General features: G+C 58.0%; 89 protein-coding genes (1 of these 89 running past the window's edge). 57 read left to right on the top strand and 32 right to left on the bottom strand.

Annotated features, from left to right (window positions below):
* A protein-coding gene (locus DSL70_RS17575; protein WP_119309276.1) for an alpha-2-macroglobulin family protein crosses the window boundary here: on the bottom strand, window positions 1-2353 show its 5' portion. The gene continues 3197 nt to the left of window position 1, outside the view; only the first 2353 of its 5550 coding nucleotides appear in the window; its start codon is at window positions 2351-2353; its stop codon lies beyond the left edge, outside the window.
* A 479-nt stretch (window positions 2354-2832) separates the two neighbouring features.
* Here DSL70_RS17575 and DSL70_RS17570 point away from each other — a divergent pair, with 479 nt between their 5' ends.
* From DSL70_RS17570 to DSL70_RS17560, 3 genes are all read left to right on the top strand, one after another.
* Window positions 2833-4098: an SEL1-like repeat protein gene (locus DSL70_RS17570; RefSeq protein ID WP_162916866.1), complete on the top strand. Its 1266-nt coding sequence runs from the start codon at window positions 2833-2835 to the stop codon at window positions 4096-4098.
* A gap of 123 nt (window positions 4099-4221) precedes the next feature.
* Window positions 4222-4659, top strand: a complete 438-nt coding sequence (locus tag DSL70_RS17565) for an acyl-CoA thioesterase (RefSeq protein WP_119309274.1) — start codon at window positions 4222-4224, stop codon at window positions 4657-4659.
* A gap of 331 nt (window positions 4660-4990) precedes the next feature.
* A complete protein-coding gene (locus DSL70_RS17560; protein ID WP_119309273.1) occupies window positions 4991-8437 on the top strand; it encodes a pyruvate carboxylase in 3447 nt (1148 codons plus the stop codon).
* A gap of 148 nt (window positions 8438-8585) precedes the next feature.
* Here the strand turns inward: DSL70_RS17560 and DSL70_RS17555 are convergent, their stop codons facing one another.
* Window positions 8586-9116 carry a cytochrome b gene (locus DSL70_RS17555; RefSeq protein WP_162916864.1) on the bottom strand — a complete coding sequence of 177 codons (531 nt, stop codon included), beginning with the start codon at window positions 9114-9116 and terminating at the stop codon, window positions 8586-8588.
* 290 nt (window positions 9117-9406) lie between these two features.
* A complete protein-coding gene (locus tag DSL70_RS17550; protein WP_119309271.1) occupies window positions 9407-10366 on the bottom strand; it encodes a TDT family transporter in 960 nt (319 codons plus the stop codon).
* 361 nt (window positions 10367-10727) lie between these two features.
* On the opposite strand from DSL70_RS17550, the gene DSL70_RS17545 reads away from it, so the two are divergent.
* A complete protein-coding gene (locus DSL70_RS17545) occupies window positions 10728-11753 on the top strand; it encodes a Gfo/Idh/MocA family protein (protein ID WP_119309270.1) in 1026 nt (341 codons plus the stop codon).
* A gap of 165 nt (window positions 11754-11918) precedes the next feature.
* Here the strand turns inward: DSL70_RS17545 and pflA are convergent, their stop codons facing one another.
* Both pflA and pflB read right to left on the bottom strand, forming a co-directional pair.
* The gene (gene pflA, locus DSL70_RS17540) at window positions 11919-12704 is read right to left on the bottom strand and encodes a pyruvate formate-lyase-activating protein (protein ID WP_205563321.1); all 786 of its coding nucleotides are present in this window, start codon (window positions 12702-12704) and stop codon (window positions 11919-11921) included.
* 262 nt (window positions 12705-12966) lie between these two features.
* Entirely contained in the window at window positions 12967-15222 is a 2256-nt protein-coding gene (pflB, locus tag DSL70_RS17535; RefSeq protein ID WP_119309269.1) for a formate C-acetyltransferase, read from the bottom strand.
* Between the two features lie 890 nt (window positions 15223-16112).
* Between pflB and DSL70_RS17530 the strand changes: the two genes are divergently transcribed.
* A complete protein-coding gene (locus DSL70_RS17530) occupies window positions 16113-17294 on the top strand; it encodes an iron-containing alcohol dehydrogenase (protein WP_205563320.1) in 1182 nt (393 codons plus the stop codon).
* A 70-nt stretch (window positions 17295-17364) separates the two neighbouring features.
* On the opposite strand, the gene DSL70_RS17525 is transcribed toward DSL70_RS17530, so the two are convergent.
* Window positions 17365-18195 carry a universal stress protein gene (locus DSL70_RS17525; protein ID WP_162916862.1) on the bottom strand — a complete coding sequence of 277 codons (831 nt, stop codon included), beginning with the start codon at window positions 18193-18195 and terminating at the stop codon, window positions 17365-17367.
* A gap of 467 nt (window positions 18196-18662) precedes the next feature.
* Window positions 18663-19529 (bottom strand): DMT family transporter, encoded by an 867-nt coding sequence (locus DSL70_RS17520; protein ID WP_119309266.1) that lies wholly within the window; start codon window positions 19527-19529, stop codon window positions 18663-18665.
* A 564-nt stretch (window positions 19530-20093) separates the two neighbouring features.
* Here DSL70_RS17520 and DSL70_RS17515 point away from each other — a divergent pair.
* The gene (locus DSL70_RS17515) at window positions 20094-21110 is read left to right on the top strand and encodes a LacI family DNA-binding transcriptional regulator (RefSeq protein ID WP_119309265.1); all 1017 of its coding nucleotides are present in this window, start codon (window positions 20094-20096) and stop codon (window positions 21108-21110) included.
* A gap of 135 nt (window positions 21111-21245) precedes the next feature.
* On the opposite strand, the gene DSL70_RS17510 is transcribed toward DSL70_RS17515, so the two are convergent.
* The 3 genes from DSL70_RS17510 to DSL70_RS17500 form a co-directional block, all read right to left on the bottom strand.
* On the bottom strand, window positions 21246-22232 hold the full coding sequence (locus DSL70_RS17510) for a glutathione S-transferase family protein (protein WP_119309264.1): 987 nt from the start codon (window positions 22230-22232) through the stop codon (window positions 21246-21248).
* Between the two features lie 122 nt (window positions 22233-22354).
* Window positions 22355-22954, bottom strand: a complete 600-nt coding sequence (wrbA, locus tag DSL70_RS17505; RefSeq protein WP_119309263.1) for an NAD(P)H:quinone oxidoreductase — start codon at window positions 22952-22954, stop codon at window positions 22355-22357.
* A 60-nt stretch (window positions 22955-23014) separates the two neighbouring features.
* Window positions 23015-23926 (bottom strand): pirin family protein, encoded by a 912-nt coding sequence (locus tag DSL70_RS17500; RefSeq protein WP_119309262.1) that lies wholly within the window; start codon window positions 23924-23926, stop codon window positions 23015-23017.
* A 470-nt stretch (window positions 23927-24396) separates the two neighbouring features.
* Between DSL70_RS17500 and DSL70_RS17495 the strand changes: the two genes are divergently transcribed.
* Window positions 24397-25110, top strand: a complete 714-nt coding sequence (locus tag DSL70_RS17495) for a FadR/GntR family transcriptional regulator (RefSeq protein ID WP_205563319.1) — start codon at window positions 24397-24399, stop codon at window positions 25108-25110.
* A 10-nt stretch (window positions 25111-25120) separates the two neighbouring features.
* Here the strand turns inward: DSL70_RS17495 and DSL70_RS17490 are convergent, their stop codons facing one another.
* Entirely contained in the window at window positions 25121-26620 is a 1500-nt protein-coding gene (locus DSL70_RS17490; protein WP_119309261.1) for a protein adenylyltransferase SelO, read from the bottom strand.
* Between the two features lie 166 nt (window positions 26621-26786).
* On the opposite strand from DSL70_RS17490, the gene DSL70_RS17485 reads away from it, so the two are divergent.
* From DSL70_RS17485 to adhE, 4 genes are all read left to right on the top strand, one after another.
* The gene (locus DSL70_RS17485) at window positions 26787-29042 is read left to right on the top strand and encodes a molybdopterin-dependent oxidoreductase (protein WP_119309260.1); all 2256 of its coding nucleotides are present in this window, start codon (window positions 26787-26789) and stop codon (window positions 29040-29042) included.
* A gap of 315 nt (window positions 29043-29357) precedes the next feature.
* Window positions 29358-29723 (top strand): hypothetical protein, encoded by a 366-nt coding sequence (locus DSL70_RS22315; protein ID WP_162916860.1) that lies wholly within the window; start codon window positions 29358-29360, stop codon window positions 29721-29723.
* Window positions 29724-29802: 79 nt separating this feature from the next.
* The gene (locus DSL70_RS17480) at window positions 29803-32268 is read left to right on the top strand and encodes a beta-mannosidase (RefSeq protein WP_162916858.1); all 2466 of its coding nucleotides are present in this window, start codon (window positions 29803-29805) and stop codon (window positions 32266-32268) included.
* A gap of 497 nt (window positions 32269-32765) precedes the next feature.
* The gene (gene adhE, locus DSL70_RS17475; protein ID WP_119309258.1) at window positions 32766-35471 is read left to right on the top strand and encodes a bifunctional acetaldehyde-CoA/alcohol dehydrogenase; all 2706 of its coding nucleotides are present in this window, start codon (window positions 32766-32768) and stop codon (window positions 35469-35471) included.
* Between the two features lie 408 nt (window positions 35472-35879).
* On the opposite strand, the gene DSL70_RS17470 is transcribed toward adhE, so the two are convergent.
* The 5 genes from DSL70_RS17470 to DSL70_RS17450 form a co-directional block, all read right to left on the bottom strand.
* Complete coding sequence (locus DSL70_RS17470) at window positions 35880-36965, bottom strand: glycoside hydrolase family 88/105 protein (protein ID WP_119309257.1); 1086 nt, start codon at window positions 36963-36965, stop codon at window positions 35880-35882.
* Window positions 36959-38491 carry a polygalacturonase PglA gene (gene pglA / locus DSL70_RS17465; protein ID WP_162916856.1) on the bottom strand — a complete coding sequence of 511 codons (1533 nt, stop codon included), beginning with the start codon at window positions 38489-38491 and terminating at the stop codon, window positions 36959-36961. The genes DSL70_RS17470 and pglA overlap by 7 nt, the downstream gene beginning before the upstream one ends.
* Before the next feature lie 199 nt (window positions 38492-38690).
* The gene (locus tag DSL70_RS17460) at window positions 38691-39812 is read right to left on the bottom strand and encodes an ABC transporter ATP-binding protein (RefSeq protein WP_119309255.1); all 1122 of its coding nucleotides are present in this window, start codon (window positions 39810-39812) and stop codon (window positions 38691-38693) included.
* Window positions 39813-39815: 3 nt separating this feature from the next.
* The gene (locus DSL70_RS17455; protein ID WP_394700815.1) at window positions 39816-40679 is read right to left on the bottom strand and encodes a carbohydrate ABC transporter permease; all 864 of its coding nucleotides are present in this window, start codon (window positions 40677-40679) and stop codon (window positions 39816-39818) included.
* 44 nt (window positions 40680-40723) lie between these two features.
* The gene (locus tag DSL70_RS17450; RefSeq protein WP_119309253.1) at window positions 40724-41608 is read right to left on the bottom strand and encodes a carbohydrate ABC transporter permease; all 885 of its coding nucleotides are present in this window, start codon (window positions 41606-41608) and stop codon (window positions 40724-40726) included.
* A 378-nt stretch (window positions 41609-41986) separates the two neighbouring features.
* Here DSL70_RS17450 and DSL70_RS17445 point away from each other — a divergent pair, with 378 nt between their 5' ends.
* The 18 genes from DSL70_RS17445 to DSL70_RS17360 all read left to right on the top strand — a co-directional run bounded on the left by DSL70_RS17445 (window position 41987) and on the right by DSL70_RS17360 (window position 59714).
* The gene (locus DSL70_RS17445) at window positions 41987-42874 is read left to right on the top strand and encodes a helix-turn-helix domain-containing protein (protein WP_119309390.1); all 888 of its coding nucleotides are present in this window, start codon (window positions 41987-41989) and stop codon (window positions 42872-42874) included.
* Window positions 42875-43189: 315 nt separating this feature from the next.
* Entirely contained in the window at window positions 43190-43411 is a 222-nt protein-coding gene (locus DSL70_RS17440; protein ID WP_162916848.1) for a hypothetical protein, read from the top strand.
* A gap of 380 nt (window positions 43412-43791) precedes the next feature.
* The gene (locus tag DSL70_RS17435) at window positions 43792-45057 is read left to right on the top strand and encodes an ABC transporter substrate-binding protein (protein ID WP_245418259.1); all 1266 of its coding nucleotides are present in this window, start codon (window positions 43792-43794) and stop codon (window positions 45055-45057) included.
* Window positions 45058-45171: 114 nt separating this feature from the next.
* Complete coding sequence (locus DSL70_RS17430; RefSeq protein ID WP_119309251.1) at window positions 45172-46041, top strand: carbohydrate ABC transporter permease; 870 nt, start codon at window positions 45172-45174, stop codon at window positions 46039-46041.
* Window positions 46031-46840: a carbohydrate ABC transporter permease gene (locus DSL70_RS17425; protein ID WP_119309250.1), complete on the top strand. Its 810-nt coding sequence runs from the start codon at window positions 46031-46033 to the stop codon at window positions 46838-46840. The genes DSL70_RS17430 and DSL70_RS17425 overlap by 11 nt, the downstream gene beginning before the upstream one ends.
* Window positions 46841-46881: 41 nt before the next feature.
* On the top strand, window positions 46882-47631 hold the full coding sequence (locus DSL70_RS17420; protein WP_119309249.1) for a glycerophosphodiester phosphodiesterase family protein: 750 nt from the start codon (window positions 46882-46884) through the stop codon (window positions 47629-47631).
* Window positions 47628-48656 (top strand): ABC transporter ATP-binding protein, encoded by a 1029-nt coding sequence (locus tag DSL70_RS17415; protein ID WP_119309248.1) that lies wholly within the window; start codon window positions 47628-47630, stop codon window positions 48654-48656. Before DSL70_RS17420 ends, DSL70_RS17415 begins: the two co-directional genes overlap by 4 nt.
* Before the next feature lie 176 nt (window positions 48657-48832).
* A complete protein-coding gene (locus DSL70_RS17410) occupies window positions 48833-49714 on the top strand; it encodes a MurR/RpiR family transcriptional regulator (protein ID WP_119309247.1) in 882 nt (293 codons plus the stop codon).
* Between the two features lie 318 nt (window positions 49715-50032).
* A complete protein-coding gene (locus DSL70_RS17405; protein ID WP_119309246.1) occupies window positions 50033-51016 on the top strand; it encodes a Bug family tripartite tricarboxylate transporter substrate binding protein in 984 nt (327 codons plus the stop codon).
* 69 nt (window positions 51017-51085) lie between these two features.
* On the top strand, window positions 51086-51517 hold the full coding sequence (locus DSL70_RS17400) for a tripartite tricarboxylate transporter TctB family protein (protein ID WP_119309388.1): 432 nt from the start codon (window positions 51086-51088) through the stop codon (window positions 51515-51517).
* A 12-nt stretch (window positions 51518-51529) separates the two neighbouring features.
* Window positions 51530-53071, top strand: coding sequence for a tripartite tricarboxylate transporter permease (locus DSL70_RS17395; RefSeq protein WP_119309245.1), 1542 nt, complete (start codon window positions 51530-51532; stop codon window positions 53069-53071).
* 467 nt (window positions 53072-53538) lie between these two features.
* Entirely contained in the window at window positions 53539-54567 is a 1029-nt protein-coding gene (gene citC / locus DSL70_RS17390; RefSeq protein WP_119309244.1) for a [citrate (pro-3S)-lyase] ligase, read from the top strand.
* 61 nt (window positions 54568-54628) lie between these two features.
* A complete protein-coding gene (gene citD, locus DSL70_RS17385) occupies window positions 54629-54925 on the top strand; it encodes a citrate lyase acyl carrier protein (RefSeq protein WP_119309243.1) in 297 nt (98 codons plus the stop codon).
* On the top strand, window positions 54922-55794 hold the full coding sequence (gene citE / locus DSL70_RS17380; RefSeq protein WP_119309242.1) for a citrate (pro-3S)-lyase subunit beta: 873 nt from the start codon (window positions 54922-54924) through the stop codon (window positions 55792-55794). The genes citD and citE overlap by 4 nt, the downstream gene beginning before the upstream one ends.
* 13 nt (window positions 55795-55807) lie before the next feature.
* Window positions 55808-57328, top strand: coding sequence for a citrate lyase subunit alpha (gene citF / locus DSL70_RS17375; protein ID WP_119309241.1), 1521 nt, complete (start codon window positions 55808-55810; stop codon window positions 57326-57328).
* 14 nt (window positions 57329-57342) lie between these two features.
* The gene (gene citG, locus DSL70_RS17370; protein WP_245418258.1) at window positions 57343-58380 is read left to right on the top strand and encodes a triphosphoribosyl-dephospho-CoA synthase CitG; all 1038 of its coding nucleotides are present in this window, start codon (window positions 57343-57345) and stop codon (window positions 58378-58380) included.
* Window positions 58380-58949 (top strand): citrate lyase holo-[acyl-carrier protein] synthase, encoded by a 570-nt coding sequence (gene citX, locus DSL70_RS17365; RefSeq protein ID WP_245418269.1) that lies wholly within the window; start codon window positions 58380-58382, stop codon window positions 58947-58949. The genes citG and citX overlap by 1 nt, the downstream gene beginning before the upstream one ends.
* A gap of 171 nt (window positions 58950-59120) precedes the next feature.
* A complete protein-coding gene (locus tag DSL70_RS17360; protein WP_205563317.1) occupies window positions 59121-59714 on the top strand; it encodes an RBBP9/YdeN family alpha/beta hydrolase in 594 nt (197 codons plus the stop codon).
* A 40-nt stretch (window positions 59715-59754) separates the two neighbouring features.
* On the opposite strand, the gene DSL70_RS17355 is transcribed toward DSL70_RS17360, so the two are convergent.
* The 3 genes from DSL70_RS17355 to DSL70_RS17345 are packed head-to-tail and all read right to left on the bottom strand — an operon-like array spanning window position 59755 to window position 62963.
* A complete protein-coding gene (locus tag DSL70_RS17355; protein WP_162916854.1) occupies window positions 59755-60831 on the bottom strand; it encodes an ABC transporter substrate-binding protein in 1077 nt (358 codons plus the stop codon).
* On the bottom strand, window positions 60831-62264 hold the full coding sequence (locus DSL70_RS17350) for a sensor histidine kinase (protein ID WP_119309238.1): 1434 nt from the start codon (window positions 62262-62264) through the stop codon (window positions 60831-60833). Before DSL70_RS17350 ends, DSL70_RS17355 begins: the two co-directional genes overlap by 1 nt.
* A gap of 27 nt (window positions 62265-62291) precedes the next feature.
* A complete protein-coding gene (locus DSL70_RS17345; protein WP_119309237.1) occupies window positions 62292-62963 on the bottom strand; it encodes a response regulator transcription factor in 672 nt (223 codons plus the stop codon).
* A gap of 436 nt (window positions 62964-63399) precedes the next feature.
* Here DSL70_RS17345 and amt point away from each other — a divergent pair, with 436 nt between their 5' ends.
* A complete protein-coding gene (gene amt / locus DSL70_RS17340; RefSeq protein ID WP_119309236.1) occupies window positions 63400-66657 on the top strand; it encodes an ammonium transporter in 3258 nt (1085 codons plus the stop codon).
* Between the two features lie 56 nt (window positions 66658-66713).
* Here the strand turns inward: amt and DSL70_RS17335 are convergent, their stop codons facing one another.
* Complete coding sequence (locus DSL70_RS17335) at window positions 66714-70703, bottom strand: translocation/assembly module TamB domain-containing protein (protein WP_119309235.1); 3990 nt, start codon at window positions 70701-70703, stop codon at window positions 66714-66716.
* Between the two features lie 52 nt (window positions 70704-70755).
* The gene (locus tag DSL70_RS17330; RefSeq protein WP_119309234.1) at window positions 70756-72639 is read right to left on the bottom strand and encodes an autotransporter assembly complex protein TamA; all 1884 of its coding nucleotides are present in this window, start codon (window positions 72637-72639) and stop codon (window positions 70756-70758) included.
* A gap of 542 nt (window positions 72640-73181) precedes the next feature.
* On the opposite strand from DSL70_RS17330, the gene DSL70_RS17325 reads away from it, so the two are divergent.
* The 9 genes from DSL70_RS17325 (at window position 73182) to DSL70_RS17285 (ending at window position 83776) form a co-directional block, all read left to right on the top strand.
* Window positions 73182-74129: a LysR family transcriptional regulator gene (locus DSL70_RS17325; RefSeq protein WP_119309233.1), complete on the top strand. Its 948-nt coding sequence runs from the start codon at window positions 73182-73184 to the stop codon at window positions 74127-74129.
* Window positions 74130-74443: 314 nt separating this feature from the next.
* A complete protein-coding gene (locus DSL70_RS17320; RefSeq protein ID WP_119309232.1) occupies window positions 74444-75415 on the top strand; it encodes an ABC transporter permease in 972 nt (323 codons plus the stop codon).
* A 99-nt stretch (window positions 75416-75514) separates the two neighbouring features.
* Window positions 75515-76543, top strand: coding sequence for a sugar ABC transporter substrate-binding protein (locus DSL70_RS17315; protein WP_119309231.1), 1029 nt, complete (start codon window positions 75515-75517; stop codon window positions 76541-76543).
* A gap of 199 nt (window positions 76544-76742) precedes the next feature.
* Window positions 76743-78866 (top strand): ABC transporter permease, encoded by a 2124-nt coding sequence (locus DSL70_RS17310; RefSeq protein ID WP_119309230.1) that lies wholly within the window; start codon window positions 76743-76745, stop codon window positions 78864-78866.
* A complete protein-coding gene (locus DSL70_RS17305) occupies window positions 78863-79918 on the top strand; it encodes a WD40 repeat domain-containing protein (RefSeq protein WP_119309229.1) in 1056 nt (351 codons plus the stop codon). Before DSL70_RS17310 ends, DSL70_RS17305 begins: the two co-directional genes overlap by 4 nt.
* 4 nt (window positions 79919-79922) lie before the next feature.
* Window positions 79923-81419: a sugar ABC transporter ATP-binding protein gene (locus DSL70_RS17300; RefSeq protein WP_119309228.1), complete on the top strand. Its 1497-nt coding sequence runs from the start codon at window positions 79923-79925 to the stop codon at window positions 81417-81419.
* A gap of 33 nt (window positions 81420-81452) precedes the next feature.
* Window positions 81453-82307: a branched-chain amino acid aminotransferase gene (locus DSL70_RS17295; protein ID WP_119309227.1), complete on the top strand. Its 855-nt coding sequence runs from the start codon at window positions 81453-81455 to the stop codon at window positions 82305-82307.
* Window positions 82308-82319: 12 nt separating this feature from the next.
* Window positions 82320-82727, top strand: coding sequence for a carboxymuconolactone decarboxylase family protein (locus tag DSL70_RS17290; protein WP_119309226.1), 408 nt, complete (start codon window positions 82320-82322; stop codon window positions 82725-82727).
* Window positions 82728-82804: 77 nt separating this feature from the next.
* On the top strand, window positions 82805-83776 hold the full coding sequence (locus tag DSL70_RS17285; RefSeq protein ID WP_119309225.1) for a quinone oxidoreductase family protein: 972 nt from the start codon (window positions 82805-82807) through the stop codon (window positions 83774-83776).
* Window positions 83777-83923: 147 nt separating this feature from the next.
* Here DSL70_RS17285 and DSL70_RS17280 read toward each other — a convergent pair whose 3' ends face one another.
* The 5 genes from DSL70_RS17280 to DSL70_RS17260 all read right to left on the bottom strand — a co-directional run bounded on the left by DSL70_RS17280 (window position 83924) and on the right by DSL70_RS17260 (window position 88612).
* Window positions 83924-84772 (bottom strand): transporter substrate-binding domain-containing protein, encoded by an 849-nt coding sequence (locus DSL70_RS17280; protein WP_119309224.1) that lies wholly within the window; start codon window positions 84770-84772, stop codon window positions 83924-83926.
* A 70-nt stretch (window positions 84773-84842) separates the two neighbouring features.
* The gene (locus tag DSL70_RS17275; RefSeq protein ID WP_119309223.1) at window positions 84843-85625 is read right to left on the bottom strand and encodes an ABC transporter ATP-binding protein; all 783 of its coding nucleotides are present in this window, start codon (window positions 85623-85625) and stop codon (window positions 84843-84845) included.
* Entirely contained in the window at window positions 85622-86359 is a 738-nt protein-coding gene (locus DSL70_RS17270; protein WP_119309222.1) for an ABC transporter permease, read from the bottom strand. The genes DSL70_RS17275 and DSL70_RS17270 overlap by 4 nt, the downstream gene beginning before the upstream one ends.
* Window positions 86359-87051 carry an ABC transporter permease gene (locus DSL70_RS17265; RefSeq protein WP_119309221.1) on the bottom strand — a complete coding sequence of 231 codons (693 nt, stop codon included), beginning with the start codon at window positions 87049-87051 and terminating at the stop codon, window positions 86359-86361. The genes DSL70_RS17270 and DSL70_RS17265 overlap by 1 nt, the downstream gene beginning before the upstream one ends.
* Window positions 87052-87190: 139 nt before the next feature.
* Window positions 87191-88612: a M20 family metallopeptidase gene (locus DSL70_RS17260; RefSeq protein WP_119309220.1), complete on the bottom strand. Its 1422-nt coding sequence runs from the start codon at window positions 88610-88612 to the stop codon at window positions 87191-87193.
* 217 nt (window positions 88613-88829) lie between these two features.
* Here DSL70_RS17260 and DSL70_RS17250 point away from each other — a divergent pair, with 217 nt between their 5' ends.
* Complete coding sequence (locus DSL70_RS17250; protein WP_245418255.1) at window positions 88830-89447, top strand: GntR family transcriptional regulator; 618 nt, start codon at window positions 88830-88832, stop codon at window positions 89445-89447.
* 191 nt (window positions 89448-89638) lie between these two features.
* Here DSL70_RS17250 and DSL70_RS17245 read toward each other — a convergent pair whose 3' ends face one another.
* From DSL70_RS17245 to DSL70_RS17225, 5 genes are all read right to left on the bottom strand, one after another.
* Complete coding sequence (locus DSL70_RS17245; protein WP_119309217.1) at window positions 89639-92605, bottom strand: FAD-binding and (Fe-S)-binding domain-containing protein; 2967 nt, start codon at window positions 92603-92605, stop codon at window positions 89639-89641.
* Window positions 92606-92709: 104 nt separating this feature from the next.
* Window positions 92710-93993 (bottom strand): TRAP transporter large permease, encoded by a 1284-nt coding sequence (locus tag DSL70_RS17240; RefSeq protein WP_119309216.1) that lies wholly within the window; start codon window positions 93991-93993, stop codon window positions 92710-92712.
* A gap of 14 nt (window positions 93994-94007) precedes the next feature.
* Window positions 94008-94457 (bottom strand): TRAP transporter small permease, encoded by a 450-nt coding sequence (locus tag DSL70_RS17235; protein WP_205563316.1) that lies wholly within the window; start codon window positions 94455-94457, stop codon window positions 94008-94010.
* Window positions 94458-94750: 293 nt separating this feature from the next.
* Entirely contained in the window at window positions 94751-95761 is a 1011-nt protein-coding gene (locus DSL70_RS17230) for a TRAP transporter substrate-binding protein (protein WP_119309214.1), read from the bottom strand.
* A gap of 226 nt (window positions 95762-95987) precedes the next feature.
* Window positions 95988-96884, bottom strand: a complete 897-nt coding sequence (locus DSL70_RS17225; protein WP_119309213.1) for a dihydrodipicolinate synthase family protein — start codon at window positions 96882-96884, stop codon at window positions 95988-95990.
* A 135-nt stretch (window positions 96885-97019) separates the two neighbouring features.
* Between DSL70_RS17225 and DSL70_RS22310 the strand changes: the two genes are divergently transcribed.
* From DSL70_RS22310 to edd, 17 genes are all read left to right on the top strand, one after another.
* Window positions 97020-97271 (top strand): hypothetical protein, encoded by a 252-nt coding sequence (locus DSL70_RS22310; RefSeq protein ID WP_162916850.1) that lies wholly within the window; start codon window positions 97020-97022, stop codon window positions 97269-97271.
* A 684-nt stretch (window positions 97272-97955) separates the two neighbouring features.
* Window positions 97956-98750 (top strand): IclR family transcriptional regulator, encoded by a 795-nt coding sequence (locus tag DSL70_RS17220; protein WP_119309212.1) that lies wholly within the window; start codon window positions 97956-97958, stop codon window positions 98748-98750.
* 99 nt (window positions 98751-98849) lie between these two features.
* On the top strand, window positions 98850-99818 hold the full coding sequence (locus DSL70_RS17215; RefSeq protein ID WP_119309211.1) for a tripartite tricarboxylate transporter substrate binding protein: 969 nt from the start codon (window positions 98850-98852) through the stop codon (window positions 99816-99818).
* A gap of 27 nt (window positions 99819-99845) precedes the next feature.
* Complete coding sequence (locus tag DSL70_RS17210; protein ID WP_119309210.1) at window positions 99846-100331, top strand: tripartite tricarboxylate transporter TctB family protein; 486 nt, start codon at window positions 99846-99848, stop codon at window positions 100329-100331.
* Window positions 100325-101839: a tripartite tricarboxylate transporter permease gene (locus tag DSL70_RS17205; protein WP_205563315.1), complete on the top strand. Its 1515-nt coding sequence runs from the start codon at window positions 100325-100327 to the stop codon at window positions 101837-101839. The genes DSL70_RS17210 and DSL70_RS17205 overlap by 7 nt, the downstream gene beginning before the upstream one ends.
* A 58-nt stretch (window positions 101840-101897) precedes the next feature.
* Complete coding sequence (locus DSL70_RS17200) at window positions 101898-102872, top strand: Bug family tripartite tricarboxylate transporter substrate binding protein (RefSeq protein WP_119309208.1); 975 nt, start codon at window positions 101898-101900, stop codon at window positions 102870-102872.
* Window positions 102873-103081: 209 nt separating this feature from the next.
* On the top strand, window positions 103082-103999 hold the full coding sequence (locus DSL70_RS17195; RefSeq protein ID WP_119309385.1) for a ribokinase: 918 nt from the start codon (window positions 103082-103084) through the stop codon (window positions 103997-103999).
* Between the two features lie 402 nt (window positions 104000-104401).
* Window positions 104402-105163, top strand: a complete 762-nt coding sequence (locus DSL70_RS17190) for a FadR/GntR family transcriptional regulator (protein WP_119309207.1) — start codon at window positions 104402-104404, stop codon at window positions 105161-105163.
* A gap of 95 nt (window positions 105164-105258) precedes the next feature.
* Window positions 105259-106293, top strand: a complete 1035-nt coding sequence (locus tag DSL70_RS17185; RefSeq protein WP_119309206.1) for a TRAP transporter substrate-binding protein — start codon at window positions 105259-105261, stop codon at window positions 106291-106293.
* Between the two features lie 115 nt (window positions 106294-106408).
* Window positions 106409-106987, top strand: coding sequence for a TRAP transporter small permease subunit (locus DSL70_RS17180; protein ID WP_119309384.1), 579 nt, complete (start codon window positions 106409-106411; stop codon window positions 106985-106987).
* A 2-nt stretch (window positions 106988-106989) separates the two neighbouring features.
* The gene (locus DSL70_RS17175) at window positions 106990-108318 is read left to right on the top strand and encodes a TRAP transporter large permease (RefSeq protein ID WP_119309205.1); all 1329 of its coding nucleotides are present in this window, start codon (window positions 106990-106992) and stop codon (window positions 108316-108318) included.
* A gap of 86 nt (window positions 108319-108404) precedes the next feature.
* Window positions 108405-109553, top strand: a complete 1149-nt coding sequence (dgoD, locus tag DSL70_RS17170) for a galactonate dehydratase (protein ID WP_119309383.1) — start codon at window positions 108405-108407, stop codon at window positions 109551-109553.
* Window positions 109547-110188, top strand: coding sequence for a 2-dehydro-3-deoxy-6-phosphogalactonate aldolase (locus DSL70_RS17165; protein WP_119309204.1), 642 nt, complete (start codon window positions 109547-109549; stop codon window positions 110186-110188). The genes dgoD and DSL70_RS17165 overlap by 7 nt, the downstream gene beginning before the upstream one ends.
* Window positions 110185-111108 (top strand): 2-dehydro-3-deoxygalactonokinase, encoded by a 924-nt coding sequence (locus DSL70_RS17160; RefSeq protein ID WP_119309203.1) that lies wholly within the window; start codon window positions 110185-110187, stop codon window positions 111106-111108. The genes DSL70_RS17165 and DSL70_RS17160 overlap by 4 nt, the downstream gene beginning before the upstream one ends.
* A gap of 12 nt (window positions 111109-111120) precedes the next feature.
* Window positions 111121-112518: an NADP-dependent phosphogluconate dehydrogenase gene (gene gndA / locus DSL70_RS17155; protein ID WP_119309202.1), complete on the top strand. Its 1398-nt coding sequence runs from the start codon at window positions 111121-111123 to the stop codon at window positions 112516-112518.
* Between the two features lie 104 nt (window positions 112519-112622).
* Window positions 112623-113123: a gluconokinase gene (locus DSL70_RS17150; RefSeq protein WP_119309201.1), complete on the top strand. Its 501-nt coding sequence runs from the start codon at window positions 112623-112625 to the stop codon at window positions 113121-113123.
* Between the two features lie 123 nt (window positions 113124-113246).
* The gene (edd, locus tag DSL70_RS17145; protein WP_119309200.1) at window positions 113247-115061 is read left to right on the top strand and encodes a phosphogluconate dehydratase; all 1815 of its coding nucleotides are present in this window, start codon (window positions 113247-113249) and stop codon (window positions 115059-115061) included.
* A gap of 50 nt (window positions 115062-115111) precedes the next feature.
* On the opposite strand, the gene DSL70_RS22450 is transcribed toward edd, so the two are convergent.
* Window positions 115112-115343 (bottom strand): hypothetical protein (locus tag DSL70_RS22450; protein ID WP_205563314.1); only part of this gene is annotated, 232 nt, incomplete at its 5' end.

Here is a 115343-nt window from a genome sequence, read left to right as displayed (position 1 = left end):
CGGAGTTGTCTTCCTCGGCAAGGCCGAAGAGATAGCCGTCATGGCCCTTGAGATTGCGGCTCGTGCGGACCAGAACGTCAGCGGACAGCGAAAGCCCGGCGGCCGGAGCGCCATAGAGATAGCGGCCCTTGATATGGCCCGTTGCCGAACCTTCCAGAGGAATGGTGTCGCCATTGGGGTTGATGGTCATGTCTGTCCGGTCGGGAATGAAATCCTCGACAAGGAAGCTGACCTCGCCAAGGGCCGGCTTTTTCGGATCGGCAAAGATCTGGGCCTTCCAGCTACCACGCCTGGCATTGCTGACAAGCGGCAGATCGACCGAATAACCACCCAGAGCCTTGCCCGAGCCGATGAGGCGCTGGGCCTCAACGCCGTCCGGGCGCAGGAACACGAAGGTGAGCGGCAGATCGTCAACGGCGCTGGCGCTGTCATCGCGGGCAAGTGCCGAGACATGCACTTCTTCACCCGGGCGGTAGACCCCGCGTTCGGTCCATGCATAAACATCGACACCTTCCGGTGATGGCCGACCGGTGACACCGCGATCGGAAAGATCAAATCCGGCGCGGGTCAGATCGAGGAACACGAAGTCATCCTCTCCGGCGTTGCTGGCGGTGAGCACGGCTGGCGCCATGCCATCGGTGCCACGGACAAGGCCGGCGTCGAAGGTGACCATGCCGCTGTCATCGCTGGTGCCGCTGCCCAGCACCTCGTTGTTGCGGGCGATGAGATCGACCTTGATACCGGCAAGCGGTTTGGCCGTATCGAGCGAGCGGGTAAAGACCTGCAGGCCCCCCAGATCCTTGCTGCCATCAGTATCGCTTGGCGCGGTCGCCTTGGAACTTGAGAAAGTCGTCAGGCCAATGTCGGAAATGACAAACCACTGGCTGGCAACGGACGGATAGTCATTAAGGTCTATGGTCTTGGCGCTGGCGGTCATCAGATAGACCCCCGGCTTGCGCTCGGGCAGGGCTTCGTCAATCGGGATGGCGGTCACCACTTCGCGGTTCTTCTCCGGAGCGATACTCATCGAGCCCTTCCAGACCAGATTGCCCATGTCATCCTTGAGGTCGGAAATCTGCCAGCTTTCGAGCTGGTTGAGGAAATCGGAATTGCGCACGAGGCGGGCGAGCGAGCGGTCGTTGACCCGATAGAGGGCCAGTTGCGCTTCATCCGCATTGACAGAAATCAGCGGAATGCCGCGACGATTGTTGGCTGGCAGAACGTAATTGCTGGCACTGAATCGCATGCCCGGCGTGCGGTCTCGGATATAGAGATCAAGCTGCAGATTGGACAGCAGTTGCTCGCCATTCTCGGCAGGCAGCCCCTCACGGACATCCAGCTGGTAGTTCTCGCCATGGGAGAGCCCTTCAACACAGATCTGGCTCTTGCTGACATCCAGCGCCTTCGGCTGCTGCTGGTTGATGCGAATATAGGAGGCAAAGTCGCCGAAACCCTTTTTCAGATCTTCTGAGAACTGCACGCAGATGCGCGGGCTTTGCAGATCCGCGTCGATACTGTGGTTGATCATCCGGAAGCCGTGGCTTTCCAGAAGGCGGCGATAGTCATCCCGGTCAGCGGGATTCTCATGCAGGTCCAGCGCCATCTTGAAGCTGTCGATTGCTTCGCGGAAACGGGAGGTGGCCTCCAGGCTGCGCGCCAGCTGTGACAGGGCGGCAGCGCGACTGTTGCGGCTGCGGGAACTGTTGTAGGCATTGATCGCGGCACTCACCGCATTGGCGCGCTGGGTGCGGGCGACCTGACCATCGCCAGTGGTTCGGGCAAGAAGGGCCGCAGCCTCGGAATAGGCGCGCCAGACATTGCTGTCTTCGGGATACATGGCAAGGGCCTGCTTGAAATAGCCCAGAGCCTGATCCGCCTCATTGAAATCCACCGCACTATTGCCACGGGCGACAAGCTCGTCAAAGCCGAGAGGGCTGGTGGCATTGGCCGGAGCGGTAACAGCCCTTGCCAGCTTTACAGCCGATTCCTGCAGGTAGGTGGTGAGGTTGGAAAGCGGGGCGGCCTTGCCGAGATCTTCCTCTTCAAAGCGGGCGGCGATACGCCCGGAAATGGCTCCCTTGAAGGAGGTTGCCTTGGCAAAATCGGACTTGAGGAAGCAGAACTGGGCTTTCACATTATAGGTGAAGGCCTTGCAGTCGCTTGTCTTGAGACAGGCGTCCTGACATTGATCCAGCGTGACCTTCTTGATGGTCTTGAAGTCGAAGCCGTAATAATCGGTGTCCTTGGAGAGGATGACCTCACTGCCGTATGTCCCGTCGAGTGCGAGGCTGCTTGAAGCGGGAGCCAGCGAGAACAGAAGAGATGATACGATTAAAGATAGAATCCGGCCCATGGTCCCCTCCGGTTATCAAAAATTGTCTGCTTGGGCAGGTCTTGCCGACCTGAATAATCTTGATCAATGAAAGTCAAATAGCGAACAGCAACGATCCCGTTCGGACATTATGAAATAATTTTGCCGTGAATGTGAGCGTAAATATGTCCTAGGAGACATAAAAAGTTTTTGATTTGCACTTTTGGCTTTGCTTGTCTACCTCACCTTGATGACATGTATACGACCTTGTGATGAGGGGCTGGCAAGTCGATCAGCGATGCTTCGTCGGAGCCGTTTGGTGGTGCGGAACACTGTCCCGACGTCGTACATATGCGGCAACGGCCGGTTCCCTTTGAGGGACCAATCTGGGTGCGTAACGAGCAGATGAGCTTGATTGAGCCATCCATTGCGATGCATAAAAATGCAGAAGATGGTAACGCTTGAATCATTGCATGGCGAAAGATTCGCTGATTTGGGAATTTTTGAGAAGGGGTGTGTCTATGGCGTTCAGCTGGAATGGGAAGGGCCGGGTGGCCCTCAAGGGACTTGGGGTCGGTACGCTCTCGCTCTTGTTGTCAACGCTGGCCGTTGAGGCTCAGACGGCTGAGGGCAAGGACCCTGTCGTGGCAACCGAAGTGTCCGGGCAAATGGCGACGGACGTGGCGCCTGCGCCATCCGAGGCTGTCACATCCGCGCCAGAGACAACGGAAAAGCCAGCGGTAGAACCGTCCGACGCAACGCCTACCATGGCCGATCCTGCCGCGACAGCACCATCCAGTGCGGCGACCACGATGCCGGAACACCCCGCAGCGGAAAGCGCATCCGGTGGGGCATCCGAGCCCGCTGCTGCTGAAGCGCCAGCCAAGGAGGCGGCTCCGGAAGCGGTAAAGGCTCCTGAAACGACCGCAGCTCCTGAAGCGACTGAGGCTCCGAAGATGCCGGATGCACCGGAGGTCAAGCCAACCGTCGAGACAGAAACCAAACCTGAGGTCAAGGACGTGAGCGCTCTGGCAGCCATACCAGCGGCACCTGCTCCTGAAACCGAATGCGACCGTCTGGCGGCTCATCCCTTTGACCCCGACGCCGTTGCAACTGGTGTCTTCTATGCCGATCTTGATGCCGCCAAGGTCGTGGAAGCCTGTCAGGCCGCGATTACCGACTATCCGCAAGAGGCACGGTTCTTCACCCAGCTGGCGCGCGGGTTGCACAAGGCTGGCAAGCCATCCCTTGTCTATGCTGCCAGCAAGCAGGGGGCCGAGCTTGGCAGTGGTCAGTCCATGGCCTATCTGGGCGTTCTCTACAAGAACGGAACCTCAGTTGCGGAAAGCCAGCCTGAGGCACTCGCATGGTTTGACAAGGCTGCCGCCGCAGGCAACCCCGGCGGCATGGTCTTTGCCGCAGCCATGTATCGGGATGGCGTTGGCACCGAGCGCAACTATGAACGAGCTGCCGAACTCTACAAGCAGGCCAGCGATCTTGATGTTGCCGAAGCGTCGGCCGATCTGGGCATTTTCTATGACCGGGGGCAGGGCGTTGAGCGCAACCCGGAGCAGGCTGCCTCCCTGCTGCTGAAGGCTTTTGCTGCAGATGACAAGGACACCCAGCGCATCTTCTTCGAAGTGCCAGGCGTTCTGTCTGAAGCGACCCGCAAGGCCGTGCAGACCGAGTTGAAAGCCAAGGGCTTTTACAAGAGCTCGATCGATGCCGACTTCGGCTCCGGCACTCGCAACGCTCTGATCCTCTTCAAGCGCGACGCACAGAAATAGGAGCGCGTTACTGGCTGCGGTTCAGGACCCGTGGCCAGTGACCCGTCAGTATCCCAAAAATGACGTAGCCGGATTTTTCCGAATTCCATCCTTTGACCCGCAGCAACAGGGCAGGACACGACAATGCGCTTGGCACCCGACAACCGATCGGACTACAAGGTCTTTCAGGTGGTTCCCACCCGCTGGAACGACAATGACAGCTTCGGTCACCTGAACAACGCGGTCCATTATTCGCTGTTTGATTCTGCGATTGCCAACTGGCTGATGCAAAACGCCTCGCTCGATGCGGCCAGCGACGGTCAGATCTGCGTCGTTGTGGAAAATGGCTGCACCTATTTCGAGGAACTCTCCTTCCCCGATGTCATCACCGTGGGCTTGCGCATCACCAGCATCGGTACCAGTTCTGTCCGTTACGAGATCGGTCTGTTCCGCAATGAGAAGCAGACAGCCTCGGCGCGCGGCCATTTTGTGCATGTCTATGTGAATGCCGCAAGTCGGACGCCCGAGCCGATTGGCGACACCTTGCGCAATCTTTTCAAGAGCATCTCGGCAGACGCCTGATCAATTTCCGATTGCAGCGCCCGCATCCGGTTTGGGGACTTGTCTTTCAAAGCATGAGATGGACTATTGTCCCATTTGTGTAATTTGATATAAGTCAAGTATCGAACTGTCCACAAGATCTGCACCATGTTGTAGCAATTGCTGGTTTGTTGAGAAAAATGCTTGGTAGAATTCCGCGTAAAGCGTGATAATGCAAAGCCTTGTCTAACAAGCATGCCAGTATAGGGCAACAAGATACGGGTTGGACAACCACCATCCTTTTCGATCATCTTTTTCCTCACGACGAGTATTATACTTTAGTCTCGACTGAGGGCAAAAACCGGGAATAGTTATGGCTGAATTCAAGAAGATCCTGATTGCAAACCGTGGCGAAATCGCCATTCGTGTCATGCGCGCAGCAAACGAGCTGGGCAAGCGAACAGTTGCCATCTATGCCGAAGAAGACAAGTTAAGCTTGCACCGGTTCAAGGCAGACGAGGCCTATCGTGTCGGAGCCGGCATGGGTCCGGTTGCCGCCTATCTGTCCATCTCCGAAATCATCCGTGTTGCCAAGGAATGTGGCGCTGACGCCATTCATCCGGGTTACGGCCTGCTGTCGGAAAACCCCGACTTCGTCGACGCCTGCACCAAGGCTGGGATCACCTTCATCGGTCCGAAGGCCGAGACCATGCGCAAGCTGGGCGACAAGGCTTCGGCGCGCAAGGTGGCCATGGAAGCCGGAGTTCCGGTCATTCCGGCAACCGAAGTGCTGGGCGACGACATGGCCGAGATTGCCGTGGAAGCCGAGAAGATCGGCTACCCGCTGATGCTGAAGGCCAGCTGGGGCGGCGGCGGTCGTGGCATGCGCCCGATCTACGGCCCGTCCGAACTGGAAGACAAGATCCGCGAAGGACGCCGCGAGGCAGAGAATGCCTTTGGCAACGGGGAAGGCTATCTGGAAAAGATGATCATCCGCGCCCGTCACGTCGAGGTGCAGATTCTGGGCGACAGCCACGGTGGCATGTATCATCTGTTCGAGCGCGACTGTTCCGTGCAGCGCCGGAACCAGAAGGTGGTCGAGCGCGCGCCTGCGCCTTATCTCAGTGAAGAGCAGCGCAAGGAAATCTGCGAACTTGGCTACAAGATCTGCAAGCATGTGAACTATGAATGCGCCGGTACCGTCGAATTCCTCATGGACATGGAAAGTGGCCATTTCTACTTCATCGAGGTGAACCCGCGCGTGCAGGTGGAGCACACCGTCACCGAGGAAGTCACTGGCATTGACATCGTTCAGGCCCAGATCAAGATTGCCGAAGGCAAGACCATTGCAGAGGCCACCGGTGTGGCCAGACAGGAAGAGGTCCAGTTGCATGGCCATGCCCTGCAGTGCCGTGTGACCACGGAAGACCCGCAGAACAACTTCATTCCGGACTATGGCCGTCTCAACGCCTATCGCTCGGCCACCGGCATGGGCATTCGTCTTGATGGCGGCACTGCCTACACTGGCGGTGTCATCACCCGCTATTACGACAGTCTGCTGACCAAGGTCACCGCATGGGCGCCGACGCCCGAGCAGGCCATTGCCCGCATGGACCGTGCCCTGCGCGAGTTCCGCGTGCGCGGCGTCTCTACCAACATCCGGTTCGTCGAGAACCTGCTCAAGCACCCGACCTTCCTCAACAACACCTATACCACCAAGTTCATCGACACGACGCCGGAGCTGTTCAACTTCAAGAAGCGTCGCGATCGTGGCACCAAGGTGTTGACCTACATCGCCGACATCACAGTGAACGGCCATCCGGAAGTCAAGGACCGTCCGCGTCCGGCCGAAGGGCTGCGGGCGCCTGTCCTGCCTGCCCCTCGCGCCGAAAAGCCCGCTGCGGGCACCCGTGATCTGCTGGACGCCAAGGGGCCACAGGCGGTTGCCGACTGGCTGGCCGATCAGAAGCAGCTGCTCTTGACCGACACCACCATGCGCGACGGTCACCAGTCCCTGCTGGCAACGCGCATGCGCTCGATCGACATGATCAAGGTGGCTCCGAGCTATGCGCTCAATCTGCCACAGCTGTTCTCCATTGAGGCATGGGGCGGCGCGACCTTCGACGTGGCCTATCGTTTCCTGCAGGAATGTCCGTGGCAGCGTCTGCGCGACATCCGCACTGCCATGCCCAACATCATGATCCAGATGCTGCTGCGTGGCTCCAACGGCGTGGGCTACACCAACTATCCGGACAATGTGGTTCAGAGCTTCGTCAAGCAGGCTGCGATCAGCGGTGTTGACCTGTTCCGTGTCTTCGACTCGCTCAACTGGGTTGAAAACATGCGCGTCGCCATGGATGCGGTTCTGGATAACAACAAGCTCTGTGAAGGCACGATTTGCTACACCGGCGACATCTTCGATCCGAACCGGGCCAAATATGATCTCAAATACTATGTCAAGATGGGCAAGGAGCTGCGCGACGCCGGGGCCCATATCCTCGGCCTCAAGGACATGGCCGGGCTGTTGAAACCCGCTCAGGCCCGGGTTCTCGTCAAGGCCCTCAAGGAAGAGGTCGGTCTGCCGATCCATCTGCACACCCACGATACGTCGGGCATTTCCGCCGCCACCATTCTGGCGGCCAGCGAAGCCGGGGTCGATGTGGTTGATGCGGCGATGGATGCCTTCTCCGGTTCAACCTCGCAGCCATGCCTTGGCTCGATCGTCGAAGCCCTGCGCAACACCGAGCGGGATTCCGGCCTTGATGTCGAAGCAATCCGCGATATCTCTGAATATTGGGAAGCAGTCCGTGGCCAGTATGCGGCCTTTGAAAGCGGCACCAGCTCTCCGGCGTCCGAGGTCTATCTGCATGAAATGCCCGGTGGCCAATATACCAACCTCAAGGCGCAAGCCCGCAGCCTCGGTCTCGAGGAACGTTGGCACGAAGTCGCCCAGACCTATGCCGACGTGAACCTGATGTTTGGCGATATTCCGAAGGTGACCCCGTCGTCAAAGGTGGTGGGCGACATGGCGCTGATGATGGTGTCCCAGGGCCTAACGCGCAAGCAGGTGGAAGACCCGACAGTGGATCTGTCCTTCCCGGATTCCGTTATCGATATGATGCGAGGCAATCTCGGCCAGCCGGAAGGCGGGTTCCCGAAGGGTATCATCGACAAGGTGCTCAAGGGCGAACAGCCAAATACCGAGCGTCCCGGCAAGCATCTGCCTCCGGTTGATCTGGAAGACGTTCGCGCCAAGCTGACCGAGGAGCTGGAAGGCTTTGAAGTGGATGACGAGGATCTCAACGGCTACCTGATGTATCCGAAGGTGTTCCTCGACTATATGGGACGCCATCGCCTCTATGGTCCTGTACGTACCCTGCCGACGAAGACCTTCTTCTATGGTATGACGCAGGGAGAGGAAATCTCGGCTGAAATCTCTCCGGGCAAGACGCTGGAAATCCGCATGCAGGCTGTCAGCGAGACCAATGACGAAGGCGACGTGAAGGTCTATTTCGAACTCAACGGCCAGCCGCGTTCGGTCACCGTGCCGAACCGCATGGTCAAGTCGACCACTGCAACGCGCCCGAAAGCCGATACCAACAACCCCAACCATATCGGCGCTCCGATGCCGGGTGTGGTGGCGACGATTGGTGTCAAGGCTGGACAGACTGTCCGTGCCGGTGATCTTCTGCTGACCATCGAGGCCATGAAAATGGAAACCGGCATTCACGCCGAGCGCGATGCCGTCATCAAGGAAGTGCATGTGACCCCAGGCGGCAAGATCGACGCCAAGGATCTGCTTATCGAGCTGGAAGAGTAGTCTTTCCCTGCTGCGGGCAATCAAGATGAATGGAGGGCGTTTCCGCAAATTCGGGAACGCCCTTTTGGTATTTGGCATAAAAAAGCCGGCTCCGTTGGCATCCATCGGAACCGGCAAACTGGGTCGGTCCCGACAAGGGACCATGCGCTTACACCTTGCGGAAGGTGATGCGATTGAAGACCTGATCTTTTTGCACAAAATGGTGATAGAGCGCGGCCACCACATGCAGTCCCAAAGCGGCTATCAGCAGGTTGGCGGTGAGGCCGTGCACCAGCATCGGCCAGACGTGGTTGGCAGCCTGATAGCCTTCATAATCGCCCGCCTGCACATAGTCGCCAAGGCCAAAGGCCAGCATGGCGATCATGCCGCTTGCAACCATGATGAGCGGCAGCAGATAGAGCAGCCCCTCGACGGCTTTCGATGCAGTTGCCTGCCACTTCGGCCAGGCCGGATCTGCGGCCGGGCGGGCGTTGATGAAGAAAAACACCAGCCGCACCATAAAGAGCACGCCGGCTGCGAGGCCTGCATAATAGTGATAGGCAAGAAGCTGCATTTTGGTCGCGCCCGTCATGTCCTCCAAAAGGGATCCGACAATGAGCAGGCCGATAATCAAGAGTGCGCCAAGCCAATGAAGAACAATGATGGCACCGGAATATTTCTCTGGAGCAGAGTTGGTCATGAACAATCTCCGATGAGCCCGGTCAGCTTCATCTGATGTGGTCTGTCGGCCAGCCGGAACTCTCATGGTGTTAAGGAATATGGGCCCGGAAGAGTCCTCATGAGCACTCAAGCGCGGAGAGGTCTGGTCCACCTCTGGCAGAACGGCGTTGGATCTTGTTCTGTCATGAACTACGTTTTAGTGCTCATGTCGGAACTGCGTAAAACCAGATTGTGTCATCTTGGCGACAGTTGCCACGACCCGGTCGTTATTCGTTCTTGTTTCGTCGTTTTTCTGATTGTTGCGGCCAATCACCCCCTTTGGTGAGCCTGAGCGGCCGGGGCGGCCATAAACCAGAGGGCATAGCGAATCGCCACATAGACCACCATCACCGTTGCAACGGCCAGTTCCAGCCGCGCCAGCCATAGGAGCTGAGTCGCCGCTGAGGCTGTCTCCTGCCATTGCGTCAGAAAGGCTGCGCTCTTGAACAATGCCGTCGCGCTGATCACCAGAGGGAAGGTGAAGGCCGAATAGCCGGGCGTAAAGGGCAAACGCATCAGCCGGAACAGCGCCAGATAGATGATGGTTGTCATCAACAGTGCCACTCCGAGCAGGATCATGACAAGGAGCATCGATGGGGTGGGAGCAATGGCCAGATAGCCGGCAAGCGACAGGCTGGCGGGCGCTGCCATGATCGCAAGGGTCGGCTTGGCCGCATCGGGCACGACCGGCTCGAACAGGAAGCGGTAGATCATCACTGGCTGCATCAGCCCGTAACAGACAAGGCCGAACCAGAACAGGATAGTTGCCAGCCCTGAAAAAGCGCCATCAGGCAGGGTGATGTTGGCCACAATGATCCCGACAGGCGGAATATACCAGCTCGGGACCATCTGATGGAGGTGAAAGTCTCTCAGTCGGTAAACGCAGAAGAGCAGCAGCAACAGGACGTGCATCGCCACTGCCAGAAGCCACAGAACGAGACCGAGGCGTCCACCCACAGCGCTCGCCACCAGCATGGTGGCCATGGTGAAGGTCGGCAGGATGCTGCCCACCACCGGGTGTTTCACGTCATTGAGCAATTGGCCCGGACGCAGAATGAACCCGGTCAGCAGTAGAAGCAACAGCGCAGCCGCGACAAGCGCACCTGCCATCCGGGCCTGACCGGCGAACAGTCCGCTATTTTCCCAGCACAGCCCCAGCGAGGCGATGCCGAGTGCAAGCCCGGCGGTCGGGGTAGGGAGGCTGAAAAGGCGGTTGAGGTGTGCGGTCATGATGATCTGCCTTTTTGAACGTGGTTTTGGGTGAGGCCTGATGACGATGTTCCATCTCATACTCCATCTCATATAGGCAAACGGGTCGGGGCGCTCTTCTTCTCGCGGCTTTCTCCCCTTTTGCCTCCGCGCCAAATGCGCACAGCTTGCCATGCCCTTGGGAGCAGGCCGGAGCGACAGGGAGGATCAGGCCGGACATATCGCAGCTGAGTGGGGACTTTGCTGCGATGTGCTGCCCGACATGACAACTCATGGCTTGTCAAACAGGATTGTTTGGATCATCGTTAGAAGACAAGAAAAAACAGACGCCCCGGTCAAAAATGCATGTGTGTCCAATAGATCGGCAGGCCAAGGAGGGACCATGAAACTTGCTGTAATCGGATTGGGAATGGCGGCTCGTGCCCATGTTGCCGCATTGGAATCCCTGCATGAGAGTGTGGAGCTCACGGGGCTCTACATGCGTAACAAGACAAGGCGGGATTCTGCAGCAGAAGCCATGCAGGTCAAGGCCTTCCCCTCATTGCAGGCCATAGCCGATGATCCCGAAACCGAAGCTGTTCTGGTCCTCACTCCGCCTGACGGCCGCAAGGAGATCGTGTCTATGATGGCCACTGCCGGCAAGCACATCCTGATGGAGAAGCCGCTGGAGCGTACCTTGCCCGCAGCAACAGAACTGGTCGAGATCGCCGAACAGGGCGGCATTCTTCTTGGCACTGTGCTGCAGCATCGCGCCCGTCAGGGGGCTCGGCGATTGAAAGGTCTGCTGGATAGCGGTCAGCTTGGCGATGTCGCCATGGTGCGCGTCGATGTTCCCTGGTGGCGCCCGCAGGACTATTACGACCAGCCGGGGCGCGGCACCTACGAACAGGATGGTGGTGGCGTGCTGATCACACAGGCCATTCACGTCCTCGACCTGATGCTGCATCTGCTCGGGCCGGTCAAGGCGGTGCAGGCCATGCTGACCACCACCCAGTTGCACGCCATGGAAGCCGAGGATTTTGCCAGCGCCGGTGTGTTGTTCGAGTCCGGTGCCGTTGGCTCCATCTGCGCTACCACGGCCAGCTTCCCCGGATCGTCCGAGACCATCCGGGTTGACGGCACGCTCGGGTCTGCAACGCTGGAAGGCGGCAGCCTGGCCATCCACATGCGGGACGGCAAGGTGGAGGAGTTCGCCGAGAAGGGGCTCTCCGGTGCCGGAGCCGACCCCATGGCCTTCCCCTATGACTGGCACATGGAAATCATCCAGAATTTTGTCGATGTGGTGGAAGGCAGGGCCGACAGCCTGATCGCGCCGGGCCGGGATGCCTTGAAGGTTCAGCGGCTGATAGAGGCCATGGAACGCTCAAGTGCCGAAGCCGGTCTGCGGATTGCCCTCGATTCCTTCTGATGCTTACATGCTCAAGGATGTAGCGTTCGTCTTGGCTCCAGAATGACGGGCGCCAATCCATCTGGGGTACCAGCCAGACAATGAAAAAGCCCCTTTGGTGACTGGCACCAAAGGGGCTTTCTGTATCTGGCGTTTGGCTGTAACTGGCGTTTGGTGCGGCCACACTCAGGTGGCGACAAGGCCGCGCGAACGGAAGATATCCCGCGCCGCTTCTGCCTCTTCCGGGGTTGGCGTGCGCAAATCCTTGAGCTTGTATTCCATGCCCAGCTTCTCCCATTTGGAGGTTCCGAGCTGATGGAAGGGAAGGACCTCGACAAGCTCGATCAGATCGCCAAGGCTGGCGACATAGTCAGCCATCTTCTCGACATCCTCTTTCGCGTCGGTCCACTCGGGAACCAGCACGTAGCGGATGCGCATTTCCTTCTTGAGGCGAACCATGCGCTGGGCAAAGTCGAGCGTCGGCTGTAGCGGCTGGGAGGTCAGCTTGAGATAGGTGTCCGGATTGATGTGCTTGATGTCAAGCATGATGAGGTCGAATGGGTCAAACCAGTCGTCTTCCACATTGCCATGCAGGAAGCCTTGCGTATCGAGTGCGATATGCAGATCGAACTTGTCCTTGATGGCCCGCGCTGCTGCTCCCACGAACGGCGCCTGCATCATCGGTTCGCCGCCCGAGAAAGTCACGCCACCGGCAAATTTGAGGAAGCGGGCATAGCCCTTGATCTCCTTCAGCACGCCGTCGATGTCGATATAGGTGCCGTTATGCAGCTTCCAGGTATCGGGGTTGTGGCAATAGAGGCATTTGAACTGACAACCGGACATGAAAAAGACAAAGCGCATGCCGGGACCGTCAACGGCCGCGCCGGACTCCATGGAGTGCAGGAAGCCGTATTCCGACGGATCCTTGCGTTCGTGTGCCAGGGTTTCGTTTTCGATTTCGGCTGTGCTCAAGTCCGGTCCTCCTTTGGGGGAACTGTGGGTCTCGTTTTGGTCTCGTTTTTGATCGCGGGTGCCCGTGCTCCGGAATGCAGGGATCGCTTCCCGTTTCATAGCATCAATGCCGGGGGTATTCCAGCCAATGGTGGTCAGCCGGGCGATCCATCCAAGCGGCGCAGGCTTTGTGGCGATGAGACAGTCGTCAAAAGAAGAGCCGAAAAGCAAAGGCTTTCCGGCTCGTCTCATTTCAGGTCAGATGAGCTTCGAGCGCTCAACCTTACATGTGGTCATGGAAGGTACGGCTCAGAACATCGAGCTGCTGTTCGCGGGTCAGCTTGATGAAGTTTACGGCGTAGCCGGAAACGCGGACGGTCAGCTGAGGATATTTCTCAGGATGTTCCATTGCGTCTTCCAGGGTTTCGCGGCGAAGCATGTTGACGTTCACATGGAAGCCACCAGCATCGCAGAAGCCGTCGAGGCAGTTGGCCAGGTTGCGGATCTGCTCTTTGTCAGTGTGACCCATGGAGGTCGGGGTAGCAGAAGCAGTCCAGCTGATGCCGTCCTGAGCATAGTCGTAAGGCAGTTTGGCAACCGAAGCGCCAGCAGCAACAAAGCCTTTCTTGTCGCGGCCGTTCATCGGGTTGGCACCCGGAGCGAATGGTTCGCCAGCGCGGCGGCCATCAGGGGTGTTGCCGGTTTTCTTGCCATAGACCACGTTGGAGGTGATGGTCAGGATGGACTGGGTCGGCATTGCATCGCGGTAGAAGTAAGGCTGGCCAGCAACCTTCTTCATGAAGGCTTCGGTCAGGTAGCATGCGATGCTGTCAACACGATCGTCGTTGTTGCCGAATGCTGGGTAGTCGCCTTCGATCTTGTAGTCGACGGCCAGACCGGCTTCGTTACGGACAACGCTAACCTTGGCATGTTTGATGGCAGACAGACTGTCGGCTGCGATGGACAGGCCGGCGATGCCGCAAGCCATGGTGCGCAGGATGTCGCGGTCATGCAGAGCCATTTCAATGCGTTCGTAGGCATATTTGTCGTGCATGTAGTGGATGGCGTTCAGAGCCTTGACGTAGGTTTTGGCCAGCCATTCCATGGCGATGTCGTATTTTGCCATGACTTCGTCGAAGTCGAGTACGTCACCGGTGATCGGTTCCAGACCTTCGGCAATCTTCTTGCCGGATTTTTCGTCAACGCCGCCGTTGATTGCATAGAGCATGCATTTTGCGAGGTTGGCGCGAGCACCGAAGAACTGCATCTGTTTGCCGATGGCCATGGCGGACACGCAGCAGGCGATGCCATAGTCGTCGCCCCACTTCGGACGCATCAGGTCGTCGTTCTCATACTGGATGGCAGAGGTTTCCTTGGAAACTTTCGCGCAGAAATCCTTGAAGCCGCGAGGCAGCTTGGAAGACCACAGAACCGTGAGGTTAGGTTCCGGAGCCGGACCGAGGTTGAACAGGGTGTTCAGAATGCGGAAGGAGTTCTTGGTAACCAGCGGACGACCGTCAAGGCCGATACCACCGATGGATTCGGTAACCCAGGTCGGATCGCCAGAGAACAGTTCATCATATTCCGGCGTACGCAGGAAGCGGACGATGCGGAGCTTGATGACCATGTCGTCGATCATTTCCTGAGCCTGTTCTTCGGTCAGCAGGCCAGCGTCCATGTCACGTTTGATATAGACATCGAGGAAGGTCGAGGTACGGCCGAAGGACATGGCTGCACCGTTCTGCTCTTTAACAGCAGCCAGATAACCCATGTAGGTGAACTGGATGGCTTCGCGAGCATTGGTAGCAGGCTTGGACATGTCCACGCCATATTTCAGGCCCATTTCGCGCAGCTCTTCAAGAGCGCGGAACTGTTCGGAGAGCTCTTCACGAAGGCGCAGGGTGTCCATGTCGAACACAGCGTCATTGGTGTCGTTGAAGTCGGCCAGCTTCTGGGCTTTCAGGAAGTCGATACCATAGAGGGCAACGCGGCGATAGTCGCCGATGATGCGGCCACGGCCATAGGCATCAGGCAGACCGGTGATGACGCCGGATTTGCGGCAAGCCAGAATGTCAGGGCTGTATACGTCGAAAACGCCCTGGTTATGGTCCTTGCGGTATTTCGTCCAGATTTCATGAACCTGCGGGTCTGGCTTGAAGCCGAATGCTTCCATGCCGCCTTCAACCATGCGAAGGCCACCGTTTGGCATGATGGCGCGCTTCAGGGGAGCGTCCGTCTGCAGGCCAACGATGACTTCGAGGTCCTTGTTGATGTAGCCAGCGTCGTGAGCTGCGATGGAAGTAGGAATGGTCGAAACGTCGAGGACACCAGCTTCGCGTTCTTTTTTCAGCAGGACGCCAAGTTCTTCCCACAGCTGTTTGGTACGCTCGGTAGCGTCAGCGAGGAAGCTGTCGTCACCATCATATGGAGTGTAGTTTTCCTGGATGAACGCGCGCACGTCGATCTTGTTGCGCCATTCGCCATCCGAGAACCCCTGCCATGGATCGGCGACAACGGGTTTATCACTCATATAATTCATTGTTGGTATCCTCACTGTTAAACGAGCAAATTCGGTTCAGTCAGGTGGCGTGGCCTCACAAACCACCATTTAGCCACCATTTGGGCATAGCTCACCCAATACGAGCAGTGCCGACCGCTCGATTGTAAAGGGGAGTTAGCCAGGGTTTTTCCGCAAGGGGAGAGCGTTGGTATTTGCAGCCTTGTTCTAGTACGAACTCCCTCCTTGACTTTCGTAGGCATTATATATCAAAGCCCGGCATCGACGCAAACTGAATGGTTTCAAAATCGATTTGAAAAAATCAATAAAAACAATATGATAATAGCTGGAATGCGCGATTTGCATTAAATGCATAGCTCTGGCCATACAGTCTGCGGAAAAAGATGTGCTCGAATTTGCTGAAATTTGGGAAAAAATTCCGTATAAACACGTATGCGCAGGGTGTTTTTGCACTGCAACGCAAATGCAGGTAACTGCAGTTGCCTAATTATTTGGTTTTAGTTCTTTGGTTTTAGATAGTTTTTTTAGGACGACTTTCAGCCATGCGATGAGTGCGTGAGTCCCTGCGGAGTCGCATGAGGTATCTGGATAGCTAAAATGGGAAAAACTGATGACTAATAAATAGTTATACGTATAATTTTTTGCTGCAGCGCAGCGAATTTGCATGCCTTGTCGATCAGGAAGCAGCTTGACGCGGATGAAGAGGGAGCCTTTGATGGCATTTGCAATCCGAACGGTGTTTCCTCACCATGAAACCTGCTCTGGAGCACTCTCTATATAATGGCGCTCGCTGCATGAAGGTCCTGTCAGGCTGGGCCATTATCGTCACGCGAGAGCGCCAGCAGCTTGTGCAGCATGACCGGACCTTGGTTGCCGGTCTTCCACGTCCATTCCTTAATCGGAGCCATCCAATGACATCTTCTATCCCAGCTTTCCAGTTCATGACAGCCACCACCATTCATTTTGGTCGCAAGGAAGCGGCGCGCAATGTCGCGGCGCTGGGTAAGCTGGGCTCACCCCTGCTGCTGGTTCATGGTCGGGATGGCACACGCGTCGAATGGCTGCTGGAAGCGTTGATCGGGCAGGGTGTCGAGGTGGTGGCTTTCTCTGCGCCAAGCGAACCGGATGTTGCACTGATCGAGGAAGGGGTGGCACGCGCCCGCGCAACGCAGGTGAAGGCCATTGTCGCTATCGGTGGCGGGGCCGTGATTGATACGGGCAAGGCGCTGGCGGCGCTTGTGCCCGCCAAGCGTCCGGTCATGGATCATCTGGAGGTCGTCGGCAAAGGGTTGCCACTTGAACAGGCGCCGCTTCCGTTTGCTGCCCTGCCAACCACCGCTGGAACCGGCGCCGAGGTGACCAAAAATGCCGTGCTGACCGTACCGGAAGCTGCGCGCAAGGTTTCACTGAGAGACCCGCGGATGCTGCCGACACTGGCGATCGTCGATCCTGAACTCACTGACTATCTGCCCCGCGCCATCACGCTGGCAAGCGGTCTGGATGCTGTGACACAGGTCATTGAACCCTATCTGTCCTGCAAGGCGAACATACTGACGGATCTTCTCTGCCGCGATGCGATTCCCCAGGGCCTCAAAGCTCTGACAACGTTGATGAAGGCCGAGGACAAGGGCGCACGCGATGCCCTCGCCTGGACGAGCCTTTGCGGCGGGCTGGCGCTGGCCAATGCCGGTCTTGGTGCTGTCCACGGTCTTGCCGGTGTGCTTGGTGGCGAAACGGGGGCGGCCCATGGCGCTCTGTGTGGCGCTCTGCTGCCCCACGTGCTGACGGCCAACGAACAAGAGGTACGGGTGTCTGACGCCCTTGATGAGGGTGAACGCATCCGACTGCTTGAACGGTTTGCCGAGGTAAGAGGCTGGATCGGCGGAGCCTTGGGATGCCCCGCCGATCAGGCGCTTGATGAACTGGCAATCTGGTCTGGCGCCAACGCTTTGCCGGGGTTGCAGGCTCAAGGGGTGGAGAACGCCCTTGTGCCGTCTGTCGCCAAAGCGTCTGCGGCGTCATCTTCTATGAAGGGTAACCCGGTGCCGCTGTCTCTGGAGGCACTGGAAGCAATCCTTCACGCGGCCGGTTGAAGGTCGGATGGATCAAATTGTGCAAGCGATATCTCGACCCGGCTCGGCGTCTGATGGCCAGCATCAAACATCAATGCGCCATGAAGACGGGCACCCGAACGCTCTGTAGCATCTCGGTGGTTACGCCGCCGAAGATGTCCTGAGAGAATTTCGAATGCTCATAGGCCCCCATGATGATCAGTGACGACCCCAGTTCGTCGGCTGTCTGAACAATGGTTTCGGCAACGGAGCGTCCGACACCGCGATCATGAATGTGCTCAGCTTCGATATTGTGCCGCGCCAAAAGCCCCATGATGCCGCCATCCGGATGCTGATCGACGGTATGGGACGGGCCAACGGTGAGCAACGTTACCTGTGCCCCCTGTTCGAGCAACGGCATGGCGTCGCCAACCGCTCTTGCAATGGTGCGTTTGCCATCCCAGGCGATCAGGACCTTTCTCGGCGGCCCCTTGGATTTATACCCGTCAGGCACAACAACCACCGGCCGGCCGCTTTGCAGGGCAATCCGGTCGGGATAGGCTGCAAGGAACTCGAACTGTTCGTCCTCGGGATGATTGCCGGTGATCACGATATCGTAGCAGCGCGCCACTTCCGAAATGGAAGTCACCATCTGGGGTTCGATATCGATGAAGCTAGACTGGGCTTCAAGGCCTGCGGCCTTAACTGTTTCATGGAACCGGCTGATGATGTCGGCGATGCGTTTGTTCTCGGCTTGCTGAACCGCGAGATGAACCTCCTCGGAGACAATGGTGGCGATGCGTTTTTCCATCTTGGAAAAGCCGTGCCGGATGATGCCGGTAAGCCATGCATCATAGTGATGAGCGAGCCTGATCGCAAAATCGAGACCGCTTCCCTCGTCCTGTTCGCCGCAGTAGGCGTAGAGAATGCTCTTGATGGTCATGCGCTTTCTCCTTCTTGTTTTGCCGAGGTGGCCGCTCATGCCTGTGAAAGAGGGCACAGAGCTGCCGCGTGTGGCAATTCTGAAAGGGACCTTGCGGGGACACGCAGATGCTTGCCGGAGCACTGCAGGCGGCACTCGTTTTAAGCGGCTGGACCCGTGACAATGACCTGAGGTGACGATGGGCGTGCTTGAAATTGGCTCAGGCCTGTGCGCCGTGGCGAACAGCTCATGACGAAGTCCGGACCGGGACTACACGCAACGGGTCGATTACCGCACGATGCCAATCCACCATCGAACCCTTGTTTCCATTGTAGGCAAGGGGGGAAGCTCTAACAATATGGAATATAGTCATAATTCTCAAGGATGGGGCAAGTTGACCTTGCTCTGCCAGCCTGGCCGGGGCTTCATGGATGATGGCCGTAAAACGCTGCTGGCCAGCGTTCACCTCTAAGCCTGTGTTGAGGCGATCAGCGATTGCCACGGTGGATGGTGTAAAGACCGGCGCCGACAATCATCGTGGCCCCCAGAATGGTCGACCAGATTGGCAAATCCCCAAACACCAGAAAGCCGATCGGAATGGACCAGACCAGTTGCATGTAGGTGAAGGGCTGAATGGCGCTTGCCTCTGTGAGCGACAGGGCCTTCATGACGCAGAAATGGGCTGCGGTGCTGAAGATGCAAGCGCCAGCGAGAAGCAGCCAGTTCATGTCAGCCAACGCCGGAGCCATCTTGAGGCCCGGAACGGTCGTCAGGACGACACCGATAAGCCCGGCATAGAAGAACGAAGTGAGGGTGCTGTCATGGCGGCTCGCCAGTCGGGTGAATAGCTGATAAAGCGCAAAGGCCGTCGTTGCTGCCAGCGCCACAAAGCCGCCATAGCCCCAGATGTTGCCGGTTGGCTGCATGATGACCCCGAGGCCGAGAAGGCCCACCAGCAACGCGCCAATCCGATGCCAGCCGACAACCTCGCCAAGGAACACGGCGGCAAGGCCCGTTACGATCAGGGGGTGAACCATGATGATGGTGGTGACCTCTGCCAGACCCAGCATGCTGTAGGCATAGATGATCAGGGCGATTTCGGTAACCAGCAGGATGCCGCGGATGATCTGCAGAACCGGACGAGGGGTTGTGATCGCTGCACGGAACCCTTCCTTGCTCACAAGCGCCCAGATGATGGCAACGATCAGATGAAACCAGTAACGGAACATCATGATGAACCAGACGGAATGGTTGACCACCAACAATTTCGATACAGCATCATGCATCGAAAAGATGATCGATGCCATGATCGCGAAGAAAATGCCAAGGTTCCGGGGCGAGCTAAGTAAAGACATGCGAGAGCGCTTTCGCGTTTAGGGCTTTGTGATGCAGGCGAGAAATGAGGGGAGCCGGGGATTGGGACCCTGCAAATCAGAAAAAGACTGACCTTGTCTGCCTCATCCATAAACGACCCCGCCTCCCGGAACAAGGCCGTTGTATTTTGCGCGTGTTGATGTCTGTGGTTACATCTTGAGATGTGTAAATATGGAGGAATAATAAATCTATCAGGAATTCAAATAACGCGATTGTGAATTTTTGGGGGGGCGGTTCGGGGTGTGCTAATAATTTGAGCGGTTCGAGGGGGAGATCCGAGACCGTATCAATATATCTGATTTAAAAACAATGGCTTTGCAAAATTTTTATTTGCAAACACAGCATAATTTTGACAATAAATGAATGGTTCAACCATTGCGCGTTGATTCTTGTCTGGGGTCAGCGTATCTGCTTATACCCTCCCGTTTTTTTCATTGAGATATTCGGGTGATCATATCAGATATGCTGAAAAGATGACCACGCTCTTTTGTCTGTATTTGGGGTCAGTACAATAGAGCGTTCTTAATATTTCCGTGGGGTGGGCAATGGCAACACTAGCAGATATTGCTAGAGAAGTTGGCGTTTCTAATAAAACTGTGTCTCTTACATTGCGTGGCAAGCGGTGTTCGAGTGAAGAGACGGCAAAGCGTATATACGAGGTCGCCGAACGAACCGGCTACCTGCAAAAATATGCGACCAGAACCAGCAATCTGGAGCAATTCGCGTTTATCGGTTTCATAGCAGATCATGTGGCAACGTCGCCCTATTCGGTGGAGTTGTTGCGTGGTGCGCAAGCTGAAGCCCTTGAACATGGGCGGATTCTTCTTGTTGGTTCTCTTGAAACCGATACGCAGAATCTGGTCGGCATTTGCCGAATGTTTCGTGCCTACAAGGCGGCGGGATATATCTATGCGTCTCGATACCGGCAATATATCAACCATTCTGATGCATTAGGGCAGGAAAGTGTGGTCTATATGAACTGCACTCCAGTCAATGCCAGAGGCAAGATCATTCTGCCCGACGATGAAGAAGGGGGCTTCTTGCAGGCCTCACATCTGCTTGAACTTGGGCACAGGAAGATCGCAGTCATATCCCTGCCGCACGAGGATCCGGCAACCTCGCTGCGGCTGAAGGGGATTTCAAAGGCCATGGCCAAACAGGGCCTGTCCTTGAGTTCCGATATGTGCCACTTGGGTGTCTCGGGGTATTTCGATGTGGGGGAAACCTACATCGCCTATGACAAGGCGAAGGAAGTTCTATCCGCCCCCGAAAGGCCAAGCGCCATTATTTGCGGCAATGATCGCGTTGCGATGATGGTGATGAATGCGGCTCTGGATCTTGGATTGCGCATACCCGATGATCTTTCCATCATCGGATTCGACGATTTCAAGACCATCTCCGAGCATGTCCGGCCGCAACTGACAACCGTGCGTCTGCCCTATTATGAAATGGGGCGCCGTGCCGTGTCGGAGATCGTGCAGGGTGAAAGCGAGGCGAGCTTCGTCAGCCTCATCCGTTGCGAGCTGATCCGGCGAAACTCCTGTGCACCCCATCCGTTCTAACCGGACGGGGGGGGCTTGAGCACGAAGCAAAATGAGAAGTCAAATGGAAAGGCAAGGGTGCGGACCATCCTTGCCTTTGTTTCTTCATGAAAGAGGCTTTTGCCCCAGTCGGTCTGCTTCCGTCACCCTTCTTCTTCAGGCTGCCTTAAGCTGTGCTCTGTTGTGCGGGCGGGCATAATCGATATTCGGCCCCATCGGTACAATGCGGGTTGGGTTGATCATGTCGTGGCTGGCGTAATAGTGGTTCTTGATGTGACCCATGCGCACGGTCGCGGCAACGCCCGGCTGCTGGTAGAGATCGCGGAGATAGTTCGACAGGTTCGGATAGGACTCGATCGACCGCAGATTGCATTTGAAATGGCTGTAGTAGACCGAGTCGAAGCGGACAAGGGTCGTGAACAGGCGCCAGTCGGCTTCGGTCTGACCATAGTCCAGGAGGAACCGTGATTTTGACAGGCGTTCTTCGAGCCAGTCCAGCGTTTCAAACAGCGGCACGACTGCTTCTTCATAGGCCGCCTGGGTCGTGGCAAAGCCTGCCTTGTAGACCCCGTTGTTGACCGTGTGATAGATGCGCTCGTTGAGGGCTTCGATTTCGGCGCGGTGCGCCTCGGGCCAATAGTTCCCGGGCCGTGCTCCGATGCCATCAAAGGCGGAATTCAGCATGCGGATGATTTCCGACGACTCGTTGGAGACGATCGTTCCGGTCTTGGTGTCCCACAACACTGGAACCGTCACGCGGCCGGTATAGGTCGGGTCTGCGCGGGTGTAGATCTCGTGCAGGTAGGACGCTCCGAAGAAGGGGTCGGGGATGACGCCGTCTGCTTCCTCGAAGGTCCAGCCATGCTCTCCCATGAAGCTGTTGACCACAGATACGGAGATCTTGTCGGTAAGCCCCTTGAGAGCGCGAAAGATAAGGGTGCGGTGTGCCCATGGGCATGCGAAAGAAACATAGAGATGATAGCGCCCGGTTTCGGCCTTGAAGCCACCTGAGCCGGTCGGGCCCGCAGAACCGTCGGCGGTAATCCAGTTGCGGAAGGCTGCATCCTTGCGTACAAAACGCCCGCCGGTTGATTTGGTGTCATACCATTGATCATGCCATTTGCCGTCGACGAGCAGTCCCATAGTGTTTCCTTCCTTCTTGTTCAGTTTGCGGATAAACCGGTCTGAAGGCTGGTTTTTCTCCAGACCGGCTTTTTCATTGTTGTTCTTTTTATTATGCGTATTCGTCTGACGTTTCCGTCAGATCAGGCCGTCAGCTTTGCTGCAATCTTGGCAACATGCGCACCTTGGAAACGGGCACCTTCCAGCTCAACAGCGGAAGGCTGACGGGAGCCGTCGCCATCGGTGAGGGTGGTTGCACCATAAGGAGAGCCACCCTTGATTTCGTCAAGGCCCATCTGACCCTGGAAGGTGTAAGGCAGGCCAACAACGACCATGCCGTGGTGCATGAGGGTTGGGACGAAGCCGAGAAGGGTGGATTCCTGACCGCCGTGCTGAGTTGCCGAGGAGGTGAAGATCGAGCCAACCTTGCCAGTCAGCTTGCCAGCAGCCCACAGACCACCTGTCTGGTCCCAGAAGTTGCGCATCTGGGAGGCAATGGAGCCGAAGCGGGTGCCAGAGCCAACGATGATGGCGTCATACTGGTCAAGCTCGTTCGGAGAAGCGATTGGAGCTTCCTGATCCATCTTGAAGTAGGAAGCCTTGGCAACCTCATCCGGAACCAGCTCCGGAACGCGCTTGATGGTGACCTCTGCGCCTTCAGCCGCAGCGCCCTCAGCGACGGCCTTGGCCATGGTTTCGATGTGACCATAAGAGGAGTAGTAAAGAACGAGTACTTTTGCCATTTGAAAATCTCTGCCTTGAGTTGGTTTGGAGTTGGTTTGGTTGTTTTCCAGCCCGGTTGTTTAGTGGGCTGGTTTGATAAAGGTGCCATTGCGCAATTCGCGGATGGCCTGATGGATTTCTTCTTTCGTGTTCATCACGATCGGGCCGTGCCAGGCGACGGGCTCCTGAAGCGGAGCGCCCGAGACCAGCAGGAAGCGGACTCCCTTGGGTCCGGCGATGACTTCAACCTCGTCGCCTGTGCCAAAGTTGATCAGTGTCCGGTTGCCCGACATGTCACGTATATTGACCTCTTCACCCAAGACTTCCTTCTCCAGAAGGATGCCGCGCGGCTTGGAGGAATTGTCGAACTTGCCAGCGCCTTCAAAGACATAGGCAAAGGCGTTGCGGTAGGTGTCGATCTTGAAGCGCTTGCGTACGCCTGCCGGCACGAAGATGTCGAGATAGAGCGGGTCGGCGGCGATGCCGTCCACCGGGCCTTTCTTGCCCCAGAATTCGCCGACGACGATCTTGACGGAGGTGCCGTCATCATCGATCACCTGCGGGATTTCCTTGGCTTCAACATCCTGATAGCGCGGCGCGGTCATTTTCATGCTGGCGGGCAGGTTGGCCCAGAGCTGGAAGCCATGCATCTGGCCCCTCTCGTTGCCCTTGGGCATTTCCTGATGCATGATGCCCGACCCGGCGGTCATCCACTGGATATCGCCTGCACCAAGGCTGCCGTGGTTGCCCAGACTGTCGCCATGCTCAACCGTTCCGTTGAGAACATAGGTGATGGTCTCGATGCCCCGATGCGGATGCCATGGGAAGCCGCGAATATAGTCATCCGGACGGTCGCCACGGAAGTCATCGAACAGCAGGAAGGGGTCGCACATTTTGGGATCATGGAATCCGAAGGCACGGTGCAAACGGACACCGGCCCCTTCCATGGTTTCCTGGGCATGGGTGGTAGAAAGAACTGGTCTGATCGACATTTCTTTTCTCCATCCCGGGTAGCACTGCGCTCCCGGTCCTTGGGTGGATACTACTGGTCAGACGGTGGACCCCTGGCCCTGTCGCACCTGGTAGGCATTGTCTGTTTGGCGATGCCGGTTGCGGTTCGGGGCGGTATCCCGTCTTGTCTTGTCCTCTTAGGTAGTAGCCCTTAACGGAATTTGGAAGCTCAAAGATTTCATCGATGTCATGATCTGAAGCTCATCAATTGGAGATTTTGAATGCATGATTGGCATAATTGTGTATGAGGGCACAAGATTGATCCGTCGCAAAATAGGTGCTACCGTCCGCCAAGAAATCGAAACATCATCCGATTCAAACACACTGACATTCCATGCGGGTCATCCAGAGCCTCTCCGGCGCTGGCTAAAATGGCCCGCACCCATGGTGCGTACGCATGGCCAATACGCACAGCTCATGAAGTCGGCCAACGAAAAATGGTAAGATATCCGTGACGAACATCAGCAGCACCACACCCAAAGCTCCCAGTCTTGCAGACGCAGTATATGAGGCGCTGCTGAGCCGGATCGTGACCGGTGTCTACCCAGAGAACAGCAAGCTGCCGACCGAAGCGGAACTGGCCGAGGACCTTGGTGCCTCCCGGCCCACGGTGCGTGCTGCCATCGCACGGTTGAGGGAAAGCGGGCTTGTCGCTTCTCGGCGTGGTTCGGGCAGCTTTGTGCTCAAGCGCCCTGATGACAGCTTTCTGCAATTTGCGCCCATCGAGTCCATTGCCGATATCCAGCGGTCGTATGAATATCGAATCATGCTGGAAGGTGAGGCTGCCTATTTTGCCGCCGAGCGGGCTGGTGTCGATCACCTCGACCGAATGGCCATCGAGCTCAAGCGCATGGATGATGCCATCGAGACAGGAGACATGGGAACCGGAGAGGACTATCGCTTCCATCTGGCGATCTGCGAAGCGGCCGACAACCACTTTTTCGTCAGCTCCTTTCAGGCCCTCACAGAGGTTTCCCTGCAGGCAATGGACATTTCCCGCAATCTCTCTTCCCGCAGCAAGCAGGCCCGCCGCGTCATCGTGCAGGAAGAGCATCACCGGATTTTCAACGCCATCCGCGCCCGCGACATGGATGCCGCCAGAATGCGCATGCAGGAGCATATCCGCAACGCACGCCGCCGCATCTTCGAAGGACCGCTGTCGTAATCGGTCCCGGCTAGGTGCCGCAATAGGTGACAAACGGCCCGAAATCGCTCGGGGCAGGGCGGGCGAATGCTTCCAGCCCTTCCCGCTCGTCATATGGGTGTGACACCACCTCAAGCAAACGCCGCACCGCTCTGAAGTCGCCAAAGTCCTCGGCTTCCTGCAAGGCCTGCTCGACCATGTGGTTGCGTGGAATATAGAGCGGGTTCACCTGTGCCATGTCGCGCGCGATGGTTTCCAAGGGGCGTGTCTCGTCAGCAAGACGGGTATGCCATTCCGCAAGCCAGCTGGCGATGGACTCCGGATCCTCAAACAACGCCAGCAGGCCGGCCTTGCCTTCCTCGCCCGAGAGGCTGTTACCAAGGCGGCGGAAGAACTGGGTGAAATCGACCTTCTCACCCTGCAATGTGCCAAGCAGGATCTGGATCAGCGCCGTATCCCTGCCACTCGCCGCAAACAGCCCGATTTTCCTGCCCATACCGGACAGCCATGCCTGCTTGTAGGTGGCCATATAGTCGGAAAGGGCATCGGTCAGCATCTCGGCTGCCCGGTTATGATCATCGGGCGCAATCAGTGGCACCAGTGTTTCGGCAAACCGGGCCAGGTTCCACTGCCCCGCCTGCGGCTGATTGGCATAGGCATAGCGTCCCTGCCGATCAATCGAACTGAAGACGGTCTGCGGATCATACTGATCCATGAAGGCACAGGGGCCGTAATCGATGGTCTCGCCGGAAATGGCCATGTTGTCGGTGTTCATCACGCCATGGATGAAGCCCACCTGCATCCACTGGGCGATCAATCTGGCCTGACGGTCTGCAACGGCCTGAAAGAAGGCCAGATAGCGGTTTTCCTTGTCCATCAAATCGGGGTAGTGACGGGTAATGGTATAGTCGGCCAGTTTTGTCAGGCTGTCCCAAGCTCCACGGGCGGCAAAAAACTGGAAAGTTCCGACGCGGATATGGCTGGAGGCCACCCTTGCAAGCACGGCGCCGGGTTTCAGCCCCTGTCGCCGGATCTGCTCACCGGTTGTCACTGCCGCCAGCGCCCGGGTGGTCGGAATGCCGAGCGCATGCATCGCTTCGCCCATGATATATTCCCTCAGCACCGGGCCGAGCACCGCCTTGCCGTCGCCTCCGCGCGAGAAGGGTGTCGGCCCCGATCCCTTGAGGTGGATGTCGAAGCGGTTGCCGTCCTTGTCGAGCACCTCGCCAAGCAGCAGCGCCCGTCCGTCACCAAGCTGTGGGGAGAAGCCGCCGAACTGGTGGCCCGCATAGGCCATGGCGATCGGCTCCGAGCCTTCCGCCACCCGGCTGCCCGCAAGAATCTCAGCCAACACCACATCTTGCGTGTCCAGTGACAGCCCGAGCTTGTCGGCCAGCGCATCATTGAACAGGACAATCCGTGGCTGTGGCGCCTCGGCGCCCTGCCAGGTCACATAGAAGCCTTCAAGCGAACGCGCAAAGCTGTTGTCAAAGGAAAAGGCGCGTGTGGGTATCCTGATTGGTTCAACCATGGCGATCCGGTCTGCTCCCCTCATACGGGTTTTTATCTAATTTCTAACATATAGGGTGTTTCGCGAAGTAATCCAATCTCTTGCACAGCAATGCTCCAAAATGCTAGCGGTGGTGAGACAGTCCGTCGATCCCTGAATTCCATCCTGCCGCCAAGGACAAGCCGCCATGAAATACACCGCCGCGCACTGGGGTACCTATGAAATCCATGACAATGATCTCAAGCCCGTTGGCGACGATCCGGCCCCGTCGCGTATCGGCAAAGGTTGGCTGAGTGCGTCGCGCAACCTCGACAGCCGCATTCTGCGCCCCGCCATCCGCAAGGGCTGGCTGGAAGGCGACGGTGGCAAGAATCGTCTGGATGACGTGTTTGTCGAAGTCAGTTGGGACGAGGCGGCAACCCGCGTTGCAGAAGAGCTGACCCGGATCTGTAAGGAGCATGGAAATGGTGCCATCTATGGCGGCTCCTACGGCTGGGCCAGTGCCGGGCGTTTCCATCATGCCCAGAGCCAGCTCAAGCGCTTCCTCAATCTGGCGGGCGGCTTCGTGCGGGCACGGGAAACCTATTCCCATGCGGCGGGCGAAGTGCTCATCCCCCATATTCTGGGCATGCCGCAGGGGGATTTTCAGGATCAGATGACCAGTTGGGAGCATATCACCGAACATTGCACCCTGCTGGTTGCCTTCGGTGGCATTTCCGGTCGTCCGGCACAGGTTGCCTCTTCCGGCACCGCCAAACACCACACCGAAAACTGGCTCAGGCAGATGAAGGGCCGGATGATCAATGTCTCGCCGCAGAAAAGCGACATGCCGAATGCCGAGTGGGTTTCCATCCGCCCGGGAACTGACGCGGCGCTGATGCTGGCGCTTTGCCATACGCTGCTCGTTGAAGGGCTGCATGATGAAGCCTTCCTGACACGCTATACCTCCGGCTGGCCAAAACTGTGCGCCTATCTGCTCGGCGAGAGCGACGGGCAGGCGCGGAGCGCGGACTGGGCTGCCCCCATCTGTGACGTTGATGCCGAGGCTATCCGCCAGTTGGCGCGGGACATGGCCTCCAGTCACACCATGATCAACGTTGCCTGGGGCGTGCAGCGTACCGACCATGGCGAACAGCCGATATGGGCGGGTCTGGCGCTTGCCTCCATGCTCGGGCAGATCGGCAAGCCGGGCACGGGCTATGGCTTTGGCTATGGCTGTGTTGCATCCATCGGGCGCTCGACCAAGAATGTCTATTGGCCCTCGATCCCGCAGGGCAGGAATGCGGTTGACGATTTCATCCCCGTCGCTCGCGTCACCGACATGCTGCTGCATCCCGGCGAGCGCTATGCCTACAACGGCACGACGCGCACCTATCCCGATATCCGCATGGTGCTGTGGTCAGGGGGCAACCCCTACCATCACCATCAGGACCTTTTGCGGCTCGAGAAAGGCTGGCAGAAGCCGGAAACCGTGGTGGTGTTCGAACAGGGCTGGACGGCAACCGCTCGCCGCGCCGATATCGTTTTGCCGGCGACCACGCCGCTTGAACGCACTGACATCATGCTAAGCAAGACAGAACCGACCCTCATCTATATGTCGCCGGTACATGCCCCGGTGGGCGAGGCAAAGGACGATCATGAAATCCTCAAGCTGATCGCCGCCAAGATGGGGCTGGAAGAGGCCTTTACCGAAGGCCGGTCGCAGGAAGACTGGCTCCGCTGGCTCTGGGACCAGTCCGCAACTCTCGTTGCCGGGCAGGGCATGGAACTGCCCGATTTCGACAGCTTCCGCCAGCTGGGTCGGTTCAATCTGGACCGGGACGTGGAAACCCGCATTGCGCTAGCCGACTTCGTCGCCGACCCGGTGGCTCATCCCCTTGGCACCGAGAGTGGCAGGATCACGCTTTTCAATGAGAAAATCGCCGCCTTCGGTCTTGATGACTGTCCGGGGCATCCGGCTTGGCTGCAGCCGGTCGAAAGCACGCTGGATGCGCCGCAAGGCGCGCTACACATGATCTCGGCCCAGTCGGACACGCGCCTGCACAGCCAGAATGATCAGGGCTCGGAATCCCTGGGCAGCAAGATCGAGGGCAGGGAGGTCTGTCGCCTCCACCCCGACAGTGCCGCCGAACGGGGCATTGCCGAAGGGTCCATCGTCCGACTGTTCAACAGTCGCGGCGCCACGCTGGCCGGGGTCGCGTTTGATGGTGACCTGCGTCGGGATTGCATCGCCCTGCAAACGGGGGCCTGGTTCGATGCAGCCGAGGTTGACGGCATGCGCATGGATATCCATGGCAACCCGAATGCCCTGACCATCGACAAGGGTACGTCCTCGCTGGCGCAGGGTAACATCGGCCACACGGCGCTGGTTTTCGTTGAGCCATGGACAAAGCCCCTGCCGCCACTCAAGGTTTCAAATGCACCGGACTTCGTCGAACGGTGATAAGCTTATTGCTGTTCTAAACTGAAATGAGACAAAAGGCGTTGAACAACAACGCCTTTTTGTTTGTTATGCATTTAATGCAATGCAGCAGTTTTAGATAAGCTCTTTTTGCTTGGCTGGTTTGGGACTATTCTGGTCTCAGTTAAAATGCTTACCCAAACAAAGAGAGGATCAAAATCATGTTTGACAGCATCAAAGGTGTAGCAGGCGCAGTAGGTAGCGTGTTCATGTCTCTTCCAGCAGCAGCTCGCATCAGCAACGACGTACAGAACGGTCGTCAGCCAAACGAACAGGACCTGCTCATTCTCGGTCTGCGTGACAGCTTCAACCAGTAAGCTCTGGCGCTTTCACGAGCGCACCCAAACGAGACTGCCCGGTCATCTGGATCGGACAGAAGGCATCGCGGCACGATCAGCCAACTGGGCTGACGATCTGACGCCCGATTACGGATCACGATATCAGGAAAGCCCGCTCAGGGCACAGGCTCGCCCCAAGAGCCTTGACCGGCTTCAGGCTGGTCCGCTTCCGATCCACCTTCTCTTTTCTTCCCGATCGAGCCTTGAAACCCATCCGGCTGAGTCTGTGACGGGTGCTTCAGGCGCGATTTTGCTGCTTTCTTCTTTTGTCGAGTGTCATCCGAGCGAGGTGGCCAATCGGCTGTTTCCGTCCTATTCTGGCTGAAAGTCCGCGCAAGCGAGCGAGTCTCGCAAGCGGCCGTCAAATCAGGAAGATGACCGGAATCCAGCAAGAAGGAAGCCCGATGATAACGCAAGTCTCCCCGCTTACCACCGAGCAACCTCTCAATGAGGGGTGGGCCATCAGTTCTGTTGCCAGCGCACCAGACGGCAAGGTGAGTGTTCCCTTCCCGATTCCCGGCGACCTGCACTCGGCACTTCTGGCCGAGGAGATCATTGCCGATCCCTATTGGCGTGACACGGAAACCAGCCTTGACTGGATTCACGAGAATGAATGGTGCGCCGAAACCCGGTTCACCTTTGATGGCGACGCGGCTGATCCGCACGTGCTGACCTTCACCCATGTCGACTGCCATGCCATCGTCTCGCTCAACGAGGTGGAAATCGGTCGCTGCGAAAGCCAGTTTCTGCGCTATGACTTTCCGTTGGGTGCGGCGTTGAAGAAGGGCGAGAACCGCCTCGTTGTCCGCTTTCTCTCCAATAGCAGGGCTGCTCTTTCCGCCAGCAAGGCCTTCCCTTTTGCGGTGCCTTATATCTTCTGGAATTGCCGTCTGCCACATTACAATTTCCTGCGCAAGGCCCAGTGTCATGCGGGCTGGGACTGGAATGTCGCGCTCTCGCCGCTGGGCATCTATGGCGGTGTCTCGCTGAGGCGGATCAACAAGCTGCGCCTTGACGATCTGCTTGTGCGCCAGCGCCATGAAGAAGGGCGGGTGTTTGTCGATCTGACCATCCATTATGAGGCCTTCGAGCCGGCAGAGCTGACACTGGCTGCCAATTTCGATGGCCGTGTGATTTCCGATCTTGTTACCGTCTGGCCCGGAAAGGGCTCGGCCGCGCTGCAAATCGAGGTGGCCGAGCCACGCCTCTGGTGGCCGAGGGGGCATGGCGATCAGCCCCTTTATGATCTGACGGTGATGATCGATGGCCAGAGCATCAGTCGGCGGGTGGGGCTCAGGGAGGTCGAGCTTGTCACGGACAGGGACACCATCGGTGCGCGCTTTGCCTTCCGCATCAACGGACGCGAGATCTTTGCGCGCGGCGCCAACTGGATCCCTGCCGATGCCATGCCTGCCCGCGCCACGCCTGAAGCGGTGCGCGATCTGCTGACCTCGGCTGTAGAGGCCAACATGAACATGATCCGTGTCTGGGGCGGCGGCCAGTATGAGGAAGACTGGTTCTACGAGCTGTGCTCGGAACTGGGACTGATGGTCTGGCACGACTTCATGTTCGCCTGCAATCTCTACCCTGCCGCCGATCACCACTGGCTCGATCTGGTGCGTCGGGAAGCCCGGCAACAGGTTCGGCGACTGTCTGGCTATCCCTGCATGACGCTGTGGTGTGGCGACAACGAACTGGTCGGTGCCATCAGCTGGTTCGAGGAAAGCAAGAAGGATCGAGATCGCTATCTTGCCATGTATGAACGCCTCAATTTTGTGCTTGAGGAGTGCCTATTGGAAGAAGCGCCGGGCATTCCGTTCTGGCCATCCTCACCATCGGTCGGGCCGTTCAACTTCGGCGATGGCTGGCACGATGACACCGCTGGCGACATGCATTTCTGGGATGTCTGGCACTCGGCCAAGGACTTCGAGCACTATCGGACAGTACGACCGCGCTTCTGCTCCGAATTCGGCTTCCAGTCCTTCCCCTCGATGCGCGTGATCGAGAGTTTCACCGAACCGGAGGACCGCAATGTATCGTCGCCGGTCATGGATGTGCATCAGCGCAATGAGGGCGGAAACAGCCGCATTGTAGAAACCATCGCCCGCTATTTCCGTTTTCCCGACAGCTTCGCGGAGATGGTCTATCTCAGCCAGATCGGCCAGGGGCTGGCAATGAAAACTGCCATCGAATTCTGGCGGACCAACAAGCCACGCACCATGGGAACGCTCTATTGGCAGCTCAATGACACATGGCCGGTGGCGAGCTGGTCGAGCCTTGAATATGGCGGCGGTTGGAAGCTGGTCCACTATCTTGCCCGGCGTTTCAATGCTTCGGTCCTTGTCTCCGCCCAGCCTGAGCCGGATGAGGGACAGGTGATCATTCACGCAGTCAATGACACGCCGGAGCCGGTCGGTTTGACCGTCCGCCTTGAAGCGGTTGGAATGTCCGGTGCCATCCGCTCGCTGGGCGAATTTGCCATCGATGTGCCAACGGACCGCTCTGTCGAACTGGCCAGTCTGACACTGGAGGAAATCGGTGCGGACGCGATCCTGCATTTCTCCTGGCGCAGCGCCAACGGGGCCATCACTGGCGAGAATGACTATTGGCCCAAGCGGCCCAAGGACTATCGGCTTGCAACGCCGGTCATTGAGGCGACCGAGCGGGCGACTGCAAATGGCGACACGGAGATCGAGCTGAGGACGGACAAGCCAGCCTTTTTCGTCACCTATCATCATGGTGGCGATCGACTCTACTCGGACAATTGCTTCACCCTTTTACCGGGGCGCCCGAAGCACCTTGCCATTTTGCGCCAGCGCCGTTCCCATTTGCCGCCTATTGTGGCGGAGGTGGACTATTTGAAAGGTTAGAGCGCCAAACAGCTTCGATTTCGTCTATTATGTATGCGAAAAATGCATATTAGATATGCGTTCAAATAAGTTTGGACTAGGTAAATGCAGGAAAATTCAGGAAATTAACTGATTGGGAAAATGAGTCACAGATTTTTGAAATTAGGAAAAATTTGTTTACTTATTGGAATTGCACATATTATTCATGCCCCATGAGTGGTGTTACTGCGCCCTCGCTGTCCAAAATGAGCTCTTACGTAGACCTCCTTAATTCGTCAGGTGCAGGAACGCGCTAGACTGGCATCACTGTCAAGGCGGTCTGGATCGTTAAACGCAAAGGGTAACGAAGAGAACCCGACAGCCGAAGGAAGACCTGTGTGGCATTCAGGACCTTCTCGCCGGAGCAGGGCGCGTGGCACCCGTAAGGGCACGCGAAAATCATCTTTTGGCGTTCGTCCTTCACCGGGAGCCCTGAAGCCTCGGAACGGGTTTGTGCGCCTTGAAAACGGAGTAACAAAATGTCTGTTACCAATGCCGAAGAGCTTGATCGCCAGATTGCCCGCGTCAAGGCCGCGCAATTGAAGTTCGCAAGCTTCTCCCAGGAACAAGTCGACCGTATTTTCCGTCAGGCCGCTTTCGCTGCCGCCAATGCGCGCATTCCGCTCGCGATGATGGCTGCCGAGGAAACCGGCATGGGCGTCGTTGAAGACAAGGTGATCAAGAACCACTTTGCCTCCGAATATATCTACAACAAATACAAGGACACCAAGACTTGCGGTATCCTTGAAGAGGACGAACTGGGCGGCACGATCACCATTGCCGAACCCGTTGGCGTCATTTGCGGCATCGTGCCGACGACCAACCCGACCTCTACGGCCATCTTCAAGGCCCTGATTTCTCTCAAGACCCGCAATGGCATCATTTTCAGCCCGCATCCGCGCGCCAAGAAGGCGACATGCGAGGCTGCCCGACTGGTTCTGGAAGCCGCTGTTGCTGCGGGCGCCCCCCAGGACATCATCGGCTGGATCGATGAACCGACCCTTGAGCTGTCCAACGCCCTGATGCGCCATCCCGCCATCAATCTCATCCTGGCCACCGGTGGTCCGGGCATGGTCAAGGCCGCGTATTCGTCCGGCAAGCCAGCCATCGGCGTCGGTGCGGGCAATGCCCCCGTTGTGATTGACGAGCATGCTGACATCAAGCGCGCCGTCTCTTCGATCCTGATGTCCAAGACCTTTGACAACGGCATGATCTGCGCCTCCGAACAGGCAGTGGTAATCGTCGATGCCGTCTACGATGCGGTTCTTGAACGTTTTTCCAAATATGGCGGCTGTATCCTGTCGCCAAAACAGACCGACGCACTGCGCAAGACCGTCTTCCCGGATGGTCGCCTCAACAGCGAGATCGTCGGCCAGTCTGCCGCCAGAATTGCCGAACTGGCAGGCTTCAGTGTGTCCCCCGAAACCAAGGTCCTGATGGCCGAGGTGGACGGGGTCGAAGACGAGCCTTTCGCACACGAAAAGCTCTCTCCAACCATCGCCCTCTATCGCCGCAAGGACTACAACGAAGCCGCCGACACTGCAGCCCGGCTGGTCGCTCTTGGTGGCATTGGGCACACCTCCGTTCTCTATACAGATCAGGACCGCTGTTCCGATCGTGTCGAAGATTTCGGCAAGAGAATGAAGACCGCTCGCATTCTGGTCAACATGCCATCCTCGCAGGGCGGCATCGGCGACCTCTACAACTTCAATGTCGCGCCATCCCTCACACTCGGGTGCGGCTCATGGGGTGGTAACTCGATCTCTGAAAACGTGGGACCGAAGCATCTCATCAACAAGAAGATCGTAGCGAAGCGCGAGGAAAACATGCTTTGGCACAAGGTTCCGAAGTCCATCTACTTCCGTCGCGGCTGTCTGGCCGAGGCCTTCAAGGACCTCAAGGGCAAGAAACGGGCGATGATCGTCACCGACCGCTTCCTGTTCACCAACGGTTATGTTGATGAGGCTGTTCGCCTGCTCAAGGGACAGGGGATCGATGTCGATATCTTTGCCGATGTCGAGGCCGATCCGACCCTCTCGATTGTCCGCAAGGGCACCGAGAAATGCCATGCCTTCAATCCCGACCTGATCATCGCCATCGGTGGCGGTTCGCCGATGGATGCCGCAAAGATCATGTGGGTGATGTATGAGCATCCGAATGTCAGCTTCAAGGATCTGGCCCTGCGCTTCATGGACATTCGCAAGCGCATCTACAAATTCCCAAAGATGGGCGAAAAGGCAATGATGATTGCCATCCCGACCACCTCCGGTACCGGCTCGGAAGCCACCCCGTTTGCCGTGGTGACGGATGACGTCAGTGGCCAGAAATACCCGCTGGCCGACTATGAGCTGACGCCCGACATGGCGATCGTGGATGCCAACCTCGTCATGAACATGCCGAAGTCTCTTACAGCCTTCGGCGGGATTGATGCGGTCACCCACGCCCTTGAAGCCTATGTCTCGGTCATGGCCAACGAATTCTCCGATGGTCAGGCTCTGATGGCTCTCAAACTGCTCAAGGAAAACCTGCCGTCGGCCTATGAGAATGGCGCCAATGATCCGGTTGCCCGCGAACATGTTCACAGCGGCGCAACCATTGCCGGGATCGCCTTTGCCAACGCCTTTCTCGGTGTCTGCCATTCCATGGCGCACAAGTTGGGCGCGGCCTTCCACCTGCCGCATGGTTTGGCCAATGCATTGCTGATTTGCAATGTCATTCGCTACAACGCCACCAACAACCCGACCAAGCAGACGGCTTTCTCCCAGTATGACCGGCCCAAGGCACGGGCCCGTTATGCCGAGATTGCCCATCATCTGGGGTTGGGCGGTGAACGCACGCAGCACAAGGTCGAGAATCTGATTGCCTGGATCGAGGAACTGAAAGCCGATCTTGAAATCCCGGCCAGCATTCAGGCCGCCGGTGTTGCCGAGGCAGATTTCCTTGCCAAGATCGACGAAGTCGCCGTGGCTGCCTTCGATGATCAGTGCACCGGCGCCAACCCGCGCTTCCCGCTGATCTCCGAGCTCAAGCAGATCATGATGGACAGCTACTATGGCCGTCCGTTCATCGAAGCCTATGAGCGCGAACAGGCAAAGGCCGACGCAGTTGTCAAACCGGAACAGACCGCCAAGCCGCAAGGCGCCAGCGTTGTTCCCCTCAAGACGGAGAAAAAGAGACCCGCATAATAAGAATAAGAAGAATGGTGACGACCGGATAAGCCTCTCGTGCTTGTCACTTCCACCCGCATGGGCGAGGGGATTTTCGGTCCGCCAGGTTCAAGGAAGCCTGCCCCAAGTAACTCACCGACAGGTCATGGTCGGTATATGGTCAGAGTGAACGGGTCAGGCATTTGGGCCACAAGCAAAAGCTGATATCAAACTGAAAGCCCCGTAGGTCATGACGGGGCTTTTTTTATCTGCACGACGTTGACGCCAAGGCGGGAGGAGGGAGCCGAATTTCGCGCGCACCGGGCGGGTGCTGACAAAGGAAAACCCGGATCACAAGACCCGGGTTCGCAGTCGACTGGCACAAGACCAGCAAATATTGTTTTTGGTGCAAGCCATGAAGGGGCTAACTGCAGGGCTTGAAGGGGGCTATTTTCTCTCTCTGAGCAGCTTCTCCGCAGAGGCCATCATGAACGGGCCAACGCCCTTGACGTCGTCAGGCTTGATCATCTCGCCGACATAATAGGACGGCGTGCCTGTGCGGTAGTTGCCGTCAAAGCCGCCAAGCCCTGCCACACAGACGATATGCGGCAGAACCTGCGGATCACTGTCGATGACCAGCTGTTCCAGATAGGCAAGGCCCTTGAGGCCGACACTGACAAACTGGTCACTGAGATCAGCCGCAAGCCCGAGGCGCGATGCTTTCAGCAGCGCGTAGCAGAACATGGCACTTGCAGAGCTTTCCAGATAGTTGCCTTCCAGATCCGGTTGGTCGATTACCTGCAGCCATGCGCCCTTGTCCTGTTGCAGTTTGACGATCTCTGCAAGCAACTTGACGGTGCGTTCGGCCAGCGGGCCCATTGTCTCCTTGCCCACTAGCTCGCAGATGTCGACGAGGGCGACGGACAGCCAGCCGATGGCCCGGGCCCAGTGAGCCGGAGAAAGGCCGGTTTCCTTGTCGGACCAAGCCTGCTCGCGGGATTCATCGTAGCCATGGGCATAAAGGCCGTTCTGTCCAACGCTCATCAGCGTCAGCGCCTGTTCCATCTGGGCCAGCGCATTGTCGACCATGGCGGCGTTGTCGGTCATTTGGCCATATTCGATCTGGAACGGCAGTCCCATATAGAGGCCATCGAGCCAGACCTGATGCGGATACCGCTGCTTGTGCCAGTAGTTGCCAGCCTTGGTCTTGGGGTGTGTTTCCAGCTGGCTGGCAAGGGTCTGGCTGGCTTTCAGATAGCGCTCGTCACCGGTCTCCTTGTAGAGGAAGAGGAAGGCACGGCCTGAGAGGATGTTGTCGATATTGTATTCTTCAAGCACATAGCCTGTCATCGACCCGTCCGGGGCAACCTGCTTCTGCGCAAAGGAGATCAGGATGTCGAGCCAGCTTTTTTCGCCGGTGGCCTCATAAAGCGTGATCAGCCCCCGATACAGGCAACCGTCTTCATAACAGACGGGACCGCTCTTGTAGGCGCTATAGCTCTCTGCGTAATGGCGGAAATAGGAAGTCAACATGTCTCTGCCTGTTCTTGTTCAGAGGAAAGTGGGAAATACTCATGCTCGTCATGGAAATGCAATTCGGCGAATTCCGTCGTAAACCCGACGTGATGGCAAACCGGGACATGGAGCGCCATGACCGGCACATCCCCCTCGAGACTGTCATCGAAGCTGGCATGAACATTTTTGATGGAGATGGCGCGAATGGGCATTTCCGGCAGGCCATAGAAGGCCCCGATGGCAACACGCACGTCGTGGATGAAGAGATCGCTGATATCGATGTCATGGATTGAGGGGGTGGAGGCATCGATCGGAAAGGGCTGCCGCGACTGCACCCATTCCGAGCGGCCATCATGGTCACAGAAATAGAAGCAGTTGGCCACGATCGCCGAATGGACTCCCCGCATCACGATATTGTGGCAGCGGACATGCGCGATCTCGCCGCCGCGCCCACGCCGGGTCTTGAGGCGCAAACCACGGTCGGTGCCGAGAAATTCGCAATGCTCGATAGTGACATGGCGCACCGAGCCGCTCATTTCCGAGCCGATCACCACGGCGCCATGGCCGCGTTCCATGTAACAATGGCGCACGGTGATATTCTCGCATGGCTTGAGATGGTCCGCCGAGCCGTCATCGGCGCGCTTGCAGGCCTTGATGGCAATACAGTCGTCGCCGACAGTGAAGTGAATACCTTCCAGCAGAACACCGTCGCAACATTCCGGATCAAGGCCGTCGGTGTTGGGCGAGTTGGGTGGGTTCTTGACGGCCAGCCCGACAAATTCGATGTCACGGCAATAGAGCGGATGGATGGTCCAGGATGGCGAATTCTGTACGGTGATACCGGACACCGTGACGGATTCACACTGGTGCAGGAACAGGGTCCGGGCACGCCTTGCACCGTTGCGGCTCTCCTTCGGCCAACTCCACCAGTCACCCTCGGCACCGGAGCCATCCAGCGTACCCGAGCCGGTAATGTCGAGATTGGCGCAGCCAATGGCCGTTATGATGGAGGCATAGCTTGCGTCAGGTAGCCCTTCCCAGGAACCGAGCATCTTGCCGTCGCTCAGATGCGGCGGCAGAATGGGAATCTGGTCACGGTCGGTGATGAATTTCAGTGTTGCCCCCGGTTCCAGATGCAAAGTCATGTCACTCTTGAGGAATAGCGGGCCGGTGTGCCAGCAGCCCTTGGGGATCGCCAGCGTTCCTCCGACGGGAACGGCAGCAAGCGCTGCGGCGATGGCAAGGGCATTGTTGGCAGCATCAGGGCGCGCGCCAAAGTCCGAGATGTCGACGCGCCCGGCACAGTCCGCCGTCGTGAAGGCAAACTGCTCTCCCTCTTCTGTTTTGAAGACATAGCGTGTTGACGGCTCGAGGCAGTCGAGAAACGTGATCACCCGGTCCGTTTCACCGGAGCGAACGATCTCTCCATTCCTGTAAAGCGTCCAGGCGCAAGCCTTTGACAGGAAAAAACGCGATTTCCCATCCGGATTGAGGCATAGCGCAACTGTTCGCGCGGTGATTGCCGACGCGGTGATAGTCATCATGAATTCTCGCTCATCTTGCAAAAGGGGCATCGGGCGAGAGGCACCGTCCAATGCGGTCATGTGCGGCTGGGCCGTGTTGTTCCTCTAAGGTCCAAAGACCCTTGGGATGCCGGAGAACCCCGCCCGGTAGGAGGAGGAAATTGGACCGGGCAGGGCAACCGGACACCGCTGGCGACTGGGCTCGCCAGCGGGGAGTGGCTCAGGTCAGCGAAATGTTCTTGCCGCTTTCCCGGTCGAAGACATGGGCGCGGGCCTCGTTGACCTTCAGCGTCACCTTGGAGCCACGGACCTTGGAGGGGTCATACTCTTCGCCCGGAACCACCACGATGAGGGAATTGCCTTCCACATTGACGTGCAGATAGACCTCGTGCCCCATGAACTCGAGGGCAGACACTTCGCCAGTCAAGGTGTCGGGTGTGCCGTTCTCGACCAGATGGAAGTGCTGCGGGCGAATGCCGAAGGTCACTTTGCTGACATCGCCCGTGCTCTTGATGCGGGCAGAAAGACTTGCGTCCAGACTGATGGTCTGGGAACCAACCTTCAAGGTGTGGGCGCCTGCGATCGACAACTCTGCCGGCATCAGGTTCATTTCCGGCGTGCCGATGAAGCCGGCCACGAAGGCATTGTCGGGCTTGTCGTAGAGGGTAACCGGATCGGCAACCTGCATGATGTGGCCTTCCTTCATGACGCAGATGCGATCGCCCATGGTCATGGCTTCGGTCTGGTCATGGGTCACATAGATGACGGTTGCCGGGCGGCCTTCTTCCTTGAGGCGACGGTGCAGATCGGTGATGCGGACACGCATCGAGGCGCGCAGCTTGGCATCAAGGTTCGAAAGCGGTTCATCGAACAGGAAGACTTCCGGCTTCTTGATGAGCGCACGGCCAAGGGCCACGCGCTGGGCCTGACCACCGGACAGTTCCTTGGGCAGGCGTTCCAGCAGCTGACCGATTTCAAGGATGTCGGCCACTTCTGCCGTTGCAGCCTCGATCTCGTCTTTCGGACGACCGGCTAGTCGCAGGCCAAAGGACAGGTTGTTCTTGACCTTCATGTGCGGGTAGAGCGCGTAGTTCTGGAACACCATGGCAATGCCGCGGCGACCCGGAGCCAGCGTGTTGACCACCTGATTGCCGATACGGATCTCGCCGCCGGTGACCGTCTCGAGCCCGGCAACCATGCGCAGGGTGGTGGATTTCGCACAGCCGGACGGGCCGACCAGCACCATGAACTCACCGTCCTGAACATCTAGGTCAATGCCGTGGACAGCCTCGAAGCCGTTGGGATAGCGTTTTACGAGTTTCTTAAGTTGAAGGTGTGCCATGATTTACCCTTTAACCCCGCCGGATGAGATGCCTTCGATGAAGTATTTCTGCGCCACAAAGAAGACGACCAACGCAGGTGTGATTGCGAGCACGGACATTGCCAGGATCTGGTTCCAGTCAAAGGCTTCCGTCGTGTCGATTGATAGTTTCAGTGCCAGGGAGACAGGGAACTTGTCTACCGAGGACAGATAGATGAGCGGGCCAAGGAAGTCGTTCATGGTCCACATGAACTGGAACAGGGCGACCGAGATCAGCGCCGGAGCCAGCAGGGGAGTCACGATGTACCACAGAGTCTGCAGGCTGTTGGCGCCATCTACCCGGGCAGCTTCCTCCATGTCGCGGGGAATACCGCGCAGGAACTGCACCAGCATGAAGGTGAAGAATGCATCCCCGGCAAGCGCCGAAGGCACCCAAAGTGGCAGGAAGGTATCAAGCCAGCCCATGTCGCGGAACAGCAGATACTGCGGAATGCGGGTTACCACGTTTGGCAGCAGCAGAGTGGCGATGAGCAGTGAGAAGAAGACCTTCTTCATCGGAAACTCGAAACGCGCGAAGCCATAGGCCACCAGCGTGGCGCTGATGCAGGTGCCGACTGTCTTGGGCAGGATGATCAGAAAGGTGTTCCAGAAGAAATGTCCGAAGGTGTAGGGCGTGGACGTCTGCCATCCCTTGACATAGCCGCTGATGGTTGGCTCTTTCGGCCAGAAACCGGGGTTGGAGAAGATCTCCGAGTTTGTCTTGAACGAGGCCCCGATCAGCCAGATCAGCGGATAGAGCATCACGAACCCGACGACGATCAGCAGCACATAGCGGATCACGGAGTTGATCTTGTGGCGGCGCGCAATCATCTGGTTGACGCGTTCCATCTCCTCGACAGTCGAAACATTTGTCGTTGCAATGGTCATTGGGATCAGCTCCTTTTGTCGCCAGCGTAATAGACCCACTTCTTGGAAGACCAAAAAGCGACAACGGTCAGGATCATGATCATGGTGAACAGGATCCAGGCGATCGCCGAGGCGTAGCCCATCTCGAAGTTCTTGAAGGCCTTGTCATAGATGTAGAGTGGCAACAGGTAGGTGGATTTCAGCGGGCCACCGTTGGTGATGATGTAGGGGCCGTTGAACTCCTGAAAGGCCTGAACGCTCTGCATGATCAGGTTGAAGAAGATCACCGGAGTGATCAGCGGCAACGTGATATGGCGGAACACCTGCCACGGGTTGGCATTGTCCACGGCGGCAGCCTCATAAAGCGACTTGTCGACGCCTTGCAGGGCGGCAAGGAAGATCACCATCGCCGAGCCGAACTGCCAGCAGCGCAATAGCGTGATGGTGAACAGTGCGTTGGTCGGATCGCCGAACCAGTTGACCCCCTCAAGGCCAATGGCTTCCAGTGCCATGTTGACCAAGCCCGTGTCGGCAAAGACATAGCGCCACAGAACGGCAATGGCGATCGAGCCACCAAGGATGGACGGCACATAATAGGCGGTGCGGAAGAAGTTGATGGCCTTCAGCTTGTAGTTCAGGATCACTGCGATAAACAGCGCGAAGACCAGTTTGAGCGGAACCGTAGAGAACACATAGATCAAGGTCACTTTCAGTGACTTGTCAAAGGTTCGGTCCCGGGTGAACAACTTGGTGTAGTTGTCCAGACCAACCCATTCCGGCGAGCTCATCAGTGAATAGTCCGTGAAACTCAGATAGAATGAGTAGGCAAAGGGAAAAGCCGTAAAGACCAGCAGCCCTATGATGTAGGGCGACAGGTAGGCAAGACCGAGATAGCGATTTTCGCCGCCCAAGGCTCTATCCTCCCATTAGTGGTTTAACCAAGGATGACAGCCGCGTGTGCGGCTCATCACCGTGAAGTGAGCTGTCCCGAAACGGAGTCCAACACTCCTCCCGACAGCCAGTCTGCTCGAAACACCCGGACAGGTCCGGGCGTTTCGCCGAAATCCGAGAAGCTTCACCAAAGGTCAAGGCACGAAAGAACATCTGCATATTGACATGTATATGTAGGATGTTCATTTTAGTGCACATCGTCGGGGCGAGATTGACGCCAACCCTTTCGATTTTACGACCAGAGGCAGGGGACCTCTTCTGATTTCCGCCAGTATTCTTGTTTCGCGCATATGATCATGACGTGAATGCGAATGGAATGAAGGATTATGAACAAAATCATGGATAAAAATGAACATTCGATTTTGGAGGGAATTCCTGCAAACTCTCTCAATCTGAATCTCTCCAGATCGACCATCAAGATGCGTCATTCCTCGACCTGGAGTGTCCACAAATCTAACGACGTTCATGACCTTGTGGTCTGCCTGACTGGTGGGGCGCAGTATTTTCTCGATGGGGTCGAGGTCCGTCAGCAGCGCGGCGAAGCGATGCTCATTCCTGCTGGTTCGCGCTTCGAGGGACGGCTTGATCACGGCGATCAATATACTGGAGTTGCTCAGCATTTTACGTTGACCCTGTTCGACAATGTCGATCTCATCCAGCAGATGGAGCTCAAGCCCGTGGTCCAGTTGCCCAACTGGGAGCAGCTGGAATCTCTGGTGCGCTACTACCGTTCCATCGCTCCGGCTTCTTCCACGACATTGCAGCAGGTGCATCTGTTCATGGTCATCCTGCTGGCCTATCTCGACTGTGCCTTCGTGCGCTGGAGCGAGGATTCCCTGCAGAACCTCGGTGGACAGGATGCACTTTCACTCCATGTCATGCTGATCGCCGCCCAGATCTCGCGCGACCCGCTGGACAAGGACGAGGCCGAGCGCCTCATCGCTTCGGTGCCCTACAATGATGATTACTTCCGTCGGGCGTTCAAGGCCAAGATCGGCTACACGCCGAGAAAATTCATGGAATTCAAGCGGATGGAGAAAGCCATGAACATTCTCCTGACCGGCAAGAGCGTCAATGCGACAGCTGTCGCCGTGGGCTATAATGACGTCTATTTCTTCTCGCGCATGTTCAAGCAATATCTGGGCGTCAGCCCCTCCTACTATCGCGTCTCGGCTGATCGCCGAAAGTTCCTGACGACAGGGGATATCTATCATTATAACGACTAGTGTGAGCCTGATTGCGGGCTAATTCGACCCCTGTCGGGCAAATGATTTTCTTTCTGATGGTTCGTCCGGGCTGTTCTCAACAGGTTTTCTGTGGCTCTGAAGCCTGCGGCCTGACGCGCATCTGAAGGGCATCTCATGCATGGCTGTTCCGTTACTTTACGGACTGACAGGGTCGCGATCTAGGCGTAAGCTTTCAGTGTAAAGCCGGATTGCTCCACGGAACACACCAGAAACTGCGCAGGCCGAACGTTCGACGCTTGACCGTTGCTGCTGGCTTGTGGACCGGGATCGAATATGAAATTCGAGGGAATGGACATGGACTCATATACGGCAACGATCTTTCAGGGAAGTTGGGATTCTCTCGGCCTTGGACTGGTGATTGCCGTGGCCATTGGCTATCTCTATATCCGGCTCTGGAAGGGGCGGAAAAGTTGCCATGCCTGCCCGAGCAATGGGGTCGGCTGTTCCAGCTGCCATGTCCTTGGCGGCGGCGACGACGGATCATCGCGCACGACCAATCCCGACAAGAACGCCTGAGCCAAATAGCCCTTAGGTTTCGGTCAAAATCTGAGTGCTGAAAGCGGAAATGCTCCGGGATTTCAAGAAGTCGCGGCCTTTCGTTGCGCCATTGTGTCGGCCTTGTTGCTGCGCAAACACCTCTCCCTGTTCTCAAACTGTCAAACAGTGAGGATACTCTGCCTGGTGGGCGAGAGGGCTATCTTTTTGTGCCGAGGGTGCGGGGGCAAGCTGGTGCAGGCGCATTCAAGTCTCGGAAAAGGCTGGGTTTTTGCCGGAAAGCTGCGCTGCTTGTGGCGGGCTTCGTCATCAAAATTTCATGGCAGCGTACAAAAGCCGTTACATTGCTACGATAATTGCAAATAGTAAATTTATGCAATTTCAGTTGCAAGGAGAGCCCATTGACCCGCAATTTTCTCAAACTGGCCGGAGCAAGCCTGATCGCTCTGGTCGGTGCCACATCCATTTCCATGGCTGCCACCACCATCACTTTTTGGCACAGCTTCGACCCGGAAAAGCCGAACGGCAAAGCCCTCGCAGAGATTATCGGCAATTTTGAAGCCGCCAATCCCGGCATCGACATCCAGTCTGAATTCATCGGCAACTACAACGACATCGTTGCCAAGCTTCAGGCAGCCATTCCGGCCCATCGCGAACCCGATGCCGTCATCATGGAAGTCACCCGCTATGGTCTGTTTGCCGACCGTGGCGTTCTGACCGACCTGTCGGACTATGTCGAGAAGGATCCGCTGAAGAATGATCTTTTCGACTTCGCCCGCGAAGTGGGGATGTTCAAAGGCAAGAATTACATCGTGCCGTTCAACTCCTCCACGCCGGTCCTCTATTATAACAAGGACATTTTCGCCCGCGCCGGTTTTGCTGAAGAGCCTGCCCTGAAGACCTATGATGACATTCTCAAGGTCTCAAAACAGATCACCGAAAAGCTTGGTGTCGAAGGCATCACCGGCATCGCAGCGCCGGGCCAGTTTGCCCGCTGGGGTCTGGTCATGGACAACGACAGCGATCTCATCGATTCCAAGACCGGCGACATCCTGCTCGATTCTGCCAACACCATCGAAGCCTATCAGTGGATGGCCTCTCTGGTGCATGAGCACAAGGTCGCCTCTGCCGATGGTGTAACCGATGAAGACATGGGCCGCGATGCTTTCCTTCAGGGCAAGGTCGGCATCATGTTGAACTCCACCGGCACCTATGTGCGCTCCAAAAAGGCCATTGGCGAAAATCTGGCCGTGCGCCCGATGCCGTGCAACAAGGTTTGCTCCGTGCCCATCGGTGGTGCCGGTATCGGCATTCTCTCCACCGCTGAACAGGACGTCAAGGACGCTGCCTACAAGTTCATCAGCTTTGCGGCCAATCCGGAATCCAACGCCATCTGGTTCGCAGGCACCGGCTACATGCCGATCAACAAGCACACAGCAGACCAGCAGAAAGCCAAGGATGCTCTGGCCAAACAGCCCGGCATCGATGTGGCCATCAGCCAGCTCGACTTTGCTCGCGGTCGTCCGCGCCCACCGGTCGTGACCTGGATGCGCGCCAGCGAATATGACCTCTGGCAGGCCATGGCGCTTGGTCAGCGTGACGTCAAGGAAGTGCTCACCGAATTCGCCGCCAAGACCCGTGCCGAAGCGGAACGCCTGGCCAAATAGGGCTTCCATCCCTCAGATGCCATAAGGGCAGGGGGCATCATGGCTCCTGCCCCCACCCTCATGCAGAACCCGCCCGGCCAGACTTCCTCTGGCTGCTCCCCAACAGGTTGCCCGATGGTCCGCAAGCTTTTGCCTTATCTCTATATCGTGCCGCTGATGGCCTTCATTGCGGTCTTTACCTATATTCCGATTGTTACCAGCATCAATCTGAGCTTTCGCGAATGGGATTTCCTGTCCCCGACCATGCCCTTTGTCGGGCTGGAGAATTACAAGCTGCTGCTGTCATCGACCGAATTCTGGAATTCCCTGCGCGTGACGGCGCTGTTTGCGGCCTTTTCCGTGCCGCTGCGTCTTGGGCTCGCTTTGCTGATCGCCAGTTGGCTGACCAGTGATCGCTTTGAAACGCGGCTGTTGCGCGGAGCCTTCTTCCTGCCGTCGGTCACGTCGACGGTTTCCATCGCCGTGGTCTTCTCGTGGGTGTTTGCGACCGACTATGGTGTCGCCAATGAATTGCTCAAGCGCATCGGCGTGGACAAGATCCCATGGCTGCAGGATCCCCGGATTGCGCTTTGGGTGCTGATCCTCGTCAACACCTGGAAGCAGATTGGCTACGATATCGTCATCTATATTGCCGGGCTTCAGGCCATTCCCGATGAACTCTATGATGCAGCCTCGGTCGATGGCGGCGGGCGCTTCCATGTCTTCCGCCGGATCACCCTGCCGCTGGTCATGCCGACCACCTATTTCCTTCTGGTGATCTCTGTCATCGAGGCCTTTCAGGTCTTCACCATCGTCAGTGTCATGACGCACGGTGGACCGGCCAGTGCAACCGACATGCTGGTGAACATGCTCTACCGCGTCGGCTTCGTGCTGTTCGATATCGGCACCGGTTCGGCGCTGGCGGTGCTGCTGTTCATCATTCTCATTGCCCTCGCTCTCATCAAGTCCCGCGTGATCGGACGGAAGGTGCATTATGAAGCTTGAAAATCCGCTCCGCTCCGCTGCCGCGCTGATCGTTGGACTGGTGTTCCTGTCGCCAGCGCTCTATTCCATCTGGCTATCGTTCCAGACGGCCGATGCCTATTACGCTGGCGGGCTAGAGTTCACGCTCGACAATTATGGTCGGGCAGTGGGCCAGTATCATTTCGCCCGCTATCTCTTCAACAGCGTCTTCGTCTCGGGCATCGTGACACTGGGCGGCATTGCCATGGCGACGCTCGCCGCCTATGCCTTTGCACGCTTCACCTTCCGGGGCAGTGACCTGCTGTTTGGCCTGACGATTGCCACGCTGATGATCCCCAGCCACATCAGCCTCATCCCGAACTACCTGACGCTGGCCCGCGTCGGCCTGCTCGACAGCTATGCCGGGCTGATCCTGCCGCCGATGGCCAGCGCCTTTGCCACCTTTTTCCTGAGGCAATATATCCGTGGCATTCCGCGCTCGCTGGATGAGGCGGCCTATATGGACGGCGCCTCATCCCTTCAGGTGCTGACGCGGGTGATTGTGCCGCTGGCCCGTCCGGCTATCCTGTCCATGGCGCTCTACATCTTCATCAACGAATGGAACAGCTACATCTGGCCGCTCGTCGCCATTGGCAAGAGCGATCTCTACACCCTGCAGGTCGGTCTGGCGCGGCTCTACAAGATCAATCCCGGCGAGGATCTCATCGACTGGCCGTTGGTGATGGCCGCTTCGACCATCTCCATCCTGCCGGTTCTGCTCGGCTTTGCCCTCGTGGAGCGCCATCTGGTCCGTGGAATCACCATGGGCGCCGTTAAATAGGGAAGACCGGGCCAATGCAATCAAGACAAGGAAACAAAGACATGACGCGTATTGCATCTCATCGTGGCGGAACGCTGGAATTTGGCGACAGCACGCCCATGGGGTTTGCCGCCACCGCACGGATGGCGCTGGAAGAGGTTGAATTCGATGTCCATCCGACACGGGATGGCAGCATCATCGTGCATCATGATGCCACGCTCGACCGCACAACGGACACCATCGGCGCCATCTCGGAAAAGAGCACCGATGAGGTGCGCTCCGCCGTCATCAACTTTGGCCACAACAGCCATCCGATCCTGCTTGAAGAATTGTGCGAGATTTTCGATGACAGCGACGTGGTCTTCCGCTGCGAATTCAAACCCGGTGCCGACGGTGTTCCCTATGCCAATTTCGTGCCTCGCGTGATGGCTCTGCTGGAACAGCAGGACATGCTGCCGACGGCCAATTTCTCGTCTTTCCTGATCGACTATCTCGATGAAATCGCCGCCCACACGACACGGCCCCGGCTGTGGCTGGTCAGCCCCGCCGTTCTCACGCAACTGGGTACCAAGGGGGTGCTGGCGATGGCGCGGTCCCGGTCCATTCCCGAGATTGGCGTCCATATCGACAAGGCGACACCGGAGCTGATGGCGGCCACACTGGACGCAGGGCTCGATTTCGGCTGTTGGGCCGCCCACACGGTGCCGCAGATCCAGAAGGCACTTCAACTGGGCGTCAAGGTCTTCACCTCCGATCGCCCGAGCCTTGCCATTGCGATACGCAACCAGATGCGGGAAGGAAAAGGATCATGAGCCAGATTTTGCTTCGCTCCATCAACAAGTCCTATGACGGCGCAACACAGGTTTTGCATGACGTCTCGATGGAAATAGAGGATGGCGAATTCATCGTCATCGTCGGTCCCTCCGGCTGTGGCAAGTCGACCCTGTTGCGTCTCATCGCCGGGCTTGAGGCCTGCCAGGACGGGGAGATTGTCATTGCGGGCCAACGGGCCAACGAACAGTTGCCCCAGCACCGCGACATTGCCATGATCTTTCAGAATTATGCGCTCTATCCTCATCTCACCGTGCGCGAGAACATCGCCTTCGGGCTGGAACTGCGCAAAGTGCCGAAGCGGGAGCGCAATCAGCGTGCTCTGGAAGTGGCTCGTACCCTACAACTGGAGCCCTATCTTGATCGCAAGCCGGGGGCACTTTCAGGTGGTCAGCGCCAGCGTGTCGCCATGGGCCGCGCCATTGCCCGCAATACCTCGACCTTCCTGATGGATGAGCCGCTCTCCAACCTCGACAACGCCCTGCGCGTGGCCATGCGCACCGAGATCAAGGCGTTGCACCGCCAGCTAGGCGCGACTATCATCTATGTCACCCACGACCAGACAGAAGCCTTGTCACTGGCCGACCGGATTGCCGTGATGAAAGGCGGATATCTGCAGCAGTTCGACACGCCGGAAGCCATTTATGACCGGCCCGCCAACCAGTTTGTCGCCAGCTTCCTCGGCATGCCGCCGATGAATTTCTTGCCCGTCGACAAGGTGCCGTTCTGGCAGGGGGAGCTGGGGATCGAAATCGGCCTCAGACCGGAAGCCCTGTCGATCAACCGCGATGGCAGCGGAATGAGCAGTCTGCCCGGCCGGATTGTGCTTTCGGAGATGACCGGTTCGGACGTCATTCTCCATTGTGAAACAGAGGCTGGACGTCTCACCCTGATCGAAGAGCGCAACCGATTGTCAGGAGGCAGCGGCGATGTTCTTATCCATGTGGATCTGGACCGGGCGCATTTCTTCCACGGTGACAGCGGCGCCCGCCTTGATCTGGCCTGAGGGCTGAAGCGATGACCTTGCGGAAAAGCGATGCTATCTGCTGCCGGATTGGATAAATCTGTTGGATCTGTCCTTTCCTGCAACAGGGAATCGGTGGCAGATAGAGGTGTGTGACCCAGTGTTGAAATGGCCATCGCCGCCAATGGCGCAGCAGACCGAGTATCTGAGAGAAGTCTATGAGCAAGCAAACCGTGTTGCCCTTGTTTCTGGGCGACCTCATCAAACAGAACTCGGCCAAACTGACCGAAGCGGATACGCGCATTCTCGATGTTCTGGTGCGCGATCCCGTGAGGGCGGCCATAGAAAACGGCAAGGAGGTCTCCTCGCGTGCCGGCGTTCACCCCACGTCCGCAGTCCGGCTGGCCAGACGGTTGGGTTTCAAGGGCTATCCGGAATTTCGCGCTTTTCTGCAGACCAACCTCATCGAGCGCGGTGACGACTTCCAGCATGCCTCGGCACGCATGGCTGCCCGTCTGGTGCGGGCCGAAGAGAGCGGCCTGTTGGCGTCGATACTGGATGGCGAGATTGCTGCGCTTGAACAACTGCGCACCAGCGTGTCGGACGCCGACATCAGGCAATTCTCACTCAACCTTTGCAAGGCACGCCGCATCTTCATATTTGGCACCGGACACGCAGAGGCGCTTTCCCATCTTGTCGCCCGGCGTCTGATGCGTTCGGGCTATGATGCCGAGGATCTGTCCAGCCAGATCCATCTGCTGCCGGAAAAACTGGCGCAACTGTCACCGCAGGATGTGGTCTGGCTCAACTGTTTCCGCAAGCCATCGAGCGTGTTGCAGGACATCCGGCGCGTGGCAGCGGCCCGCGGTGCCCGGACCCTTGCCTTGACGGACCTCTCCGGTGCGCGCATCGATCCTGCCCCCGATGTGCAGATTGCCGTCTCCCGCGGCGAGGCCGGGCAGCCACAGACCCTTGTCGTGCCAATGACCATTGCCAATGCCGTCATCCTCGATCTGGCCTCTATTGATGATGATCACACCATGCAGGCGCTTGCTGATTTCAAGAGCCTGCGCTCCGATCTCGGCAACAGCTTCCAGTAGATTGGCGCCTCCCTTGCCCGATTGCCTGTGCCCAAGGGCAAGTTTCTTGGGGCTGGCTTGCTCTTGTCTCTTTCGTGCGGGAATCATCCTGCTGAGTCGATGCTGTTCGGTTGGGGCAAGGAACAGCGAAGAAGACTGAAAGAATTGCTGCCTTTGCGTTGAAACTAGACTTAAGTTCTAAGGATGTTTGCTAGAATATCGCCAGATCCGCAACAATAGTTTGTCCGGTGACAGCTTCATGTCAGACTAGCAGACTAGTATCGCCTCCGATGGCCCGCCGAAAACAGATAAGGCTGGCTTTTTTGTGGAGGAGAAAACATGATTTCCAAAGTGGTCCGCGCAGCCCTCGCTGTCGCAGCAATGTCGCTCGCCCCTGTTGCCGCACAGGCTTTTGAACCTGAAAACCCAGAATGTATTGCTCCTGCCAACCCGGGTGGTGGCTGGGACTTCACTTGCCGTCAGGTCGGCAAGACCCTTCAGGATCTTGGTCTTATCGGTTCCACCATGCAGGTTACCAACCTCGCCGGTGGTGGTGGTGGCGTTGCCTATGCTGCAGTGGTCAACAAGCGCGGCGATGACAACGACCTGATTGTTGCTGCGTCTTCGGCAACCGCTACCCGCCTTGCTCAGGGTGCCTATCCGGGCAACACCATGGACCAGGTCCGCTGGGTTGGTGCTGTCGGCGCTGACTATGGCGTGATCGCCGTTGCTGCCAAGAGCCCGATCCAGAACCTCACGGAACTGATGGATCAGATGAAGGACAAACCGTCTTCCATCGCCATCGCAGGTGGCTCCGCAGTCGGGGGCTGGGACCATCTCAAGGTGCTGATCGCTGCCAACGCTGCTGGCATTGAGGACGTGCGCAAAGTCAAATACATCGCCTTCAACGGTGGTGGCGAAGCTGTGACCCAGCTGCTGGCCGGTTCCGTTCAGGCTTTCTCCGGCGACATTTCTGAAGCCAAGGGCTTCGTGGACTCAGGCGATATCCGTGTGGTTGCCGTTCTGTCTCCGGAACGTCTGGAAGGCGACTATGCTGCATTCCCGACCGCCAAGGAACAGGGGATCGACGCAATCGGTGCCAACTGGCGCGGCTTCTACGCTCCCAAGAACATGACCGACGATGCCTATAACTTCTGGGTATCCAAGATCGACGAGCTCTATGCTACGCCGGAATGGAAAAACGTCATGAAGAACAACGGCTTGGCTCCGCTTGATCTGCAGGGTGCAGAATTCGAGAAATTCGTATCGGAATCCGTTGCCAAGATCCAGCAGATCTCCCGCAATATCGGGATCATCAAATAACGATAAACAGGTTCCCGTTGCGGCGACTTTTGATGGTCGCCGCACACTCCGTCTAACGAGGGAATGATCATGAGTGATCGTATCTTCGGAGCTGTTGGGCTCCTTCTGGCCGCTCTCTTTGCCTATTCTGCCATGATAATCGAGGAGAGTTTCCTCTCCGATGCCGTCGGCCCCAAGGCCTTCCCGCTGATTATCGCGGCCATCCTTGCCGTCTGCTCTCTGACCATCCTGTTGAAGCCGGATGCTGCCCCGAAATGGCCGACGCTGCCCCGGTTCGTTGAACTGGTCGCCTCGATCGTCGTGATGGTGCTGTATGCCGAGTTCCTGCCGATCGTCGGGTTCGTGATTGCGACTGCGCTGGCCTCCGCCTATCTGACCTGGCGCCTCGGCACATCCGCCATCCAGTCCGTCGTGGTCGGCATATCCATCGCCGTCGGCATCTACATCATTTTCCACCTTCTCTTTGGCCTGTCTCTGGCCAAGGGCCCTCTTGGTTTCTAAGGAGCTCGGATTATGGACACTCTTTCGTCTCTCGCGGACGGCTTCGTGATCGCGATGACCTTTCAGAATCTCATCCTTGCCTTGCTCGGGTGTTTTCTGGGAACCATCATGGGCGCATTGCCCGGCCTCGGCCCATCAAACGGGGTTGCCATCCTCATTCCGCTGGCCTTCTCGCTGGGCCTTGGCGCAACGCCATCCCTCATCCTGCTGACATCGGTCTACTACGGCGCCATGTATGGCGGTCGTATCTCCTCGATCCTGCTCAACATCCCCGGTGACGCACCGGCCCTGATGACCTGTATCGATGGCTATCCGATGGCCCAGAACGGGCGAGGCGGCGAAGCCCTGGCACTGTCGGGCTTTGCATCCTTCATCGGTTCGTTCCTGGCGACCTGGGGGCTGGTGCTGCTGGCTCCGCAGCTGGTGAAAATCGCGCTGGCCTTTGGTCCGGCGGAGTATTTTGCCCTGTTTGCGCTGGCCTTTGCCACATTGGGTGGCGTGTCATCCACCAATCAGGCAAAATCGGCCTTTGCGGCGATGATCGGCCTCGGCCTTGCCATGGTCGGCGTTGATACCCAGACCGGTGTGCCGCGCTTTACCTTTGGCATCGTGCATTTCTACGACGGTATCGACTTCCTCGTCGCGATCGTTGGCCTGTTCGCCATCTCGGAAGTCTTCATCTTCATCGAGAACCGCCATGGCAGCGCCGACGCAGAAGGCAAGAAGGTCGAGCTTGGTCGCCTGACACCATCGTGGAAAACCTTCTGGGGCAGCTTCCCGACGATCATCAGGACCAGTCTGGTCGGCTTCCTGGCTGGTGTTCTGCCCGGTGCCGGTGCCTCTCTCGGCTCGTTCATTTCCTATTCCATGGAAAAGCGTCTGCTCGACAAGGAAGGCACTTTCGGCAAGGGCGATCCCCGCGGTGTGGCTGCTCCTGAAGCGGGCAACAACGCTGCCGCCGGTGGTGCTCTGGTGCCGATGCTGGCCCTCGGCGTTCCCGGTTCGGGCACGACCGCCGTTCTGCTCGCCGTGCTTCTGGCCCTCAACATCACGCCCGGTCCGTTGCTCTTTGCCAACAACCCGGATGTGGTCTGGGGCCTGATTGCTGCCCTGTTCATCGGCAACTTCATCCTGCTGCTGCTCAACATTCCGTTCGTCGGTATCTTCATCCGCGTTCTGCTTGTTCCGCCGCGCATCCTGATGCCGATCGTTGCCATGGTCAGCTTCGTGGGTATCTACGGCATCGCGGGCTCTACGTTTGACCTTGTCGTGATGGTTGGCTTCGGTGCTCTTGGTTGGCTGTTCCGCAAGATGGACGTGCCTCTGGTGCCGATCATTCTCGGGGTGCTTCTCGGCAACAACATGGAGAGCAACCTGCGTCGTGCCATCACCATTTCCGATGGCGACTGGTCGGTGCTGTTCAGCAGCCCGCTGTCCATGACGCTGTGGGCGATCTCCATCATCGGATTTGTTCTGCCGATCTTCGTTGGCCGCTTCATTCCGAAGAAGGCCAAGAAACTGCCTGAAACCGTTGAGGAGGAAGTCTCCAACTGATGGGCCTTCCGGTCGATCCGGACAAACCTGCGTGACCAGACGACCGACGGGACAAAGACCATGAAACCGGGCAAGGCGGCGACCTGTGACGCTGCCTTGCCTGAACAGGCCTTCGAAATGCAGTTTCGTTGACTTTTCCTGTCAAAATCACAGCTTTTTGCCGCGAAACACCTGCCCAAAATGACCTTGGTCAGGGACATGACAGAAAAGTCGGATAAAAAGGCTATTAAAAAGATTGCCGCCACGTCTTGTGCAAGCAAGGCTGGCGAAAAACCGGCAATCGTCGAGGGTGGATAAAACCGCAATCAACAAGGAATGAGAATAACCATTGTCACGGAAAGGCAACGAGGCGAAACGCTTCTGGAAAACCGGCTCCCAGTGCAGCCTGATCGGGCCACGCTGCTGATCTGTCTAGACCGCGTGACAATGTAAATTCTGATTGCTCAAACGGCTAGAGGAATGTGCTAGTGAGCGACGGATTGGAATTCTTGACGGTTGAACCGGCTTCTGACCCCGCGGCACGAAAGGAAATCGTGGACCTGCTGGCCAGATGCGGTCTCGATTACGAGAAGCATATCGAATTCTTCGTAACCGCGCGCCAGGAAGGCAAACTGGTGGCCTGCGCCGGTTTCGAAAAGGGCATCATCAAGGATGTTGCCATTTGCCAGACATTGAGGGGCAGTTCGATCAGTCTCAGACTGGTGAGTGAAGTCACCTATCTTGCCCACAGCCAGGGCTATCAGATCCTGTTTGTCTATACCGAACCGCACAATGCCGATTTCTTTCTCGGCTGCGGTTTCTACCCGCTGGTGGAGGTGCCCGGCCAGACGGCTTTGCTGGAAAACACCCCGGTCGGTATCAAGAACTATTGTGCCTCACTGGCCAAGCTGCGTATCGAGGCAGACAAGATCGGCTGCGTCGTGGCCAACGCCAACCCCTTCACGCTTGGCCATCTCTACCTCATAGAGGAGGCCGCCAGATCCTGCGACTGGCTGCATCTGTTCATCGTCAAGGAAGACGCCTCGCTGTTCTCCTATCACGACCGCTTCCAGCTGGCCAAGGAGATGACAAAGGATATTGCGAACCTGACGCTGCACGAGGGGTCGAAATACATGGTCTCGCGGGCGACTTTCCCGGCCTATTTCTTCAAGGACAAGGGCATGGTGGGCCAGTGTCGGACAGCCGTCGACCTTTTGCTTTTCCGCAAATATATCGCACCGGCGCTCGGGGTGACCCATCGGTTCGTCGGCACCGAACCCTTTTGCGACACCACGCGCAAATACAACAATGACATGAAATTCTGGCTGCAGGAGCCAAGCGCCGTCGCCCATCCGATCGAGGTGGTCGAGCTGGAGCGGACCAAGCGTAGCGGCATCGCCGTCTCAGCTTCCCATGTCCGCCATCTGCTGGCCGCCGGGAATTTCGAGAAGATCAAGGAATTCGTGCCACAGCCGACCTTCGATCTCATCATGAAGAAATATGCCAATTCTATCTGACTGTCCGACGGCAATAGCCGCTGCGGCATGACCAAATTCTGAATATCAAGAGGAGCGAAACATGCAGATCATACAGGAGGCGTTGGCGGGGACACTCGAATCGAGCGATCTCTTCGTCAGGGTCTCGCCATCCGAGGGAGCGCTCGAACTGATCCTGAACAGTGAAGTCCAGAACCAGTTTGGCGACCAGATCAAGAAGGTCGTGGAAGCGACCCTGGCCAAACTGGGCGTGTCCGAAGGCGCGACCGTGATCATCGAGGACAAGGGCGCGCTTGATTGCGTCATCGAAGCCCGCGTCGAGGCAGCCCTGTTGCGGGCCGCAGGTGACAAATCCGTAGATTGGGAGTCCATGTCATGACCCTGCGTCGTTCCATGCTGTTCATTCCGGGCTCCAACGCCGCAATGATTTCGACCGCGTTCGTGTTCAAACCCGACTCGGTCATGTTCGATCTGGAAGATGCCGTGTCCCTGCGCGAAAAGGATGCCGCCCGTCTTCTCGTCTATCATACGCTCAAGTCGTCGCTTTATGATGGCATCGAGCGCGTCGTCCGCATCAACCCGCTGTCCACGCCATTCGGCAGGGATGATCTCGAGGCAGCCGTGCGTGGCGGCGCCGACGTCATTCGTCTGCCCAAGACCGAAACCGCGGATGATGTGAAGGAACTGGAGGCCTGCGTCGAGGAGCTCGAGCGCAAATGCGGTCGCGAGGTCGGCTCGACCTTGTTGATGGCCGCCATCGAATCCGCTTCCGGCGTGATCAACTCGGTTGCCATCGCCAACGCATCGAAGCGCCTGATGGGCATTGCTGTTGCCGGCTTCGACTATGTTGTTGACATGCAGACTGAGCGCGGCGACGGGTCCGAGCTGTTTTATGCCCGCTGCGCCGTTCTGCATGCGGCCCGTGCCGCCAAGATCGATGCCTTCGACGTGGTCTATTCCGACATTAATAACGAGGAAGGTTTCCTCAAGGAAGTGGATGTCATCAAGCGACTGGGCTTCAACGGCAAGTCGCTGATCAACCCGCGTCAGATCGAACTGTTGCACAACGCCTATGCGCCAACGCAGGAAGACGTCGATTATGCCAACCGCGTGGTTGCCGCCGCTGCAAAGGCCGAAGCCGACGGGCTGGGCGTCATTTCGCTCAACGGCAAGATGATCGATGCGCCCATCGTGGACAGCGCCAAGCGGGTTCTGAGCCGTGCTCAGGCCTCCGGCGTCAGACGATAGGGAGCGCTTCAAGATGGACAAGAACAATCAATCGGCTCCGGGGAGGAGCGAGACGGTGGCTGAACCGGAACTGTTTCAGGGCTTTGCAGCAAAAAATCCCTATCTGGCTGATCCGGTGGCAAAGCTGGACCGCAAGCTCGTTGATACGGTCCAGGAGGCCGTCCGGCGCGTAGGCCTCAAGGATGGCATGACCATTTCCTTCCACCACGCCTATCGCGAGGGGGACAAGGTCATCAACATGGTCGTCGCCATTCTCGCCGACATGGGGTTCAAGGATCTGACGCTGGCCTCCTCGTCGCTGGTTTCGGCCAACGCACCGCTGATCGAGCATATCAGGAATGGCGTCATCCGGAAAATCTACACATCTGGCATGCGCGGCAAGCTGGCTGACGCCATCTCCCACGGCCTGATGGATGAACCGATTACCGTGCATTCCCACGGTGGCCGCTGCGCTCTTATCGAGACTGGCGAAATCAATATCGATGTTGCCTTCATCGGTGTGTCGGCCTGCGATGCCTATGGCAACGCCAATGGCTTCTCCGGGCGTTCCCGCTGCGGCTCGCTGGGCTATGCCATGGTGGATGCCCATTTCGCCAAGAGCGTCATCATGCTGACCGAAGAGATCGTTGCCTATCCCAATGCTCCGGCCAGCATCCGGCAGGATCAGGTGGATTGGATCGTGCAGGTGGATGAGGTCGGTGACCCGGCCAAGATCTCCGTCGGGGCGGCCCGCGCCACCACCAACCCGCGTGAACTGCTGATTGCCCGCCTGTCGGCGGAAGTCATGGAATATGGTGGCTACTTCAACGACGGCTTCTCCATGCAGACCGGCACCGGTGGTTCTTCCACGGCGACAGTGCGCTTCCTTGAAGAACGCATGCGGCATCTCGACATCAAGGCCGCGTGGGCCCTTGGTGGCCAGACCGGCGGCATGGTCGACCTGCACAACAAGGGTCTGATCGGCACACTGCTCGATACCCAGAGCTTTGATGCGGTGGCGGCTCGCTCGCTCGAATCCTCTCCCAACCACGTCGAGATTTCGGCTCATTATTATGCCAGCCCGATGTCCAAGGGCGCCGTGGTGGATCGGCTTGACATGGTCATCCTGTCGGCACTGGAAATCGATCTTGATTTCAATGTCAACGTTCTGACCGGGTCTGACGGGGTCATGCGTGGTGCTTCCGGTGGCCATTGCGACACCGCAGCCGGTGCCAAGCTGTCCATCGTGACCGCGCCGCTCATCCGCTCCCGCATTCCCACCGTGGTCAAGAAGGTGACGACGCGGGTGACACCGGGCGAAACCATTGGTGTTCTGGTGACGGACCATGGCATCGCGGTCAACCCGAACCGGCCCGATGTGGAAGAGCGTCTGCGCGCGGCAAACCTGCCGGTTCGCTCTATCGAAGAGCTCTACCAGCGGGCAATCTCGATCACGGGGGAACCCAAGCCGATCGAGTTCCTCGACAAGGTGGTTGGCGTCGTGCGCTATCGCGATGGCACGGTGATTGATACCGTGCGTCAGGTTGCCAAATGACGGCAGGCGCTCCAATGGACAAGACCACAAGGCTGGCCGTGCCTGAGGATGCCGCCTGCGCAGCGTCTGATGGCATGGAGGCGGACGGGAGCTGTTCCCCCGTCCTGCCGCAGTTTCCTTTCTCCCTGCCGAGGCTATCCTCGGTCGAGCCTCTGGGAAGGCCCGTATCGGGGGGGGAGGAACTGGCGGATCGCCTTGCGCATCTTGTCCATGAGGCGCTCGTAATCGAGGCAACCCTCACGCCCAAACCGGGGCTTGTCGACGGGCGCAACGACGGCGCCCACAAGGATATGACGCTGGCGACCTTTCTTGCCAGCGCCGCCGCCCTGAGGCCACATCTGGCGGCATTCGTCACGGCGGGGGTCAAGGCTGCCTTCGAGCCTGCAGCCGATGCGCTGCTGCCGCTGCGGGCACAGGGTATTGTCTGCGAAGAGGCCATGAATACGGCGACAGCTGGTGTCAACACTCACAAGGGCGGCATCTTTGCCTTCGGCCTTTTGCTTGGCGCTGCGGGCCGCTGTCATGGGCGTGGCGACGCCCTCACGGTCGAGGCTCTGTGTGCCGAGGTGGCGCTGCTTGCCGATGGTCTTGTCGGCAAGGAACTGGCTTGTCGCCGCAGAACGGCCAGTACGGCAGGGGAATATATCTACCGGCGCTACGGTCTCACCGGTGCCCGAGGCGAAGCCGAAAGCGGCTTTGCGCTGGCCCGGCATTGTGCGCTTCCTGCCTATCTGGCGGCGAGGCGGGCGGGGCAGGATGGCGATACAGCACTGCTTGCAGCCCTGCTGGAGCTTCTCATCCACAATAGGGATACCAATCTGGTGGCCCGTGGCGGAATTGATGGTCTGACTTTTGTGCGCAACGAGGCTGCGCGGCTGAAGCGCCTTGGTGGCGTGTCCTCGCCTCAGTTTCTGGCCCGCTTGATGGCGCTGGACGAGGCGATGATCGATCGCAACCTCAGTCCGGGCGGCAGCGCGGATCTGCTTGCTATCACTTGGTTTCTGGCCCAGCTCGGCCCCTTCGGTTTCGATGGCCGGGGAGGGCTGGCGTGATGGTGGACCTTGATGGCTGGCTTGTCGGCGATGCGGTCGCGCTTCCGGCCATGCTGGCTGCACGCGAAGCTCGGGTGCGTCGGCGCGAGGACGGACTGGCCCATTATCGTCAGCCAACCCTCACACTGTCCGTGGTCATGCCAGGTCCGGTGAAGCTCTGTCCGCTCACCAGCCTGCTGTTTGAAGAGGCCCTGAAGGCTGTGCCGCAGGCATTCGCGGTGCGCGGTATCGCGTTCGAGATGCTTTGGAGCGGCAGCCCAGCCACCGGCCCGGAAGCGCTGTTCGCCGTCGATACCGGTGTGGAGGATCTCAAACGAGCCATGGTGACTCTCGAAGAGACCCATCCGCTGGGGCGGTTGTGGGATCTGGATGTGCATAGGGCGGACGGCCGCAGCATCTCCCGTCGCGATCTCGGTCTTGCCCCGCGGTGCTGTCTTGTCTGCGACGAACCGGCTCACGCCTGTGCACGGTCCCGACGCCATGAGCTGGAAGAGGTCTGGTCGACAATGGTCAGGCTTGTCAGGGCTTGGCAGGGCGGGGCAGAAAAAGGCGCGGACATTTCATCGTAGGGTCACATGGCTCTGGCAACAGACCCTTGGCCATGGAAGCGAGGGCAAGGCGCACCGGCTGAGGTCTGACCGAAGCCAGTGAGACATCTCTCAGGCGAGAGTTGAAGATTGGGCGCATTGGGAATAGATTACCGATGCATTGGTTGAAACTGTATTTCGTGGAGTTCCTTTTTGATTAAGAAATTGACGGACCCTGAGGTTCTCAAAGCACTTGAGGCTCACGCGGAACAGTTTGACTTCATTCTCGTGCCCGGTTTCAAGAACAGCGGCCCGGAGCATTGGCAGAGCTTCTGGGAACGGGAAATCGAATTGTTTCACAGGATTGAACAGAGCAAGTGGGAACAGCGCGACATCGTGCTGTGGATCGACGCCATCGGGCGCATGCTGGCCAAGCGCAAGCGTCCGGCGATACTCATCGGTCACTCCCTCGGTGCGCTGGCCTCATCCTGTGTCATCGCCAGTGGTGATCTCGACATTGTCGGCGGCATGTTTGTGGCACCTGCTGAGCCGATGCGCTTTGCTGCCGAGGACCGTGTGCCCCATCAGACACTGCCCGTTCCGACTGTGGTTGTCGCCAGCCACAATGACAAGCTCATATCCTTCGCGCGCGCCAAGGCACTGGCTGATGGCTGGGGGGCTGATTTCATCGATGTGGGCGAAGCGGGCCATATCAATTCCGAAGCTGGCTTTGGCCGCTGGCCCTACGGGCTGACAATCCTCAAGGAACTGGCCGACCGCATTGCCGCGAGCCAGAAGGCCGACTGACAAGTCGCCCGGTCTTGCCGCACGATCAGGCGCCCATTCCTCACTCGGTCTCGGGCTTTTTGAAGAGACTGTTCCAGACATCCAGAAAATAGCGCCGCTTCAACGTGTCTTGATAGGTCAACAGCGCAATCCCCATCTTGATGGGCAGATAGGCGTTGGTGGAATTCGGTGGCAGCTTGAGCCGCCGCTGCTCCGGCGCAATCGGGATCAGCGAGGTTTCTTGCGCCATCTTTTGCTGGCCTGCGTCCGACAGCAGATATTCCATGAAGCGCTCCGCCTCTGCCCGCTTGTGCGAGTATTTGTAGATGAAGGCGGTGCGTGACATGACGATCGTGTAGTCTTCAAACTGGAAGATGCCGACATTCGGATCGCGGGAGGCGAGTTCTAGCGCATAGGTGCCGATCACATTGTAACCGAGAATGAGGTTGCCCGACGCCACCGCATCCAGAATCGCCGACGTGAAGCCATAGGTTCGCATCTTGGCTCGGCTCAGCGCTTCGATAACCCGGAAGATCTTGTCGCTCTGGATGGCATCTTGCGTGAAAAACAGGTAGCCCGCGCCAGAGGAAGCCGCGTCATAGGTGCCAACCTTGCCCTCGAAAGTCGGCAGATTATTGATCAACAGGTCGGCAAGGTCCGAATGGGTGCGGGGCAGCGGATAGCCCTTGAAGGCGGCCTTGTTGTAGACCAGCACGATCGGCTCATAGGTGAAGCCGTAAAGCTCGTTGCGCCATTGCGCCCAAAGCGGTGTCGAGCCTGCCTTGTCAGCACTGAAGGGGGAGGCAAGCCCCTCGTTCACCAGCTTGACCTGCAGGTCCATGGCCGAGCTGATCACCAGGTCTATCTTGCTGTCCCTGCGCTCCCTTGCGGTGATGACATGGTCATAGAGCTCATTGGTCGTCACTTCATGGTAGGTGACGGAAATGTCGGGATTGGCCTGCTCGAAGGCGTGGATCAGGCTTTCAAAGGCTGCGGTGTCGGTGGTGCTCCATATGTCGATTGCGGTCCTGTCCTGTGCCCAAGCGGCTTGAGACAGAATGCAACAGAGTAGCCCGGCAATGATCGAGGCCACGGTACGCCAACTGGCAATCATCGCCTTTTGGTGAGCGCTAACCATCATGTGTCCCCCGACTTTCGCGAAAAGATCATGCGCACACTGAGGCCTCCCAGTGCTGAATCCCCCAGTTGCAGACGGGCCCTGTGGCTGCGCATGACCTCATCAACGATACTGAGGCCAAGACCCGAGCCCTCGGAGGCAGTTTCCGTGGTGTAGAAGCGTTCCAGAACCTTCAACCGCTTGTCCTCGGGAATGCCCGGTCCGGCGTCATCCACCTGGAGGATGAGCTGGTTAAGCCTCTTGCCGGTCTTGGCGAACAGGGAGATGTCAATCTTGTTGTTGGCGGGGCCGTGCTCGATGGCATTGTCGATGACGTTGCTGAGCGCCTCGCGCATGGAGATCACATCGCCAGCGATGAGGTCGGCATCGGGCCCGCCATCTTCGATCTCCGGGGCGATGGACACCGAAAAGTCGATGTCTGATTTCATGTGCTCCCGGAGCAGGGACTGCAAGACGGTCTTGATAAGATCGGCAAGGTGAATGTCTGATACGATCTTCTGGTCGGCCCGATGGATCACCATCGCGTGGGCCAGAAGCTGGTTGGTCAGGTGAATGGTCTTGCGGCTCTGTCGCTCCGCCTTGTCGACCCGACCTTGCTGCAAGGCGGGATCCTGCTCCTTGCTGGCCAGCTCCAGTTGCCCCTGCAGGGCGGAGAGGGCCGTGCGGATCTGATGGGTCACATCGGCGATGAAGATCTGGGAATGGTCCAGATTATTTTTGAGGCGCGATATGAAGCCGTTGATCGACAGGATCAGGCTGGCCACCTCGCGCGGTGGAGTTACGGGCAGGGCCGTGAAATCGGAGATATCCCTCTGTCGCAGATTCTGCTCCACGTCGATCAGTGGATGCAGGGCCCGGTTGATGGCGATCCAGACAAACAGCAGCCCGACTATGGTAATGAAAAGAGCAACGGCAAATCCGTTCCAGAAGAGATCTGCCACCATGTCGTGCCGTGCGATGCAGGTCTGACCGAATTCGACGATCAGCCAGAGGGAGCGGGCGTCTCCGGTGAGAAAACGGGCCTGCTGCATGAAGCGGACCGTCTCGCCGCTATAGGCATCATCCCAGTAGACCGGCCGTTCGCTGGGCTTGTAATTGGCCGCCGGGCGCAGATCGTGCGAGGCGGTGATGGTCTCGTTGTCCTGTGTGAAGATCCGATAGAAGACGCGGTCCTGTTTGGCAAGGCCAAGGATCTCGAATGCCGAATAGGGAATGTCGACCCGCACCTCGCCTGACGTCAGGTTGGCGCGCTCCAGAATCGCCAGTGCTGCGCCGTGCAGCAAACGGTCATAGGATTCGTTCGCCGCCTGTTGCGCATAGCCCCAGAGCCCGACGCAGATCACCGTCAGAATGGCCAGAAACCCGGCACCCATGCTCAGGATAAGCCGGTGGCGAATGGACTTCTGCGTGAGGCGCTTGGAGGACTGTCTCATCTGTGCGTCGCGCTCCGGCGGTCTGGCTCAGCTCTCATCGATATGGCCGATGTAGCCGAGCCCGCGAATTGTCTTGATCAGAAAGGGCGATCCGTCCAGCTTCTTGCGCAGGCGCGTGATGGTTTGTTCGATGGCATTGAGACTTGGCGTTTCGTCGAAATTGTAGATCTTGTCCGCGATCTCCTCCTTGGTCAGGACACGATCCGGATTGGTCAGGAACAGCTCGAACAGCTGCACCTCCTTGTTGCGCAGCTCGACGTCCTGACCATCGACATTGGCCAGCTTCGTGCCCCAGTCGAAGGTGAGATTGCCAGCCTTGAACAGATTGCGGGCAAGCCCGGACTTGCGCCGTGCCAGCGCCCGGCAGCGGGCAATCAGCTCACGGAAATCGAAGGGCTTGGTCATGTAGTCGTCGGCACCGGCATCAAGCCCGACCACGCGATCGTCAATTTCCGATCGGGCAGAAAGCACCAGCACGGGCGTGTCGAGATTGCGCGCCCTTATGGAGCGCAGCAGTTCGAAGCCGTTGCGACCGGGCAGGTTGATATCCAGCAGGATGAGATCGAATTGCTTGTGACGCAGGATAAAGTCCGCCTCGTCGCCGTCACTTTCGTGATCGATCACGTGGCCTTCCTTGCGGAAGCGCTCGACGACGGTTTCCGCCAGCGCCATGTTATCTTCGACAAAAAGTACGCGCATTCCTGATGCTAGATCTTTGATCCCTCCCAAGCATCTGGGCTGTCTTGCTATACCTGTCCTCCCCAGAGCCGGTTCAGAGTAGGTTTCAAGCTGGCCCGGGTCAATAAGCCTCTCCTTATAGCCTGTGATATCCGAAAAAATTCTGATCTGGCCTGAAAGGGAGCAGGGCGACCGGGCGACTTGAGACCAATCGGGGTGAGCTGGCTTTGCCAGAGGCATGGAGTTGCCAGAGGCAAGGGACTGCTGCCCGGTTGTCAAAAGAGCGGCCCACCAGCCTTCCGTGTTGGCGTCAACTGGCGCATCTTGGTACTGATCCAGTAAGTGTATCAAATGATTGAGAGTACAAATTCATCGGAGTTTTGAATAAATCGAAATTTAACTCACCCCGTATAGTATCAAGTTCGTTTCAACTTCTGTACTGTGTTGATTGACGACTATGGGTATTAAATCTGTAACTGTTTCCTTGCTAATATTGTCAGTGTTCTTGACGGGGTCTGCAAATGCTTCCGACGCTTCAACACTGAGGGCTGATATTGACCTGACGTGGGTCATGTCGGCGGCTGCGCTTGTGATGTTTATGCAGGTCGGATTCCTGATGCTGGAAGCCGGGATGGTGCGGTCGAAAAACTCCATCAACGTGGCGCAGAAAAACCTGCTTGATTTCGTCTTCTCGGTGGCAGCCTTCACCATTGTAGGCTTCATGATCGCCTTCGGCCGGTCCTACGGCGTGATCGGGCTCGACTGGCGCTATTTCGGCCTCCAGCAACTGACCTCGCACGAGGCCGCCTTCTTTGTTTTCCAGATCATGTTCTGCGGCACGGCTGCGACGATTGTTTCCGGTGCGGTTGCCGAACGGATCCGGCTGTCTTCCTATGTTCTGGCATCTGTTTTCCTGTCGGCGATCATCTTTCCCGTTTATGCCCACTGGGTTTGGGGCAGTGCGCTCTTCCCCAACGAAGGCGCCTTTCTGGCCAACATGGGCTTTATCGATTTTGCCGGGTCTTCGGTCGTTCACTCGACGGGCGGCTGGGTCTCGTTGGCGGGCTGCCTCCTGCTCGGCCCGCGCGACGGGCGCTTTGATGCAAAGGGCAAACCGGTGCGCCTTGCCGGCCACAGCCCTGTTCTGGCGACCACCGGCGCGTTGCTGCTGTTCATTGGCTGGCTCGGTTTCAATGGCGGCTCGACGCTGACGGCAAGCGAGAATGTCGCCTATATTATCCTCAACACCGTGCTCGCAGGCGGCTTTGGCACCATCGCCGGGTTCAGCCTAGGGTATTTCCAGGACCGCCACTATCTGCCAGAGAAGTCTCTTGCAGGTCTTATCGGTGGTCTGGTTGCGGTAACGGCTGGTTGCGCCGTTCTCACGCCACTTGGCGCGATTGTCATTGGCACGCTGGGCGGTCTGGTTGCCGTCATCGCCAACCGCATGCTGGAGACCCGTTGGAAGATTGATGACGCGGTCGGGGCAATCGGGGCGCATGGCTTTGCCGGGCTGGTCGGCACCATAGGCCTTGCTCTGCTGGCACCGGCCCATCTGTTCGAACATGGTCGTCAACACCAGATCCTGATCCAGATGCTCGGTGCAGGTCTCAATTTCGTTGTCAGCTTCGGGCTCGGCTTGCTCTGCTTCTGGTTCCTCAAGCGCTTCCTGCGTCTGCGTGCCAGCCCGGAAGAGGAGCTGGTCGGCCTCAATATTGCCGAACATGCCACCCGCATCGGTGTTGGCCATGTCGAGGAAGCAATGGAAAAACTGCTCTCCGGCCAAAGCGGGTTTTCACAGCGTTTGCCGGCCGTGGCCGGTGACGAAGCCGAGAACCTGACCAGTCTGTTCAACAATCTCATGGTCAATCTCGAGGCTGAGCATAACAAGCTGAGCGAGCTGGAATTGCTCAAGGCGCAGTCGGAAGAATCCGAACGCATCGCCGCCCTCTCGAATGCTACATTCGAAGGCATCGCCATCCACCACAATGGCATGGTGATCGATGGCAATCGCCAGATCGCGGAATTACTCGACTACAGCCTTGATGAGGTCATTGGCAAGAACATCATGCAGTTTGCCGATGAAAAGCATCGCGGACGCATCGAGCGCTCGATTGCCGAAAACTGCGTTGAACCCTATGAAGCCGTGCTGCTGTCCAAATCCGGTGAACGGATTCCCGTTGCCATCCGCGGCCGCATGATCAACTACCGGGGGCGAGATGTTCGCATTTCCTGCTTTGTTGACCTGAGGGAACGCAAGGCAGCAGAAGAGCACATCCGCATCATGGCGCAGCACGATGCGCTGACCGGCGTTGCCAACCGGTCGCTGTTCAACACCCAGCTTGAAAACGCTGTCAGAACCGCAACAGAGCAGCGTGCCATTGCCCTGATCCTTGTTGATCTTGATCGCTTCAAGAATGTCAACGACGTCTATGGCCATCCGGCAGGGGACATCGTCATCAAGGAAACAGCAGCGCGCCTCAAGGCAATCGCCGGGGTCAATGACAGCGTCGCCCGTCTTGGTGGTGATGAATTCGCCATCATCCAGCGCAATATCCTATTCACCAACCAGGCTGCTGATACCGGGCACCGGATCGTCAACGAGTTGTCGCGACCGATCCAGATCGACGAGAACACGTCTGTTCTGATCGGGGCCAGTGTCGGCATAGCCCTCAGCCCGGAACATGCCAAGGACGCAGAGACCATCTTCTCTCGCGCCGACATCGCGCTCTATCATTCCAAGAACACTGGCCGCAACATCTCCAATCTCTATCGCTCTGGCCTCAACAAGCTGATGGAGAAACGGCGCGCACTGCAGGCCAGCCTTGAAAAGGCGCTCAAGAACGATGAGTTCGAGCTCTACTATCAGCCGCGGGTTGATGCCAGAACGCTCGAAATCAATTCCTATGAGGTCCTGTTGCGCTGGAACCACCCGGAGAAGGGGGTCATCAGCCCCGGTGAGTTCATCCCTGTTGCAGAAGCCAGCGGTCTGATCGTCGGGATTGATGCATGGGTCTTCCGGCGGGCCTGCGAAGATGCTGCCAAGCATCTCAACGGCTATCGGATCAGCGTCAACATCAGCCCGCTCGCCTTCCTGCAGCGTGATTTCGTGAAGTCAATCCAGTCTATGCTTGAGCAAACCGGTGCAGCACCCGAGCAGATCGAGTTGGAACTGACGGAAAGCATGCTCATTGAGGATGACGAGCGCGGACTTGCCGTCATGAAGCAACTGAAGGCGCTGGGACTGGCGCTGGCGCTGGATGACTTCGGCACCGGCTATTCGTCGCTGTCCTACCTGTCCAAATATCCGTTCGATACCATCAAGATCGACCGCAACTTCGTTGTGGCACTTGGTCAGGAGAAAAGCGCGACGGCGATCATGAAGGTCATCATTGGCCTGGGCAAGGGCCTCGGTATGGACATCGTGGCCGAAGGTGTCGAGACGCTTGAAGAAGCCGCATTCCTTCGCGAGCATGAATGCGACCAGCTGCAGGGCTATTTGATCAGTCGACCAATGCCCATCGAGAGCATCATGCGAGAGGTGCCGGAAGAAGACCGCACAGCAATCCTCAAAGCAGAGCGGGACTTGCAGGCCGACCGTCAGGTCGCGGCCCTCAGATCGCTGGATCGGTCAAGGGACCTGGCCGGTGATGGTGAGGCCAGAGACGATCATGACGATGCTACCGGCGACAATCACGCAGTCTCAAGCTGCTGATCCGCCCTTAATGGCGTGTCAGCGGCAAAGCCGCTGGCAACACTCTTCATCAACGCTCAGTAATCCCGTTCGAAGAACAGACCGGCCTTGGTTTCACCATCCGAGCTTGCTTCGCCGTGGGCCTTGATCTGATTGGTGATATCGAGATCGATGCTCACCTTGCCTGCGTCACTCGCCGTGCTCTTCTCGACATTGATATAGGTCCGGTCGTTGATGTAGCGCCCGACACCGACTGTGGTCTCGTTGGTTTCCGCATCGGACTTGATGTCGATGTTGTCGATACCTGCCATATTGCGCAGGCGGTCGAGCACACCCGGTCCCGAATTGACCCCGCTCAGAGTTGCCACTGCATTGGCCAGCTGCGCCAGCTGGATGGCAGAAAGCTCGGAAAGCTCCTTGTCGAAGAACAGATGTGCCAGGATTTCGTCTTCCGGCAGGGTCGGAGAGGAGCTCAGCGCGATTTCCGGGGCAGAAGCATAGCCCCCGACCGTAACCGTGTAGGTAGTGCCGCTGTTGGTGGAGCTGGCCGAGAAATCGAGCGCCGGATCGAGCGTTCCGGCAAAGCTCACCGTGCCATTGTCGAAGTCGAGCCGCTTGGTCAGAATTTCCAACCGACCCCGCTGCATGGCAATCGTACCCAACGGACGTGGATCTGATGTGGTGCCGCCGATCTTGATGGTGCCACCAAGCTCGGCATCCATGCCGCGACCGCGAATATAGATGCTGCGTGGTGCGCGGATATCAAGATCAAGCTGCATGGCCGGTCCGGAGCTAGCGGTGCTACTATCTTTGGGAGCGAATTTCTCCGCCTGTTCGGCAACCCGCCCTTGGGCGTTCTTGTGGGACACATCGACCGGCGACAGGGTTTCGGGCAGCTTTTCCGGGATCAGGATTTCTGTTGTCTTGAGGTCGATGCGGCCGGAGATCACCGAATTGCCGGTGAGCGGCCCCTTGAGGGTCACGGTTCCGTTGAACAGGCTGCTCAGAATCTCTTCGTATTTATAGGCGCCATCCTTGATGGAAACGGTGATGTCTGCCGGCAATCCGGCTTTGGCATCAATCCCGACGGTGCCATTGACCGTCAGCGTCCCCTTCTGACCAAGGCGACCGGTGACATTCTGAATGCTGGCCTGTTGTCCTTCAAGCCGGATGGTGCCGCCCAGATCGCGCAGCACAAGCCCGGAGGAGAATTCGGAGAAGCGGGCACCCTTGGTGGTGATGGTGCCGTTGATGGTGGGGGCGGAGAAGCTGCCGGTCACATTGGCCGAGAGCGTCGCGCCACCATCAAGCTGCAATCCAGCATCGGCGAGGCTTCTGGCCGCAAGCGAAAAAGGCACCGAGCCCTTGGCGGCAATGCTCATGGTCTGGCGCGCAAGCCCGACGTTGCCATTGACATCGAGGTCGGCACCGCCGCCACTCAGATGGTTCTGCATGGTGATGGCATTGCTCTCGAAGCGGCCCGACGTGCTGATGGCCATTTGCGGCACACCGGCCTGTCGCGTTGAGCGCACGGAAAGGCCGCTGACGGCGCCTTTCCAGCTGGCTGACGGGTTGGCCGACGGGCCAGTGATTGTCGCAGTGAGGTCAAGCTGTCCGGTGGGTGTCTCGCCGGTCGGGGCGACCTTTTCGGCAATTGCCAGCGGCAGAGCCTTAAGTGTGACGCCGAGGTTCAGTTGCTCACCGGCCGAGCCGGACACCGTGACAAGGCCATTGTCGACCTTCAGTTTCAGAGGCGAGTCGAGCGCAGCCCCGTTGGTCAGATCGATGTCGACCGGGTCGACCAGAGCTAGCGCGATGGATTTCCAGCTGCCGGTGAAGTGCTTGAGGGCAAGGGCGGTCTGGCCGTTCTGCTGCAACAGAGCGCCTTCGAGCGTAACGGGGGCGTTCGAGACTCTGGCTGTCATCGAGAAGGGCAAGGAGCCGTTGCCGCCGGTCATCTTGGCGTTGAGCGAGCGAATGGTCTCTCCCGAGGCAGTGATCCGGTCGACTGCAAGACTGGACTTCATCGCCATCACACCGGTTGCATCCGTGATGGCCGAACTGAGCTTGAGCGCCGACAGCGACACGGCTTTCATGGTGAGCTGCGGCAGGGTTGCCTCGACCGAGACAGACTGCTTGCCATCGGCTGCCGTAAGGCCAACATCCGCCTTGAGCGAACCAGTAAGGTCCGGCTGCAGCAACAGCGGGCCGAAAGCGGCAAAATCGGCGACGGAGGCAACAAGATTGCCTGAGGCCAGCCCTTCAGGCGTCAGAGCCAGTGCTCCGGTTACCTCTGCGCCGGGAGCCGAAACGGACAGGCGTTTGATGGACCGGCTGCCATCCTCGTTGGTTGCCAGTTCGATGGCGCTTTCAAGGGGCGACCCGTCATAGAGAGCCGACAGGGTAAGGGTCGCGTCGGGGGCGGCGGTGGACGCAAGATCCAGCTTCAGATCGGTGATGGGCTTGTCGTAGACCTTGAGAGACTGTCCCCGCATGGCAAGGATCAGACGCGGTGCCTGTGCCGAGCCGTCAACGGCAAAGTCGCCGGACAGAGCTCCGGTGAGCCCCTCGTTCAGTGGTCTGAGATTGGCAAGTCCCAGCTTGCCCTTCAGCGCCAGAGCATCTGGGCTGTAGCTGCCCTCGGCTGCAAGGGAGGCCTGTCCCGCAGTCAGCTCTGCCTTGTCGAGCCGAATGGCCTCGCCATCGAGCACGCTTTCAATGACCACTGTCTTGTCGCCCTTGAGGATGGCATCAACCGGAGTCGAGCCGGTGGCAAGATCAGCAATCGCAAGGTTGGCCGTGATGGCTCCTTTGCGGTTTTCGATATCGAGTTCCGGCGCAGTCACCGACAGGGAGGCCCCATCGAGAGTGAGGGCATCCTGAGACAGGCTGTCGACGGAGCCATCAAGCGTCAAGGCCGCCTTGGTCAGCGTGCCGGTCATCCGTCCCTTGAGACCCACATGGCCGATGATCAGGGACGGGGCGTCCTGTTGCTGCATTTCGATCCGTGTGCCTTCGGAGCCAAGGTCGAACTGCATCGCCATGTCGAGGCTCTTGTTCCGGTTGTCGACAAAGCCGCTGGCCGTGAGGCTGGCCAGCCCGGAGACGAAGGAGAATTTCTTGAGCGCGATCACATTGTCGCTGGACTGTTCGACCGAGAGGTCGACATTGCTGGTGCCTGCGACCAGTGGAATGACGGCCTTCGGCAGGAAGGGCGAAAGCTTGCCGAGCAGTTTGGCATTGACCCGAGAGCTGCCATTGGCAATCCCCACGATCACCTGCCCGCTGACTGTGGTTTGGCCGTCCAGTTTGACCGTCAGGTCGGAGCGCCAGTCATTGGCCGGTCCGTCGCCCTTCATCGCAACATCGATGGCAGGAAGATCGGCAATGTCGATCAGCCGGGCCGCAAGACCGCCGCGTGGTTCCGAAAGGCTGAGCGACAGCTCACGGCGATTGTCGGTCGGGTTGATATCCCAACTGGCAGTAAAGCCTCCCTCATCGGCACCCAGGTGATGAATGTCGAGCGACCCCTCGGTCAGAAACGGGCTGCCCAGCAGTGCCATGTTGCCTGACAGGGTGAGGTCTGCGGCCTTGCCGAGCAGCGCCTCGCCAAGCGAGATTTTCGCGATGGAAAGGCTGTCGATCCGCGCAGCGACTGCGGGCAGGGTCGGGATGAGCGAGCCATCGCTGCTGGTGTCTGCAGGTTGGGTGCTGGCTTTGGGGGGACGAACAACCGAAAGCTCTGCAAGCGACAAGTCATCCACTGACAGGGAAAGGCGCAGAAGATCGGACAGCGAATAGTGACCGGACAGACCTTTGGCTTCGAGCCATGTGCCGTCCTTGTCAGACAGCGCAATCTTGCCGATCTTGACCTCACCCAGAAGGCTGTCAACGCCTGACAATTCTACCTGCTGTTCGTCACTGCTGGCCAAAGCGTTGACCATCGAGGCTGTCATCGACAGGCCGAAGCGCGTCGACAGCATCAGATAGCCAACCAGCAAAAGCGCCAGCAGCGTGAAAAGCAGGATGAAAAGACCTCGGGTCGCCAAGGTGCGTGCAGACGTCATAGTTCCCTCATTTCTGGAGAGCCGGAAGAATCAGTTCAGCAGATGATTACAACTAGAAAGCCTGACCTAGGCCCAAATAAACACCAAATTTGGGCTCGTCCTTGATTTTCTTGAGCGGTACGGCGACATCGAGCCGCAGCGGGCCGATCGGGGTCAGGTAGCGCAGGCCTGCGCCAACGCCGGTGTACCATTCATCCTTGAATTGCGGCATCGAGCTGTTGAAGGTGTTGCCCGCATCGACAAAGGCGGCAAGGCCGATGGTGTCTGTGACCTTCATGCGCGCCTCAAGCGAAGCGGTGATGTAGGAGCGGCCACCGGTCGGATCGTTGTTGGAATCCCTCGGGCCTGCCATCTGATAGGAATAGCCGCGAATGCTGCCGCCCCCACCGGTAAAGAAGCGGCGGTCGGTGGGCACATCGCTCTTGGAGGCGCCGACAATGGAGCCTGCGGAGATCTTCCCGGCAAGCACGAAGCGCTTGGCCTGATCAATTGCCTGATAGGCGGACAGGGTGGCGCTTGTCTTCAGGAAGGCGAGCGAGCCATCGCTGCTGATGGTCGGCTCGGCGTCGATGAGCGCATAGAAGCCCTCGGTCGGATCGAGCTTGCTGTCGCGCTTGTCATAGGCCAGTTCCAGCGGCGTTGAGAACAGCAGGTTGCTGTCGGTGCCGGTGCTGTCGGTAATGCGGGCATATTCGGTCTTGAACGCTGCGCGGGTCGAAAGCGCGTCCGTCCACTGGTAGCTCAGCCCGACCTCGCCGCTGACGGCCCGCTTCTGATAGGCGTCCGGGTTGGTGAAGTCGACCGACAATTTGGCGTCAAACGTGCTGGCAGGACCAATCACGCCGGGCTTCTTGAAGATGATGTCGGCGTTATAGTCGAGGTCCTTGACATCATCCTGTCCGATATTGGCGATGGAGCCCTGAATGCGCAGGCTTTCCGCGCCGCCGAACAGGTTGCGATGGACCCAGTAACCTTCGAGCCCGACGCCATCAAGGTTGCCGATGGTGATACCGGCGCCAATGGTGCGGAACTTGCGCTCCTTGACCGAAATCTCGATGGGCAGCGAGCCATCCTCAAGCACGGCATCCGCCGGCTTGACAATGACGCTGTCGAACACGCCGAGCGCCCGAAGGTTGCGGTTGGCCTTGGCAACGGCGACCGGGCTGTAGGTCTCGCCAACCGGAATGGCGGCCTGCTGGACAATGAGGTCGGTGTCGACATCTTCGTTGCCGGTGATCGTCACCTGACCGAAGCGGGCCAGGGGGCCATGATCAACGCGCAGGGTAACATCCAGCTTGCCAGTCTTGTGATCTGCGGCGAGGGACCGCTCTTCGATTTTGGCAAGGGCGAAGCCGCGGTCGCGATAGTCCGCGAGAATGGCGTCTTCGGCATCAAGTACAAGCTGGGAATAGGCCGGAGCCCCGGCAATCACGCCATAGCGCTGAAGGTCGACCGGCGCGCCGTCGCTCAACTGGGCGTCCGGTTTGGAAAAGGTGAACACCGGCCCCGGCTTGACGGCAATGGCGACCTTGACGGACGAGGCCTTGGTCAGGTCCTCATCCAGCGGAACCTTGTCATAGCGCACGTCATTGACGGTAATGTCGACGGTGCCGCCATAGAGCCCCTTGCGATAGAGGGCTGCGATCAGCCTCTTCTGGTCATTGCGGGCGCGCATCAAAAGGCCCGTCGTGCCGGAGGCTGGCTCTTCCTTCTTCTCGATCAGCAGGGAAGCCGCTTTCAGCTCATCGGTCAGGGCCTCGTCGGCGCTGGTGAGTGAAACACTGTAGGTGACTGGATCAGGAATGTCGGCTGTCGGCTTGGCTTTGGATACTGCCTCGACGCCGCTGGTGCTAAACTTGTAGCCAAACAGCTCAAAGGCCGAGGCCTGTCCGCTCCAGCTTGCCGAGAGCATGGTGGTTGCAAGGCATAAGGACATCGTGGACGCACGCCAGCCTCGGTTGCGCCCCGAAAGCGCACCGAACCTGTGGTCTTTCCGCAATGTCAGCCGAGACAGCAAAACTGCAAACTCCAAACTCAATGGCACGTTAGCCTGATCAGCTAACCTTAGCTTAACCAAACTTTCCAAATAAAATGTATCTTTTCATCAGAAATGGCCTTGTTCCATGCAGATTCAATAGCACATTGAATTTTATTGAGAAAGCTTTGCAGGCAGAAACCGTCCCATAGAGCACAGAGGGCAAGGGGCGGAAACAACCGGAAACCTCTTTCGGCCGCCCTGACTGGTGGTGTGATCCTCCTTTGTTGGCAGAAACAGGCGAATAAGCCAAGGTTACGGGTTTCCGCATAGGCCGTGACCGCGACAGGGGAACCTGTGGATGGTCGCGTCGAGACTTGATCCTGCCACCGCCGAAGCACCGTATTTGACCCCACCGAGCAAGAAGATTTGACAAAAATTTGAATTTCGCCTTAGCTCATGGGGTCAATTTTTTGCCGTCTTTTCAAAACAGGTCATGTTCAATGGATATTCGCAATTACACCAGCTTTGTCGCTGTTGCCGAATTGATGAATTTTACCAAGGCTGCCGAGCGTCTCAATATCACCCAGTCGGCCCTTTCCCGACAGGTCAAGGCGCTTGAGGATTATCTCGGGGTCAAACTGTTCGAGAAGACGGGCCGCAACATCCGCTTCACCCCGCAGGGTGAGGCGCTGTTGGCCAAGATCAACAATGTTCTGGTCGCAGATCGGGAGCTCAGAACCTTTGCCGGTGATCTGACGGGTGGAGAATCCGGGCTGCTGAAGATCGGCGCCTGTTCCCAGTTGATCGAGCGCTATATGCCGACTTTTCTCAAACAGTGGACGGAAGACAACCCAGATATCGAGATCCGTCTTGAAGATGGCGGCGGCCCGGAACTGGCCAGCAAGCTGGTGGACGGGGTCTTTCATCTGACGATCAGCGCCGAACCATCGGCCCCGATCGACATTCTGGAAAGCCGCCCGCTGGGCCAGCTCGGGTTTCTTGCTGTTGGCAACGCCGAATTCCTTGGCGATACCCAGGAGCCGATCGAGATCGAGGAACTGCTGTCGCTTCCCGTGCTGACGCTGAACACCAAGCATGTGTCGCGTGAGGTCTTTGATGCGGCCTGTCGCGTCAGCGGCGTGGTGCCGCGCGTTGTTCTGGAGAGCAATTCCCCCCATACCCTGCTTGCCATGGCGATCGGAGGTAACGGCGTCGCCGTTGTTCCTTCCTCAACCCGGCCACGGGAGCCAAAATTGCGCAGCAGGCCCATTTCCCTCAAGGGAGAACCGATCCATTTCGGCATTTGCGCGATGTGGAACATCCGCCAGCCGCTCCCGGCCTACGGCCAGCGTTTCATTGATTCCCTCGGAGAGCACATTTTCTCTGAGCAACATCAGGAAGAATTTCCGGCTCAATTCGCACAATATGGATACCTTCAGGTCATATAATCTGTTGTTTTTTGCGCGAAACTCAAATCCATGCAAATTGCGCATGGATTTGAGATAAAAATATTCATTGGACGCGCAGAATAAACTGACGCTACGTTGCTCATTGTTTAGGCAAGATGGGTGGCTGCATCAATATTATGCAGCTTTCGGCATATGTCTTTCTCCCGCTCTGTTGGCTGCCCTCCGGCAGGCCAAAGGAAAGCGGGCTGGCCAAAGATACAGGCAAAAGACATACGCCCCAACAATGAAAACAGAGCGGGTCCTGTAACAAGAGAACGACTGGCGCGCTCTGGGCATGGAGTAGGGTCGCGCATATGAGTTTCTTGAAAAACCTCAATCAGGAGAGCATCGTTCTGGCGATTACCATCGCGATCTTCGCATTGGCCTCGCTAATGCTGCCCGGGTTCTTCACCGCGAACAATCTGGTTGCCATCGTGCGCTCGGTCTCCGTACTGGGTATTCTGGCGTTGGGAATGGCGATGATTATCATCGGCCGTGGCATCGACCTGTCGATGGTTGCCATCATGGCGATGTCTGTTGCCTGTTATCTGCAGATGCTCGGATCGGGCATGGGGGAGGGCACGGCCCTGCTGCTGACGCTTGCCGGTGTTATTGCCATGGGCCTCATCAACGGTATTCTGGTCGCCTATGCCGATGTTCCGGCCATTTTCGTGACCCTTGCCAGTTCTTCCTTCGTATTCGGCTTTGTGCGTTCCCAGCTGATCACCACCGATGCAGTCCCGGTCCCGACCGCCCATTGGGTGGAGATCCTCGGCGGCTTGCGCTTTTTCAGCGTGCCGGTGGAAGTCTTCATCTTTGCCGGGCTGGCGTTCGCCACCTTTCTGTTCCTGCGCTACAGCAAATGGGGCCGTTATGTCTATTACGCCGGTGACAATCCGGAAGCCGCGCGCAACTCCGGTATGCCGGTGCGGCCAATGATGGTTCTGCGCTATGTCATCTCGGCGCTCATTGCCTTCATTGCCGGTGTACTGACCGCTGCCAGCCTGCATTCCATCAACACCCGCATCGTCAACTCCAACCTGCTCTATGACATCGTGCTGATCACGGTGATCGGCGGCATCGGGCTGTCCGGCGGCAAGGGCGGCGTGCGCAACGTGCTGTTCGGTGCGGCGCTCATCGGCATCATGCTCAACGCCATGACGATCATCGACATTCCACTGCTTTATCAGAATCTCATCAAGGCGGGGATCCTGCTCGGCGCCATCATCGTTGATGGCATCCTCAATCCGCGTGACGAACAGACCGCGCAGCAGGGGGATATCTGAACTTTCCTAACCCCGCGTAGTCCGGGCACCAGACGCCAGAAGTCAAAACAACATCTGAAAACAATCGCAATCAACACACCTTTCCAGAGAGGGACAGACATGAACATCATCAAGACCCTTATGGCCGCCTCCGCGGCGCTCACCATCAGCTCCGCTACGCTCGTCACCCAAGTGTCGGCCGCAGGCGACCCGGCACCGGAAATCTATGCCAAGGCCATGGCTGGCAAGCGCATCATGCTGGTGCCGATGGCCATGGGCTTCGACCTTGCGCAGGGCTGGGCCGCCATCCTGAAGCGCGAAGTCGACGCCTTCGGCGGCATCTTCGAAACCCGCGACCCCAACTGGAGCGTTGAAGCCGGTGCGCAGGCGATCACCGAGGCCATTGCCTCCGAGAACAAACCGGACGTGCTGATCATCATGTCACCTGACATGAACTCCTATTCCAAGCTGATGAAGCGCGCCCAGAAGGCTGGCATCTATGTGATCCTCGTGGACAATCCGGCCAACTTCAAGGCAGATGCCTATGTCGGCAGTGACTGGACACAGCTGGGTCGTCTCGAAGCAGAAGCCGTCGTCAAGGGCTGCGGTCCGGATTCCTCCAAGAAGATCGGTCTGGTGCAGGGCGATCAGGTCAACGCAACCAGCCTCTTCCAGTATGCGGGCATCATGGAAGTGCTGGCCAAATATCCCGAGTTCGAAGTGGTTGCAAAACCCGACTCCAACTGGGACGCCACCACCTCGCGCAACGTGACCACCACCATGCTGCAGCAGAATCCTGAAATCTGCGGTGTCATCGACTTCTGGGATGGCGATGCCTCGGGCGCTGCTGCTGCCATTCGCGAAGCAGGCAAACAGGATAGCGTCTTCCTCGTCACCACCGGTGGCGGCGAGAAGGCCGCCGACTGTGACCTGATTGCCGATGGCACCTATGGCGCCGTGGTCATGACCGACCTTGCTCAGGAAACCCACAACATGGTGGCGATCATCAAGTATCTGCTCCAGAGCGGCCAGCCGGCTGGCACCGCTGCGCCTTACATCTACACGCTGCTGAAGGCCACCACCAAGGAAAACATGAAGCCTGACAGCTGCTGGGATCTCTCGGCTCTTCAGGCCGAAGCCGGACAATAATGTCATGCGGGCAGGGGCCCTTGTGGCCTCTGCCTTTCATTCGCCAGTTCCGGACAGATCGCCTGCCCGAAACCCCACCGATCAGGAAGCCGGATGTTCGGTCTCTCTGCGTCGGTGTTGATGAAATTCATTTCCCAATCCGTCCCTTTCGGAACCCTCCCTCCGTGACGGATGGCTCAAGTCGTCGGAATTTTGATAGATGGCCTTTCGTGAAAAACTGCAAGCATGGCGCTACAATGCCATTCCCGATCACCTCATCGGGGAGATTCTGACCAAGAGATGGACGGATAACGCCATTCCCTTTCTTGCCCTGGTGATCACAGTGGCTGCCTTCGGATCGGCGATTCCGGGCTTCTTCAAACCCTATTCCTTGCAGGAGTCGACGCGCCAGCTCGGTGAATTCTCGCTTGTCGTGACCGGGCTTACGGTTGTCATGCTGGGGGGTGGTATCGACCTGTCGGTCGGCTCCATCTTTGCGCTTGCGACCTTTGCGTCCGTTGCCACTTTCTTCATTTTCGAAGCCCCGGTCTGGGTCTGCTTGCTGGCTGCCATCGCTACCGGCGTCGCTTGCGGTGCGATCAATGGCTATCTCATCGGCTTCCTGCGTCTGCGTGCCTTCCTGACCACGCTGGTGACCTTCATCATCGGGCGTGCGTTGTTCGACATTCTGGTCGTGCAATATGGCGCTGCGACCCAGATGTCCTTTGCCTCCTCGGACCTTTGGGACTTCATCGGTGACGGCACGCTGTTCGGCTTCTCGATGCCGGTTCTGACCGCCATCGTGTTCGCGCTGATCACCCACATTGCTCTCACGCGCTCCCGTCCGGGCTGGCATGTGCAAGCGGTCGGCGGATCGCGCCGCTCCGCGCACAATGCTGGTATCCGGGTGCGGCGCATCGTCTTCATGACCTACATTTTTTCCGGCTTCTGCGCCGGAGTATCCGGCTTCCTGATGGCAACACGCCTGTCCAGTGCTGGCCCCGGCACCGGCAACGGGCTGGAAATCCTTGCGCTGACGGCTGCGGTGGTCGGTGGCAACTCCCTTGGCGGTGGGCGTGGCTCGGTGGCCAAGGGCATCATGGGGGCGGTCATCGTTCTGGTGATGACCAACGGCCTCATCCGCCTCGGTTTTGGTACTGGCACCAACCAGATGGTGCTCGGCATCATGCTGGCCTTTGCGGTGACCATCGATATCCGCTGGCTGAAGAACCGCCACAAGGTCCTCAACGAGATCTATGTCGCGCCGGTCTACCTCAAAATGGGCAAGGCCGAATCCGCAGAGCCGGGGTCTGGCTCCGCCTATGCCCTCAACAACAAGCTGTCCTCGGCCCGGCATATCGGCCTTGGCGAGCTGGAAGGGCCGGAAGACGTCATTCTCGACCGCAATGACAACCTCTATTGCGGCACGCGGCACGGCGAGATCGTCCGCTTCTTTGCTCCGGACTACAAGCGCTCGGAAGTCTTCGCCCATGTTGGCGGCTTCCCGCTCGGGCTGGCCTTTGACAAGGATGAAAACCTCATCTCTTGCGTCGGTGCCATGGGGCTCTACAAGATTTCACCGGATCGCGAGGTTACGCGGCTTTCAGCCGAGACCAGACGCTCGCTGACCTCCATTGTCGATGATGCCCGTATGCGCGATCCCAACGATCTAGACATCGCGCCTGATGGCAAGATCTATTTTACCGACAGTACCAAGCGCTACGATGCCCATGAATGGATGCTCGATTCCATCGAGAACCGTGGCACCGGTCGCCTGCTGGTCTATGATCCCAAGGATGGCTCCACCAAGACCCTGCTCGACGGTTATCGTTACACCAACGGTGTCTGCATCGCCCATGACGGTCAGTCGCTGTATTTCTCAGAGAGCTGGAGAAGCCGCATTCATCGCTACTGGATCGCAGGCCCCAAGGCGGGCACCGTGGAATGCGTCATCAAGGACATGCCGGGCTACACCGACAACATCAACCGTGCTTCCGACGGCACCTACTGGATGGCCTGGCTTGGCATGCGCACTCCGAGCTTTGACTTGTCGCTGCGTCATCCGGACATGCGCAAGCGCATGACCCGCCGCCTGCCACAGGATGACTGGCTGTTCCCGAACATCAACACCGGCGGCATCGTCAAATTCGATGACAACGGCAAGATCATCCAGACCATGGGCGACCTCACCGGTCAGAACCACCCGATGGTGACCTCGATGCGCGAGCACAAGGGCAAACTCTTCATCGGCGGCATTCTGAACAACCGCATCGGGCTGTTCGACATCGAAGGTGCCGACCCGACATGGACCGGCATGACGTCCTATTGGGGAGAAAAAGCATGATCCTCGATCCCATCCTCGACATTTTCCGCGGCAAGGCGGTGACCATTCCGCCCATGGATGGTGCCTTCCGCCCCAACACGGTGCTCGATGAAGCCGATATCCTCACCCATCTGTCCGAGCCGGACAATCTGGCCATCTACAAGGGCGAACTGATTGCCACATCAGGCAATGCCATCTATGTCGTCAACAAGGGGGCCGAGCCGAAACTGCTGCGCTCCTTTGAAGCACCAATCACGGCCCTTGCCGTGTCAATCGATGACAAGCTGGCGGTTGCTCTGGAAACCGGACAGCTGTTTGTCGACGGTGAACCCGTCCGTCTGCTGGAGGAAATCAAGGCAATCACGGCGCTGGCCTATTCCTACGACGGCTCCTTGTGGCTGGCCAATGGCTCATCCGAACATGCCTGCTCGGACTGGGCGGCCGACCTGATGAGCAAGAAGGCCTGCGGGTCCATCTGGGTGCGGCATTCGCCAAAGGAGGCCTTTGAGAAGGTTGCCGGAGGGCTGGCCTATCCCTATGGCCTCTGCCCGCTGAGCGGTGGCCGCGTGGCTTTCTCGGAAAGCTGGCGCCACAGGGTGATGATCATGGACGCGGAGAAGAATATCTCCGTGCTGATCGACCAGATCCCGGGCTATCCCGCCCGCATTGTGCCGACTGCCGAGGGCGGTGCCATCCTGTCGGTGTTCGCGCCGCGCAACCGGCTTGTCGAGCTGGTGCTGCAGGAAAAGCACTATCGCCATGACATGATGGAAAGCGTGCCGCGTGAATACTGGATTGCTCCGGCGCTCTATTCCAACCGCAGTTTCCTTGAGCCGCTGCAGTGTGGTGGCATCCGCACCATGGGCGTCTACAAGGCATGGGCTCCGGCCCGTTCCTACGGCATGGTGGTGCGGCTCGGCAAGGCCATGAACCCGCTCACCAGCATGCACAGCCGCGCCAACGGCAACCGCCACGGCGTCTGCTGCGCCATCGAACATGATGGCCAGATCATTGTGGCCTCCAAGGGCGGGGATGTCCTGCTCGACATTGCAGATATCAAGGTGGAGGGCTAAGGACATGGATCCCATCATTCGCATGGAAAAGATCACCAAGGCCTACCGTGGCGTGCCTGCCATCAAGGACGTGGATTTCGAACTGCACAAGGGCGAGGTCCATGCCCTGCTTGGCGAAAATGGTGCGGGCAAATCGACCCTCACCAAAATGATGGCTGGTGTTGTCGAACCGACCGCTGGCAAGATGTTCCACCACGGCAAGGAAACGGTCTTTGCCAACCCGAACGAAGCGCTGGACGCCGGGATCGCCATGGTGTTTCAGGAGACCAGTCTGGTGCCATCGATGACCGTGGCGCAGAATCTTTATCTGGGCTCGGAGAATTTCCTCAACCGCCTGCGCGGCACCTTCATTTCCGCCCAGCAGTTCCTGCAATCGCTGAACTTCTCGGTCGACCCCACGGCGCTGGTGGCAACGCTGGGGGCGGCCAAGCGGCAGATGGTCGAAATCGCCCGTGCGGTGCATCACAAGGCCGAAGTGATCATCTTCGACGAACCGACGGCAACCCTGACGCCGGAAGAGAAGCGTCATTTTTTCGCGCTCATCGAGCGGCTCAAGCAAAGCGGCGTATCGATCATCTTCATCAGTCACGCGCTGGAGGAAGCTTTGCAGATTTCCGACCGCATCACCATCCTGCGTGATGGCGAGCTGGTGGCCAGCGACAGGACCGAGACCTTCACCCGCGAGTCCATCATTGCCGCCATGGTCGGCCGGACCCTCTCCGGTGCGCTCTACCGCGACCGGGGCGAAAGCGGCGTGCGCAAGGCTGGCAAGAAGGTGCTGTCCGTGCAGGACATCTCGATGGGAGCCATGGTTCGCAACAACTCCTTTTCGATCTTTGCCGGCCAGATCACCGGCGTCTTCGGGTTGATCGGCTCGGGCCGCACCGAGACCTTCAAGATCGTTTCTGGAATCTACAAGCGCGACTTCCTGCGTGGTGGCACCATCGTGTTCAACGAAAAGCCGACCCGCTATTATGTGCCGCGCGAAGCGGTCAATGACGGCATTGTCTATGTGACAGAAGACCGCAAGAGCGAGGGCTTCTTCGAGACCATGTCGATTGCCGAGAATATCTATGCCGGGCTGATCGCTGCCGGACACGACAAGGCATGGTATGTCAGCCACAAGGAGATGAAGGCCGTCGCAGCCGACTGGTCGGGAAAACTCAACGTCCGGGCTATCAACGACAATGCTCGCGTGGTCGAATTGTCCGGCGGCAACCAGCAGAAGGTGGTGATCGGCAAGGGCCTCGTGCAGCAGCCGAAGCTGGTCATCTTCGATGAACCGACCCGCGGCGTGGACGTCGGCGCGATTGCCGAAATTCACCAGATCATCAACGATCTGGCCGATCAGGGGCTGGCTGTGGTGGTGATTTCGTCCTACCTTCCGGAGATCATGAATCTGTCCGATCGCATTCTTGTCTGCCGACAGGGGCGCATTGTGGAGGAGTTCTCGCCCTCCGAGGCAACTGAAGAGAAAATCATGTATGCGGCGGTCCATTGACGGACCTGCCGGACTTTATCAAGGAGAATGACAATGGCTGCCAAGCGCGCAATGTGGACCTACTACAAGGGTGAGTGGCACGAGGGCGATGTGCGCATTTTGGGTGCGGCGTCTCATGCAACCTGGTTGGGATCGCTGGTGTTCGATGGCGCTCGCCTGTTTGAAGGTGTCTCTCCGGACCTTGATCTGCATTGTCAGCGGATCAACCGCTCCGCCGAGGCGCTGATGCTGGAACCGACCTTCACGGGCGAGGCAATCGAGGCTCTGGCCAAGGAAGGTATCAAGAAATTTGCGCCGAACACCGACGTCTATATCCGTCCGATGTACTGGGCCGAGGAAAGCGATATCGGAACACTGCCGCCGCTTGCATCCTCAACCGACTTTGCGCTCTGCCTTGAGGAAATTCCGATGGTTGAACCGACCGGCTTTTCCATCACCACGACCCAGTATCGCCGCCCCACCATCGCCGTTGCACCAACCAATGCCAAGGCCGCCTGCCTCTATGCCAACAACGCCCGCATGGTGCGTGAGGCCCAGCGGAAGGGCTTCGACAATGCGCTGGTGACCGATTGTGCCGGTAACGTGGCAGAGCTTGCCACCGCCAACGTCTTCATGGTGCGCGGCGGCGAGGTCTTCACCTCCATCCCGAACGGCACCTTCCTTGCTGGCATCACCCGCAAGCGCGTGCTTGGATTGCTGCGCGGCGCTGGCTACACCGTCCACGAAATGACCCTGACGGTTCAGGATTTCATGGAAGCGGACGAAATCTTTTCTACCGGCAACATCTCCAAGGTGATTCCGGTATCTCGCATAGAAGACCGGGAACTCGCATACGGGCCTATCACCAAGAAGGCCCGCTCTCTGTACATGGAATGGGCACACGCCTAGGAGGAAACCAAGATGGCAACTGTCAAATTGCTCACCAATGAAGAAGCCGACAAGATCCCGGCCGTAAAGGAAGTCTTTGACGAAATCCGCGAATTGCGCAAAACCGACTTCATCAACAATTTCTGGCGGGCTCTGGGTGCAGCCGATCCTGCCCTGCTGAAACGCACATGGGAAGGCCTCAAGGCTGTCATGATGACGCCGGGCAACATCGACCCGATGACCCGCGAGATGATCTATATCGCCGTATCGGCAGCCAACTCCTGCTCCTACTGCCTCCATTCCCACACTGCTCAGGCCCGGGCCAAGGGCATGACGGACGACACCTATGCGGAGTTGTTGTCGATTGTGGGTCTGGCTGCCCAGACCAACCACCTGGTGACTGCTATGCAGGTCCCCGTCGACCCCGAATTCCTGGCCTGATCGCCAGCTTGACCAAATGACTTTGGCGCCGTCGCCGCTCTGGGGAGCTGGCGTCGGTGCAAAAAGCGGAGAAGAAAATGGATATGGCACTTGTCGCTTCCAGACCTGGCGGTCCGGAAGTCATGGAGTGGTGCGCGCTGGAAACTGGCACACCCGGCCCGAACGAGGCGCTGGTACGCCACACCGCGATTGGCGTCAACTTTATCGACGTCTACAACCGCACGGGGCTCTACCCCTGGCCGGATAGCACCATGATCCCGGGAGCCGAGGCTGCGGGTGTGGTCGAAGCCATCGGTGAAGGGGTCGAAGGTCTCAAGGTTGGCGACAGGGTTGCCTACGTGCTCAAGTTCGGCGCCTATCGCGAGCGCCGGGTGCTGGCTGCTGATCGTCTGGTCGTGCTGCCTGATGGCGTCTCGGATGACCTTGCAGCATCGGTCATGCTCAAGGGCCTGACCGCGCAGTATCTCGTCACCTCATCCTATGCCGTCAAGGCCGGGGACACGGTGCTGGTGCATGCCGCTGCTGGCGGGGTCGGGCTGATTCTGGGCCAGTGGTTGAAGGCGCTTGGCGCCCGCGCTATCGGCACGGCAGGTTCAGCCGACAAGGTGGCACTGGCGCTCAAGCATGGTTACAGCGACGTGATCAATTACCGCGAAGAGAATTTTGCCGAGAAAGTCATGGACCTGACCAGCGGGCAGGGGTGCGAAGTGGTCTACGACAGTGTCGGCAAGGACACATGGCGCGGCTCCATCGCATGTCTCAAGCCTTTCGGCATGTTCGCAAACTTCGGCCAGTCGTCCGGCATGATCGATGATTTCAAGCTCTCAGATCTGGCCAGCGGGTCTAAGGCCGCCTGTCGTCCCGTTCTGTTCGATTATGTGGCCAAACGGGCTGATCTGGAAATGCGGGCAGCCGACCTGTTTGACCGGCTCGTCAGTGGAGCGGTCAAGGCTGATGTCGTCGCATCCATGCCGCTCAAGGATGCCGCCGAGGCCCACAAGGCGCTGGAAGGCCGCAAGACCACCGGCGCGACCATTCTCAAACCCTGAATAATGGCCTCGTGCCTTGAAGAAACGCGTGCAAGCGCTCATAAAATAACAAGCACCGAGCAAAAGAAACACCCGGAAGCGAGAACCGCCCCGGGTGTTTTTCGTTTGTGCCGGACTGATGCTTCAGACTGGCGAAGGAGACGGTTCTTAGTAGACGGTCACGTCAAAGCCGAACCATTTCATCGACAGTTCCTTGATGGTGCCGTCGTCGCGAGCCGAAGCGATGGCTTCGTCGAACATGGCTTTCAGTTCGTCGGAGCCCTTGCGCAGGCCGAGCGAGCTGCCCTTGCCCAGAATACCACCCTGGAAACGGGGGCCAGCCAGGATCATGCCCTTGTTTGCCGGGTCTTTCATGGCGGTGGAGATGTAGGCGGTGGAAGCCATGATGGCATCGACACGGCCGGACATCAGGTCGAGGTCATGCTCCTGAGTCTTGCCATATTCACGGATCTCGGCAACGTCAGCCAGATTTTCCTGCAGGAAACGTTCTGCAATGGCAGAAGACTGCACGCCGATGATCTTGCCCTTCAACAGGGGCTTGATTTCTTCGATGGCTTTCTTGGCTTCTTCCGGTTTGGAAGCAAGCGGGAAGACGTCGCCATTCAGCGGCAGTTTGGCGAGATCGGAATCTTCAAGCACGCCGAAGGTCTGGCCGGTGGAGCCATAAGGGATCGAGAAGTCGATCACTTCAGCGCGTTTGGCCGTTGCGGACATGCCGGACATGATGGCGTCGAACTTGCCAGCGTTGAGCGCCGGAATGATGCCTTTCCAGTCCTGCACGACCCATTCGCATTCCACTTTCATGCGTTCGCAGAGGATCTTGCCAAGGTCGATTTCAAAGCCTTCCAGCGTGCCATCAGCATTGGTGGAGTTCCACGGAGGGAATGCCCCTTCGGTGCCCAGTTTGACGGTTTTGATGTCCGAAGCGAGGGCAGGCCCTGCCGCCAGCATTGCTGCTGTCATGGCCACCCCGAGAAGTCGGGTCCAGATTTTCATTTCGCTTTCCCTTCTGTGGTGATCGCCGGCCGACCGGGATGGCTTGGCCGGAGGTATTGATTGCGGCCTGTCAGCCTGCAATGAATTTTTGAAAACGCTCGTTGCTCTTGTCATTGAAGAGAGTTTCCGGGCTGCCTTCGGCATCGATCTGCCCCTGATGCAAGAAGACGACGCGGTTGGAGACATCCCGTGCAAAGCCCATTTCGTGGGTGACGACCAGCATGGTGCGGCCTTCCTCAGCGAGCCCCCGCATGACGCGCAACACTTCGCCGACCAGTTCCGGGTCGAGCGCCGATGTCGGCTCGTCAAACAGCAGCACATCCGGGTGCTGTGCCAACGCACGGGCGATGGCGGCGCGCTGTTGCTGGCCGCCCGAAAGATGCGAGGGGTAGAAGTCGCGCTTGTTGGCAATGCCGACCTTGTCGAGGATTTCCTTGGCTTCCTCGATACAGTCCTGCTTGTCACGCCCCTGCACATGGATCGGCGCCTCGATGACATTCTCGAGGATTGTCTTGTGGGACCAGAGATTGAACGACTGGAACACCATGCCGACGCGAGTGCGCAGGCGATCGACCTGCTTGCGGTCTGCGGGTTTGACGACGCCCTTGCGGTCGGTCACCAGCCTGATGGTTTCCGTACCAACCGTGACCGTGCCGGAAGTCGGGATTTCCAGCATGTTGATACAGCGCAGCATCGTCGACTTGCCAGAGCCCGAAGAGCCCAGAATGGAGACCACTTCGCCTTCATGGGCTTTCAGGGTGACGCCCTTGAGGACTTCGAGATCGCCGAAATACTTGTGCAGATCAGTGAGGCTGACAGCGACAGCGCTGTTTGGGGATGCGGGACCGGTCACGAGATTTCTCCAGCAGATTCATTTTCAAGGGCAAGGGCGGTGAGAATGCGTGGCTCGCGCAGATGCGGCGTCAGCCTGTATTCAAGCGCCATGACGATACGGGTGAGGATGAAGTTGATGGCCAGATAGATGGCACCGGCCACGATGAAGACCTCGATCACCCGATAGGTCTCTGAGACCAGCTTGGCGGCAAGCCCGGTGATCTCCATGATGGTGATGATGGAAGCCAGTGAGGTGGCCTTGACCATCAGGATAAGCTCGGTGCCATAGGCTGGCAGAGCCTGCCGGATGGCCAGAGGGAAGACGATGCGGCGGAACAGCATGAAGCCCGACATGCCCGAGGCACGGGCTGCTTCCACCTGCCCATGGGGCACCGAGAGCAGGCCGCCGCGAATGACCTCACTGGCATAGGCTGCGGTGTTGAGGGTCAGCGCGATGATGGCACACCAGTAGGGATCCCTCAGGAATGTCCATGCGAAGGAATGGCGCACTGCCGGAAACTGGCTGAGCCCGTAATAGATGAGGAACAGCTGCACCAGCAGCGGCGAGCCGCGGAACACGAAGAGATAGCCCTGCGCAAACCAGCCCAGTGGCCGAATGCCCGAGAGGCGCATCGTTGCCAGCAGCAGCGCAAGGAAGGCACCGAGGAAGGTCGAAAGGAAGGCCAGCAGCAGGGTCAATGGGATGCCGGGGATCAGGGTGATCAGCGACTCCCAGAAGAATTGGATATCCATCAGCTTCGTCTCACCCCTTTGCTGAACCGCTTCTCGGCGGTGTGGAAACTGATGCTGGAGATGGTTGTGATCACCAGATAGAGAATGGCCGCCGCGAAATAGAAGTCAAACGGTTGGCGGGTGGACCCGGCACCGACCTGACTTTGCCTGAGTAGCTCGACAACGCCCGTAACCGACACCAGCGCCGACTCCTTCAGCACGATCTGCCAGACGTTGCCCAGCCCCGGCAGGGCATGGCGCAGGACCAGCGGTGCAACGATGCGGCGAAACCGCATCATCCGCGGCATGCCGCAGGCAACAGCAGCCTCAATCTCGCCCTTGGCAACGGCCCGGTAAGCGCCGCGGAACACTTCCGTATGCTGGGCGCCCGAGGTGATGCCAATGGCCATGGCACCGGCCACAAAGCCGGGCAGGCCGATGAAACCATCCGAGCCGAACAGACGACCAAGCCATGTGAGAAACGCGCTGCCGCCGAAATAGAACAGATAGATGACCAGAAGGTCCGGAATGCCGCGCAAGACCGTGGTGTAGACATCGGCCAGCGCTCGAGAGAAGCGGTTGCCCGATATCTTGGCCCATGCGGCAAAGGCACCAAAGATAGCACCGATGGTGAAGCCGCAAAGCGCCAGCACCATGGTGACCAGGGCTCCCAGCAGCATGAAGGCTCCCCAGCCGCCTTCGCCGAAGCCCATCAGTTGAAAGAAGTTCACGGGTTGCTTTCTCCTCGTCGGGATTGCATCGTCGAACAGCGCGCAATCGGGAAGTCAGGATTGACGGGATGCAGGCCGGAGCCGGGTTCCCGTCATTGGGTCCGTCTGTTGCTGGAACTGCCTATTCTGCAGCGTCGGGAAGCTCCGGGTTGCAATAGTCAGGGATCGGATTGATGAACGGGCGTCCGTTGAGCTTTTCGGCAAAGTCGGCCTTGGCTGCTTCGATCTTGGCCGGATCAAGGAACAGCTCGCAGGCCGTTGCTGCCATCACCTTGGCGGTGTGTTCCATGCCTGCATGGGCTGCGGGGGTCTTGCCCTGCGCCACCAGCTGCCAGGAATGGCCCGGCGTGCCAACGGCATAGGTTGCGCCGCGCATCTGGACAGTGGGAACAACCCAGCTCACGGTGCCTACGTCGGTTGAGCCGACATGGCGGCCATCGCCGGAATTGAGCGGCGTGATGCCCTCGCAAAGAGGCTCGTCAAACCGGGGCTTGAGGCCGAAGCGCTTGTAGGCGGCCTCGATATCCTCGCGGCTGAGGGTTGCCTGAATTTCACGGGCAAAGGCCTTGTCTTCCTCGGAATATTGCGGCGGACCGAGGCGCTCCAGCATCTGGTGCATCAGGGCTTCCAGCGGATCGTTGCCGATGAGGTTGCCATCACCGGAAACGATGGTGCTTTCCACCGTGGTTTCGGTCATCAGGGCCGCGCCGTCGGCAATCTTCTTGACGCGCTCAACCAGAGCCTGCATGTCCGGCAATTCGCGATCCCGCACCAGATAGCGCACAACGGCGCGCGGCTGGACGACGTTCGGGGCGATGCCGCCACTGTCGATGACCGCATAGTGCACGCGAGCCGTCGAGGCCATGTGCTCACGCATATAGTTGACGCCGACACTCATCAGCTCCACCGCATCAAGGGCGCTTCGGCCGAGCTCCGGCGACGCGGCCGCATGGGAGGCGCGGCCGGTGAAGGTGAAAATCAGTTCGTTGCAGGCCAGTGAAATGGGCTTGTTGACGCCAGCAAACGGGGCAGGGTGCCAGCAGATGGCCACATCGACATCATCGAACAGGCCTTCGCGCACCATGAAGCCCTTGGCCGAGCCGCCTTCTTCCGCCGGGCAGCCATAATAGCGCACGCGGCCCTTGATGCCGTTTTCCGCCAGCCAGTCCTTGACGGCTGCGGCGGCCAGCATGGAGCCCGCGCCGAGCAGGTTGTGACCGCAGCCATGGCCGCTACCACCTTCAACAATCTCGCGTCGTTCGGCAACACCATGTTCCTGGCTGAGGCCGGGCAGGGCATCATATTCACCCAGAATGGCAATGACCGGTCCTTCACTTCCCGCTTCTCCCATCACCGCAGTCGGCATACCAGCAACCCCCTTCTGGGTGTCGAAGCCATGCTTTTTGAGCATGGCCAGATGTTCGGCTGATGAGCTGAATTCGTGAAAGTTCAATTCGGGAGTGTCCCAAACGCGATCGGACAGGCCGCGGAAGTCTTCGGACAGTTTGTCGACGCGAGACCAGATTTCATCGCTGTTTTTCATTTGGGTCTTTCCTTCGGATTGCAACTTGGAGAGCTTGTTGGTGGTGTTTGCAAATTTAAATCTATCAAAACAATGAGATTAAAAGAATTTGCTGAATTGGTGCCAATATTGAGCACAATTTTTGGGGTTGCGCAATCTCTGTGCATGGTGAAAAATGAGGCAAGCGAGATTCTGATGCATATATCGCCATTTGACATGACGGGAGCGGTGGATAGTTTTGCGGAGAAGAAAACCCAACAAGGACCTGTCCGACCTTTTGGCGGCTGACATAAGGGCAGGTGTATACTCTCCCGGAAGCTGGCTCAAGCAGATTGATCTGCAGCGGCGCTATGACGCCAGCCGGTCCGAGATCAGAAAATCGCTTGAAACGCTCTTCACCAAGCGGATCATCCGCTACGAGCCGAACCGCGGCTATTACGTTCACCGAGAGGACGGGGCCGCAACCGACGAAATTCGTGACATCCGCATCATGCTGGAGACGTCCGCCGCCGAGGTCATGGTCGAGAAGGTGCAGCAGGACCAGATCAATGGTCTCTATACTCTGGCCCAGCGCTTCGTAGATCAGATCCGCAGCGACAAGATCATGGAAATCTACGAGACCAATATCGCCTTTCACACCGCCCTTCTGGCGACGTCGGGCAATGCAAGTCTGGTCGATCTCATCTCCGAACTGCGGCTGAGGACACCGCCCGCCCCGGCGTCCCAATGGTCGAGTTACGCAAGGATCGAGAAATCGGGTCAGGAGCATTTTGCCATGGTTGACGCTCTGGCCGACAAGGACGCAGCAAGGCTCAAGGCCGTTATTCGCGCCCACATCGCCCAATCGGATAACTGAGAACCAAACAACCAAGAGCCGGAAAGCTCGGGCTACGAAATGCAGGTCACAGCTACGTCCAGTCCTTGCAGCGACAAGCCCCCTTTCCGGTGAGGGAAAGAGGGCTCCGTGTGCGACATGGACGTTCCACCCGTAAGATCCATGGCGCCGGTGGCCACCACCGTTTTGGCGACTGTGACAGGATGGCGGGTCTATTCCCTCAGAGCCTGCAGCAGGATTTCTGCACTGTGCAGGGCTTCACGCTGGGCGCCATCCTTGATTTGATGGCGACAGCTGGTGCCCGATGCGGCAATGATCGTTCCTGCGTCGGCGGCTCGAACGGCAGGCAGCAGCACCTGTTCGGCGATGGCCATAGAAAGGGTGTGATGTTCCTTTTCATAGCCGAAGGCCCCCGCCATGCCGCAGCAGCTGCTCGGGATTTCGCTGACGTGGTAATTCTTCGGCAGAGACAGGACCTTGACCACCAGATCACTCGAAGACAGGGACTTCTGGTGGCAGTGGACATGCACCCGGACGTTTCTTGCCGCATCGGAGAACTGGTCCGGCCTGATGTACCCGGCGTCCATTTCTCGGGCGATGAATTCCTCGAACATCAGGCTGTTCCTTGCGAGGGCTTTGGCCTTGTCCCGCAAGGGCGCGTCGACAAGATCAGGATACTCATCTTTGAAGCAGGCGATGGTCGAGGGCTCGACGGCGATCATCGGCGCCATATCCGTTACCGTATCACCAAAGGCTGCGACATTGCTGTTGGCAAAGCTTTTGGCGCGTTTGACAAACCCCTGAGAAAGAGACGACCGCCCGCTCTCCTCGTTGCGAAGAAGGACAACCTCGTAACCGAGGCGGGTGAGGAGTTGGACGGTCGCCATGCCGATGTGAGCGTCATTCACATTGGTAAACTCGTCACAGAACAGATGAACCTTGCGCATCGCATTGGCGGTTACCGGCATCTGCCTGCCATATTGCTTCTCGAATGTCAGGCGGCACAGGGCGGGCATACTGCGGTCCAGCGCAAAACCAGCAACCAGCTTGACCGGGGCTGACAGGATGCGATTGCCCATGAACAGATTGTAAAGCGGCGCGAAGGGCGTGGCCAAACCCATCAGGGTGGTAAAATGGGCCACCAGCCAGGGGCGCACCCCACTGCCGTGCAGGTCGAAATAATGCTGCAGGAATTCCGCCTTCATCCGCGCCATGTCAACGCCTGCCGGACATTCGCTCTTGCAACCCTTGCAGGACAGGCACAGATCGAGAATGTCCCTGATCTCGCGATGATCATAGCGGTTGGCCTTGTCTGTGCGTGACAGGAAGGCGCGCAGGATGTTGGCGCGAGCCCGGGTGGAATCCTTCTCTTCCCGGGTGCCCATGTAGCTTGGGCACATCAGGCCGGAGGTAACCTTCTTGCATTCCCCGATACCAGAGCAGCGTTCCACCGCGCGCATCAGGCCCATGTCCTTGTCCCAGTTGAAATAGGTGGGCAGGTCCGGTGTCTCCTCGCCAGGCGTATAGCGCAACGAGGTGTCCATCGGCGGGGCATCGACGATCTTGTTGGGGTTGAAGATGTGGCTGGCGTCGAAGGACGACTTGATGCGCTTGCAGAGCTGATAGTTTCGCTCGCCGAGGATCTCGGGCAGAAATTCGGCTCTCAGCCGCCCGTCACCATGTTCGCCCGACAGGGAGCCGCGGAAGCGCTTGACGAGCTTTGCCACCTGCTCCAGCACGGATCGGACTGAGGCGATGCCCTCCCGGGTCTTGTGATTGACAAACAGGATGGTATGCAGCTCGCCGTCACCCGCATGGGCCGAGTGGGTGAACTGCACACCTTCCCGATGCAGGATGCGTTCAAGCTCGGTCACATAGGCCGGTTGATCCTTCACATCCACGGCGCAGTCCTCGATTACCTCGAAGGGTTTGACATCACCGGGCTTGGAACTGTTGATGCCCCCCAGATCGCGCCTCAGCTGCCAGATTTTTTCGACATCCTCGCCAAAGAACAATGGCCAGGCATAGCCCATGTTCTTGTCCTTCAACTCGGCAATGAGGGCGGCTGCCCGTTGTTCCACTGCCTCCCGGGTCTCATCGGCCAGCTCTACCACGATGATCGATTCTGGCGCGCCGATGATCCACTGGCTGCAGCGGGCAACGGTGTTGAACTTGTTGACCTTGTTGTTCTCCATGGCCTGCTGCACATGGAAGGCTCCGATCAGCTCGCAACTGGTGGGCTTGTATTTGAGCGCCACGAGGGTAGCTTCCAGCGACTCGATGGAATCATGGAAATGCATGGCAACGCAGCCGATAACCGGGGGCAGGGGCTCGACAAGATTGAGCGTCGCTTCCGTGAGGACACAGAGCGTGCCTTCTGATCCGGCAATCAGCTTGCACATGTTGAAGTCAGGCCCGCCTTCGGTAAAGACATTGGACCGGGCCAGAAGATCCAGCGCATAGCCGTTGTTGCGCCGACGGATCGAAGTCTTGGGATAGCCAAGCTCCAGTTCTCTGCGGGTCTCGTCGCTTTTGAGTTCCTGATAGAGTGTCTCGTAGAGCGAGCCTTCCAGCGTGTCCTGCGCGCGCTTGGCGTGGAAGGCTTCCGGAGTGAGGGCCTTGAACAGCGCCTCGCTCCCATCGGCCAGAATGGCGCGGCAGGACAGAAGATGGTCGCGCGTCGAGCCCCAGACGATGGAATGCATGCCACAGGAGTTGTTGCCGATCATGCCGCCGATGACGGCCCGGTTGGCGGTGCTGGTTTCCGGTCCAAACAGCAGGCCATGAGGCGCCAGCCAGTCATTGAGGCTGTTGCGAATGACGCTCGGTTCAACCGTGACCCATTTCTCCTCTTTGCTGAAGTCCAGGATCCGGTTGAACCGGCGCATGTCAAGAACCAGACCGCCACCGACCACTTGACCGGCCAGTGACGTTCCTGCGCCGCGCGGGATCAGCGGCAGCTTGTGGTCCTGACAGAAGCGTATGATTGTGACAAGGTCCTCCTTGTCCTCGGGCGTGACCACGCCGAGCGGCATTTGCTGATAGGCCGAAGCGTCGCTGGCAAAGATCGTCCGGCTCACCTCATCGCTTCTGACACTCCCCTTGATGCCGCGGGCAAGGCTGTCCAGAAGCGAAGGGAGCGCCTTGAAATATTCGGGATCGGGTATCTGCAAATTCATTGTCTTTCTCCATCATGATGGAATGCAAACCGGGGGATCGGGCCGGATGATGCCACCCGGCCTGCCGGTCCGAAGAAGTCGGACCGGTTGGGCGTGCAGTGCCGTCACGGGTAGAGCAGATTGGGCAGGAACAGGATGATCTGCGGCAGGAACACCAGAATCACCTGAATGATCAGCATGCTGGCGACAAAGGGCAGGATCGACTTGGCCAGATCGATAAGCCGCGTACCGCTGATCGATTTGGCTATGAAGACATTGACCCCCACCGGCGGCGTGATCAGGCCGAGTTCTGTACCAACCACCAGAATGATGCCGAAGTGATAGGGGTTGATGCCCAGTTTCACCAGCACTGGCAGCAGCAGCGGCGTGTAGATCAGGATCTGCGCCGTCGTGTCCATGAACATGCCCGTCACGGTGATCATCACCACGAAGAACAGCAGGATGACCGTGCCATTGTCTGTGATCTGTAGGATCAGTTCCGCCACCTGATTGGGTACCTGGGCAATGGTCAGGTAGCGGGCAAAGGCCATGGCAAAGCCCAGAATGATCATCACCGAGCCGGTCGTCATGGCAGAGCGTGACGTGATCTCATAGAGATCGCGGAACTTCATGTCCTTGTAGATGAAAAGGCTGACGATCAGAGCGTAGACAACAGTGATGCAGGCCGCTTCAGTCGGCGTGAAGACGCCCGAATAGATGCCGCCAAGAACCACAAACGGGGTGAGCAGAGCCCATTTGCCCGCCCAGGCAGTCTGGGCCACCCGACACCAGGAAAACGGTTGGTCTGATCCATGGTAGCCGCGTTTCCACGAGATGAAAACGGCCACCAGGATCAGCCCCGCGCCAATCAGGAAGCCGGGAACAATGCCTGCCACGAACATCTGGCCGATGGAAAGGTCGGCGCTGATGGCATAGATGATCATCGGGATCGAGGGGGGGATCATGATGCCGAGCGAGCCGGCGCAGGCCGTAAGGCCGCCGGAAAACTCGGCTCCATAGCCGCGTCGGATCATCGAGGGGATCATCATCGCGCCAATGGCCGCGACCGTTGCCGGCGACGAGCCAGAAATGGAAGCAAAGAACATGCAGGCCAGCACGGTGACCACAGCGAGCCCGCCGGTCACCCGGCCCACAAGGCTCGAGGCAAAATCGACGATCCTCTGGGAAAGCCCACCGACCTCCATGACATAGCCCGCCATGATGAACAGCGGAATGGCCAGAAAGACAAAACTGTCGAGCGCCGAAAAGGCGATGTGCGAGAGAAAGCTGAAGGGAATATCGGTCATCATCAGCGCGATGGCTGTCGAGATACCGATGGAGATGGCAATGGGCATTCCAAGGAACAAAAGCAGGAAGAATGCCGCAAACATGACGATTGTACCGCTCATTTCTGCATCCTCCTTTAAAGATGTTCTTGTTTGGCCGCCCAGAGCTGATGGCGGACGACCAGGCGCTGGATAAGCCGCAGGGTCATGAGGGCGAAGGTGAAGGGAATGATGCTGTAGACCCAGCCATAGGGCCAATCGAGGGCCGGGGTGGTTTTGCCAACCATCAGCGCATCTTCAGCGATGGCAACGGCATGCCAGCCGACCGAGAAGATGAACACCGTCCAGACAAGGTCGAGCGCCTGATCCAGCCAGTATTTTCCGCGCCCCACAACAAAAAGGTCGACGATTTCCACCCGGACATGCGCCCCTTTCTGGATGCAGAGACTGCAGGAGATATAGACGAGCAGGATGAAGTCATAGTTCGCCAGCTCTTCTGTCCAGGAGAGCGAGAAATTGAGGACGAACCGAAAGGCGACCTGCATGAAGCAGAGGATGACCAGGAGCGAGAATAGAATGACGCTCATGACCTCCTCGAATTTTTCTGAATATTGAAGCAGTTTTCGCAACATGACCTGCCACCTCCTCCTGGGCAGACATTCACTTGCTTTGCCGGTCACCTGCGGTCTTCTGTCCCGGGGCCGACGCTGAACCGTTGCTCTTTCTCAAGACCTTCCGGGGAAGGGCGAGGAGCGGCTCATCTGCGGGACAGCCTTCTCCAACAAACCCCGGGTGTGCGAGACAATGGTTCGGAGGCAAATTTCTCCTCTCTCCTGGTGGTGGATCAGACCGAAGGGAGAGAGGAGTTTCTCGTCAGACTTTATTCTTCGGAGACTTTCTTGATTTCTGCGATAAGCGCGTCATACATCGGAGCGGAAATGTCCTTGCCGTGCTTTTCAATGACAGGCAGGGCAGCGGCCCGCATTTCGGCGAGATTTTCCTTGGAGATTTCCGTATAGGTGACGCCGGTGTCGATCAGGGACTGCAAGGCTTCCTTCTCGGCCTTGGCCGAGGCTTCATGCTCATATTCGGCAAAGATCTTGGCGGCTTCATCGACGATCTTCTGCTGGTCGGCGCTCAGCTTGTCATAGAAGCTCTTGCCGATGACCAGAACGTCCCAGGAGTGCATGTGGCCGGTGTTGGAGAGATAAGGCTGCACTTCGTAGAAGCGAGACAGCAGGATCGTGGCATAGGGGTTTTCCTGCCCGTCGATGGTGCCGGTCTGAAGGGCTGAGAAGACTTCGCCAAAGCTCATCGGGGTCGGGTTGGTGCCGAGGGCACGGAAGACATCGAGAATGACCGGGTTCTGCATGACGCGGATCTTGAGACCCTTGAGATCAGCCAGAGATGTGATCGGGTGGACGCGGTTGGTCAGATGGCGGACACCAAAGTTGCCAATGGCCAGACCGTGGATGCCGACCGGATCAAGCATGTCCATCAGCTGGCGAGCCCAGGGGCTGCGGGCCACTTTTGCCGAAATTTCCTTGCTCGGGAAAATGTAGGGCAGATCTGGCAGGCGGAATTCTTTTACATAGTTGCCGAGCACCGAGGGGGTCGGGACCACCATTTGCACCGTGCCCAGCTTGATGGCTTCGAGCACTTCAAGGTCACCGCCCAGCATGGCGTTTGGAAAAATCTGGACCTCGATATCGCCGCCGGACTTGTCTTCGACATAGTTCTTGAATTCGGTCAATGCCTTGTATTGATAATGCTGTTCTGAAATACCCGTGCTGACCTTGATGGTCTTGCTGGCTGCCTCGGCCTGACCACCGGCGATGGTCATGGCTGCTGCAAACAGGAGCGCGTGAGCCGTTTTTGCAATGAAATTCATGCCTTCCTCCACTTTTGCTGGTTATTCGGGACGGTGTCCTCATCACCGCGTTTTCAATCCTGATCCAGCTTTCATTTCCTCCCAAAGCAGGCGCACGGATTGACCGAATTGCGAAAACCCCTCGATCGGTTGCCATCCAGACACCGTCGGGATGGCAACCTGCTCGGAGGGGAGCTAATCATCCCGGCGACAGTGATGTCCGCTGTCACCGGGAAGGGGGCGAGACCTAGAGAAGGTCTGCGAGGAGCTTGTCGATTTTCTTCTTGTTGGCTGCATCCAGATCGCCAAGTGGATGCCGCGGCAGACCAACGTCCAGCCCCTGAGCGGTCAGGGTGTATTTGCAGACTTCCTGCCAGTGCGGAACGCCGGCTTCCTTGTCATAGAAGAAATAGTCGATGTAAGGCTGCATCTTGGCCTGCTGTGCACGGGCCTTGTCGACGTTCTTTTCGGTGATGCAGATATCCATCAGGGTGCGGCAGGCTTTTGGCAGAACGGCAGGGAAACCGGAGAGCCAGCCATTGGCGCCAGCCAGCATGCCTTCCATGGCGGCATAGTCATGGCCATAGAAGATGTCGAGAGCATCGCCGCAGTGGAAGCGCAGCTCATGCACGCGGTTTGCATCGCCATGGGCAGCCTTGATGGCGTTGACAACGCCCTCATCCAGCAGGGTCTTGACTTCAAGCGGGGTCAGCTCGTATCCGGCGAACCATGGGTTGTTGTAGACCATGATCGGAATGTCGACATTCTGGCGCAATTCGCGGAAGTGGTTCATGACCGCTTTCTTGTGCGGATTGAGATAGTAGGGCAGGATCACCATCAGGCCGTCGGCACCCTTGTCCTGAGCGAACTTGCTCATGTCGATGGTGTTGATGGTCGAATAGAAGCCTGTACCGCAATAGATGGGTACTTCGCCATCGATGAAGCCCAGAACATGCTCGATGATTTCTTTCTGTTCAGTCGGGTTCATGGCGATGTTTTCGCCGGTGCTTCCGCAGATGGACAGATTCTGCGCGCCCTGATCGATCAACCAGCGCAGATACTTTTCCATTTTGGGTTTGCTGTAGGTCTGATCGTCGTTCCAGATCGTCATACATGCTGGCATAAGGCCTGAAGCGTGTTTCATGTCTAAATTCCTTGGTTGTTCAGGATGTCACCTCGGGCACTCCCGGTTGACGTTGGGAGTTTGAGATTGATTGCAACATTTATCCAAAACGGAATTTAAGTCAACTTAATTGTTTTGTATTCCGTAATGTGGGAAATGAAGAAGATTGGCCGGGTTATTATTATCCACAATCGGGAATTGGGCAATCCCTTTGGAATTGTTACCCATTTTTGGCGTGATGCTGATACCGGTTCGAAAGCAAATTTGTGGGAACAAAATTGTGCAGGGAATTGTCATGGAAAAATCCAGCCTTCAGTCTGCTCAAAGATGTCCAGAAGGATGGAAGGCTGGCTGGAACAACCCGTTCTGATGACGGAGAAAATCGGTTATATTGTTGTAATTATTTAGGTATTATTGACTTTTGGTTGCTGGATTTGGTTGGTGATTCTGGGCCGGGACAGTCCATCAGATCGTTGAGGGTCGGTGCCGTTGTGCAGGATTTTAAATTCGGGAAAAGAAAAAAATGGGATTTGCAGTTTGGGACGCCCTTATGTTAGAAGTGGTTATCCCAAATTTCGGAATAGTGCGTAATACCATTTTCTGAACCTGATGGAGCAAAGCTCTTCAAAGGGTGCAGAATTCCGCTGCATAACTGCGCTCAACATCGGGAAAAGTGAAGAAAACCGTGCGGAATAGTGCCGTTTGACGAGATTCGCATCAATTCCGGGCGCCCCGGGGCTGGAGTGTGGGCGAAATCCCTGCCTATTGATGGTCTTAATTAAGTGTTACTATATATTTGTCATACTTATTAATGGGTTTATGGAAAGAAATACGTCGACAGTCTGCCTTGCTATGTTCCGTATTGTGGATTATTTCTGAAATAAATTGCCCATTTTTGGGAAATTTGGATTTAAAGCCACCGCGAGCTGGATCGCTGGCAGGTAAAGGACGAAGCAGGCTCGGACCAGATGGGTTGCTTTTGGTCTGAGAAAATGAGAACGCGAACAGTTCAAATCGAGGGCGAGATCCTCTAATTGCGCGGCGATCGGGGGTCTCGGGTCTAGCGCCTCTTTAAAATGCTTGGAAAGAACAATGATCAAAACAATAGATGCTGGTGGAAATGAAGCGGGCGCAAAACTGTTTACAAAGATGATGACAGTGCTCAACTGTTTTACCCGTGCCAGAGGCCAATTGAGTATCAGTGAAATCGTGGAAGAGACGGGACTTCCGCGGACGACGGTGCACCGGATCGTGGCGTCTCTCAGAGATGTCGGCATGCTCGACCAGGACGGTCGGCGGCAGACCTATCGCCTTGGTTTGCAAATGTTTTACTTCGGTAGCGTGGTGATCGCCAATCTGGATCTGACCGGCAACTCCCGGCCGCACATCCTCTCTCTTCACCAGTTGACCGGCGAAGCGGTGCATCTGCATATATTCGACGGCAGCCATATGGTTTGCATCGAACGGGAAGAGATGGGCGAAAACCGCCTGACCACCCTGACAACCATCGAAGGCGCTCCGACCTATTGCACCAGCGTGGGCAAGGCTTTTCTGGCCTTTCAGGACGACAAGCTGGTCAACCGGATCGCGACGCAGGAAGGGCTCGAAGCCCGCACGGAAAAGACGATTACCGACCTCGCTGTACTTAAAGAGCAACTGGTCCTTGTGCGGGATCAGGGCTATGCCATTGATGACGAGGAAAACGAAATCGGCATCCGCTGCGTTGGTGCGCCGATCCGCGATTCACGCGGTCATGTCTTTGCGGCAGTGAGCGTTTCCGGCACGACAGACCGTATGCCAATGGCGCGCGTCCTCGGTTTGTCGGCTGCGGTCGTCAATACTGCTGACTCCATTTCCAAAAGTCTTGGTTGGAATCCGAATTTGTAGGTTAAAAAAATGGGTAATTGGTTTAATTCCGAAATGTGGGATTGAAATTGCATCGTTGATCGTTTATTCCTATTCTTATCGAAGAATGGGAGGTTTTCGATGATTCATCCCCGCAATACCCTTTTGCTGCTGGCCTGTGCGCCGGCAATGGTGGCAGCCGCCAGCGCTGCCGATTTTCCAACAAGACCAGTGACGATCATCGTTCCCGCCGCAGCTGGCGGCGGAGGCGATACCACATCCCGCATCCTTGCGCGCAGCATCGAGCAGGAAATGGGCTGGACGGTCAGTATCATCAATCAGGGACAAGGTGGAGGCGTGGTCGGTTTGACGAGCATGGTCAACGCCGCGCCCGATGGTTATACGATCGGTCTTCTGTTCCCCTATGCCGGTTACAAATACACCGGTCAGGCCACCTTCGAAGGATCGAACTTCTCGCCGATTGCCAACTTCAATGGTGACTCATCTTCGCTCGTCACGTCGGCATCCTCGCCGTTCAAGACCCTTGCCGAGGCGCTCGACGCGATCAAGGCCGACCCGGCCAAATACAAGATCCATTGCAGCGGTGGCTGTGGCAGCGTCTGGGACGTGCCGGTGGCTGGCATGATGATGGATTATGGTATCGATGTCGAAAAGATCACCTGGATTCCAGGGCAGGGCGCTGCCACCGGCTTGCAGGAACTGGCCTCTGGTGGCGTTGACTTCCAGACAGTGTCCCTGCCGGAAGCCTCGGCCCTTATGACCGCCGGTCTTGTCCGGGCGCTCGGCGTCCTCAGCCCCACTCCCGTGCCCGGCTTTGAAGATGTGACCCTTGCTGGCGATGTCGTCGGTCATCCAGTGGATGGAGGCACATGGCGCGCTCTTGGCGGCCCTGCCGGACTATCGGCCGAAATCGTCGGCACCTGGGAAGAGGCCGTAGAGAAGGCTGTTCAGTCGGAGAGTTTCAAGTCTGCGATGAAGACCGCCAATTTCGGCATCAAATGGATGAACACCGAAGATCTTGCCGCGCTGATGAAACGCCATGAAGAGGACACCGCCCGCGTGATGGCTGCCCTTGGTTACGGCAAATAGCAAGGTTCATTGCAAAGAGACAATCCAATGAAAGTCCATGACAGTATTGTTGGGCTTGTCGTCGCCATTCTGGGAGGGGCCATCGCGCTCTACTCCCAGAGTCTGGTGCCGCCGCGCCATTTGAACTACGGGCCGGGGTTCTTTCCTCTGCTCATCGGCATTGGTCTCCTGCTTGTCGGCGGGGGGCTGATGGTGCAGGGCTATGTCACCGGTCGCGGGCAGCCGCTGGTCCAGCGCCCACGCTGGCTGGCCAGCCGTGACTTTACCTTTCGGTTCTGGATCATTCCGATCGCGATTCTCTTCTATTGGCTGGCCGTAACGCCGCTTGGCTTCCTCGCCACATCGACAATTTTGCTCGCGATGATCCAGATAGCAAACGGAGTGCGCTGGAAGCTGGCGGTCACCGTTGCGCTGATCACTTCAGTGGTGGTGAACATCCTGTTCGCCTCCATCCTGCATGTGCCTCTGTCGTGGGGCCTGCTCACTCCAATTTCGGGATGGTTCATATGGTAGACGCTGGCTCAATTCTGGCGCAGCTCGCCGATCCATATCTGCTGCTGGTCATCATGGTGTCGGCGGCTTACGGGCTTGCAATCGGGTCCATTCCCGGCCTCACAGCACTGATGGCGACGGCTCTGCTTGTGCCCTTCATCATTTTCATGGCTCCGCTGCCGGCGATTGCCTCGATCATTACGGCGTCCGCGATGGCGATCTTTGCCGGAGATATTCCTGGTGCCTTGCTGCGCATGCCCGGCACACCGGCCTCGGCGGCCTATACCGACGATGCCTTCAAGCTGACCCGGCAGGGCAAGTCGGCAACGGCGCTCGGGGCTGGGCTGTTTGCCTCGGCCTTCGGCGGGGTGGCCAGCGCAACCATCCTGACGCTGGCCGCGCCGTGGCTTGCCCGGATCGCGCTGTCCTTCTCGAGTGTCGAATACTTTTGGCTTGGCGTTCTGGGGCTGAGTTGTGCCACCTTTGTGGCTGGACCTTCGCTGCTCAAGGGGCTTGCGTCGCTGTTGTTCGGCCTGTTTCTGGCCACCATGGGGCTTGATCCGATTTCCGGCATGCCGCGCTTCACCTTCGGTTCGACCAATCTGGTCGGCGGGCTGGGGCTCATTCCGGTGCTGATCGGTCTGTTTGCTGTCTCCGAACTGCTGCGCAACAGCTATGGGCAGGACAGGCAGATGTCTGAAAAGGCAAAGCCCACATCGATCCTCAAAACGGTTGTCAAGCTGATGTGGCCCCACAAGATCGGCCTGCTGCGCGGCAGTCTGCTCGGTACGATCGTCGGCTCGCTGCCCGGAGCCGGATCTGATATCGCCGCCTGGATTTCCTACGCGCTGGCCAAGAAGTCCTCAAAGCGCGGTGGCAGCGATACCGAAGAGGGCGCCGTCGAGCGGATCATGTCGGCCAGTGCAGCCAACAACGCCAGCCTCGGCGGGGCCTATATTCCGGCCACCGTGTTCGGTATCCCCGGCGATGCGATCACGGCCATAGTGATCAGCGTCATGTTCATCAAGGGGGTCAACCCCGGCCCGACGCTGTTTCTCAACCAGCCGCAGGTGATCTATGCGATCTTTGCGATCTTCTTTCTTGCAAACCTTCTGATGCTGCCGCTGGGGATAGCCTGCATCCGGGCCTTCGGGCTGATTCTGCGCCTGCCAACCAGCATCATCTCTCCGGTCATCCTGCTGTTCTGCATTCTGGGTGCCTTCTCCGTCGAGAATACCCTGTTCGCCGTTGGCCTTGTCGCACTGTTCGGCCTGCTTGGCTATGTGATGGAAGAGAATGAAGTGCCGCTCGCACCGGCCATTCTGGGGCTCATTCTCGGGCCGCTGCTCGAACAGACTTTCATGACCACGATGCTCAAATCCCAGGGCGATCTGGTGACATTCTTCAACCGACCGATTGGAGGAACGATCGGTGCTTTCACCATTCTCGTGTGGGCGCTGATCATCGGTCTCAAGCTCTTCGCCAACAGGGCGAAGACCGACGACTCTCTTGCCGACACCGCTGCCTGAGCGGTGCCGACAGGGCAATTTCATTTTTGAATAATCCTGTTGAGTGGAGGAGAATAACATGAACAGGTCCCGCAGACATTTCCGTACCCTTCTTTGCACCAGCGTATGTGCCGCCCTTCTGGCTGGCCCGGCTCTGGCCTGGCCCGATCAGCCCGTCAGCATGATTGTCGTCGCCGGCGCCGGTGGTGGCAGTGACTTCACCTTCCGGCTTCTGTCCCGCGAGCTGGAAGCCCAGACCAAGCAGCCGGTCAATGTGATCAACCAAGCTCAGGGCGGCGGCATCGTCGGCTACACCACCTATAGCTCTGCCAAGCCTGACGGCTATACCATGGGGCAGTTGTCGCCGTTTGCCCAGTTCAAGATCCTTGGCCAGGCCGACTTTACGGCCGAAAGCTTCACTCCGCTGTCGCTGGTCAACGTCGATCCGTCCGCCATTCATGTCGGCGTCAATTCTGCGCTGAAGTCTCTGGATGACATCGTTGCGGCTCTCAAGAAGGATCCGGCATCCCTTCGGATCTCCTGTGGCGGAACCTGCAGCGCCAGCTGGGACATTCCCTTTATCTCCCTGATGATGGCCGAAGACATCGATGTTGCCAAGATCAACCTCATTCCGGCGGCAGGGTCCGCCGCTGGCCTTCAGGAACTGGCCTCGGGCGGCATGGATGTCGTGCTTTGCTCCATTCCGGAAACCGATGCCCTGACCGATGCTGGCATGGTCAAGACCGTTGCTGTTCTTTCCAGCGATCGCCTGGAACGCTATCCGGACGTACCGACCGCCAAGGAAATCACCGGCAAGGATGTGACCGGTGGTACATGGCGCGGCGTGGCTGGTCCTGCCGGGATGGATCCTGCTCTGGTCAAGGAAATCGAGGCCCAGCTGAAAACGGCCTATGAATCCGAAAGCTTCCAGAAAGGCATGAAGGATCGCGGCTTCGGCACCCAGTATATGGATTCTGCAGGTTTTGCCGCCTTCATCAAGCAGCATGAAACCCAAACCAGGGATGTCATGACCGCGCTTGGTGTCGGCAAGTAAACCACCCGATAGCACGAGAATACCTCCCGGAGCTGGTCATTGCCGCCAGCTCCCCCACTTTCGGCGGGTTGTTTGCGGTTTTGGTGCAAGCGGCCCGCCGATTTTTCAATCCAGTCAATGATCCTGTCTGTCGCCCCGGCCTTAGACGTCGCCGGACGAGTGCGAACAGTTGATGTATGGAAAATGGCCAAGATGCCAAGGAGACGAGCATGAGCATCACGGTTTTCGGGTCGGTCAATCTGGACCTGACCGTTTCGGTTCACCATTTGCCAATTGCTGGCGAAACCAGCCATGCGGCGGGCTTCCAGACAGGGCTGGGTGGCAAGGGTGCCAATCAGGCCGTTGCCGCCACCCGGCTGGCCAAATGTCCCGTCAAATTCGTCGCGGCGGTCGGGGAAGACAGCTTCGCCGACAAGCTGCGGGCCGATCTTCAGAAAATGACTGTCGATACTGCCAATCTGGTGACAATGAAGGGAGCCGAGAGCGGCATTGCCCTTATCCATGTCGACCAGAGTTCGCAGAATTCCATTACCGTCGTTGGCGGGGCAAACATGGCCTGGCCGGATGCCGGGCCCTGCGCGGACGTTTTCAAGGGCTGCAAGGTGGCGCTTTTTCAGCTGGAAACGCCAATTCCGGCAACGCTCGCGGCAATGCGTGCGGCGAGGGCAGCCGGAGCCGTGGTGATCCTTGATCCGGCTCCGATCGCGGAGGGACACATGGAGGCGCTGATTGCCGAAGCGGACATCGTGACACCGAATGAAACCGAAACCGCCGCCATCACCGGTACGATGCCCGGCAATTTTCTGGAAGCCCAGACCTTGGCCAAAAGCCTTGTCGCCATGGGGCCGAAGGTCGCCATCGTCAAGCTTGGTGCCAAGGGGCTTGCCTATGCCTCAAGACATGATGGTGAGGGAGTCATCAAGCCCTATTTCGTCAAGGCGATTGATACGGTTGCCGCAGGGGACAGCTTCAACGGCGGGCTGGCTGCCGCTCTTGCCGAGGGCTGGAGCTTGCAGGATGCCCTGAAATTTGCCGCGGCGGCGGGCGCCCTGGCGACAACCCGGCGCGGGGCAGGGGAAGCCGTGCCGTCGCGCCAGGAGGTTGACGATTTGGTCGCCGCCAACTGATCAAGTCTCGATTGTGATCATCGTCCAAGGCTCGGAATCATGATGGCTTCCGGGCCTTGCTTGTTTGACCGAGGACGCTGGCGGGCAAGGGGCGCATTTCTTGAAGAGCATGATTCGCGATGCGGCCTTGGCTCGGTGTTTTAGGCCGGTTTCCGAGGTAGAGCGGCTGGAAAGGCCTGCAATCAGACCTCAAAGGCCTGATGCGAGCCTTCATTTTAAGCATAGTTGTCTTGAAAGATCACATGCCACCTTCCGCTCATGTCTTGCTTGGTGTAGCTGGAATGTGCCGGATTTCGGGGATTTCTCCTCACGGACTGACAAATGAACATCTTTGTCTGATTTAGATGTTGCAAATGTCAGACAATTGAACTAACTTGATCTGACAATGAGTGGAACAACACGATGAACAACAGTGTGGAAATATCAAAAACAAACAGCTCGAAAGCCGTAGGTGGCCAGCTTGCTGATGAGCTTGCAAAGCTCGTTTTTGATGGCTCTTTGGCTCCGGGGGATACATTGCCGCCCGAAACCGAGCTGGCAACGTCCTACCAGATAAGCCGGGCATCTGTTCGCTCGGCCCTTCAGATGATGGAGACGTTGGGCATTGTGGCACGTCGGGCAGGGCGTGGAACCACGGTTCAGGAGTTCCGGGAATGGAATTTTCTGGATGGGCAGGTCAGCCAGTGGATTGCTGACTATGCCGCGCCGAACCTTGGGGTTCTGCGTGACGTGTTCGAATTTCGCTGCACGACCGAACCACTCATCGCATCGCTGGCAACGAAGCGTGCAACCGCGCGCGACCTGCTGGCCATGGAGGATGCCTTCAACATCATGGAGGCAAACTGGGAAAGACGCGCATCATTGGGTGAGCGGGAATGCTTTTCCAATGCCGACATCGCCTTCCACGAGGCGATCTATCGGGCGACGCATAATCTGGTTTGGGCGCAGATCGTTCATATTTTGCGCCCGGCAATCTTGCTGGTCATCAAGACCAGTAACGAGACAGCGGAAGAGCTTCGTGAGAGTCTGGAGCGCCATCGCCGTTTGATGGAGGCCATCCGGATGCGGGATTCCGAGGCTGCGTATGTAGCCGCAACGCGCATACTGTCTCAGACAGGCTACGATTTGGGATTTGAGGAAACCCCAGGAGAGAAAGAAACCTAGAGCACGATTGCTGTGGGGTCCTGGAGGGGGGCTTATTTCCCGGAGTGTTTTGAAACGCCGGCTTGATTGGTCGGCAATGAGCAAGGAGGACTCATATGTCTTTGTCAAAACTGCTTCGCGCAAGTGGGGGATTGATCGTTGGTGCCGCTCTCGGCCTCGTAATGGCTCATCAGGCCATTGCTGCCGAATATGAGTGGACTTTCCAGACTTCGGAAAACACCGGCGAACCACAGTTCGAGATCAAGAAACTTTGGGCCAGCAATATCGAAAAGATCACCGATGGCCGCGTCAAGATCGAGATCCTGCCAACCGGCGCTGTTGTTCCGCACAACCAGACCCTTGATGCAGTGCGCTCCGGCATTCTGCAGGGCCATCTCACCGACCCGAGCTATTTCTCTGGTATCGATCCTGCCTTCTCCATGCTTGGCAACCTGGTTGGCGCATGGGGCGACCCGCTCGAATTCCTGGAATACATGAAATACGGCGGCGGCGAAGAACTCTATAACGAACTGGTCGAGCCTTACAACGTGCATCTTATTGGTGCAGCTGCAACCGGTCTGGAAGCCTTTGTTACCAAGAAGCCGATCCGCACCGTTGCTGACCTCAAGGGCCTGAAAGTCCGCGCTCCTGAAGGCATGGTTTATGAGATCTTCTCCAAGGCTGGCGCTTCACCTGTGAACCTGCCGGGCTCCGAAGTCTACACCGGTCTTGAAAAAGGCGTGATCGACGCCGCCGACTACACCGTCTTCTCCACCAACCAGGCTCAGGGGCTGCACCAGTTCGCACGCTATCCGAACTATCCGGGCTTCCACTCCCTGCCTATGGTTGCCGTTTCCATCAACAAGGAAATCTGGGACGGTCTGCCGGAAGACATCAAGACTGCCATGGAAGTTGCTACCGACGATCTTGCCTATGATCTGGTCTTCAAGCTGAAGGCTCGCGATCTGGACGCCGTCGCCGAAGCCCGCGCTGATCCGAATATCGAGATCATCGACATGGCTCCGGAAGAACGCAAGAAATTCCGTAACATCGCCAAGGAAGAATGGGCCAACTGGGCCAAGAAGAACGAGCTGACCCAGAAAGTCTATGACTCGGTCGTTGCCTTCCTGACGAAACGGGACCTGATGTAAAAGACCCCGATGTCCGGCGGGGTCCTCCCGCCGGACGATTGCTCGATTTCTGGTGTCACGTCTGACGTGTCTCGAGCAGATGCGTCGCATGGCCGATCCTGCGAAAGTTTCTCAAATGTCAATTGATTCCAACACTCCCGCTACGGCAGAGCCGGTCGGCGTGGATGGTGAGATCCGCACGCCGCTTGATGCTGCCATCGACTGGTGCGGACGCGGCCTGGCCTGGCTGGTTTTCCTGGCCATGGTTATCAGCGTTACCGAAGTTATCAGCCGGTATGTCTTCGATAGCCCCACCTCATGGGTACACGAGACCACGGTTTTCATGATCGCGATCATTTTTGCTCTGGGCGGCCCGATCGCTCTTGCGCGTGACAAACACATCCGAGTTCGCATTCTTTACGATACGGTGTCCGAAAAAGTCCGCAAAAGGCTCGATGTCTTCAACAGCATCATCACCTTCCTCTTCTCCATCGCCATGTCCTACGCCGCCTTCGTCCTTTTCTGGCGCGCTTCGCACAATCCGTCCGGTGCATGGCAACTGGAACGGTCTGGCACCAGCTGGAACCCGCCGTTCCCCGCCCTCACCAAGGGCATCATCCTCATGGCTCTGGCCATCATGACAGTGCAGTCCATCCTGCATGTCATCAAGGCAATCCGCGCAGTCAATGAAAACAAAAAGAATGAGGAGAGCTGATCATGGGTGGTCTTGGCCTGCAAGCCCTGGGTATTGAATGGGGCACATATGTACTCGTCGGTAGCATCTTCCTTCTGCTGCTTACCGGCCTTCCTCTCGCATTCGTCACCGGTCTCGTCGCTCTGGTCTTCACCGTCGGCTGGTTCGGTCCCAACGCAATTCCTCTCGTCATCAGCCGCGTCTATGGCTTTGTCACGGAATATTCCCTTGTCGCGGTGCCGATGTTCGTCTTCATGGCGTCATTGTTAGACCGATCGGGAATAGCCAAGGATCTGTTCTCGGGCATGAGAGTGCTCGCAGGGCGTCTTCCTGGCGGTGTTGCCATCCAGACCCTGATCGTGTCGGTCTTTCTGGCTGCCATGTCCGGCATCATTGGTGGCGAAATCGTTCTTCTGGGTATCCTTGCCCTGCCACAGATGCTGCGCCTGGGCTATGATCGCAAGATCGCCATCGGCGTGGTCTGCGGTGGTGGTTCGCTGGGCACCATGATCCCGCCGTCCATCGTGCTGATCATCTATGGTCTCATCGCGTCTGTTTCCATCGCCGACCTCTTCACGGCTGCCATCATTCCGGGTGTCATGCTTGCCGGTCTCTATATGGCTTACGTGCTTGGGCGCTGCCTGCTCAATCCCGAACTGGCTCCGCCGATGGCTCCGATGCCTCCTGAAGAGCGCAAGGTCGCCCGCCGTCAGGCCATCAAGTCGATCCTGCTGCCCGCTGCCATCGCTTTCATGGTGCTGGGCACCATCTACGCCGGTATCGCTTCTGTTACGGAAGCCGCTGCCATGGGTGTGTTCGGTGTGCTCGCTGCAACGGCTCTTCGCCGCGAACTCGACTTCAAGCTCATCCATCAGAGCGTCATGCAAACCATGACCACCTGCGGCATGATCGTCTGGATCGGTGTTGGTGCGGCCACTCTGGTTGGTGTCTACAACCTGATGGGCGGTAACCGCTTCGTCTCCAACACCATCCTCGGTCTGGATGCAGCGCCGGTCGTGATCATTCTGGTCATGATGCTGATCCTGCTTGTCCTCGGCCTGTTCCTCGACTGGATTGGCATTGCGATGTTGACCCTGCCGATCTTCGTGCCGATCATCATTCAGCTTGGCTATGACCCTATCTGGTTTGGTGTGCTGTTCGCGATCAACATGCAGGTTTCCTTCCTCAGCCCGCCATTTGGTCCTGCGGCCTTCTATCTGAAGGGTGTGGCGCCGCCGGAAATCTCGCTGGGCGATATTTTCGCCTCCCTGTGGCCATTCATCCTCATGCAGTTAACGGTTCTGGCCATCATGCTCTCCTTCCCGGACCTCGTGTTGTGGATGGTGAACTAACAGACTGAAGCATCACCGGTCCGGCACCGCACATTATGAGCCAACCGCCGGACCGGCTCCGAACTCTCCCAAAGGCGGATGATGAAATGAAAATCACGAATGTAAAAACATGGCTGGTGCCTCCCCGCTGGATGTTTGTAAAAATCGAAACGGATGAAGGCGTCAGCGGCTGGGGTGAACCCGTCATCGAGGGCCGCGCCCGCACGGTTAAGGCTGCTGTCGAGGAAATGGCCGAAGAGCTGATTGGCCGCGACCCGCGCCACATCCAGGATATCTGGCAGATGCTCTACAGGACCGGCTTCTACCGCGGCGGCCCGATTCTCATGTCAGCCATCGCCGGCATCGATCAGGCCCTGTGGGACATCAAGGGCAAGGCTCTGGGCGTTCCTGTGCATGAACTGCTCGGCGGCAAGCTGCGCGACAAGATGCGCATGTATTGCTGGATTGGCGGGGACCGCCCCAACGACGTCGGTCGTCAGGCCAAGGAAGTGGTCGCCAGCGGCTTCACCGCCTTCAAGATGAACGGCACGCCGGAAATGGCCTTCGTCGACAGCCACGCCAAGATTGATGATGCCGTTGCGCGCGTTGCCGAAGCCCGGCAGGCCGTCGGCCCGGATGTCGGCATTGCCATCGACTTCCACGGTCGCGTCCATCGCCCGATGGCCAAGGCCCTGTTGCGCGAACTGGAACAGTATCACCCGATGTTCGTTGAAGAGCCGGTGCTGACCGAGCATCTGTCCTGCCTCAAGGAAATCGGCGGCGGGCTTGGCTATCCAATCGCCTCGGGCGAACGCATCTTCTCCCGCTACGGCTTCCGCGATGTGCTGGAACAGCGCATGGTCGACATCATCCAGCCGGACCTCAGCCACTGCGGCGGCCTCACCGAGGTGTTCAAGGTTGCCGCCATGGCTGAAGCCTATGACGTTGCTGTTGCTCCGCATTGCCCGCTTGGCCCATGCACCCTGGCAGCTTCCCTGCATCTTGACTTTGTCTCCTACAATGCCTTCATTCAGGAACAGTCCATGGGCATCCACTATAATGTCGGCAACGACGTGCTCGACTATATGGTTGATCCGAGCCCGCTGACCATTGTCGATGGCTATGTCCATGCTCTGACCGGTCCGGGCCTTGGTGTCGAGATCAACGAGGAGTATGTCATTGAGCGCTCCAAGGAAGGGCACAACTGGCGCAACCCGATCTGGCGTCATGAAGACGGGAGTGTGGCAGAATGGTAGGAGCCTTCAAGGACACGTTCGAGACCGCCTTTGCCAGCATGCCCCTTGTGGCCATCCTGCGCGGCGTTCCGGCCGAACGTGCCAAAACCCTCCTCGGCATCCTTGTCGAGGAAGGCTTCACCCTCATCGAAGTGCCGCTGACCTCTTCGGATGCGACAAACGCCATCAGGGAAATGGTTGAGGCTGCTCCCGAAGGCATTATGATTGGTGCCGGAACGGTGCTGAGCCCCGAGGACACTCAGGCTGTATATGATGCCGGAGCGCAGTTTATCGTAACACCCAATACTGATCCGGACGTTATCCGCAAGGCAAACGCGCTTGGCATGCCGTCCTGCATCGGTTGCCTGACGCCGACCGAAGCCCTACTGGCAACCCGCTCGGGTGCAACCGTGCTCAAATTCTTCCCCGCCGCCCGGTTTGGCGGTCAATATATCAAGGACGTCAAGGTTGTCCTGCCACCCGCCATGCGCGTTCTTGCCGTTGGCGGTGTGGGGCCTGACCAGTTCGAGGAATATGTCGCCGCAGGCGCAGCCGGGTTCGGCATCGGTTCCGATCTGTGGAAGCCGGGACGGACTGACGAAGAAGTCAGAAATGCAGCCCGTGCTCTGGTAAGCAAATGGAAGGGCATGAAATGACCAACAAGCTGATCATTGTCGACTGGGGCACCACCTCCTTCAGGGCGTGGCTGCTGGAAGCCGACACGGGCACCATTCTTGCCGAAATCACCGAAGGCAAGGGCATGCGGGCGTTGCAGCGCAGCGAATTCGCCGACTATGCCAGAAGCCAGCTCGATGGCTGGCGTGCTGACAGCGCCGAGACCATTCCGGTTTATCTTGCCGGTATGGTCGGGGCGCCCCAGGGCTGGCAACAGGCACCGCAACCACCGCTGCCGATGCGGGGCGAGGAGCTTGTCCGCGATATTGTGCCTGTTGCCGATATGGCCGATACCTACATCATCCCCGGCGTTCGCCAGTCCGGAGCGCCACAGGACGCCGACGTCATTCGTGGCGAGGAGGTCCAGATCTTTGGAGCCTTGGCAAGCCTTGGCCTTGAGAGCGGACTGGTTTGCCTGCCCGGCACCCACAGCAAATGGTGCGAAGTGCAGGATGGTGTCTTCACCCGGTTCCATACCTCGATGACAGGGGAAGTTTACGAGGTGATGAGCAAACACTCGATCCTCGGCCTGATGGCTGACCCGTCTGCAGAGTTCGACTCGGATGGCTTTGAAAAGGGCCTCGCGCAGGTGGAAGGAGCCGGTGGACTGCTCAACCACCTGTTCAAGGCTCGGGCACGGGTGCTCTATGGCGATCTTGAACAGTCCCAGACCGCCAGTTTCCTGTCCGGCATGCTCATTGGCTCGGAAATCCGGGCTATGCGCGCCATTTATGAATGCGAAGGCAGAGAAATTTTGCTTGTTTGTGCCGACCGGCTAGCAAAGCCCTACAGCCATGCGCTGACCCATATGGGCTTGTCCAGCCGACACATATCCTCCAAGGATGCAACGCTCGCCGGGGTTCGCGCTCTGGCAGCCCTGCATGGCGTAAACAGCAAGTAAAGGTGAAATTCGATGCAAACCCGCACACTCGCAGACATTGCCATTATTGGACTCGGTGTCATGGGGCGCAATCTCGCGCTCAACTTCGTTGACCACGGGTTCTCCGTTTCCGCTTACGATGCCTTCCCCGAGGCATTGGAAGGGGCGCGTGAGGCGCTGGGTGCGAGTGTCGGGCTGCACGACAGCCTTGAAGGTCTTGTGGCCTCTTTGAAAAAACCGGCCCGGATCCTGATGATGATCAAGGCCGGAGAGCCGGTGGACGAGATGATCGCCCGCTTGTCTCCTCTGCTGTCTGCAGGGGATATCGTGATGGACGGGGGCAACTCCTTTTATCGGGATACGGAGCGCCGCGCCGCGCTGCTCGAAGCCAGAGATCTTGTCTTCGTGGGTCTAGGGGTCTCCGGAGGAGAAACCGGCGCGCGCTTTGGGCCAGCTCTCATGGCGGGTGGTGATCGCGAGGCGCTTGCCCATGTTGATGACCTGTTCTCGGCCATTGCCGCCAAGGCTCCTGATGGTGAGGCCTGCTATGCCGCCCACGGGGCTGGCGGAGCAGGGCACTTTGTCAAGACCGTACACAACGGAATCGAATATGCCCAGATGCAGATTCTGGCGGAAGCCTATCTGCTGCTGTCTGGGCCTGCCGGGCGCGACCACGGACAAATTTCCTCCCTCTTTTCCAGATGGAATCGTGGCCCGGCAGCTTCCTATCTTCTTGAAATCTCTGCAGACATTGCCAATACCATCGATCCGGAAACGGATCGCCCGATCCTCGAAATCATCAAGGATGCGGCAGGACATAAGGGCACTGGCCGCTGGACAACTGAAGCCGGACTTGAATATGGCGTGGCCATACCGACGATTGCTGCCGCCTTTCTGGCCCGGGCGCTTTCGGGCCGTGAGCGCCTTGCGCTTGAAAAACGCCTGTCTCCGTTGCAGGCTATCGATGGTGAAGCCATGGCCGAGCAGATCGGCGCGGCGTTGCCTGCTGCCATGCTCGCTTGTTATATTCAGGGGCTTGAGCTGATTGCGGCTGCTTCCAAAGCCAATGGTTGGAACACGGATCTTGCCGCAGTCGCCCGCGGCTGGCGTGCCGGTTGCATCATCCGTTCGGTCATGCTGGACCCGATCGCCTCCATGCCTCAGGACACCGATATGCTGGCAAGCTCCTTTGCCGGTGGCGTCCTCAATGCTTCTGAAACGGCGATGCGGGCCGTTGCGGGCGTTGCTGCTGCCACGGGAACACCGATTCCCTGCTTCTATTCCGCCCTGTCCTGGCTTGATGGACGGCGCAGCCAGTGTGTCGGTGCCAATCTCATTCAAGGGCAGCGCGATTATTTCGGCGCCCACACCTTTGAACGCACAGATCGTTCCGGGCATTTCCACTTCGACTGGAACGTGACGCCGGAATGATCTGAATGCGTGAGCGACCGGAAGCCAAAACCAAATAAGAAAAACAATAGGAAGAGACGCCTGTCGTCTGCAACGCAACGAAACGAGACTGTGAGGCCAGAGAAATGATTATCGTGGTCATGGGAATTTCCGGAAGCGGAAAATCGACACTTGGACAGCTGCTGGCTGACCATCTGAATGTTCCGTTTGAAGAGGGCGATGCCTATCATTCAGAGGCGAATGTCAAGAAGATGGCCGCCGGAATCCCGCTGACGGACGATGATCGCAAGCCTTGGCTGGAAACCCTGGCCTCCGCCATGCGCCAATGGGATGCCAACGGCGAGACGCGGGTACTCAGCTGTTCGTCCTTGCGCAAATCCTACCGGGACATCTTCCGGGCTGCGACAACGAACCTGCGCTTCATCTTTCTGGATGGCGCCAAGGAGCTTGTCCGTGCCCGAATGGCCGAGCGGCGCAGCCATTTCATGCCGGTCAAACTGATCGAAAGCCAGATCGCCGCATTGGAAGTGCCCGATGGCGAGACTGATGTCATTCGTATCGACATTTCCAGAGACCCCGAAGCCATGGCCGCCGAATTGCTCGGCAAGGTCAAACCGCTTCTCTGAAGCACGCAAAGACGCACCCGGCAGCGGGCGAAGGCCAGTCATTCGCCCCACCGGAGCGCACTTCTCATCAGACCTCATATCCCGGCCCTGCAACGAGGGCCACTACAGGACCAGGAGACAACCATGAGCAAACCGCTTCATGACACCTTGAAACGTGTGACCGACCGCATCATGGATCGCAGCCGCGACAGTCGCGCCGCCTATCTTGCCAAGGTCGAGGCTGCAAAGAAGAAAGGCCCGGGTCGTGCGCATCTGGCCTGTGGCAACCTTGCTCATGCCTTTGCAGCATCCCCCGAGATGGACAAGCCGGACCTCGCCAGCGCCCGGGTCCCCAATCTGGGTATCGTCACCGCCTATAACGACATGCTCTCTGCCCACCAGCCCTATGAACATTATCCGCAGCTCATTCGGGAGACCGCGCGCAGCTTTGGTGGCACCGCGCAGGTTGCCGGTGGTGTGCCGGCCATGTGCGATGGCGTCACCCAGGGGCAGGATGGCATGGATATTTCGCTGTTCTCGCGCGACCTGATCGCCATGGCCACCGGCGTTGCGCTCTCTCATGATGTTTTCGACAGCACGGTTTTCCTCGGCGTCTGCGACAAGATTGTCCCCGGTCTCGTCATCGGTGCGGCCACATTTGGCCATCTGCCCGCGGTATTTCTGCCCGCAGGTCCGATGACAACAGGGCAGGGCAACGAGGAAAAGACCAAGGTGAGGCAGGACTATGCCAAGGGTCTTGTGGGGCGGGATGCCTTGCTGGCCTCCGAAATGGCCTCCTATCACGGCGCGGGCACCTGCACTTTCTATGGAACGGCCAACTCGAATCAGATGTTGATGGAGTTCATGGGCCTGCATATGCCGGGCACCAGTTTCATCAACCCGGGCACCGAGCTGCGCGATGCTGTCACCCGAGCTGCCGTCAAGCGCGCGCTTTCCATCACCGCCAGTGGCGATGACTATCGGCCGGTTGCGGATATTCTGGACGCGCGAGCCTTTGTCAACGGCATGGTCGGCCTCAACGCCACCGGCGGCTCCACCAACCTGCTCATCCATCTTGTCGCCATGGCCAAGGCTGCCGGGTTGATCATCAGTCTGGAAGACTTCGAAGCGATATCGGAAGTGACACCGCTTCTCGCCCGTGTCTATCCGAACGGTTTGGCCGATGTGAATATGTTCCATGCTGCAGGCGGTCTGGGCGTGGTCATCGGGCAGTTGTTGAGCGATGGGCTTTTGCATGACGAGGTGACAACTGTAGTCGGCGAGAGCATGCAGGACTATACACGCGAGCCGCACCTTGATGCCAATGGCGAGGCTGAGTGGCGAGAGGGCGCGGGGGCATCGCTGGATGACAAGATCATCCGAGCCATCAGCAATCCGTTTCAAAGCAAGGGAGGGCTCAGGAAACTCGTCGGTTCTCTTGGAACGGCAGTCATGAAGGTTTCGGCGGTAGCTCCAGAGCGCCATGTCATTGAGGCACCGGTGCGACTCTTTCAGGATCAGGGGGCTGTCAAGGACGCCTTCAAGAATGGCGAGTTTACTTCGGACACCATTGTTGTGGTGCGGTTCCAGGGGCCAAAGGCCAACGGTATGCCGGAACTGCATAGCCTGACGCCTCTCCTGGGCATCTTGCAGGAGAGGGGGCTCAAGGTGGCTCTGGTTACCGATGGTCGGATGTCCGGGGCGTCAGGCAAGGTCCCGGCCGCGATTCATGTTTGCCCCGAAGCGTTGGATGGTGGTCCGATTGCGAAACTGCGTGATGGCGATGTGGTCCGCGTGGATGCTGCGGCAGGCAAACTGGAGATCCTCGATCCGACCGTTCTTGAGCGAGAAGCGGTGAGTGCAGACCTGTCTGCCCAGCATGTTGGCATGGGCCGTGAATTGTTTGCCACTTTCCGTGCTTCCGTCAGCTCGGTGGAAACCGGCGCAACGCAATTTTAATGCCCCGAAAGTCAGGAGAAAAGAGGCCATACAATACGCAATTCCCCTTGTTAAAAACCTAAAGCGTTGGAATTATTGTATAATTTGTATGTTTGGGGATTTCTTATGAAGGATGTCATAAAAATGTATTTTATTGTTTGACTCTGATTGGGGTGGGGTCTATAAGTCCGTTCATCGACAGCGGCGGCGCTGCTGGCGGCGGGGCGGTTCGCCTCAAAATTTGGAATTTGGCGAGTGATTAGGTGCTTGCTTTGAGTTCTGAGAAAAGGCTTTTGGTCTTTT

The sequence above is a fragment of the Cohaesibacter haloalkalitolerans genome, from assembly GCF_003574655.1.
Classification (GTDB): Bacteria; Pseudomonadota; Alphaproteobacteria; order Rhizobiales; family Cohaesibacteraceae; genus Cohaesibacter; species Cohaesibacter haloalkalitolerans.
The sequence above is the reverse complement of the archived record's forward strand: the minus strand, read 5'-3'. Positions and strand labels throughout refer to the sequence as shown.

Excerpts from the sequence above, each read along its gene's own strand:
- DSL70_RS17280 (WP_119309224.1), bottom strand. The coding sequence starts at position 84,772 with ATGAAAATCTGGACCCGACTTCTCGGGGTGGCCATGACAGCAGCAATG.
- DSL70_RS17325 (WP_119309233.1), top strand. The coding sequence starts at position 73,182 with ATGGATATTCGCAATTACACCAGCTTTGTCGCTGTTGCCGAATTGATG.
- DSL70_RS17175 (WP_119309205.1), top strand. The coding sequence starts at position 106,990 with ATGGGTGGTCTTGGCCTGCAAGCCCTGGGTATTGAATGGGGCACATAT.
- citE (WP_119309242.1), top strand. The coding sequence starts at position 54,922 with ATGACCCTGCGTCGTTCCATGCTGTTCATTCCGGGCTCCAACGCCGCA.
- DSL70_RS17470 (WP_119309257.1), bottom strand. The coding sequence starts at position 36,965 with ATGTTGACTTCCTATTTCCGCCATTACGCAGAGAGCTATAGCGCCTAC.
- citD (WP_119309243.1), top strand. The coding sequence starts at position 54,629 with ATGCAGATCATACAGGAGGCGTTGGCGGGGACACTCGAATCGAGCGAT.
- DSL70_RS17400 (WP_119309388.1), top strand. The coding sequence starts at position 51,086 with ATGAGTGATCGTATCTTCGGAGCTGTTGGGCTCCTTCTGGCCGCTCTC.
- DSL70_RS17220 (WP_119309212.1), top strand. The coding sequence starts at position 97,956 with ATGATCAAAACAATAGATGCTGGTGGAAATGAAGCGGGCGCAAAACTG.
- DSL70_RS17180 (WP_119309384.1), top strand. The coding sequence starts at position 106,409 with ATGTCAATTGATTCCAACACTCCCGCTACGGCAGAGCCGGTCGGCGTG.
- DSL70_RS17225 (WP_119309213.1), bottom strand. The coding sequence starts at position 96,884 with ATGAAACACGCTTCAGGCCTTATGCCAGCATGTATGACGATCTGGAAC.
- DSL70_RS17395 (WP_119309245.1), top strand. The coding sequence starts at position 51,530 with ATGGACACTCTTTCGTCTCTCGCGGACGGCTTCGTGATCGCGATGACC.
- pglA (WP_162916856.1), bottom strand. The coding sequence starts at position 38,491 with ATGATGACTATCACCGCGTCGGCAATCACCGCGCGAACAGTTGCGCTA.
- adhE (WP_119309258.1), top strand. The coding sequence starts at position 32,766 with ATGTCTGTTACCAATGCCGAAGAGCTTGATCGCCAGATTGCCCGCGTC.
- DSL70_RS17490 (WP_119309261.1), bottom strand. The coding sequence starts at position 26,620 with ATGGTTGAACCAATCAGGATACCCACACGCGCCTTTTCCTTTGACAAC.
- DSL70_RS17515 (WP_119309265.1), top strand. The coding sequence starts at position 20,094 with ATGGCAACACTAGCAGATATTGCTAGAGAAGTTGGCGTTTCTAATAAA.
- DSL70_RS17215 (WP_119309211.1), top strand. The coding sequence starts at position 98,850 with ATGATTCATCCCCGCAATACCCTTTTGCTGCTGGCCTGTGCGCCGGCA.
- DSL70_RS17520 (WP_119309266.1), bottom strand. The coding sequence starts at position 19,529 with ATGTCTTTACTTAGCTCGCCCCGGAACCTTGGCATTTTCTTCGCGATC.
- DSL70_RS17430 (WP_119309251.1), top strand. The coding sequence starts at position 45,172 with ATGGTCCGCAAGCTTTTGCCTTATCTCTATATCGTGCCGCTGATGGCC.
- DSL70_RS17290 (WP_119309226.1), top strand. The coding sequence starts at position 82,320 with ATGGCAACTGTCAAATTGCTCACCAATGAAGAAGCCGACAAGATCCCG.
- DSL70_RS17525 (WP_162916862.1), bottom strand. The coding sequence starts at position 18,195 with ATGACCATCAAGAGCATTCTCTACGCCTACTGCGGCGAACAGGACGAG.
- DSL70_RS17415 (WP_119309248.1), top strand. The coding sequence starts at position 47,628 with ATGAGCCAGATTTTGCTTCGCTCCATCAACAAGTCCTATGACGGCGCA.
- edd (WP_119309200.1), top strand. The coding sequence starts at position 113,247 with ATGAGCAAACCGCTTCATGACACCTTGAAACGTGTGACCGACCGCATC.
- DSL70_RS17295 (WP_119309227.1), top strand. The coding sequence starts at position 81,453 with ATGGCTGCCAAGCGCGCAATGTGGACCTACTACAAGGGTGAGTGGCAC.
- DSL70_RS17200 (WP_119309208.1), top strand. The coding sequence starts at position 101,898 with ATGAACAGGTCCCGCAGACATTTCCGTACCCTTCTTTGCACCAGCGTA.
- DSL70_RS17485 (WP_119309260.1), top strand. The coding sequence starts at position 26,787 with ATGAAATACACCGCCGCGCACTGGGGTACCTATGAAATCCATGACAAT.
- DSL70_RS17165 (WP_119309204.1), top strand. The coding sequence starts at position 109,547 with ATGGTAGGAGCCTTCAAGGACACGTTCGAGACCGCCTTTGCCAGCATG.
- DSL70_RS17455 (WP_394700815.1), bottom strand. The coding sequence starts at position 40,679 with ATGGAACGCGTCAACCAGATGATTGCGCGCCGCCACAAGATCAACTCC.
- citG (WP_245418258.1), top strand. The coding sequence starts at position 57,343 with ATGGACAAGACCACAAGGCTGGCCGTGCCTGAGGATGCCGCCTGCGCA.
- DSL70_RS17185 (WP_119309206.1), top strand. The coding sequence starts at position 105,259 with ATGTCTTTGTCAAAACTGCTTCGCGCAAGTGGGGGATTGATCGTTGGT.
- DSL70_RS17555 (WP_162916864.1), bottom strand. The coding sequence starts at position 9,116 with ATGACCAACTCTGCTCCAGAGAAATATTCCGGTGCCATCATTGTTCTT.
- DSL70_RS17150 (WP_119309201.1), top strand. The coding sequence starts at position 112,623 with ATGATTATCGTGGTCATGGGAATTTCCGGAAGCGGAAAATCGACACTT.
- DSL70_RS17235 (WP_205563316.1), bottom strand. The coding sequence starts at position 94,457 with ATGAGCGTCATTCTATTCTCGCTCCTGGTCATCCTCTGCTTCATGCAG.
- DSL70_RS17350 (WP_119309238.1), bottom strand. The coding sequence starts at position 62,264 with ATGAGACAGTCCTCCAAGCGCCTCACGCAGAAGTCCATTCGCCACCGG.
- pflB (WP_119309269.1), bottom strand. The coding sequence starts at position 15,222 with ATGAATTATATGAGTGATAAACCCGTTGTCGCCGATCCATGGCAGGGG.
- DSL70_RS17405 (WP_119309246.1), top strand. The coding sequence starts at position 50,033 with ATGATTTCCAAAGTGGTCCGCGCAGCCCTCGCTGTCGCAGCAATGTCG.
- DSL70_RS17460 (WP_119309255.1), bottom strand. The coding sequence starts at position 39,812 with ATGGCACACCTTCAACTTAAGAAACTCGTAAAACGCTATCCCAACGGC.
- DSL70_RS17440 (WP_162916848.1), top strand. The coding sequence starts at position 43,190 with ATGGACTCATATACGGCAACGATCTTTCAGGGAAGTTGGGATTCTCTC.
- DSL70_RS17305 (WP_119309229.1), top strand. The coding sequence starts at position 78,863 with ATGATCCTCGATCCCATCCTCGACATTTTCCGCGGCAAGGCGGTGACC.
- dgoD (WP_119309383.1), top strand. The coding sequence starts at position 108,405 with ATGAAAATCACGAATGTAAAAACATGGCTGGTGCCTCCCCGCTGGATG.
- DSL70_RS17335 (WP_119309235.1), bottom strand. The coding sequence starts at position 70,703 with ATGACGTCTGCACGCACCTTGGCGACCCGAGGTCTTTTCATCCTGCTT.
- DSL70_RS17300 (WP_119309228.1), top strand. The coding sequence starts at position 79,923 with ATGGATCCCATCATTCGCATGGAAAAGATCACCAAGGCCTACCGTGGC.
- DSL70_RS17500 (WP_119309262.1), bottom strand. The coding sequence starts at position 23,926 with ATGTCGATCAGACCAGTTCTTTCTACCACCCATGCCCAGGAAACCATG.
- DSL70_RS17355 (WP_162916854.1), bottom strand. The coding sequence starts at position 60,831 with ATGGTTAGCGCTCACCAAAAGGCGATGATTGCCAGTTGGCGTACCGTG.
- DSL70_RS17195 (WP_119309385.1), top strand. The coding sequence starts at position 103,082 with ATGAGCATCACGGTTTTCGGGTCGGTCAATCTGGACCTGACCGTTTCG.
- DSL70_RS17210 (WP_119309210.1), top strand. The coding sequence starts at position 99,846 with ATGAAAGTCCATGACAGTATTGTTGGGCTTGTCGTCGCCATTCTGGGA.
- DSL70_RS17560 (WP_119309273.1), top strand. The coding sequence starts at position 4,991 with ATGGCTGAATTCAAGAAGATCCTGATTGCAAACCGTGGCGAAATCGCC.
- citX (WP_245418269.1), top strand. The coding sequence starts at position 58,380 with ATGGTGGACCTTGATGGCTGGCTTGTCGGCGATGCGGTCGCGCTTCCG.
- DSL70_RS17510 (WP_119309264.1), bottom strand. The coding sequence starts at position 22,232 with ATGGGACTGCTCGTCGACGGCAAATGGCATGATCAATGGTATGACACC.
- DSL70_RS17230 (WP_119309214.1), bottom strand. The coding sequence starts at position 95,761 with ATGAATTTCATTGCAAAAACGGCTCACGCGCTCCTGTTTGCAGCAGCC.
- DSL70_RS17285 (WP_119309225.1), top strand. The coding sequence starts at position 82,805 with ATGGATATGGCACTTGTCGCTTCCAGACCTGGCGGTCCGGAAGTCATG.
- DSL70_RS17420 (WP_119309249.1), top strand. The coding sequence starts at position 46,882 with ATGACGCGTATTGCATCTCATCGTGGCGGAACGCTGGAATTTGGCGAC.
- wrbA (WP_119309263.1), bottom strand. The coding sequence starts at position 22,954 with ATGGCAAAAGTACTCGTTCTTTACTACTCCTCTTATGGTCACATCGAA.
- DSL70_RS17160 (WP_119309203.1), top strand. The coding sequence starts at position 110,185 with ATGACCAACAAGCTGATCATTGTCGACTGGGGCACCACCTCCTTCAGG.
- gndA (WP_119309202.1), top strand. The coding sequence starts at position 111,121 with ATGCAAACCCGCACACTCGCAGACATTGCCATTATTGGACTCGGTGTC.
- DSL70_RS17315 (WP_119309231.1), top strand. The coding sequence starts at position 75,515 with ATGAACATCATCAAGACCCTTATGGCCGCCTCCGCGGCGCTCACCATC.
- DSL70_RS17190 (WP_119309207.1), top strand. The coding sequence starts at position 104,402 with ATGAACAACAGTGTGGAAATATCAAAAACAAACAGCTCGAAAGCCGTA.
- amt (WP_119309236.1), top strand. The coding sequence starts at position 63,400 with ATGGGTATTAAATCTGTAACTGTTTCCTTGCTAATATTGTCAGTGTTC.
- DSL70_RS17550 (WP_119309271.1), bottom strand. The coding sequence starts at position 10,366 with ATGACCGCACACCTCAACCGCCTTTTCAGCCTCCCTACCCCGACCGCC.
- DSL70_RS17265 (WP_119309221.1), bottom strand. The coding sequence starts at position 87,051 with ATGGGCTTCGGCGAAGGCGGCTGGGGAGCCTTCATGCTGCTGGGAGCC.
- DSL70_RS17330 (WP_119309234.1), bottom strand. The coding sequence starts at position 72,639 with ATGTCCTTATGCCTTGCAACCACCATGCTCTCGGCAAGCTGGAGCGGA.
- DSL70_RS17565 (WP_119309274.1), top strand. The coding sequence starts at position 4,222 with ATGCGCTTGGCACCCGACAACCGATCGGACTACAAGGTCTTTCAGGTG.
- DSL70_RS17320 (WP_119309232.1), top strand. The coding sequence starts at position 74,444 with ATGAGTTTCTTGAAAAACCTCAATCAGGAGAGCATCGTTCTGGCGATT.
- DSL70_RS17245 (WP_119309217.1), bottom strand. The coding sequence starts at position 92,605 with ATGAATTTGCAGATACCCGATCCCGAATATTTCAAGGCGCTCCCTTCG.
- DSL70_RS17410 (WP_119309247.1), top strand. The coding sequence starts at position 48,833 with ATGAGCAAGCAAACCGTGTTGCCCTTGTTTCTGGGCGACCTCATCAAA.
- DSL70_RS17480 (WP_162916858.1), top strand. The coding sequence starts at position 29,803 with ATGATAACGCAAGTCTCCCCGCTTACCACCGAGCAACCTCTCAATGAG.
- DSL70_RS17205 (WP_205563315.1), top strand. The coding sequence starts at position 100,325 with ATGGTAGACGCTGGCTCAATTCTGGCGCAGCTCGCCGATCCATATCTG.
- DSL70_RS17260 (WP_119309220.1), bottom strand. The coding sequence starts at position 88,612 with ATGAAAAACAGCGATGAAATCTGGTCTCGCGTCGACAAACTGTCCGAA.
- DSL70_RS17270 (WP_119309222.1), bottom strand. The coding sequence starts at position 86,359 with ATGGATATCCAATTCTTCTGGGAGTCGCTGATCACCCTGATCCCCGGC.
- DSL70_RS17240 (WP_119309216.1), bottom strand. The coding sequence starts at position 93,993 with ATGAGCGGTACAATCGTCATGTTTGCGGCATTCTTCCTGCTTTTGTTC.
- DSL70_RS22310 (WP_162916850.1), top strand. The coding sequence starts at position 97,020 with ATGAAGAAGATTGGCCGGGTTATTATTATCCACAATCGGGAATTGGGC.
- DSL70_RS17545 (WP_119309270.1), top strand. The coding sequence starts at position 10,728 with ATGAAACTTGCTGTAATCGGATTGGGAATGGCGGCTCGTGCCCATGTT.
- DSL70_RS17345 (WP_119309237.1), bottom strand. The coding sequence starts at position 62,963 with ATGCGCGTACTTTTTGTCGAAGATAACATGGCGCTGGCGGAAACCGTC.
- DSL70_RS17570 (WP_162916866.1), top strand. The coding sequence starts at position 2,833 with ATGGCGTTCAGCTGGAATGGGAAGGGCCGGGTGGCCCTCAAGGGACTT.
- DSL70_RS17310 (WP_119309230.1), top strand. The coding sequence starts at position 76,743 with ATGGCCTTTCGTGAAAAACTGCAAGCATGGCGCTACAATGCCATTCCC.
- citF (WP_119309241.1), top strand. The coding sequence starts at position 55,808 with ATGGACAAGAACAATCAATCGGCTCCGGGGAGGAGCGAGACGGTGGCT.
- DSL70_RS17530 (WP_205563320.1), top strand. The coding sequence starts at position 16,113 with ATGACATCTTCTATCCCAGCTTTCCAGTTCATGACAGCCACCACCATT.
- DSL70_RS17425 (WP_119309250.1), top strand. The coding sequence starts at position 46,031 with ATGAAGCTTGAAAATCCGCTCCGCTCCGCTGCCGCGCTGATCGTTGGA.
- DSL70_RS17445 (WP_119309390.1), top strand. The coding sequence starts at position 41,987 with ATGGATAAAAATGAACATTCGATTTTGGAGGGAATTCCTGCAAACTCT.